This window comes from Seonamhaeicola sp. (assembly GCF_028281565.1).
Lineage (GTDB): Bacteria > Bacteroidota > Bacteroidia > Flavobacteriales > Flavobacteriaceae > Seonamhaeicola.
In genome coordinates, this window is the sequence record NZ_JANQJQ010000013.1 from 115,344 (window position 1) to 230,686 (window position 115,343).

Sequence of the window (115,343 nt, forward strand, 5' to 3'; positions counted from 1 at the left end):
AGAATTGCAGGTGTTTATATAAACAGGTTGGAGATAGGCATGCCTTTACAGGCAGACCCGACACTTAAATTTGCTGCTTATAAGTTGCCAAAATATAAGAATACAGTTATTAAACGCGTGCTGAATGTTCATAAGGAAATAGAGTCTCCGTACAATACCTATAAATATGCCGGTTTGCCTCCGGGACTTGTCACTATGCCAGATTTATCAGCAATAGAAGCTGTTTTAAATTATGAAAAACACAAGTATTTGTATTTTGCCGCTGATCCTAAACGCGTTGGCTTTCATAAGTTCGCTAAAACGTTGTCACAGCATAATGTGAATGCCAGAGCCTATCAAAAGTATTTGTCTTCACAAGGAATTTATAAATAGGAGTGAAGTGGCTTGATGTCATATATCTTTTTCTGGCTGCATTTGTGTCAACAGCATCATTTTCACAATCAAAACTCGATACTTTTTTAACGCCAAGCGATACTTTAAACAAGCCCAGGAGAGACTTAGTGGTTATTTCTGAGACCACTCTGGCTACCGCTTCGTTAGTTGGATTAAATCAGCTTTGGTATTCGGATTTCGATCGTTCAAAATTCCATACGGTTAATGACAATAATGAATGGCTTCAAATGGATAAAATGGGGCATGTGTTCACATCGTATCAATTGGGCAGAGTAGGAGCTGATTTAATGCATTGGAGTGGTGTGCGTAAAAAAGACCAGTTACTGTATGGCGCCACACTTGGATTCGGGTTTTTAACCGCGGTTGAAGTGTTAGATGGCTATTCCAAAGAATGGGGTTTTTCGTGGGGTGATATTGCTGCAAATGCTGCGGGAACGGGACTCTATATTGGGCAAGAATTACTGTGGAATGAACAACGAATTGACGTAAAGTACTCATTTCATCAAACAAAATATGCTCCACAGAACCCTGAAAAGCTGGGAAAAGGCCTTTTGGAAGAAGTTTTGAAAGATTATAACGGGCAAACTTATTGGCTAAGCGCCAATTTGCATTCTTTTTTTAAAGAAAGTAACATTCCAAAATGGCTAAATGTGGCTGTAGGCTACGGTGCAGAAGGGCTGCTAAGCGGGGCGGAAGATATTGACAGTCAGTTGTTAACAAATAATTCCAGAAGACGTCAGTTTTTTTTAAGTTTTGACGTAAATTTGAATAAGATTAAGACCCAATCTTCCCTAATAAGAACAATTTTTAGCATTATTAATATGATAAAAATGCCTTTTCCTACGTTAGAAATTAGTAAAAAAAGGTGTGTTTTTCATCTATTCTACTATTAAATATAGTATTTAAACGAGTAGTTTTGAAGTTATTAAAATTTTTTATAATTTTGCACGCTCAAATTTCAAGGCATAGTTTTTGAAAAAATTATGCTGAAAAAATTTAGAATTATGGTAAAGAATATTGCAAGTTATTTTACCCTCGGGCTTACAATATGCTTTTTATTGTATGTTTCATTTTCCTCAAATGAAACAGTAGACTTGAGTAAGTATTCTACAAAAGGACTGGACTTAGACTATACAGTTGGTTCAGAAGATGCTGGAGACAGGGATCTTATAGCATCTAACGAAGTTTTCTCTCCTTATTTAGGTAAATCTTTTGTTGGTTTTAAAGAAGCGGTTGCTTTTAAAGAATCAAGAGGTGATTATGCCTGTGTAAATACCTTTGGTTACTTAGGTAAATACCAATTTGGAAAGGAAACTTTAAAACTGATTGGAATTAATAATCCAAATGAGTTTTTAAACGACCCAAAACTTCAGGAAAAGGCATTTATTGCTAATGCTGAAAGGAACAAGTGGATTTTAAGACGTGACATTAGAAATTTTGTTGGAAAACGAATTAATGGTGTTATTGTTACCGAATCCGGAATTTTGGCAGCTGCGCATTTGGCAGGGCCCGGAAGTGTTAAAAAGTACTTGAGAAGTTACGGACTTGATAATTTTGCCGATGGCTTCGGAACCACGGTTTATACTTATATGAAGCGTTTTTCAGGTTACGATACTTCTTTTATCAAACCTAACAAAAAGGCAAAAGCTATCTAAAACAACGTTTAGCTTTTATGAATAATAAATATGGTAGGTCTTTTATGAAGGTCTACCATATTTTTTTTCCATGCATTGACCGTTTTTGTTTTAATGAATTCTGTAGAAAGCGTAATATCACAGGCTACACATACATTAGTGCTAGCTCCTAAAACGGATGTAATATCTTCCAACATTTTATTGTTTCGATAAGGCGTTTCAATAAAAATCTGGGATTGATCTTGTTCGAACGACAGACGTTCTAACCGTCTCAATTCGTTTTTTCTTTCACCTTTGTCAATAGGGAGGTAGCCGTTAAAAGCAAAACGTTGCCCGTTCATCCCGGAACTCATTAATGCCAGTAAAATAGAAGAAGGGCCTACTAAAGGAATCACCTTAATATCCTTTTCATGGGCAATTTTAACAATTTCGGCTCCGGGGTCTGCAACGCCCGGACAACCGGCTTCAGATAGCAATCCAACATCATCGCCCTTCAGGCAAGGGTTTAAAAAGCCTGGTATGTCGGTTATTTCCGTGTGTTTGTTTAGGGTAAACAGCGTTAACGAAGGCTGTGGCTTCGAAGGTGTTATTTTTTTTATGAAGCGTCTGGCCGTTTTTTCGTTTTCAACAATAAAAATATTGAGCTTTTCAATGGTATATTGAACAGTGGCCGGTAAAACCTCTAAGGGGTTATTATCACCTAAAGTAGTGGGAATTAAATAAAGGTTTCCTTTACCGGTGTTCATTGATGTTCTAACTTAAATTTTCTGCAATGACAGAACAGGCTTCATCCAGCATTTTATATACATTTTCAAAACCCTGATCACCACCGTAATACGGATCCGGAACATCATAATTTTGATTCGGGTATACTTCGTTCAAAATCATATTGACTTTTTCAGTATCGTCCTCATTTCTCGCTAACCGCGTTACGTTGTGGTAGTTAGATTCATCCATCACGTAAATAAAGTCGAAATCATCAAAATCATTAACGGTAAACTGGCGACCTCTTAAATGCGCTATTTCCAGGCCGTATTTCCTGGCAACTGCAATAGAGCGCCTGTCCGGTTGACTTCCCGTATGATAATTAGCGGTTCCGGCAGAATCAACAAAAAAAGAATCGGCGTTTAGCTTTGATTTTAAAATGCCTTCGGCTAATGGTGAACGACAAATATTGCCCAAACAAACCATTAGTATTCTAGTCATTGGAATGGAATTTTATACAGAAAGTTTTTTAGTGATATCCTCAACGTATTTTCTGAATTGTTTATCTGTTGAAGACAGGTTATCAACTGTTTTGCAAGCATGTAAAACTGTAGCGTGGTCACGTTTACCAATTTGAGACCCAATACTTGCCAAAGAGGCTTTGGTGAATTTTTTGGCAAAGAACATGGCTAACTGACGTGCCTGAACAATATGGCGTTTCCTGGTTTTTGACTGCAAGGTGTCTATATCCATCTGGAAATAATCAGATACCACTTTTTGGATATAATCTATGGAAACCTCACGCTTGGTATTCTTAACGAACTTCTCAACAATGATTCTTGCCAGGTCAATAGTGATCTCCTTTTTATTGAACGAAGATTGTGCAATTAATGAAATGATAGCGCCTTCCAGCTCTCTTACATTGGACTTTATGTTTTTGGCAACATATTCTACAATGTCATCAGGCATTTCAACCCCGTCTCTGTATAATTTGTTTTTAAGAATTGAAACACGTGTTTCAAAATCCGGAGTTTGCAATTCTGCAGAAAGCCCCCATTTGAAACGAGATAACAAGCGTTGCTCAATATCCTGCATGTCAACAGGCGCTTTATCACTGGTTAAAACAACTTGTTTGCCGTTTTGATGCAAATGGTTGAATATGTGGAAGAAAACATCCTGTGTTCCTGTTTTTCCCGAAAAGAATTGCACATCATCAATGATCAATACATCAATGATCTGATAAAAATGAATAAAATCATTTCTGTTATTCTTTTTTATAGCATCAATATATTGTTGCGTGAATTTTTCCGCTGATATATATAAAACAGTTTTTTCAGGGTATTTGTCCTTAATATCAACACCAATGGCATGTGCCAAATGCGTTTTCCCAAGGCCTACACCACCAAAAATCAATAACGGATTGAATGATGTCCCTCCCGGTTTGTTGGCTACTGCTAAACCGGCACTTCTGGCCAAACGGTTTGAGTCGCCCTCTAAAAAGTTATCAAAGCTATAATTAGGATTAAGTTGAGATTCTACTTTTACATTTCTTATGCCTGGAATAACAAACGGATTTCTTAATTCCGGACTTTTATTATTTAAAGGAATGTCAACATCCTGAGATTTTACAGCAGTTCTGTTAGCGCTTGGAATTTTTTCAGTGAAGGGTTGTTTATTGCCATAGGTGTTTTCCATTTTAATGATGTAAACCAATTTGGCATTTTTACCCAGTTCCTTAGTAAGTGCAACTTTTAAAATTTTAACATAGTGCTCCTCAAGCCACTCATAGAAGAATTTACTGGGAACCTGAATGCTTAGAGCATTGTCAGTAAGTTTAACTGCGACTATGGGCTCAAACCAAGTTTTATATGCTTGCGGTTGAATATTATCCTTTATAAATTTCAGACAATTATTCCATACCGATTGCGCAGTTACACTCATTGTTAAATTTTATGGTTTTTGTTAGTTAGTTATTAAGAAAGAGATCCCCTATGCTTTTTTATCCCCGTTCTCGTTGGCAAATATGTGAACAAAATTCTTAAAAAAAAAATGAAATTTTGTTGAATTTTTAGAAATTTTTCCTCATGTTTATTTGCTTTCCGAAACTACAAAAAAATATTCAATAATTACAATGAAATTCGACGAAATACAAATAAGAGTGAGATATGGCGAAACAGACCAAATGGGCGTGGTATATCATGGTAATTATGCACTATACTTAGAAATGGGACGTGTTGAATGGTTGAGAAAGTTAGGAATATCTTACAAGCTTATGGAAGAAAAAGGCATCATGCTACCAGTTGTTTCCTTGAGTATAAACTATAAAAAACCAGCAGGTTATGACGATGTAATTAATGTAAAAACTCAACTAAAAAATAAGCCAACTGCCAAGATTGAATTTGACTATGAAATTACTAATGAAAAAGGTGATATTTTAACTACTGCTAATACGGTTTTGGTTTTTATGGATACGAAAACAAATAGGCCGGTGAAAGCTCCAAACTATATTTTGGAAGCATTTGATATGCTGAATTAGACTTTTTTTATATCAACTTCATAGAGGTTATCAAAAGTTTTGAATATAGTTTCAGCCTCTTTTTTTCTTACTGAAATGGTTATTTCGCAATCCAACTCCAGTTTTTGATTCGTAATTTTTAAATTCTTCTCTTTAATAATACGCATCACCGTATTCATATTTTTATAACCAAAAGATAGGATGTAATCCATATTGATGGTCTTTTCTATAATATGGGATGCTTCTAAAGTTAATTGTGCCGTAGTTTTATAAGCATTGATCAATCCGCTGACTCCTAATTTAACACCACCAAAATAGCGTACAACAACGATTAAAATATTGGTGACTTCAAAAGACAAAATCTGATTATAAATAGGCATACCGGCTGAATTACCGGGCTCGCCATCGTCATTGGCCCTGAATATTGTGGTTTCTGTTCCTATTTTGTAAGCATAGCACCAATGTCTGGCAGCGTGATGTGCTTTCTTTAAATGTGCTATGTGTTTTTTTACATCATCTTCATTTAGAACTTTATAGGCATACCCAAAGAACTTACTGTTTTTGTCTTTAAACAAAATACCTTCTATGTTTGAGGAGATGGTTTTATATGTATCCTTTTCGGTCAAAAATTAGAATAAATTGCTTTTAACATTAAACAGGTTACAGACATCATCTTTTTTGGAGTTGAGGTGCCAGGTATGAATGTTCAGGTAATTAGCGCTTCTGATATTGTCTTTATTGTCATCAATAAAGAGACATTCCTCTGCTTTAAGCTGATCCTTATTTAAGACGAAATTAAATATAGCTTTATCCGGTTTTCTCCGGTGAATTTTATAGGACAAATAAAAAGCATCAAAACAGTTTTTGAAATCTTTATAAAAAGGAATGTGCTTTTTAATCCAATCCATATGGAGCTCATTGGTGTTACTTAAAAGTATGAGTTTGTAATTGGTGTTTTCTTTCAGATCTTTAAGAAAATCCAGTTTATGCTTTGGAAAATCTCCCAAAATGGAATTCCACTTAAAAATAATGTCCTCTTTTGATTGGTCCGGGAAATAAGTTTTATAAGCATCAAGAAAGGCATCTGTTGAGATCAATCCTTTTTCATAAGACAGGTTGGTTTCAATAATATCATTAAAATGCTCAGACGATTCAAAATGTTTTATATAATTAAGTGTGTAAGCCTCATTAAGGCTAATGAAAACATTGCCAAAGTCGAAAATCAGAGCTTTAATCATTCCTGTAAATTTTAAGCGTATCAGACTGGATTTGTTCTTCTGAAATTAATTTTCCGGTAAAAACAGGAGCTTTTGTACCGTTTTTAAAGGAGATATTTCCGGTAAAAACCCTGGCTTCGTCCCACAGGTCTTCATTAATAAAGGTTTGAAGTGTTTTAGCGCCACCTTCAATGATTACGGAATTGATATCGTTCTTAAATAATATATCACAAATTTGTTTAGCTATATTTTGCGAGAAATCAACAGGATCACTTGAAATCACAATTGTTTCGGCATCATTATTAAAAACATGGTAATCTTTTGCAAGTTTAAGGTCCTTATCAATCACAATTCTGGTTGGATTTTGCCCGGTCCAATTGCGAACGGTTAAACCCGGGTTGTCTTGCAAAACGGTATTGGTTCCCACAAGGATAGCTTGCTCTTCAGTACGCCATTTATGCACTAATTGCCTGGAATAGGTGTTTGTGATCCAAACAGGTTTTTGCTCGTTTTTGGTTTCAGGTGCTATAAAGCCATCCGAGGTTTCTGCCCATTTTAAAATGATATACGGACGCTTTTTATTATGAAATGTAAAAAATCGTTTATGATGTGCCTTACAGTCATTTTCTAAAACTCCAACAATTACATTTACACCCGCTTCCATAAGTTTTTTTATGCCTTTTCCTGCTACTTGCTCATTGTCATCAATGCATCCAATGACTACATTAGGTATGTCGTGTTTGATAATAAGGTCACTACACGGTGGTGTTTTTCCAAAATGGGAGCAAGGTTCTAAAGTCACATAAAGTGTAGACGCTTTTAAAAGTGCTTTGTTTTCAACTGAATGTATAGCGTTTACTTCGGCATGATTGCCGCCATAAGCACTGGTGTAGCCTTCGCCGATAATGCTGTTGTTATGAACAATGACTGCACCAACCATGGGGTTTGGCCTGGTGTTGCCCAAACCGTTTTTGCCCATCTCAATACAACGTTTTATATAAAATTCATGATTTGTCAAAGACTACAGTTTGATTTTAACATTTTCTGTCTTGTCAATATTATAGGTGTATGAAAAGCCAAAAACTTTATATATGATATCACCCTTATATTGCACTTTAATTTTTTTACTGAACAAGCTTCCAATCAAGCCACCAATGCTTTTATCACTAAAAATACTGTCAATCGGGATACTTGCTTTTAGCGGAATGGAAAACTCCTTTTTTACGGGTACTTTAAAACTTTTGGTAGAAACGGTTGCCATCTCATTATCATTCACAAAAACCTTTATAGCATCGGTTTTTAATTCCCCGCCAATATCATTAGGATTTAAGAATAAAGCATCGGCAGAAAACGTAACCTCTTTAGATGAAGATTTTAATACTTTTATGTTTTCAACGCTCAAAAACTCCGGTTTTTCCTTTACAGTGCAGCCGGTAACCGATAATAATATAGTTGTTGATAAAATAATGAATGGCTTTAATTTCATTTTTATAGATTTAAGTATCTTCACTCGTATAAAAGTACCATTTTAAAGTGAGTAAAGATACTATTGTTATTCGAGAAATTCAGCCCCAGGATAATGCGCAAATTGAGCAAGTTATTAGGGGGTGTTTTCATGAGTTTAAAATTCCACTAACAGGAACGGCTTATGAGGATGAAGAAACGCCCAGAATGTATGAATCTTATCGGAATGATGACGACATTTATTTTGTTATTGATGATAACGGCACTATTTTAGGAGGTGCGGGAATAAAGCCGTTAAAAGATTTTGATACCAGTATATGCGAACTCCAAAAAATGTATTTTTCGCCTGAAGTAAGAGGGAAAGGTTATGGTAGGCTGATGTTCGAAACGTGTTTGAAAGCAGCCAAGGATCTGGGGTATAAAAAGTGCTATTTGGAGTCGGCTTCACAATTAAAAGCAGCTATTCATATTTATGAAAGCTATGGCTTTAAACATTTGGACGGCGCCCTAGGTAATACGGGACATTATAGCTGTGGTGTTTGGATGATCAGGGATTTATGAGAATGCTGAGGGAAGTTCAAAATACATTTCAAACCGAATTACATGCCATGTACCCTAAAAAAGAAATAGACAATTTCTTTTTTATGTTAGCAGAGGCTTATTACGGTATATCCAGGTTGAAATTAGCCCTGGAGTCGGATGTTAAGATTGAAAATTTAGAGATCATTTTGAATGCTCTGGACTTGTTAAAAAAGGGAAAGCCTATACAATATATATTAGGAGAGACTGAATTCTTTGGATTACTGTTTAAGGTGAATGCCCATGTACTAATACCAAGACCTGAGACTGAAGAATTAGTAGATTGGATTATTGCAGCGTTCAAAGATCAGGGTTCAGAGTTCAGAGTGCTGGATATAGGAACCGGAAGCGGTTGTATTGCGGTGTCACTGGCAAAAAACTTACCAAAAGCAAAAGTGTATGCCTTGGATGTTAGTAATAAAGCCTTAAAGATGGCCAAACAAAATGCTGAACTGAATAACGTTGAAGTTGCATTTATAGAAGATAATATTCTAAACCCTTGTCATACTGAACTTGTTTCAGCATCTCATAAGTTTGATGTGATTGTTTCCAATCCGCCATACGTTCGGCTTCAAGAAAAGGCGCTTATGAAAGGAAATGTTTTAAATAATGAACCCCATGTGGCATTATTTGTTGATGATGATGACCCGTTATTATTTTATAAAACTATTTGCGAGTTTTCTAAGGCTAATTTGAAGGAAAACGGCAAGTTGTTTTTTGAAATAAATGAATATTTAGGACATGATATGATTGATTTATTAAAAGATTATAATTTTAAAGACATAGAATTAAAACAGGACATCTTTAAAAAAGACAGGATGATTAAGGGTGTATTTAGTTAGTAGTTTTCAGTGTCAGTTAACAGTTAAATTATTTGTGAATTAGTGGCAATTATAATGAGTATAGAACAAAAAATAAACCAACTAAGAGATGAGCTCAGGGCGCATAATTACAATTATTATGTGTTGGATGCTCCAACGATTTCAGATTATGAGTTTGATATAAAACTTAAGGAATTGCAGGCATTAGAAGATGAACATCCGGAGTTTTACGATGCCAATTCGCCCACACAACGCGTTGGTGGCGAAGTGACAAAAAATTTTGAAACGGTTGTTCACGAAAATCGTATGTATTCTTTGGATAACTCGTATTCAAAAGAAGATTTACAGGATTGGGAAACGCGTATAAAAAAGTTGGTGGATGGTGCTATTCAATATACTTGTGAATTAAAGTACGATGGTGCTTCCATGAGTTTGACCTATGAAAATGGGATGTTGGTCAGAGCTGTTACCAGAGGCGATGGTTTTCAGGGGGATAATGTTACGGCCAATGTGAAAACTATCAAATCGGTACCATTGCAATTAAAAGGCGATTATCCCCCAAAGTTTGAAATTAGAGGTGAAATTGTGTTGCCTTTTGAGGGGTTCAATAAAATGAACGAAGAACGTATTGCCAACGGCGAAGAAGCTTATAGAAACCCAAGAAATACGGCTTCAGGGAGTTTAAAATTACAGAACAGTGCAGAGGTTGCCAAAAGGCCTTTGGAGTGTTTGTTATATAGTATCAAGGGTGAGAACCTGGGAATTACAACTCAATTTGAAAATTTGGAAAAAGCCAGGGCCTGGGGCTTTAAAGTACCTGATGTGGCTAAACTTGCTAATTCAATTGAGGACGTTTTAGAATTTGTTGCCTATTGGGATGAACATCGACACGATCTGCCTTATGAAACCGATGGTGTAGTGGTTAAGGTGAACGATCTACAACAACAGGAAGAATTAGGGTATACGGCCAAAGCACCGCGTTGGGCCATGGCCTATAAGTTTAAGGCGGAACAGGTTTCAACTAGGTTAAATAGTATCTCATACCAGGTAGGGCGCACTGGAGCCATTACACCGGTAGCTAACCTGGAACCGGTGGATTTGGCAGGGACTACGGTTAAAAGAGCCTCATTGCACAACGCAGATCAAATTGAAAAGCTGGATGTTAGAATAGGGGATACCGTTTATGTTGAGAAAGGCGGCGAGATCATTCCTAAAATTCTGGGAGTGGATTTAAGTAAACGTCCGCAAACATCAGAGCCAACAATATATATTGAACATTGTCCGGAATGTGGAACAACATTAATCAGAAAAGAGGGTGAGGCACAACATTATTGCCCAAATTATAATGGCTGTAATCCGCAGATCATTGGGCGCATTCAACATTATATTTCACGTAAAGCGATGGATATAGAAGGTTTAGGAGGCGAAACAGTGGCTTTATTGGTTAATGAAGGACTTATAAAGAATTATTCGGATCTGTATGAATTAACCAAAGAACAGGTGATCCCGTTGGAGCGTATGGCGGAAAAAAGTGCCGATAATTTAATTGAAGGGATTGCTCAATCGGTAAACATTCCTTTTGAAAGGGTTTTATATGCCCTGGGAATACGATATGTAGGAGAAACTGTTGCTAAAAAATTAGCTAAGCATTATAAAAGTATTGACGCTATTTCCAATGCCACTGAAGAAGATTTAGTAAATGTAGATGAAATAGGAACCAAAATAGCAGAGAGTGTAGCAGACTTTTTTAGCTCTGAAGAAAATAATGGCATAGTTGAACGGTTAAAGCAATTTGGAGTTCAGTTAGAAATATCAGCTGAACAACTTGAAGGACAGACCAATATCCTGGAAGGCCAGTCTATTGTAGTATCCGGAGTCTTTGAATCTGTCTCCAGAAATGAGCTAAAAAAGCTTATTGAAGATAACGGAGGCAAAGTAAGTAGCTCTATTTCTTCAAAAACCAGTTTTATTGTGGCTGGTGATAATATGGGACCAAGTAAGAAACAAAAGGCTGAAAACTTAAATATAGACATTGTTTCCGAGTATCAATTCTTACAAAAAATCAAATTATTTTAAAAAAATATCGATAAAAAGCATTTTTTTATCGTTTAATTGTAAAATTTGTTTATATTTGTCCCGAAACCAAATCTATCAAAATGAACAAGTCTAAAGTCTTGGTAAGTTTAGTCTTTGTAATTTATCTTCTATTCGCCATTTTTGGGTTTATGGGTAAGGAAGCCGTAGCTTTTACTTTGAACTCCTTGATTATACCGAGTATAGCGATTATTTATTTCATCTTTTTTGATAAAAAAACAATATTCTTTTCCCTGTTCCTGATATGTTATGCTGCTTCAGACCTTATAGGTTTGATAGTAAGTCTAATTCCATACAACGAATCATTTTTATTAGTGCGTAATATAGATTACTATGTTGGGAACTCGTTATATATTCTTTCCTATATGTTTTTAGCGATTGAAATATGTAAGTCATTAAATGTTAAACATATTCTGAAAAACTTCAAGATACACATTACAGTGCTTACGGCGCTTAATGTTTATTTAATATATGTATTGCAGTTAATTGTGGATCCTGAACAAAAAATGCCGGTTGGTAAATATTTTTTAGAGTTGACGTACAATATAGTTATGTTATTATTACTCTCAGGAGCCTTGTTGAATTACTTTTACAGAGACAATAAAAAAGCCTTATACTTATTTTTAGGCGCTTTATGTATTGTGTTTTCCGAAGTGATTGAAGTTGCTTACTTGTATATATCTCAGAGAAGTTTATTGAATTTTATATCTACTACCTTAGCGCTTTCAGCATTCTATTTCTTTTGTAAGCAAACGGCTTTATCTGATGTTAGAGAAGAAGAAATGCATGTGTACGTTGAATCTCCCAAATCAACTAAAGCTTAAAAAAGGAATGTCTTTTTTATAAATGTATAAAATTGTTGCAGACAGGATAAACATGACAACTGCAGTAATAAACAAAACACCTCCATCATTATTAACCTCAATTCCTAACTTGGTTAAGTGCATTAATATGGCACCACCAATAATGCCTAAAGTAAGTGTTGCACCTGCCCAAACGGTTTTAGGTATTAGAAGCAGAATACCAGAGATCAGTTCCAAAACACCAATACCAATTCTTCCAAAAGGCTCAAGGCCGACCTGACTAAAAATATATACACTATCGGGATGAGCGGTGAATTTAAATCGAAGTGTTTGAATTAAAATAATAGCAACAATAAGTCTTAAGGCAAAAGGAAGATATTTTTTCATAATTCGTTTTTGTTAAAGTTGAACATTTAGACGAACTATTGGCTTTAACATGTCAAAAATGGAAGCTATTTGTTCGACGAACGGTATGAATTGATAAAATAATCGATAAAATGCTTGTTTTAATCGTTGAAATTAACTTAAATTATTATATTTGAATTAACCTACTTATGTTATTATTGTGAAAAATTTGTCCAAACTTACTTTTGATAAAGTATTTTTCAGTGTTTTTCTCGTACTGATTGCCCTGATTGTTTTTATGGCTATTGGCAACAATCTGTTGATTTCAAAATCAATCTTACCTTTATTTGTTCCGGTATTTTTGATTTTCTTTTTCGTTAGGAACAGTTATTTAAATATTGCATTTATATCATTTTTGATCTTTTCCTTTTTAGGCGATTTGTCTTCCATGTTTTTTGTTGGAGATATACATCTTAAAATATCAAGTATACTATACTTTCTGAGCTACTTGTACCTGATAGGCATGGCACTAACCAAGTTTAAAGTATTACGGTTAGATAAAATAATAGGTGTTTATTTAATCGTTGTATTCGGTATTAGTATGTATTTCCTGTATACCTTGTATAATGTACTTAATATGATAGTTACAGACAGTTCGGAAGTATTAATATTTACAGTTAAAAGTTTGAGCTTAATAATACTGGCCTTTGTAGCTTTTGGAGTGTATTTAAGTACGCAGAGTAAAAAGTCGGTTATATTTTTAGTAGGCGTTATATTTATTATTTTCTCTACGATATTGAACTATATAAATTTGTACTACATCTATCATTGGAGTTTTGAGATGTTAGACCGCATGTTATATGTATCCGGCCTGTATTTTATGTTCAGATATATGATGATGTTTGAAAGGAAAGCGAAGAAGGTTACGGTAGTAAAGGAAAACTATGCTTCGGATAATATGTTGGTTAAACAATAATGGATGTACCGTCTGCCGATTTGTTCTTGTTGGCATCAAAATAAAAATCTATTCTACCAAGATTGATACCGTAAGCACCAACCTGGTTAACAAGCATATTTTTGCCTTCCATATTTTTAACAACGGTTGGTTTTTTTAAGAAGGTATGTGTGTGTCCGCCAATAATAAGATCAATATCTTTAGTAGCTGCAGCCAGGTTTAAATCGCTTGCAATATCAGGAGCGTTTTTATAATGATATCCCAGATGCGAAAGGCAAATGATCAAATCGCATTTTTCCTCAGTTTTTAAAATACGACTCATGTCCTGTGAAATTTCAATAGGGTCCAGGTATTTGGTTTCTTTAGACAGACTTTTTTCTACCAACCCTTTTAACTTGATACCTAAACCGAAAACCCCTATTTTAATACCTGCTCTTTTAAAGACTTTATAGGGTTTTACGTGTGTATCCATTACGGTATTGGAAAAATCATAATTAGCAGAAACCATGCTGAATTTAGCATGAGGTAGTTGAGCATATAATCCGTCAATGCCGTTATCAAAATCATGATTACCAATAGTGGCAGCATCATATTTTAACATACTCATGAGCTTAAACTCCAACTCACCGCCATAGTAATTAAAATAAGGCGTACCCTGGAAAATATCTCCGGCATCTAACAATAAGGTGTTAGGGTTTTCCTTCCTGATAGATTCTATTAAACTGGCACGTCTGGCCACACCGCCTTTATTGGCATTTCTTCCGTCATCCGGTCCAAACGGATCTATATGACTATGAACATCATTGGTATGAAGAATGGTTATTTTGGTATGTTTTGAAGGTGCCGTAAACGAGTGTAATCCTAAACCACCGATAGTTAAAGCACTTCCTGCTGTTAATTGCTGAATAAAATCTCTTCGTCTCATGGAACATTATTTTCTGATAAACCTGTCATCTCTAACCGGGTTAATAGTGTCAACCTTTTTGAAATAATCTATCATAGCACTTCTTACCTTGTAATCTAAGTTGAGGAAACTCTCACTAGGTTTAAAGAATGCCATATTATCACCGTTGTTGTATAAATAATCATTAGTGGCTACGTAATAGGTTTTATTTTCATCAATATTTTCGCCATTAATGGTGGCTTTGATAAGATTGTAATCCTGATCAAGAAGGATCTTCAACCCTAAAAAAGGGTGTGCCCGCTTTCCTGAAACTAAATAGGAAACCATATCATTAATATTTTTACCTTTTAACCCTACCACCACAATTTTATTTTCAAAGGGCATGACTTCGTAGGCGGTTCTTACAGTAATGGGCCCCTTAGGGATCATAGAACGAATCCCACCATGGTTTAGCATCACGGCATCAATGTTGTTACCGGTTCTTTTATTAAAAATGGGGTTTGCTTCAGAAAAAATAATATCCGTCATTAAATTGCCAATGGCCGTATTTAATTCATCATCATTTTTAGTATAAGCTTTAACGGAATAAGCCAAAACACTGTCCAGATCTTTTTCGAGCTTGTCTCTAAAAGGTTTTATAAAAGATTCAATATCGGTATGGGTAGAAAGTGTATCCGTAATGGCAATTTGCTTGCCTTCAATTTTTATTAGGTTCTGATTTTGCTCTTTACAACTTGGAAGAATTAAAAAAATTAACAAAAAAAATAAATGTGTTAACCTCATATATTAAATCAAAATTTTGAATGTAGTTTTGCTACCTTTGCCCAAAGTATAAAGATAAATGATTTTAAAGGGTTTTAAGCAAAAATCTAATAAAAAGTACTTAAACAAATTGTTATCTGAAAGGCACGTAAATGTTACCGGTTCTAAGACAGAAAGTTTAGGTGTTATCTTAAATATTGAAGAATTTAATGATTTTGAAAGCTTTAGAAAATTAGCCGATTTTATTAAGATACGGGCTAACAAACTAAAGATCATAGCGTTTTCTAAAATTAAAAAAGATGATTTGAATTCCTGGGATGATTGTTTCAATCCGAAAGATTTTGGTTGGAGCGGTGCCGTGAATAATGTTGAATTGCAATCTTTTTTAGACAGAGATTTTGATGTTTTGATAAGCTATTATCAACAGGATGTATTGGAATTAAAGTTGATGACAGCGGCATCCCGGTCAAAATTTAAAATTGGGATCTTACAAAGCGATGAACGATTAAATGATTTGATCATAAAAACCGATATAAAGGAATTTAATGTATTTAAAAATGAAGTTTTTAGGTACTTAACTATATTAAATAAAATTAAAAATGAATAGTAAGTTTTTAGGTACTGGAGTGGCATTGGTTACACCGTTTAATTCAGATTTAAGTGTGGACCATGAAGCGTTGGCAAATATTGTGAATTACAATATAGAAAACGGCACAGAGTATTTGGTAATATGCGGAACTACCGGAGAAAGTGTCACTCTGACCAAACAAGAAAAACAAGCAGTTATTAAAACTATTTCAGAAGCTAATAATGGGCGTTTGCCTTTGGTTTTAGGGATTGGAGGTAATAATACCAATCAGGTTGTAGAAGAAATCAAATCCACCGATTTAAGTGGTATTGATGCCATTTTATCGGTGTCTCCATATTACAACAAACCAACTCAGGAAGGCCTGTACCAACATTTTAAGACTATTGCGGAAGCCTCACCGGTTGATGTCATTTTATATAATGTTCCGGGTAGAACGTCAAAAAACATGGAGCCCGAAACCACATTAAGACTTGCTAACGATTTTGATAATGTTATTGCGGTTAAAGAAGCCGGAAATAATATGGTGCAGTATTTGGAATTGATAAAAAACAAGCCGGAAGATTTTCTTATAATTTCCGGGGATGACGATTTGGCCCTGGGTGTTGTTCTGGCCGGTGGCGCAGGTGTTATTTCAGTCATAGGGCAAGCGTTTCCTAAAAACTTTTCAGATATGGTTCGCCTGGGTTTAAAAGGAGATGCAAAAGAAGCTTACAAACTTCATTTTAAACTCATGGACGTTATTGGCTACATTTTTGAAGAAAATAATCCGGCGGGGATCAAAGCCGTTTTTGAAGCTTTGAATTTGTGCCAGGATACTGTGAGATTACCCGTAGTGCCTGCATCTAACGGATTAAAAGAAAAAATAAGAGCTTATTTAGCCTAATTTAAGTTACGTGAAAAAAATTAAAGATCCGGGATTAGGCAATGCTTCTGCTCCTTCTGCAGAACGTATGATGAATACAAACGGGTCTTTTAATATTTTACATTTAAATAAAGCCCGAAGGTTTTCTGAAGCCTATAATTTTCTGGTAAGTATTTCCTGGGGATATTTTTTCTTTTTAACCTTTTTAATGGGCTTTGTCATTAATGCCATTTTTGCTTTAATCTATCTTTTGATTGGCATTGAAGAAATTGTTCCCTCTACGGGAAATGCCATCAAAGATTTTTTTAATGCTTTTTTCTTTTCAACACAAACCTTTACTACTTTGGGTTATGGGGCTATGGCGCCTCATGGGCTGGCAAGTGGTATAGTATCTTCGTTTGAAGCTTTTTTAGGACTGGTACTTTTTGCTTTTGTCACCGGGTTATTATACGGTCGTTTTTCAAAACCAAAAGCCGCTATCAGATTTAGTAAGCACATAGTTTTAAGGGATTTTAATCATACCAAAGCTATTATGTTCAGGATAGTGAATAATAGAAAAAGTACTATGATACACCCTAAAGTGACGGTAACATTATCACTTACCCGGCAGAATAATGTAGGCGATTATGTAAACGATTTTTACAACCTTAAGCTTGAAAGAAACGCTATTAATTATCTGCCTACAACCTGGACCATTGTTCATGAGATCGATAAAGAAAGTCCGTTGTTCCAATTTTCAAAAGAAGACATCAAAGAACAACAGGGTGAGTTTTTAATAATGATAAGTTACTATGACGAATCTTTTAATCAGGAGGTACATCAAATGCATTCTTATACGCTTGACGAGGTTTCATTAGATTACAAATTTGATAAGGCTTACTACTACAATGAAAAAGGGAAAATGGTGCTGGACCATAAACTTTTTGACCGTATTGAAAAGTTAAAAAGTTAAATAATACTTAAACCTTATCGTTACTAAGTGTAAGCCACTATTTTAGCGATGAAATAATATTTTTAAAATCCATTTTAATAACTTAATTTTGCATTCTGTTTAAAAATCTATGAAAAAGTTTTTTTACATACTAATAACGCTGGCCATTTTAAGCTCGTGTAGTGAATACCAAAAAGTATTGAAGCTTTCAGGAGAAGGTGCTACTAAAGAGAAGTTTACAATGGGCGAAGCACTTTACAATGAAGGTAAGTATGCCAAGGCAAACAGACTTTTTGCACAAATAGTTCCGGACTATAGAGGGAAACCGCAAGCGCAAAAACTTATGTACTTATATGCTATGACCTTTTATAAAATGCAGGACTACTACATTTCGGCTTACAGGTTTGAGCAGTTTGCAACGGCTTATCCTAAAAGTGAAAAATTGGAAGAAGCATCATTTTTAAGTGCGCAAAGTTATTATATGTTGTCCCCGGTTTATACAAAAGACCAAAAGGAAACCACAGAAGCCATTGAGAAAATTCAGGGGTTTATTAATAAATTCCCGGATTCAGAATATTTACCGGAGGCCAATAAACTGGTAAAAGAATTAGAATTTAAACTGGAGCAAAAAGCCTTTGCCATTGCTAAACAATATAGCGAGATTGCTCCGGGTTTTACGGGTGATTTTAATGCAGCCATAAAATCATTTGATAATTTTCTATATGATTTTCCCGGGTCCAGCTTAAGAGAAGATGCTCATTTTTACAGGTTGGATGCTATTTATCAACAAGCGGTGAATAGTGTTGAATATAACCGGTCTATTGAAGAAGGTATTGTTCATATAAGAAAACAACGTTTAGAGACTGCTACGGAAAGCATTGATTCATTTAAAAGGGCTTTTGCTGAATCAAAGTATATAGAGCAGGTAAATGAAATGGTTAAAGTTGTTGAAGAAGAATTAAAAAAGTATAGCACAAAAAGTTAAATATAATCATGATGGATTTAAAAAAAATCAATGCGCCTGTTAACACTGTAACTTATGACAGAAATCAAATTGATGAGCCAACAGAGAATATCTATGAGTCAATTTCTATCATAGCCAGAAGAGCAGAGCAAATTAACACAGAGATTAAAAAAGAGCTTATTGATAAGTTAGAAGAGTTTGCTACTTACAATGACAGCCTTGAAGAGATCTTTGAAAACAAAGAACAAATTGAGGTTTCCAAATTCTACGAAAAATTACCAAAACCTCATGCGTTAGCTGTTCAGGAGTGGTTAACAGACAAAATCTACTTTAGAAATACCGAGGAAGATTCCCAGGAATAATTTTTAAAAGTAAACAGCTCAAAGCAAGTAGCTTTTCAGGAGAATTTAGTACATTTATTTTTCTTTTTTAAGGGCGGATTTTCAAGCATAGCAAAAGTTACGATTGTGAATTTTGACTGAGAAAAGAGGAACGAATAAGCAAAACCTTGAAAAGCTATTTTTATGAGTATACTAAGCGGTAAGAATATACTATTAGGCATAAGTGCCGGTATTGCTGCTTATAAAACAGCTTCACTGGTAAGGTTATTTATAAAAGCGGGTGCTGACGTAAAAGTAGTGATGACCCCTGCTTCAAAAGAATTTATCACACCTTTAACCTTATCAACCCTTTCAAAAAACCCGGTGCATTCATCTTTCACCAATGAAGATGATGATAATGCCGTATGGAACAGCCATGTGGATTTAGGCCTTTGGGCAGATTTATTTATTGTGGCACCGGCTACAGCGAATACATTGTCTAAAATGGCAAATGGCGTTTGTGATAATTTATTGCTGGCTACCTATTTATCGGCCAAATGCCCGGTGTATTTTGCGCCTGCTATGGATTTAGATATGTATAAACATCCAACCACTTTACAATCTTTTGAAACGTTGAAGTCGTTCGGAAATATTATGATCCCTGCTACAAGTGGTGAATTGGCAAGTGGGTTGGTTGGCGAAGGCAGGATGGCAGAACCCGAAGATATTGTGGCTTTTATTGAAAACGATATTTTAGAATCCTTACCATTAAAAAATAAAAAGGTTTTAATTACAGCTGGTCCAACCTATGAGGCTATAGATCCGGTGCGATTTATAGGAAACCACTCCAGTGGCAAAATGGGATTTGAAATAGCCAAAGCGGCAGCCAATTTGGGTGCACAGGTTGTTTTGGTTTCGGGCCCCACACATCAAAAGGTATCCCATGGTTTAATAGAAGTAGTGCCCGTTACCAGTGCAGAAGATATGTATACAGAAGTGCATAAACACTTTGGTAGCACCGATGTGGCCATACTGTCGGCTGCAGTGGCAGATTACAGACCAAAAGAAGTTGCTTCTCAGAAAATAAAAAAGAAAGATCCGGCGTTAACTTTAGAGTTAGAAAAAACAAAAGATATTTTAGCCTCTCTGGGTGCTATAAAAAAACATCAATATTTGGTGGGGTTTGCATTAGAAACTAATAACGAATTAGAAAACGCGAAAGACAAATTAAAAAGAAAGAATTTAAATTTAATTGTTTTAAATTCGTTAAATGATACAGGTGCCGGATTTAAAAGTGATACCAATAAGGTTACTTTTATTGAGGCTGATGACAGCGTCACAACATTTCAACTAAAATCTAAGGCTGAGGTAGCTAAAGATCTATTAAATAAAATTACAGAGCAAATACATGCGTAACATTCTTATTCTTTTAACTTTTTTTCTTGCTATTACAGGGTTTTCTCAGGAGTTAAATTGTAATGTAGTAGTTAATGCACAGTTCACAGGAAACGAAAACTTTCCCATTTTTAAGACTTTAGAAAAACAATTAACGGAGTTTGTTAATAATACCAAGTGGACCAACAAAGCGTTTTTGCCTCAGGAACGTATTGACTGTAGTATGGTAATTAACGTTACAAATTACAGTGGAGAAACCTTTCAGGCAAGTTTGCAGGTACAATCGTCACGCCCGGTATATGGGTCTTCTTATGATACACCGGTTTATAATTTCAACGATAAAGATTTTACGTTTAGGTATTTGGAATATCAGAATTTAATATTTAATCCCACACAATTTCAGTCCAACTTAGTGTCGGTTATCGCATTTCATGTATACATGGTTTTAGCTTTAGATGCCGATTCTTTTTCAGCAAACGGTGGTGACCCCTATTTTAAGCAAGCCCAGACCATCACTAATTTCTCCCAACAAGGAAATTTTAGAGGTTGGAAATTAGAAGACGGTTTGCAAAGTAGATTCATGCTTATAGATAATATTATGTCACCTACTTTTAAAGAATACAGGCAGGTTATTAATGCGTATCACAGGCAAGGATTAGATGTGATGAGTGAAAATACTAAAGATGGTAAAGAAAAAATCGCAGCGGCGCTAAAGCAATTTCAGGTTATGAACAGCAGAAGGCCCAATTCCTTTTTACAACGCACTTTTTTTGACGCAAAGGCTGATGAAATTGCACAAATTTTTAGTGATGGCCCCAGTGTAAATATCGCCAGTCTTAAAGAAGTACTTAATAAGGTGGCGCCCATGCATAGTAGTAAGTGGCAAAGAATTAAGTTCTAGAGTTTTCGAAGCGTAGCTTGGTTTCAAATAAACAGTCATTCCTGCGTGTCATGCTGAGTTTGTCAAAGTAAAAGCAGGAATCCAATTTTCAGGAATAATATGTTGACATCCCTTTCCATAAAAAATTACGCCTTAATTGATAATCTCCAGGTAGATTTTAACAATGGATTTTCAATAATTACCGGTGAAACCGGGGCCGGAAAATCAATTTTATTAGGTGGTCTATCATTAGTTCTTGGGAAACGTGCCGATTTAAACAGCTTAAAAGATACCACTCAGAAGTGTATTATTGAAGCGGTTTTTGAGGTGTCCGATTATAAATTGGAAGCGCTTTTTGAATCTGAAGATTTCGATTATGAATCGCAAACTATTATCAGGAGGGAGATTCTTCCATCAGGGAAATCAAGGGCTTTTGTCAATGATTCTCCGGTGAACTTAAATAGTTTACAGCTTTTGGGAGAACGTTTGATCGATATCCATTCGCAACACCAGACGTTGCAGCTTACCAATAATGAATTTCAATTTCAGGTGATTGATGCTTTGGCTAAAAATGACTTATCGTTACAGGCTTATCAATCGGAATTAAAGGTTTATAAAAAACTTCAAAAGGAGTTGAATGAATTGCTGGTGTTTCAGGCCGAAGCTATAAAAGAACACGATTATAATTCGTTTTTGTTAAAGGAATTGACAGAAGCCAATTTGGTTGATGGCGAATTGGAAGCTTTGGAAGAAGAGTATGAAACCCTTAATAATATGGAGGGTATAAAGGAGACATTGTCAGAGGCCTATCAATTGTTGAGTGATGAACAAATAGGAGCCTTATCTACTTTAACCTCATTAAAAAATGCCTTTCAAAAACTATCTGCCATGTCTTCTAAATATGAAGATTTATTTAACCGGGCAAATAGTAGCTTCATTGAAATGGATGATGTTTTTAGTGAAGTTAATACATTGCAGGAAAGTTTGGATGCAGATCCACAAAGACTTGAAGCCGTTGATTCCAAGTTAAAAACACTGCATGATTTAATGCAGAAACATGTTGCCGGTAATATAGCTGAATTAATTGAAGTCAGGGATAAGCTTGAAGAAAAAGTGGCTGTTACTGAGAATTTAGATGAAACCATTGCCAAAAAACAACGGGAGATTGATGTACAAACTGAAAAACTGAACACCTTAGCGGAAACTATTCATAACAATAGGGTAGAAGCTATTCCCGGTTTAAAAGGGCAATTGGAAACTATTTTAGCGGATCTGGGCATGCCCAACGCACAGTTTAATATGGATGTTTCGTTGGGTGATACCTTTCTTTCTAATGGAAAAGATGAGTTGTCATTTTTATTTTCTGCAAACAAAGGCGGTAATTTTAATGAGCTTAAAAAAGCTGCCTCTGGTGGGGAGTTATCCAGAATTATGCTGGCTATAAAGTCCATTCTGTCAAAGTATATTCAACTGCCAACCATTATGTTTGATGAGATTGATACGGGCGTTTCCGGTGAAATTTCGAATAAAATGGGAGATATTATGCTTCAAATGAGTAAGACCATGCAGGTGTTTTCCATAACCCATTTGCCTCAAATTGCAGCCAAAGGGCATTCGCATTTTAAAGTGTTTAAAGAAGACGTTAATGATGTTACGCAAACCAATCTGGTCAAGCTAAATCATGACGAACGCGTGGTTGAAATTGCTCAAATGTTGGGCGGTATAGAAATGTCTTCATCAGCTATTGCACATGCTAAAGAGTTGCTGAATTGAAAAAATTAAAAGATTGGAGTTAAAAGTTTAAAGTTTAGTATTTTTGAACCCGGTTTAAACGAATAAACGAATCAACAAGTAAACAGTAAAAAAACTAACCAAGATATGTCATATAATTTATTAAAAGGAAAAAAGGGAATCATATTCGGAGCATTGGATTCTAATTCAATCGCCTGGAAAACTGCAGAACGTGTTCATGAAGAAGGTGGCGAGTTTGTATTGACCAATGCACCGGTAGCCATGAGAATGGGGCAAATAAATGAACTTGCAGAAAAAACAGGGTCTCAAATCATTCCTGCCGATGCTACTTCGGAAGAAGATCTACAGAATCTGGTTGAAAAATCCATGGAGATCTTAGGCGGTAAAATAGATTTTGTTTTACATTCTATCGGAATGTCAATCAACGTTAGAAAGGGTAAGGCTTATACAGATCAGAATTATTCCTGGACACAAAAAGGAATGGATGTTTCGGCTATGTCTTTCCACAAAGTCATGCAAACACTTTACAAGGCGGATGCTATGAATGAGTGGGGAAGTATTGTGGCTTTAACCTATATGGCGGCGCAACGTGTATTCCCGGATTACAACGATATGGCAGATAACAAAGCCTATTTGGAAAGTATAGCACGTAGTTTTGGCTATTTCTTCGGACGCGATAAAAAAGTGCGTGTCAATACCATTTCACAATCGCCAACGCCTACTACTGCGGGTAGCGGTGTAAAGGGGTTTGACGGTTTTATAGCTTATGCCGAAAAGATGTCACCACTGGGGAACGCAACCGCTTTAGATTGTGCAAATTATACGGTTACTTTGTTTAGTGATCTAACTAAGCGTGTGACGTTACAAAACCTGTATAATGATGGCGGATTTAGCAATATGGGTGTTAGTGACGCCGTTATGAACACCTTTATGGGAGAAGAATAAAGTTTTGAATCGATTTTAATTTAGACCTGACGGGTTTTTAAGACCTGTCAGGTCTTTTGTTAGGATATAGTTACATTTGTTGTAAATTGAAATGTTTTGGGCGTTACCATATGGGTGTCTTCGAGAACCTCAGACACCCTTTGAACCGGGCTTTATGCCATATTTTTTGTTTTGTCATTCCTGCGAAGGCAGGAATCCACATAAAAGGATGAATTTATCCTGAGTGTAGTCGAAGGGCTATCATCCTTAATGCAAAAAGAAACAACTTAAAAGTTATTAATGCAATTACAGTTTTCTTTTATAATACCTGTCTATAATCGCCCTGATGAAACTCAAGAGCTTTTACAGAGTTTTGAGGCGTTAGAGACCAATACGCCTTTTGAAATTGTTATTGTAGAGGATGGCTCGTCAGTGTCTTCAAAAGCGGTGGTTGAACAATTTAAAGAACAGCTCAATATTTCTTATTATTTTAAGGAGAATTCGGGTCCCGGAGATTCGCGAAATTATGGTATGACACATGCCCAGGGAAACTATTTTATCATTTTAGATAGTGATGTTATTCTACCAAAAAACTATTTAACTGAAGTTGAAAAGAGTTTAGCTGAAAACTATGTAGATTGTTTTGGCGGACCGGATGCGGCTCATGAATCGTTTACCAATCTTCAAAAGGCTATTAATTTCTCCATGACGTCATTTATAACTACAGGCGGCATCAGAGGTAGTAAGAGTAGTATAGATAAGTTTCAACCCAGGAGCTTTAATATGGGCATATCAAAAAAAGCATTTGAAGCCTCTAAAGGTTTTGGAAGAATACATCCGGGTGAAGACCCCGACTTGTCAATCAGGCTCTGGAACTTAGGGTTTAAAACCAAATTAATCCCTGAAGCTAAAGTATATCATAAACGCAGAATTTCCTGGTCCAAGTTTTACCAGCAAGTGAATAAATTCGGATTAGTAAGGCCTATTTTAAACAAATGGCATCCTTCGACAAAAAAAATAACCTATTGGTTTCCAAGTTTGTTCATATTAGGTTTTGATATATCAATTTTGTTAGCAATCTTTGGTATTCACTGGTTGCTGTTGTTTTATGTTTTGTACTTTTTAATAGCTTTTTTAGTGGCATTATTTACGACTGGTAATTTAAATGTAGCTTTCATGTCGTTGTTGGCAATCGGTGTTCAATTTATGGGGTATGGTCTCGGGTTTTTAGAGTCTACCTGGGCTGTAGGTGTTTTAAATAAAGACCCCGAAACCCATTTTCCCAAGTTGTTTTTTAAACAAAAATGATAAAAAAAATAAAGTCTAAAATAGCAACATCTATTAAGAATAAGCGGATAAATGTGTTTCTGCTATTCTTGTTTTTTTCGTTTGTAATTTTGATTTTTTCGAAGCTGTCAAAAGATTACACCAACACCATTGCTTTTGAAATTGAGAAGCTCAATGTACCTGAAAACCAGGTTATTTTAAACGATTCCACGGCATTACAAATTACACTCAAAACACATGGTTTCAGATGGCTTAATTATTACTTTGAAAAACCTACGATCACGATCGATTTTGACAAAGATGTCATCAAAAAAGAATCAACTTATGTGTTTAATAAATCAAAAGCATATTTGAATAACACGCAGTTTGACAGTCAGGTTGAGTTATTGAGTATATCACCGGATACCTTAGTTTTCAGGTATGATGTCAACCTGGTAAAAAAAGTTCCGGTTAAATTAAATGCCGATATTAAATTTAGTGCCGGCTACAATACTACCGATCCCATTTTATTGGAACCGGATTCTGTGGTGGTTATCGGACCACATATTTTGGTTTCCGAAATAGAACATTTAGAGACTAAGGAAGTAGCCCTAAGCGATATCAGAACAGATCTGGATGAAGAAGCGCCCTTACAATTACCGGAAAATCGTACCGATTTAAAATTCTCCAATACGGCTGTAAATTTAAAAGCTACGGTAGAGAAGTTCACGGAAGGGACTTTAAAAATCCCGGTTAGAGTTGTCAATATTCCGGATGGTATTAATTTGAAATATTTCCCGAGAGAAGTAAATGTATCTTATTACGTGAGTTTAAATAATTTTAGTTCAGTAAAAAGTAACGATTTTAAAGTGATTTGTGATTATTCAAAAATAAAAGGGAATCAATCGGTTTTGGTACCGGAATTAGTCGAGTCTCCGGGAACGGTTAAGAATGCTAAAATCAATCAGCAACAAATAGAGTTTATAATTACCAAATGATCATAGTAGGGCTTACAGGAGGTATAGGAAGTGGTAAAACTACGGTTGCCAAACAGTTTGAAAGTTTGGGTGTTCCGGTCTATATTGCCGATGAGGAAGCTAAGAAGCTTATGAACCGGTCTAAAGTTATTAAACGAAAACTGATTCAATTGTTTGGAGCACAGGCTTATACTGATGATAAACTCAACAGGCCTTTTATTGCAGATATTATTTTTAATGATAAGTCCTATTTGCAAAAAATGAATGCCATTGTACACCCCCGAGTCGCCAGGCATTTTGAAAAATGGGCCTTAAAACAAGATGCTCCGTATGTTATAAAGGAAGTTGCCATTTTATTCGAGAATGGAGGCTATAAACAATGCGATTTTGTAATTACAGTGACTGCTCCTAAAAAAGTAAGAGTTGAAAGACTTTTAAAACGCGACAATACTACTAAAGAAAAGATTGAAGCTATCATGAAGCATCAATGGCCGGACGATGAAAAAGTAAAGCTATCTGATTTTGTTGTTGAAAATATAGGGCTTCAGGCTACTTTAAATCAGGTTCATAGCATTCACAAAAAACTGCTTAAAAAGTGTGCTTAATTTACAATTTTAACATTTTTGTTAACGTAAGGTTAAAACATAAGTAAGCTAAATGTTAAAATGTTAATTTTGGTTGATGAGCAAAAGAATATTTGTCCTATTGGTACTTTTAATGAGTCTGTCTTTAATAGGGATAATTTTCGTTCAGGCATATTTTATAAACGATTCTGTAAAAAACGAAAAGGAACGTTTTAAATTTAAGGTAAAAAGTGCACTTAGTTATGTGTCTAATACTATTGAAGAAAATGAAGTTGCCGAGTATTATGATAGATATCAAAGTTTGCCAAAAGAAGACAAAACAGATTCTGTAGCGGTTTCTCAATTATTAATTTATCAACAAAATAATAATACAAAGGAGACTTTAATTTATAGAAGTAATGTTCTGGAAGAGAACTATAAATTGTCTTCATCGCTCTTTGACATTGGTTTAGATAGCCTTACTATTCAGAACATTATTGGTAGTTCCTCCAGTGCCGAAGTTTATAGTAATATTGAATTGTCTGAGAAGGACATTAATCAAAGTCCAATTACTAAAATAATTTCGGAAGGTATCGTTGAAGATGCACAGCGGATAAATTTTGAGAAAAGCTTTAAAGCACTTCAAAAGAATACGCCCATCCATAAAAGAATTGCTAAAGGAGAAATTGAAAATTTATTGTCTGAAGCCTTTAGGAGAAGTGAAATAGACATTGACTTTGAATACGCCATTTATAGCAATGATCTGGCCACTAAAGTTCAAAGCGAAAATTTTGAAAATGAGTATAAGTCTACTTTTAAGGTGCCCGTTTTTTATGATGAAAACAGACAAAGCCCTTATAAGCTTTTGGTAAATTTCCCAAACGATAAAAGTTTTATTTTATCGTCTATTATAGGTATGATCCTGCTGTCCATAGTCTTTACATCCATCATAGTTGTGGCGTATTCAAGTGCTTTGTATCAGCTTATAAAACAGCGTCAGATATCTGAAATTAAAACAGATTTCATCAATAATATGACGCATGAATTTAAAACACCTATTGCCACTATTAATCTGGCTTTGGATGCCATTAAAAACCCTGCTATCATTGATGATGAAACCAAAGTAAAGCGGTATCTTTCTATGATAAAGGAAGAAAACAAGCGTATGCATGCGCAGGTAGAGAACGTTTTAAGAATATCTAAACTGGAAAAGAATGAACTTAATATTAGTAAGGATAGAGTTAAGTTACACGACTTAATTGCCGATGCCATTACGCATGTGGAATTGATTGTAGAAGACAGAAAAGGGTATATAAAAACCTTTTTAGAGGCGAACAAATCGTCTGTTTTGGCTAACGAAACGCACTTTACTAATGTCATTGTGAACATGTTGGATAATGCCATCAAGTATTCTCCAAATGCGCCCGAAATTGAAGTTTACACAGAGAATGTTGGGACCAACATTATATTAAAAATAAAAGATCATGGTAGCGGTATGAGTAAAGCGGCTGCCAAACGTGTGTTCGAGAAATTTTACAGGGAACATACGGGTAATATACATAACGTAAAAGGTCACGGATTAGGTTTAGCCTATGTTAAGCGTATTATAGATGACCATCAGGGTTATGTATCTGTAGAAAGTGAAAAAGGAAAAGGAAGTACCTTTATTATAAAGCTTCCCTTAATATCATAAATATGGAAGAACAAAAAAAACGAATCTTATTAGTAGAAGACGACCCTAACTTCGGAACCGTTCTTAAGGACTATTTAATGATGAACGATTATGAGGTAACACACGCAAAAAATGGCATGGAAGGCTTTGAGAAATTTAAAAAGGACGATTTCGATTTATGTATTCTGGATGTCATGATGCCTTATAAGGATGGTTTCACCCTGGCAAAGGAAATACGCGAAAAGAACACCGACGTGCCTATTATATTCTTAACCGCTAAAACCATGAAGGAAGATGTTTTAAAAGGTTATAAAGTAGGTGCTGATGATTACCTGAATAAGCCTTTTGATAGTGAAGTGCTTTTAATGAAGATCAAGGCGATCATTCAACGTAAAGCTACCGAAACTATTTCCGATAGTAAGCAGTTTGAATTTAAAATAGGTAAGTTCGATCTGAATTCAAAACTACGTTTCTTGCGTTTTAATGGCGGAGAGCCCGTAAAACTATCACCCAAGGAAAATGAGTTGTTGCGTTTACTGGCCCTACATGAAAACGACCTCATGCCCCGTGAATTAGCGTTAACAAAGATTTGGCGAGACGACAATTACTTTACTTCCAGAAGTATGGATGTCTATATTGCCAAATTGCGCAAGTATTTAAAACCTGATGAAAAAGTAGAAATATTAAATATTCACGGCGAAGGGTTCAGGTTGGTAATAAACGAGTAAAAGACACAATATTTTTTATTTCCCTGTGGTATTAAAGGCGATAGTGAGATTAATGCTTCGTTTGCCATAGCCGCCACCAGGGTACTCCCGGAGCATCATGGTGTTCATAATGATACCCGAAAAAGTAACAACTCACAAAGGCCCAAAAGTGATTTTTTTTCAGGGATTTGGATTTGTGTTTGTTTGTAAGCTTATGCCCATGTCTATGCGGAATGTAAGTACCAAAATAAAATAATTGGGAAGTAGACAATATGCCGGGTAATATCCAAAATAACAACAAATTTTCCAGGGGAAAAATATAGCGCAATACCTGAAGGGTAATAGTCATTAAAACCAATTGTTTAAGGGTAGTATACTTCCTGATAAAATTCCAGTACCAAATGAATAAATTACCGGATTCATGGTAATCCGGGTCTTTATCAGATGCCACAAATCTGTGATGCTTATGATGCTCAATGATCAGCTTGTCGTAAAAGTTGTAGGCAAATAGAAGCGAAGTAATCCATCCTATTTTTCTATTTAGGCCTTTATGTCTTGATACCGAACCATGCATGGCGTCATGAGCCGTAATAAATAGCCCCGTGTATAAATGTGTCTGTATCGCAATGCCTATATAAACAAGCGGATTCGCATAATTGAAATCCCATTTCAATAAAACGGACAAGCATGCAAACCAAGCCAAAATCAAACACAAACCTATAATGACCCCATAAGGATCCACAGGTTGGTACATGATGTTTTTAGGTTTCATAAACGATAGTAATTTTATTTTGTTTAATTATTATAATAAAAAATTAAACAAAAATACAAAAAACTTCTGTAAGTTGCTGAATTTTTCGTTGAAAGGGTTTGTAGCTTATGCTGCCATCTGATTATTTGCAGTTTTTTCGGGAAAAGGTGCTTAATATTTTACAAAATCATCCATAGCAAATGCGGCTTGGAAGGAGGTTTCGTCTATGGTTTTATTTTCAGAAGAATCATAATCTACCAATATTTTCCATGTGCCATTTTCTTTTACCAGTATCACATGAAATTTGCCGTAATAGTTTTTTTCGTTACCGGTATTGGGGTTTCGGGTAAGTTTATAGATTCCGCGTTCGGAGGCTTTTCCGCCTTTGGCTATACGTTCTAAAAACCTAAAGGCTATGGTTTGCATTATTTGTTTGCCTTTCCATCGTTTTTCATAGCCGGCCATATAGCTAGCTTTATCCCGGACCGTTTTATTATCACCTCCAACGCGTACCAGATCTTCACAATGCAAATCACTGAACAGTTCATAATCTAAAGTTTCAAAAGCTTTGGTGAAATTATTCCAAATCTGCGTGTTGATATCTTGTAGATCGTTTTCGCTTTGCGAAAACAGAGCAAGCGCTAAAAGTGAAATAAATAGGGTTAGAACTGATTTTTTCATCTAATAAATATACGAAAAAGGAGGGTTCAATAATTATGAGATTTCTCGTCTCTCATACTTCGCTCTGTCGAAATGACAGCAGATTCTTTGTTGTTATGAGGATTGGGAAACGAACCAGATAATAAACTCTTTTGAAAGTGTTTTGAGAGTATTTCGAGCCCAGTGCCGGCTAGCTTTTATGACATCACTTGTCATTCCTGCGCAGGCAGGAATCCACAAATCACTGTAAAAATGAAATGGATTAGCTGGAATGACAAGCATGTGTGTCACACTGAGCGCAGTCGAAGTGCAATTAGGAATTAGGAGAATAGATTCCCCTTTTCACGAGAATGACAAAAAAGGGTTGATTTAAATGCGTTCGGTAAGCCAATTCTTAAATTCAAAAAAGTTCTGGGGCGCTACACCATGGCCCACAGGGAATTCCGAATAGCTGTGTTTAATATTCAGGCTTTTTAAAAACGTCGGCGTTTGTCTGGCCCAATCCACCGGGATCACCTGATCTACACTACCATGAGAGCAATAAAAATCTAAATTGGAGTAATCCTTGTTTGCCAAATCTTTGGGCAGAATATCATGATACACATAACCACTCAGGGCCACTATATTTTTAACTTTTTCCGGGTAATTAAAGGCCACACCATAGCTTAAAATGCTACCCTGACTAAACCCAAGGAGCATGACATTATCTTTATCCACCGGGTAATTTTCAACGGCTTCATCAATAAATTGAGCGATTAGGTCCCTAGATGCTTCGGCTTGTTCTTTATCATTCCATTTACCGCGTTCGGCATCAAAATTTATGGCATACCAGGCATTCCCGAACGGTGCCATTGGATAAGGCGCTCTTACCGAAATGATAAAAAGTGCTTCGGGTAATTCGCCGGCAAAAGAGAACAGGTCGTTTTCATCACTGCCATAGCCGTGCATCATGATTAATAACGGTGCATTTTCGGTTAAACTGGAGGGTCTTGTTAAGTGGAATAAAGAGAGCAAGGCATTTGTCATTTAGCGTCCGATATTTGCAAACCATTTTTGAAATAATTCACCCAACAAAGGTACCGTTTGGGCTTTACCGGCAATGGCATTTATTAAACCGTAAATAAACAAGATGCTAAAGAACAGGTAAAAACCGGATGTTATGCTCCAACTATCAAAGCCGCTTACTACAAAGCCTAAAAGGTGGAACATCAACCAAAGCCCTATGGACTGTCTTAAATGAAAACCTGTAAACGGATTCTTTTTATCATTATTTAAAAAATAGGCAATGATAATACCAATAAGCGCTAAATAGCTTACTATAGCCAATCCTTTACCTTCTTTAATATCTTGTTCTGTCATTTTATTGGTTTAATGATACTTTATTGTTTGCAACAATTCCATATACGTTTCCTTTTAAGCCGGCACCTTCAAAAATGGTATTTTTTGACCTGGATTTTATATGGCCTCTTTCAAAGGTGTATTTGCTATCCGGATTAAAAAGTGTGAGGTTCGCTTTATTACCAACTTTTATAGGGCTCTGTTCCAGACCAAAACGTTGCTTTCCTTTAGTAAGCACATCAATGGTTTTCTTTGTTGTGAAGATGGTTTGTAAGGCTCCGAAAGCACTTTCCAAACCTATGGTACCGTAGTTGGCATGGTCAAACTCAACCTTTTTTTCTTCAATATCGATAGGGGAGTGATCACTGGTAACCATATCAATAGTCCCGTCCTTAACCCCTTGAATTAAAGCCTCTATATCGTCCCGGGTTCTTAGCGGCGGCAGTACTTTAAAGTTAGAATCAAAACTTGTCAGGGACGCATCCGTGAAGTATAAATTATGAATGGCCACACTACAGGAGACATCTAATTTTTTCTTTTTGGCTTCCCGGATCAGCGCCACTGATTTAGCCGTTGAGATGGTTGGGATATGTAATTTTCCACCGGTGTATTCCAATAAGAACAGATCACGTGCTACCTGTAATTCCTCGGCTAAAGCCGGAATGCCTTTTAACCCTAACCGGGTGCTTGTTATGTTTTCGTTCATAACACCCAAACCGGAGATCTTATTTTCCTGTGGGAATGAACAAACCAATCCGTCAAAATTAGCCGCATACTGAAGGGCGATCTTCATTAGGTTTGGATTGGCAATGGGCTTCTTATAATCGTAAAACGCTACCGCTCCGGCGGTGCTCATATCGTAAAGTTCGGCAAGGTCTATACCTTTGCTTCCTATAGTTAAAGCACCAATAGGGAGTACCGTTACAGCATTATTAGTTGCTTTGGATGTTATAAAAGTAATGTCTGAATTCGTATCTAAGATCGGATTGGTGTTCGGGTTTAATGCAATGGCCGTAAAACCGGAAGCCGCTGCCGCTTTAAGCCCGTTCTTTATGGTTTCGCGTTCCTCAAAACCGGGTTCTCCAAAACTCACACTACTATCAAACCAACCCTGGGAAATATGGAGGTTTTCCAGCTTTACTTCTTCATACTTATTAGTGTTTTTAATGCTCTTTGCAATTTTTAAAATCTCGCCATTTTCAATTAATACATCTTGAGTTGCATTGTGAAACTCGCTTTTCGGATCTATTATAGTGGCAGATTTTATAAGTATGTTCATTTAAAATATTTTAAGATAAGCATTTCAATGATCAGTAATAGCAGTGCAAAAATAACAAACCATTTCCATAAGGCATTAACTTTTGCATCACTTTTTATAGTATTGAAAACATCAGCTATGGAATTGCTCTTTGATACATTTTCTAAATTTGAAAAGTCCCGGTAAGCTAAATTACTTTCGCTTCTGTTATAATTATAGCTAACATTTTTAATGGTTTCATTTTTGTTTTTAATGTTATAAATGTTAGCAACATCAGGGGTTTCAGAAGTATTAATGATCACTTTATTATTAAAATATTTTTGCCTTGGAATGATGCTAATACCATTATTTACCAGCGATAAAATAGCATCCTGTTGCAATTGGGTCTCTATTTCAAATGCATTGTCGTTACCAATGGTATAATATATTTCCGGTGTTTTAAAACTTTGTTTGGCGACGTTATAAAGGGTTGGAACAATTAATGGTGAATTTTTAAAATTAGAATGATCCTTATTTAAAGCCGAAGTAAAAACGAATACATTTTGATTTTGATACAGGAAAGGTTTACCATCTTCAAAATTTAAGATGGATGAAAAACTATTTGAAACTACCTCATAAAAACTAGTCACTTTCGGGTATTGAAAGTTAGAGACTTGCTTTTCAAAAACCCCTTTTTTGTACAACGGATGTGAATAGTTTATGGTTGTGATACGTTTTTCGGACACAATTTGATCACCAAAATTTGAATTGTAACTTGATAACAACAAGTTGTAAGACGGTATATTAATAGCTGCAGAAGGAATAATTACTACGGATCCACCTTGTGATGTAAAATGTTTTAAAGCCGAAACCAGGGCATTCGGAATGGAAGCTAATTCGTTTAAAACCACCAGGTGTTGTTGATCAATAATATTGTAATTCAAAGCATTATCAGACGTTGAAACCTGGTTAAATTCATCAGTTGTAAAAATACGTTGTAAGAAGGAGTCATCTGCACCATTGACTGTCAGAACATTAATTTTCGAACCATTATTGATGTTGAAAAACAAGCTGTTATCAAACTGTAAACTTACGTCGTCAATAGCGAGTTTCCCATTGACCACTTCATTAGATGGGAATGAGAACGTAGTTTCTGAGACCTTATCAATTTCAATGGATGTTTTTGCAATCAAATTATCACCATTAAACAGTGATACCGGTAAATTATCAATGGGATTGCCACTATTTTTTAAAACGACTTTTAGCTGATGATTTGTAGGTGTGGTTTCAGAAATATAGGCACTGTCAATAGAAACGTTATTAGCATTTATGGGTTCTAATTTTACTAAATGCAGATTGGTAAGCGAATCTAAATCAGGATTGAAATTAGTACCGCTTTGCTGAAAATCTGAAATGAACACCATGTTTTTAAGTGTTCCTTTTTTCTTTCCTAAAAGCGTTTTACTTTTTAAAAAAACTGATTCTAAACCCAATTGATTTGAGGAATATCCAAGTTGAAGCAAATCGTTCTTTATAGCTTTTATAGTGGTGTTTTTATAAGTGCCATTATTGGTTAATACTGATATGTTTTCGTTTTCAGGGACATTGGCTACCAAATCTTGTAAGGCCCGTTTTAGTAACTCGCCTTGACTTCCTTTAGCTTGCATGCTAAAAGAGTTATCAATATATATCACCGTTTCTTTTTCAATGTTAAACGTGTCATTTTTCGAAGTAAACGGTTGTGCAAAGGCTATAATAATAGCGGCTAAAAGTAATAACCTGGTGCAAAGGATCAACCACTTTTTTAGTTGTGAACTTTTACGGGAATTCTGCTTTATTTCTTTTAAAAAAGCAACGTTGGTAAAAGCTTCTTTTTTAAAACGTCTTAATTGAAACAGATGAACAATAATAGGAATAAGCAGTAAGAATAAAGCGTATAGAAGTTCGGGGTGTTTAAACTGCATTCCTTTTTAGGTTTTTCAAATCTACATAATTTTTTCATTTGTAAATATACACAGAGCTATGAAAAAATAATACTGAACTTAGCTTGTTTTAGAAAAATAAAGATATGCGAATGATGTTCTTAGGCAATTAAAGATTATAATTTTGTGCAACATGATTTTACACCTCCCTTAATCCCTCCTTTACTTCGACGAAGCTCAGCACAAGGTTAGGAGGGAAACTGTTGCTATAGATATATTGAGTATGAGTGTCCCCACTAAAAAGAGGGGAGTAAGGGGTGTGTTTTAAAAATAGAATTTTGCAGGAAAATTGAGTAAACTTTTCAACAAAAAAATATATAATCTTTAACAGGTTCTAAATTAAGTTTAGTTAAATACGCTCGTATTTGTTTTTGAGCCTCTTTATTAGCCACTGTAATAAGGCTATGAGCATTTTCAATAGTAGCCAGTGCTTCAAAATTTAGAAGTTCTTTTCCGTAAATATCCCTGCCAATTTTATTGGGGTTATCACAGATCCATTCAAACGGAATATGTCGTTCTAAAAAGTGTTTGGCCATGAGTTTTCCCTTGGTCCCGGCACCCCAAATGATCGGTGTTTTGGTTTTGTCATAATCAATATCTAAATAGTGATATACTTTTAACGCTGTAAAATGATTTTGGGCGTAATGAATATGGGTTCTTGAGGTTCTGGTACTGTAATCCCGCCATTTGTGGATGACGGTATCACAGGGAATACATTTAAATTGATGTTTGTAAAACCTAAAGGTCAGATCATAATCTTCCGGATACATATTGGGGTTAAAAGCATTGCAGACCATTAAATCGTCTCTATGGACCATCCAGCAAGGAGACGGGATCACACATTCCTTGTATATTTCATCGTAATTGTTTCCTGTTTTCGTCAAGTTATTCAACCAGGTTTCATAGCTTTTATAGCCTTCGCCAACACCTTGTTTGCTAAAATATTCAACCAATCCTATAGCAACATGTTGCTTCCCGTGTTTTTTTAAACTGTTTACCAGAATTTCCAATTTATAGGGGAGCATGATGTCATCACTGTCCATTCGGGTAATTAATGTGCCCGAACTGGTTTTAAATGCTAATTGAAGGGCGGAAATAATACCTTTGCCTTCATTTTTAAGCAACTTTATTCTCTTGTCTGTTTCAGCATATTGTTTAACAAGTTGATAACCGGTATCGGTAGAATGATCATCCACAATAAGTAATTCCCAATGCTTGTAAGTCTGATTTAAAATAGAGTCCAAACATTCACTTAAATAAGCTTCAGTATTTTTAAATGGGGTTAAAATACTTACCAATGGTGTTTGCATAGGGCGAATATACTATCTTTTAACAAAACCTTAAGAACGGTAGCCGTAACATAATAGTATTTTGTACGTCGTTTAAAAAACTATAAAAATCAAATGCATGAACAATAGAACTTTTGCCGCAATTTTTACAGGTATTTTAATGGCAGGTTGTGGCTCCACAAAAAAGTCTACCAATGATTTAGCAATAAATTTGCCCATAGAAACGGCCATAGATTTATCAAGTGTTCAGGACGATAAAGTACCGGTAACTATTAATCCCGGTAGGTTTACCGTTGAAACTGTGACATACAGATTGCCAAAAGTAGTACAGGGGACGTATTCGGTTAGTAATTTCGGGAAATATGTGGATGATTTTAAAGCGTTTAATTACAAAGGTGAAGCCATGGCAGTCACTAAATTAGACGATAATTCATGGTCTGTTGCAGAAGCTAAAGATCTGGACAAGATCACCTATTTAGTTAATGATACTTATGATGTTGAAACTGTAGGCGGTATTGGTGAAGATGTACCGTTTTCACCTTCCGGAACTAATATTGAACCGGAAAACTATGTGTTGAATTTGCATGGCTTCATAGGCTATTTTGATTCTTTAAAAAACAATCAGTATAAATTAGATGTCACGGCACAGGCAGATTTTGTCAGAACGTCTGCATTACAAACCGTAGATACAAATACCAGTGAAGATGGTAAAAATATAACGACGAGTTATTTCGCTCCGCGTTATTTTGACATCACTGATAACCCGATGATGTATGGGGATTTAGATGTTGAGGAGTTTCAGGTTGGTAGTATTAAAATTGTATTGAGTGTTTACTCTCCGAACAAAGTACATTCGGCAAAGTCTCTAAAAGAGACCATCTTTAAAATGATGGAAGCTCAAAAAACGTACATGGGGGACATTAATTCTACGCCTCGTTACGATATATATGTTTACTTATCGGAAGGAAAAGAAGATTCGCCAAAAGGTTTCGGTGCTTTAGAGCATCATACGTCAACTGTAGTTGTAATGCCTGAAGGTATTCCGGCTGAAGCCCTTGCCGAAAGTATGATTGACGTGGTATCGCATGAGTTTTTCCATATTGTAACACCATTGAGCGTGCATTCTGAGGATGTACATTACTTTGATTACAACAATCCCACGTTTTCAAAACATTTATGGATGTATGAAGGGGTAACAGAGTATTTTGCCACCTTGTTTCAGGTAAACCAGGATTTGGTTGATGAAACAGAGTTTTACAATAAAATTATGGGTAAAATTCAGCAAGCTTCTCAATTGAATGACGCTATGAGTTTTACTATTATGAGTGAAAATGTATTGAAAGCGCCTTATAAAGACCAATACCTAAACGTTTATCAAAAAGGTGCTTTAATTGGTATGTGCATTGATATTTTAATGCGCGAAGAAAGTAACGGTAACAGGGGCATTTTGTCTTTAATGAAAGAATTGTCTAATAAATACGGGAAGAATAAACCATTTGAAGATGATGCATTAATTGATGAAATTGTAGCTATGACCTATCCTTCATTAGGGGAGTTTTTTAATACGCATGTGGTTGGAGACTTACCAATTAACTACAATGAGTTCTTTGAAAAGGTTGGACTGGAAATAGGTGAGGGACAAGTTGAAACCAATTTCATTTTGTTAAATGGCGCTCCCATTGTTAGCGGAGACGGACAAAAAGGCACCATCTTTTTTATTGAAACCGCATTGGAAAACAGTTTCTGGAAAGGACAAGGTGTACAGGCTAATGACGTGATAAAAACCATAAACGGAACAGCTTTAACCCTTCAAAATGCTAACCAGGTTTTGCAGGGAGTATTTATGTGGAAACCCGGTAAGGACATAGAAGTTGTGTTGGATAGAAATGGGGAAGAAGTAGTTATTAAAACAACCACTACACAACCTTATACAACCGGAAGGGCTCTTAAAGAAAAAGCCGACGCTACCGATGCTCAAAAAGCATTGAGAAAGGCTTGGTTAAAAGGATAAATGAATTTTATTTGGAACTAAAAAGCGGGTTAAACCCGCTTTTTTTTGTTTAGTAACTTAAAGCATCTGTTAATGACTTCATGAAGCTAACAAGATCTGTTTTTTCGTTTTCAGATAAATTGAGTTTATCCGGAGGCAGGGTTTGATATTCCAGATCCATACCAAGGCCAATACCACCACCGCGATCATAGAAGTCAATCACTTCTTCTAAAGTATTAAAAACACCGTTATGCATATAAGGTCCGGTTTTTTCAGCATTCCTCACTGTTGTAGTTTTAAAGAAGTGTTTTTTCTCCTCGGCATTAAACAGGTGGTAACGTCCTAAATCGTCGTCAATAACAGCATGGATAGTATCCTTTGTTTCCGGTACACCAATAAGTTCCATTTCACTTTCTTTATAAGCTACAGGGACCGTACCGTTAAATGTTGGTGGAAAATGGCAGGTAGCACATTTGGCTTTACCCGTAAAAAGGTTGAAACCGTTTTTCTCGGAAGCCGTAAGCGTATTTTCCAGGCCATTAATATTTCTGTCAAATTTAGAATTAAAAGGCGTTAAGCTTCTTATATAAGTAGCAATGGCATTCCTGATATTGTTTTGAGAAATACTGTCTTTATACAATTTAGAAAAAGCACTAATGTATTCGGAACTCTCACTAACAACAGTTTCCAAATGATTTAAATCTGAATGGAACTCATTTTCATTAGTTACTACCGCAACAATTTGACCTTCCAAACTACCAGCTCTGTTATCATAAAAGAATCCTTGTTGAAGCGCTGCATATAATAGGGTAGGGCTGTTTCTGGTAACACCGGTTGCAATAGGTTTGCCATCGGTAAAATATTGTTCCGCTAAATGGCAGGTAGCGCAACTTATGGTGTTTTCCTTTGAAAGGGAGGTGTCATAGAATAACGCTTCACCAAGTTTTACTTTTTCAGCAGGTAGTGTGTCAAACTTTTCATAAGAAAAGTAACTCATGTTAAAAGTATTTTCAGAAAAAAGCGAAGTCATATCATTACTAAACGCCAATTCATAAGGAAAGGCTGCATTCCAGTCGTTTTTGGTTTCTAAAATGAGTTCTAATTGTCTGTGTGTGTGATCTTTTATAAAGCTGAACCTGTCAAAAGTGTTAAAGTCACTATCAAGATTTTGAATGGTTGCTGATATTTCCTTGTTCCAGGCATTAAATAGATCATTCGATGTAAAATTAGGTCTATGGATGATTAAAATATTCTGAATGGTTTTATAAGCTATGGCGGCTTCTGTTAAAGAGCGCTCTAAAACAGGAGAATCAAACCCTGTTATCCCTGTTAAAGCTATACGTGCAATCTCATCGCGTATCAACCATAGCATATGATAGTTCTGAATCTTGCTTAAATGCGGGTTTTTCTGAATGAATTCTAACCGGCTTTTTGTTTTTGTAACTACATTTTGTAGCTCGTCATTACTCAAATCGTCTTCATGTAAAAGTTCTTCAATTACCTGAAAACCAAAAGGCTTCAAGCGTTTAATGTCTGTGGCATCTTCTTCTTCAATTTTTAGAATATTAGGTTGATTTAAGGCTTTGTAATTTTCAGAATCTGCAAAAGCCAGAATAGGCTCCATCTTTTTAAAATGATCTCTGGCCTTAATATAATGCCTCAGTTTGTTATCAGATTGCATTATGGTATCTAAATAAGCAATACAAACTTTCAAATTATTCTGATAAAAAGATTCTAATTGTTCGATGGGGAGGGTTTCTGCAGTATGGGTTTTATTTTTTTTGCAGGAACATACTATAATTGCAAAAAGACACACTAAAACATAGTGTGTCTTTTTGAGTTTTAAAACTTTAAGTACTTTCATTCTTATTTTAATCCTCTAATAACATACATCATACTTCCTTCTTTTCTACTGTTTGCAACGTCCGGGTTGGCAGTAGGATCGGTAAATGCAGATCCGTCAGCCGGTTCCCATCCGTGGTTTTGTGTAATTAATAAGAAAGTTTTGTCTTTATCCAATTCTTCAGAGATATCGATCATACCGGTGATTTCCCAGGTTCTTCCGTTTGAAGGGTAACCGGCAGCTTCGGCAGCATCCTGATCACACTCTAATACAACTTTTAATTTTTTCGATTTTAAGTTGTATTGGTATAAATAAGCGTAGTGATCTTTATCAGCAGTATCAGGGTAGCCGTTTGGATCTTCCTGGATGTAAACATTATCTTTGGTCACTAAAATGTTATCCGGACTATGGAATGCTTTAGCTTTTCCTGATAAGTTGTCACCATCTAAAATACAAGTAATGGTTCCAACACCAGCAGGATTAGTATCATTTAAAACTACTTTGTAAATTCTACCGTATAACGTTCCTTTTCCAACTAAACCATCTTTTTTTCTACCGGTAACACAAAAATAAATTTCTCTGTTGTTTTTAGCGGAACCACGTCTCCAGTCAATATCCTCTAATCTGGAGAAGCCCATAACACCTTTGGCTTTTGCTTCGGCATCTAATAAATCTATATTAGTTTCGTTTAATGGAACAAATTCCATGGGGTATGATTTTCCTTCATCCATATCCATTTCAAAATCAACATCCGGGTCTATAACTCTTAATCCATATAATTGGCCTCCATAAACATCACCTCGGTTACCAACATACATACCTAATTGACCGGAAGGGATTTCATTGTCAGAATGGTCGTCACCAATAAAAGCAACGGTTTTTCCAGGGTATGCTTTTTTACCAATAACAACAGCATTTTCAGTAGACCATTGTCCCCAGGCGTCTAACATTTCAAAAGAACCGGCATCCGCAGCAGCTTTATACGGATCTGTTAAGAAAACACCTTTAGAAGAGCCGCCCCATTCACCACCTGATAAATATAAAGGGCCAAAACCATGCTCTCTTGGGGTAATTAAAGACCCGGAGCATTGCGCCGTAAACGCTGTGGCAACAGCATTTAATATATGCTCTCCACTTACAGGTTTGAAAGTTTTGTCTAAATTAATTCTGGCAACGGCATAATCTGCTTCAATATTGTTAATTATAGAGAATGTTCCATCGCTGTTTTTTAATATTCCGGCACCATCTGCCATACTACCATAAACAAAATCAGGTGATTCCGGTAAAACGTCTTCAGAAGATAATAACGTTGTTACCTTCAGGTTGCTAAATTCTGGTTTTACATCTAAGAAATTAGGTGTAACTGAGTAATCTTTAAATTTAATTTTGTCTTTGTCATCATTACCATTGTTTAAAAAGTCGTCAATAAGATCTTTTTTACAAGAGGTTAAGGTCACTAGTGCTGCTAAAGCCAATAGAACTGTTTTTTTCATTTGGAAATATATTTTTCGGTTAATTAATTAATGGTTCAAAATTATTGGCTTTAAACCCGAAAAACGTTATTTCAATTTTGGCTTTAAATGAAGATTTTGTTATTACAATATTATCAAATTAAACTAATCGTTAATGGATAAGTTGAAATGTTAGGAAAGAATTAATAATTAGCATCAGTCTAAATAAGAATATGATTTTTCCGATCCGTTTAAATTTAGCAAGTATGCCTAAGTTCCTGTTAACTACCGGAACTTTAGCACTATTAGTATTTAGCAGCTTTGCCTTTTGAGAGCGAGCCGTTTATAAATGCACGTAAGTCGTCATTAGCCGATATCAGGTCTTCATGCCTTAAGTACATCATATGGCCGCTGCGATACCCTTTAAATGTAAAGCGGTCTTTCATTTTTCCACTGGGATCAATTTGCCACATGGTATATTTAGCACCAAAATAGGTAGTGGCGCCATCATAATACCCGGATTGTACCAGTACTTTTAAATAAGGGTTTTGAGCCATGGCCTGTCTTAAACCGTCTCGGGTGTTATCATTTTGCCTGTCCCAGGGATGCACATCACCAAAAACACTGTATTTAATATCGGTTTTAAAATTAAGATGCGTTCTTATATAATAATTTATAGCCGGTGTAAAAGAGTGTAGCCAGGAGGTTAATTCGGCACTGTAATCAGGGCTGGTACCGGTCTCTCTTTTGTCAATTCCTAAATACCTGGAGTCTAATCTGCCTATAGTTTGCCCTGATTTATTACGTAGCAGTTCTTTCCAAAAAAAGGATGTTGGTACATCCAAATTATTTTGTAAAATGGCCTTTTCACTAAGTCCGGAGTAATAGGCCATTTTTTTAGCGATACTTCGTTTTTCATTATCCGAGATAAACCCGCCTTTAGCCAATGCAGGCATTAGGTTCTCAATAGCAAAGGTTTCTGCTTCCGGTAAAATGTCTAATAAATCTTTTTGCTGTAAGGCCTCTGGCAATGCCTTTTGATACCAGGCTGCTGCCGTAAAATAGGGTAAGTTAAGGGCGGAATACACCGGTTGAGACGTTCTGTATAATTTATAATCTGCCGGAGACACTAAAATAACACCGTTTAGGTACATCCACTGCTTGTTTTGCAACTCATTGGCTAAGCCCATAACACGCGTGCCTCCATAACTTTCCCCAATAATGTATTTAGGGGATTCCCATCTGTTTTTACGTGTGACAAAGGTATTTATCCATTCCGCTAAGTATTTGATGTCGGCATTGATTCCGAAAAAAGTATCCCGTTTGGGGAATTTACCTTCTTTGTCCGGAATCATTCTGGAGTACCCCGTGTTTACCGGATTTACATACACAATATCTGCGACATCGAGAATAGAGTTCGGATTGTCTTTAACACCGTAAGGTTGCACGGGATACCCTTCATCATCAATTTTCAGGACTTTAGGGCCCGTATAAGCAATATGCATCCAAACCGACGCCGATCCGGGGCCGCCGTTAAATGACACTATTAAAGGCCTTTCAGCTCTGTTTTTAACATTATTACGTTCATAATAGGTATAATATAACGTAGCAATGACATCATCTTTGGTATTCCAAACCGGTTGCGTTCCGGTAGTGGCCGTATATGAAAAGCTGGTACCTTTTACTGTGGTGTTATGTGTGGTTACAACCATGGTGTCGATTGGAATGGTCCTGGTTTGCGAAAAAACGATTAAAGAAAAAATGGAGCATAGAAAGGCTAATAAATACTTCATAGTCTGTGAATATAAATTAATTTTTTGGACGTCCGTTTTTTGTCATAACATTGATTTTCTATCATGCTGAACTAGTTTCAGCATCTTAATAATAACTGTAAGTCGATAGTATATAATGAGACCCTGAAATGCACTTCGACTAAGCTCAGTGTAAAAATTCAGGGTGACACTTGCGTTTATGATTGATTAAGGACATTCAATTTAATTTATTAAAGATACTGAAACAAATATTAAAACCCTTCAAAAACACCTAAACCGAATAAAGCAAAATCATATTTTACCGGATCTTGTTTATCAAGCTTACGAAGCATAGTGTCTAATTCCAAAAGGGCTTTAGCATCGTTTTGTTTCCGTTTTAACAACCCTAGTTTTCTGGCAACATTGCCTGAATGCACATCCAAAGGGCAGGATAATACTGCCGGTGACATACGTTTCCAAATCCCGAAATCCACACCTGCGCTATCTTGTCTCACCATCCAACGTAAAAACATGTTGATACGTTTGGCAGCTGAGTTTTTTAACGGATCACTAATGTGTTTTTGAGTCCGGGATAAATGGTCAATTTCAAAGAAAATAGCCTTAAATTTTGAAATGGATCTTTGTAATGACTCATTTTCAGCATGTTTTGCAAAAAGTGCTTCTAACCCGTGATGCTTTTTGTAAATGTGGTTTAATGATTTAATGAATTGCATACAATCCGCTCCATTAAAGGTGCGGTGCACAAAGGGTTTTAGTTTTTCAAGATCTGTATCCTGATGATTCATTACAAAGTCAAAAGGTGCATTATCCAATAATTGCATCAGGCGTTTAGCATTGTTAATGATGCTTTTACGGTTCCCCCAGGCAATGGTGGCCGTTAAAAAGCCTGCAATTTCAATGTCTTCTTTTTTAGTGAATTGATGAGGTACCTGAATAGGATCGGTTTCAATAAACCTGGGATTGTTGTATTGAATTACTTTTTCGTCTAAAAAATCTTTGAGTTCGGTCTGTGTCAAGAAGATAGCCTTTAGTTCATTATTTTCCCATCAACCATGGTGAGTTTTCTATCGGCCATATCTGCTAATTCTTCGTTGTGCGTCACAATAACAAAGGTTTGCCCAAATTCGTCCCGCAGTTTAAAAAAGAGGCTGTGTAGATTTTCGGCAGATTCGCTGTCTAAATTCCCGGAAGGTTCATCGGCAAAAATTAAATCGGGTTTATTAATTAAAGCCCTGGCAACAGCCACGCGTTGTTGTTCACCACCCGAGAGTTCACTGGGTTTATGATCATAACGATGCGATAATCCTAAAAAATCCAGCAATTCTTTGGCCCTGATTTCGGCGGCTTCTTTTTTGGTTCCTTTTATGAATGCCGGTAAGCATACATTTTCAACAGCGGTGAACTCCGGCAATAATTGATGAAACTGGAATATAAAACCAATATGTTGGTTCCTGAATTTTGCTAATTCTCTATCAGAAAGTGCAGATAGATTGGTGCTGTTAATGTTCAGTTCAAAAGGTTCCTGTTTTGAGGCATTATCTAAAGTACCTAAAATCTGAAGCAACGTGGTTTTTCCGGCTCCGGATGGCCCTACTATGGATACTACTTCCCCTTTTTCAACCTGAATGTCTACCCCTTTTAGCACGTGTAGGTCATCATAGTATTTATGAATGTTCTTCGCTTGGATCATAAGAATAAATCTATGGGTGAAAATACTATTTTAAATAATGCCGTACAATTAAGAATTGTTTTTATTCTTAAACAACTTTTTCACCTCATTATAATCGATAAAATATTGAATACGCAATGAAAAGGTATGCTGAATAGGCTGATCTAATAAGAGGTTTAAACTTTCTGAAAACCCTTTATCGGAATCATCGTTTTCATAAAACAACCGGTTTCTGTATAGAGCTGTTATAAAACTGCCGGGGGCAAATTGCCAGGAATAACTAAAATCCAAATTCCAGGTGTTGAAATTGATATTAGGATCGTTCTCTAAACCGGATGCCGTGTAAACACCCTCCCGGGATAAGGTGCCGTTATCTGCTAAAACGAATAGATTGTTATGATAATCCACACCGGACCAGTAATTTCTAAATTTTAAAGATAATGATTGAAAAGGATTAAAACTGTAATCGGCAGATAAGGTGTTGGTAATTTCTTTCTGATTTCTAATACCGAAAATAATAGCATCATCTACTTTGTCGGTATACCCAATATCCTTGTCGGCTTTAACATATTCTGTGGAATATCTTAGCAATAGATGGTCATTCAACCGAAATCTGGGTGAAAAATTGATGCCGTATTTCCTGGTGTCCCTGGAATCATCAAAATAGGTCTCAGTGCCTAGGTTTATGTTAAATGCAAATCTTTTATTAAAGTTTGTAGAGATCCAGGCAGAAACCTCCGTTTTGTTTTTATACAAGAAATACCGGCCTTCGGTTCTTGGTTCAAAATAATCGTATCTGTTGCCCATATCCATTTCAAAATCAAACCCATAAGTGAATATCTTTCTGGTTTGTGCAAAATAATCCAATTCCAATTCCGTACCGGTATAAACATTCGGGACAGCCAGATAGCGGTGGTTTAACTCTACTGCAATACTATGCCGGTTTAATCGTTTGGTAGGCTTAAATATCCTGTAGGAGGCAAATGCTCCATAATTACTGTAATTGTTCCTGCGTATTAAACCCAGGTCATTGATATCATACTTATTATCGGCATAGACATGATAGGCTCCATAGCGCATATTGCCATGAGATTTTCTGGCAGAGACGAGGTAATTGTATCCCACCTGATCCCCGTCGGTTAAATTTAAACGGCTCATTTTTAATTGGCCGTCAATGTTGTAGGTATTGCGTTTATTTGAAATATCGGCTAATAAACCCGTAACATTGGCATCTCTAAAGTGACCGGCCCTGGTAACATTGGTATTAATTAAGCTAACCGATGAATTTTGGTTAAACTGTTTATCAATTACCAAAATGCTATAGTTGGCTAAGGGCTCTACAGTTTCGATCCTGGTGGACCCATCAGTGTTATTTTTAACCGTAGCCGTAGTTTTTTCGGTAATGGCATTGAACACGCCAATACCTAGCCCCTTTTTAGTACGTCCTGATATTTTTAAGGCGTTTAATACTTTGACCGTTGACGGATTATGAACGTATTCTTCATCATCATTCAGCGATATATCACCGCTTGGGCCATTTCCAATACGCCTTGAAAAGAACAGGTTTCCTTTATTGAATAGATCAACCCCTTCCGTAAAAAATTGACGTTGTTCTGAAAATGTTTGCTCGAATGGGCCTAAGTTGAGTTCCACATCATCAAAACCGGCCTGGCTGAAATCCGGAATTAGAGTGGCATCCAGTGTGAAGTTTTCACTGATACCGTATTTTAGATCCAGGCCAATATTGATATCGGTATCTGTTTGCCCGTCAATGGTATTTAGCAAACCCGATGTAAACGGATATAAGCTTAATCTAACCGGTGGATCAATATTTTCAAGTCCGCGGAGCACACCGTGGTAGAGTCCTATATTTCCTTTAGAGGGATCTATAGGGTTCCAAGTGTATTGTGTTCTGTCCCTTCTAAAATGCCGATGAAATTGTAAGCCCCATTCCTGCACGTTGGTATTGGAAAAGCGCAGACAGCGATACGGTATTTTCATTTCCACGATCCAACCATCAGAGACTATTTTTACAGCACTGTCCCAAACCGCATTCCAACTAAAGTCTTCGCCATTGCTTGGGCTCTGTAGGGCATCAGCCTGGGTGCCGGAACTAAAAACAAAAAACTCGGTATCATTTTGGCCGTCGTTATTCGGATTAAAGATCACTCCGAAAAAGTCCGATTGCCCAAAATTGTCTCTGCTGGTAAGCTGTTTCATGATGTCTTTAGGATCGTCATATAGATAGGCACCGACGTATATGGCATTATCATCATAAGCCATCTTTACAATGGTCTTTATGCTATCGGCTTCCACAACATCCATTTCGGGTCGGAATTGCACAAAATCCTTTGCCTGATCTGCCTTTTGCCAGATAGTTTCATTTAAGATCCCGTCAATTTTGGGAGGGGTGCTTGTTCTGCTAATGGTTAGAGATTTCTTCGATTGTGACCAGCATAGCGTGGACAATAGAGTCATTATAAGGACCAGAAATCTTATTTGTCGCATTTTGATTGATGACGAGCTTAGAGATGCTGTACAAAGCTACTTTCCTGATTTGTGAAATAGTGCTAATTAAAAGTTAAAAAAAAGCAATAATCCACTTTTTTCCCACTTTTTAGAACCCATAATGCTTTCATTCGGTTTTTGCGAATTTTTAAATGAAAAAATTCATGTACTTTTATAACACAAGATTTATCAAAATATATGCCGTATAAAAAGTTTGAAGAATACAACATCCAGGTCACTGACGATGTTAAGGACCGTTATAAAAAAATTATTGAAGATCTGGGTGAAGACGCAGCCCGTGACGGGTTGTTGAAAACCCCGGAACGTGCAGCCAAAGCCATGCAGTTTTTAACACAGGGGTATCATCAGGATCCGGTTGAGATCCTTAAAAGTGCCATGTTCAAAGAGTCTTATGACGAAATGGTGATTGTAAAAGATATTGAGTTGTATTCGCTTTGTGAGCATCATATTTTGCCGTTTTTCGGCAAAGTGCATATAGCCTATATTCCTAATGGACAAATTGTTGGTCTGAGTAAGCTACCGAGAATTGTTGATGTTTTTGCCAGACGTTTGCAGGTGCAGGAACGCTTAACCGAACAGATCCTGGATTGTATCAACGACACGTTGAAACCTCAGGGGGTAGCTGTGGTTATTGAAGCATCTCATATGTGTATGATGATGCGCGGTGTTCAAAAACAAAATTCAATCACCACCACCTCGGGGTTCAGAGGCCAGTTTGAAAAAATAGAAACCCGTAATGAGTTTTTAAAACTGATAGGGAAATAGTTGTAATACAATAAATTGGTATGTTTCTTGTTATTAGGTTATTAAAATTTACAAGTATTTGTTTTATAAATTTAAGAACAAAGAATCAAGACAGAAGACGGAAGTTGGAAGACAGAAGACCGAAGTAGGAAACTAAGGTTGGAACTTGTTTGGTATTTGGAATTTGAGATGCCTTGGCGTCTTTGCGCCTTTGCGAGAAACTAATTGGAATTAAATATTAAGACGGAAGATGGAAGACCGGTGGTGGAGGACGGAAGTTGGAATTTGTTATTTAAGATACTTTGTTGTCTTTGTGTCTTAGCGAGCGAGCAGTTAATTGGATTTGATGAGAATCTGAAACAACACTTAGGCAAGTTCAGTGTGACAGTTCAGGTTGACAAATGTTATGGTCATTTATTATACAAAAACAATAAAAATAATTCATGAATAAATACAAAAAACTACTCTTAAGCCTTTTCCTGGATGCTATGGGATATGTGTCTTTTATTATTCCGGGCATTGGTGAATTTTCGGATATTGTTTGGGCGCCGGCTTCTGCCTATATAATGACTAAGCTGTATAAAGGAAAGGAAGGTAAGATTGCCGGAGCAGTTGCTTTTATAGAAGAAGCGATGCCAGGTCTTGATGTCATACCAACATTTACTTTGATGTGGTTTTACTCCTATGTTTTAAGTCCTAAAAAAGAAACCGTCATTGAGGTTTAGGTTATAACTATTACATAGGAATGGTAATGGTTAGTATGGTCCCTTTCTTGACCTCAGAATTAATATCCAGTGTCCCTTTAAGCTTTTCAACCCTGGAAGCAATATTTTTTAAACCGATGCCTTTGGCCGGTTTTTGCGGGTTGAATCCTGTACCATCATCCCTGATCTCTAATTGCAAATGAGTATTTATTAATAAAAAGCTTACTAACAAGTTAGTGGCTTTTGCATGTTTAATAGTGTTTTGAGTGGCTTCCTGTACAATTCTGTATAAATTGACCTTAATAATATCATTAATATCCTCCCAAAAGATGGTTTGGTCATTGGTTACCTCGCAATTTAATTGGTGAAGCTCACATAAAGGTTTGAGGTAAGTTTTTATAATACTTATAAAATCACCATTTAAATTTAGTTTGGTATTTTTTAAGTTATGGGAAAGATCCCTGATATCTTTTTCAATACTTTGAAATTCATTTAGATAGGGCTTATATTTTACTTTGACAGGGGCATCATCATAAAAAAGGAATTCAAGTCCTAACCGGGAACCGGTAAGCCTGTTTAAAATACCATCATGAAGTTCTTCAGCAATATGATGCCGTTCCTGAAGCCGGCCTTCTTCCACTTTGGCCTGTTGTCTGAGCATAAGCGAGTAGATCTCTTCATTGGCTACCTGTTGGGCACTTACAAAACGCAGTTTTTCGTTTTTAGAGTGTTGTATTTTGATGATGTACAGTAAACCTAAAACCAGGACAATAACCAACCCAATGGCTATGATTACAGTATTCTGGGAGCTTAAACGTTTAGTTTTATCAATATATGTATCAGTTTCAAACCTAATTCTGGCAAACTTGTTTCTGGTTAACCGTTCATTCTTCTGAATACTATCATTAAGCTTAATATACTCTGCATAATGCTTTACGGCAATACTGTCATCTTCAACTTTTGAGAGTACCAATAATGATTTTAATAAATCATCAGCATAGTATTGTTCAGATTTTTCTTTGGCTTTATATGCGTGAAACTTAGCGGAGTCTTTTTGTTTAAAATGGTAATAGTACTCGGCTAGATGTTGATGGGCAATTATGGTTTCGTAAACTACGTTTTCGGCGTCTGCTATTTTTAATGTTTTATGATATAAATATGGTAGTTGTTCATATTGCTTAGATAAAAATAATGTGTGAGCATAATTTTCCAAAGCTAATACATAAAGCCAAACGTGATTTTGTCTTACGTTTTCATCCTTTAATATTTGATCAAAATGATTAAGAGCTAATTTAAATTTTCCTAATTTTTTATAGGTATAGGAAATATTGTTGAGAGATATATAAATACTTAGTTCAGATTTTTCATTTAAATTTTTCTTTAGTAGCAGTGCCTTGTTGTGGTATTTTATTGCTTCTTTATATAATCCTAACTCAACATTTACTATACCCAAGTGGTTAAATATAAGTGATTTTAAGGTGTTTGTTTTGTCGTTTTGAGGTAATGATTTTAGTAAAGTAAGAGCTTCAAATGAATCAACTTCACTACCAGTAAAATCTTTTTCCTCTTTCTTGATTACAGCTTTACCTAATATCGCTTTTGCAAGCTGAAATTTAATACCTAAATCTCTATATATTTTTTCAGCAACATGGTATTGATAAAAGGCACTATCACTGTAAGGTGTTTTTTTTCTATAATAATCACCTAAATTTAAATGGGCTCGCCCTATAGAGGAAGAGTCTTTTACTTTTATGGCTAACTCTAAATTCTTCCTGTTAAGGTTTCTATATTCATCAAACATGTTATTCTCCCAAAATGCTTTAGAAAGAGTCTCATTACTTTTTAAAGTTATAGAATCATTACGAGTTTTATAGGATAGCTCGCTCGCCTTTTTAGCATATAGAAGTCTGGCATCCAAGTCTAAAGATTGATCATCAGATAGTTTATGTAAGTGTTGTATACTATCGAATACCTGCCCAAAATTGTGATCCTGAGCAGGTATAGCCAACCAAAAAAAACTAAACAAAAGGTATAGAGAGTACCTGAAGTACATTAGCAACTATTAAAGGTACTAATGTACAGTTCTTTTTTCTATCGGGAGTGCGTGAATACCACATTTATAGGCTTACCCATAAAAAAAACCCTTTCAAACTGAAAGGGTTTTTTTATCTGTATCACAAAAGATTATGTGCCACTAAGCCACGGTAACATTGAAAGTTACTTCTATATCGGTGCTTCCACCCGCGCCTGTAGCCGTCCCATCGTTTGGTTTTGTTGGCTCATGCTTTAAAATTACGGTTAAAGTACCTGTACCTGCAGCACCGGTATCTACCGTTGTGTCTATACCAACAGGATTACCACCACCATCAACATCGGTTTTAGTAATAGTTAACCCGGCGGTATTGGTGTAGAAGAATTCATGTTCATCATCTTCTGCCTTCACTTCTATGGTAATATCTTCTGCAGGGGTTTCAGTAGCGTTCCATAACTTCATAGCTCCGGTATAGGTGGCATTGGCAGTAAAAGGACCTGAGACATCATACACACCATCCGCACCACCTTCACCGTCGAGATCAGTAAAAGTTAATATAACTACATCTGTGTTATCTGCATTATTGGTCAATGTGTAGACAACGGTGGTAATTAATTCTTCTTCATGGTCATGATCATCATCATGATCATCGTCACTTGAACAGCTTAAAACAGTTAGGCTGGAAATAAAAAATACGGCTAATAATTTAATTGTTTTCATGGTTTTTAATTTAAAATTTGACATGATTTATTAATAATTGAATTTGAGTTTTACATTAAAGTTTCTGCCTACCTCATCAGCAAAATATCGTAACCTGTTTAAGTTTTCTCTGTAAGAAACATTGAACAGATTTTCTATATTAAATTCTACTTTGATGTTTCCGGTTTTAAAGGCGTTAAAGTTCATGGAACTGCTAAAATTAAAAAGGGTATAGGCAGGAGGTGTCGAACTAATATCTACATAAACATCGTCTTGTAGTACAGGATCGAACGTGAAAAAATTATAGTCTGGAAACCTGTTTTGTTGTAATACAGTTTCTTGTTTAAGACCGATAGATAACTGGTTTAGGTCTTTGTTTTTATATGTTAATTCATTTGAAAAATTTGTGGAGGGCATGTGAATAAGTGGAATGTCATCTGAAAGATTATCACCTTTTAAGAGGCTTAAACTGCCATTATAACCTAAGTTATTAGTGATTTTCTTATCTACATCTATATCTACACCAAATATTTGGGCATCAACCTGAATATATTCCCATTCAACAAATGCTCCTCTAATAGTTGTTGTTGCATCTATTGGTATTAATTGAATGAAATCACTTATATATTTGTAATACGGACTGATCGCAAAACCAAAACCCTGGTGGTTTCGTTCTAAAGACACCATAAGTTTATTGGCAACTTCTTTCTTCATGTTCAGTCTTCCTATCTCTATTCTGGCAGCACCGTGATGTAATCCGTCACTGAACAATTCGGAAGGGTTTGGCATTCTGGAGGCTAACCCGTAATTAATTAGTAATTCAAAGTCATTGCTGTAATGCCTTACATAGCCTAAACCGGCTGATATATTATGGAACGAAAATTTGGGGTTAGTTATATATTCCAGATCATCAATTCCTATGTTAAATTCAGGAAATAATTCGTCGTAATTATAAACATCGTCCCAATCTGTAATCCTATACCTTTTGTTAGCATCTATTCGTGAAAAATCATACCTCAAACCGGCACTTAGCTCTGAGAACAGATTTAAACTATAGACCCCTGTGGCATAGACGCCAAAATCATATTTTTCGTAATCGGGAATTAATTGGCGAGCTCCGGTTCCTGAAATGGCATCATTTTGCTGATATCGTAGTAAAAATCCCGTATTCAGCTTTAAATTATCAAAAGCATCTATTCTCAGATTAGGTTGTAATGATGTGGTAAATAGCCTAAGATCGATTGCCGGTCTGTTTCTAAGCTCACCTCGTCTTCTGTCAAATTCTTTTCGTCTGTTTATTTGAAAATCGTACTGAAGTGTCAATTTACCCAAACCCTTAAATCGCTTATAGGCTTCTATTTTAGCCAAATGATGAAAGATGGCCTGTTTTGGATTGTCAATGTGATGCGAGAACTCATCAATATAGTCCGGCTCTTTACTTTCAATAGCTCTTACCAGGTCACCAACATTACCAATATGAGCTGCTCTTAATATTCCAAGTGTATTATCAACAAAACTGTAATAAGCATCAAAACCCTTTTCGAAAGATTTATAACCTACCCTGGCAGAAGCATTTATACTTTTAACCCCTGTGTTTGATAAATTATAATCGGGGGCTTCAAAATCCCCAAATACCTTATAACTGGCTTGAGCTCTGGTATAAAAGCCGTTTTTAAAGGTTCTTACCAATTCAGAATTGATGTTGCCTCCCCATCCGTTTGTATTTAAAGACAGCGCACTTTTACCAAATAGACTATCTTTAACAGCGTAGTTTTCCGGGCGAATTAATATTAATCCCCCAATGGCATCGCTTCCGTACATTAAGGTATTAGCCCCTTTAATAACGTCTATTCTTCCTCCGGAATTGATATCAATATTAGGGGCATGTTCGTCTCCCCATTCCTGGTCAAATAAGCGTACATTGTTGTTAACAATTAAAAGCCTGCTACTATGCAACCCATGTATCATGGGTTTTACAATAGTATTTCCCGTGTTTAATGACGAGACACCACTAATGGTGTTTAAAGCATCTCCTAATGATTTATCAGAAAAATTCTCAATAACTTCTTTGGAGACCGATTGCTGTATGCTGGTCTTTTCAATTTTTGAATTAGCAGTAACAACCACTTCATTTAAGGCTTCTAAATGATGCTCCAGGCTGATGGCTTTGTATATGTTCCCATTAATTTCCAATACAAAAACTTTAGTTTCACAACTTAAATGCGACACTTCTACATTATAGGTGCCGTGGCATAAGTCTTCAAAGGTGAATTTTCCTTTATGGTCTGATATGGTAACCTTATTTGTACCAATAAGTTTAATAGTTGCATTTTCCAGCGGTTTTTTATTATGAAAATCTGTTATTTCCCCAATAAAAATACCATTGCATTTCTGACTGTAACTAAAACTGGATATTAGTATAAATAAGATTAGAAAGATATTTTTCATTTATTAAATATCCTGATTACTAATTTATTTACTAATGGTTATGAAGTACTAAACCAGAGAAGGAGGGGCTTTGTTTCTGTTGTTGTTTAAACAGGGCTGTTCATGAAGTAATTCAACGTGAACCGTTAAATCCTTTAAAGTATATTGTTGAGTAAATACCGTACTTTTAATTGAAAACTCCGGCGCTTTATTGTAGTCTAAACCGTTAAGTGTGAAAGCAATATGACATAAATCACATGGGATATCTGAATCCTCTTCATTATCGTGATTCTCGCTATCATTGTTTTGACAGTTATTAAGTGCCTCGACTTGCTCATGAAAATATATATGCAAATTAACGACATTACTGGCCAATAACACTGTTAAAAAAAAGATAGACGCTATTTTTATGAAACTGTTTTTCATCAAAATTCAAGCAAAGATATGCTATATAAAACTAAGAACATTAACAAATTATTGTTTTTTTACTTTAAAAAGGCCAAATCTTCGTAACATTTTCTTCTCAAAACCCCAGAAGAATTTGTACTGTCCAAAGAGCCAGCCAAAACCAACCAGTAAAAATTGGTAAACTATAAAAAGCAAAAGGATGCGAATGGTCCAATATCCAAAAGCCCCCAGGCCTTCGGACGTAATATTTAAGTAGTTAAGAATGGGCTTTCCAATGTAGGATGCCGTAGAACCGGTAACAGCAAATACGATAAAAATGATCACAATTTGCCAGTTAGATTCTATACCCCAATGTTCTTTTAATTTATTCACAGCTTTTCTTTAACCGCAAAAGTACATGATTTTTTTTCATTTAAAAATTTAGTTTTGCAGAAGAAAAATAAGTAGCATCGTTAAATTCTTGGAATAAACGGCCCTAATCTTTGATTAAAGCGCATCTGAAAATAAATAAAGTAGTTGTAAAGCTTGTAATTCACCTCATAGCCATAGTCAATATGCGGCTCATAATCTATTCTAAGTTCGTATAAATTAGGATTGAAACGAAACGGCTGCTGAACTCTCTGATTCCACTCTATAACATAAATTTTATTCCTGGTTTCCAGATACTGTTGTGAATAAAACCCTTCCGGCCTGGCATTTGTAAGTAGCCAGGTGGCAAAACCAGGATCTATAATTATAATTTCGTATTCTAACTCCTCATTGGCAATCTTAACGGTATCATTTACTTTAATGGTTTCAGTACGCTCGTCTACGGTATGCTCGTCATTTATTGACGCCACTTGTTTTGTAGAGTTACAATTAAAAGCAAAAAATACGCAGACGGCCATTATATATATTAAATTTTTCATCATGTATCAATATTTCAATTTAGACTTCAAAACTACAGTACCATTTGTCTTTGCTAAAGTACCATTGAGGCAACACCTGTTTTTAATGAGTAAACGTTACCGGATCACGTACTTAAAGTTACAAAAATCATTCCGTAAAGCTTTATCAGATAACGATTTTAACAAAAAAATGCCAAACATTAAGTTTGGCATTTTTACGTATTTGTTATAGAAATGACTATCGTTTTCCTCCAAATAAGCCTCCCAGCAAACCACCAAGTCCGCTTTTCTTTTTGTTGCCTCCTAAAACCATCCCTGCAACATCATCAATTACACTACCGTCACCATCGGCATCAAGGATAGACTCTAAAAAACTTTGTTCCTGTTGCGGTGAGTTGCCGCTAAGCAAACCACCTAACAAGCCTTCAATCCCACTTTGATTGCTTACGTTTTGTTGCCTGGTCTGTTTCCCTAAAATACCCATTAGTATGGGGGCTGCTACTTTTAATATTTGGGCTACAGTACCGGCATCAACGCCTGACTTTTGACTTAAAGCCATTTGCACATTTTGTTGTTTGTTCCCTAAAACATGTCCCAGAATTTTGCCACCATCATCCAGTACATCATTGTCAACACCACCGCCAAATAATCCACTTAAATCATCTAAAATACTACCGTCGTGTTTCCCGTTAAGAGCACCTAATAAACCTTCGGCACCCTGAGGTGTTGAAGCATTACGTTTCATAGCTTGCATTAACACAGGTAGAGCCATTGTTAATACATCTTGTGTTTTATTTTGAGGCTGATTAGTCTGACCTGCAACACCACTAACAATGGTTTTTCCCAGGTCACTGTTTAATAAATCTAAAATTCCTGACATGATTTTATTCTAATTTAAAAGGGTTAAAAAATGGATATTGAAGGTACAAAAAAAGTCCCAACTTATACAGTTAGGACTCCATTATAACGTTTAGGTCACATTAAAGCGTATTACCCAAGAATACTAATGATTTGTGACGCTAATTCTGTACCAATTCTGTCTTGTGCCTCATTAGTCGCCGCACCGGTATGAGGTGTTAACGATAAAGCAGGATTCATTAGTAATTGAACTTCTGGCTTTGGTTCTTTTTCAAACACGTCCAGAGCGGCTCTGGCAACTTTACCACTTTCAATGGCTTTTACTAATGCTACTTCATTAACTACACCACCACGAGCGGCATTCGCTAAAATAACCCCTTCTTTCATAATATTAAACTCGGCTTCGTCAATGACATAATCTTTTTGAGCCGGTACGTGAAGCGTTAAAAAGTCTGCTTGTTTTAAAACGTCTTCCTTAGAAATGGTTTCGATATCAAAATTTACTTTTTGACCATCAAAGAACTCTAATTCCAAATTGGCTTTATCAATAAACGGATCAAAAGCAACGACTTTCATGCCGGCACCTAAAGCTACTTTTGCGGTAGCCTGACCAATACGTCCGAAACCTAAAACACCTAAAGTTTTGCCTTTTAATTCAGTTCCTTTGGCGTAAGCCTTCTTTAAACCTTTAAAATTGCTATCGCCCTCTAAAGGCATTTCTCTGTTTGCGTTATGTAAAAAACGTGCTAAACCATATAAGTGGCCAAATACTAATTCTGCTACCGAATGTGATGATGCAGCAGGCGTATTAATAACATGTCTACCTTGCTCTCTGGCATATTCCACATCAATGTTATCCATACCAACACCACCACGACCAATGATCTTTAAGTTTGGACAAGCATCAATTAGATCTTTACGAACTGTTGTGGCACTACGTACCAATAATACACTAATATCATTCTCATTGATATAGTTTATCAACTGTTCCTGCGCTACGGTTGTGGTACTTACCTGGTAACCTGCTTTTTCTAAAGCATCAATCCCGCTTTGTGAAATACCGTCGTTTGCTAATACTTTCATTTTAAGTTCTAAGTTTTAAATTCTAAGTTCAAAGTTATGCTAACTTCATACTTTGCACTTTAAGATTATGTTATTTTTTGTCATTGTGAGGAAGCATGACCAAGCAATCTTATGAACAGATTCCTTCACTTCGTTCGGAATGACGTCTGGTTTTAAGCTTCAGTAAGCAGCTGATTACTGGGACTGCTCACTGAAAACTTTATTTATGCTTTGCTCTCTAGTTCACTCATAACTTCTACAACAGCCTTAACGCTGTCAAGTGATAGAGCATTGTACATGGATGCCCTGTAACCACCAACACTTCTGTGACCATTTAAACCGCTAATGCCGGCTTCTTTTAGCATGGTTTCAAAGGTTTCTTTAAGGTTTTCGTTTTCTAAGGTGAACGTGGCATTCATCATAGAACGGTCTGCTTTTGTAGCAAACCCTTTAAATAAGGGGTTCAAATCAATTTCAGAATACATTAAACGCGCCTTCTTTTCGTTTTCCTGTTCAATAGCTGCAATACCACCAAGGCCTTTTAACCATTCTAAGGTTAGCATAGAGGTGTATACTGCAAAAACAGGAGGTGTATTGAACATACTACCTTTGCTTATATGCGTTTTATAATCCATCATGGATGGAATTTTACGCGATACTTTACCTAAACAATCCTCTTTAATAACAACCAATGTAGTACCTGCCGGTCCCATGTTCTTTTGAGCTCCAGCATATATAATATCGAATTGTGTAAAATCCAAAGTCCTTGAAAAGATATCACTACTCATATCACAAACCATAGGGATTGGCGAGTCAGGAAACGTTTTCATTTGGGTTCCAAAAATGGTATTGTTTGAGGTACAGTGAAAATAATCGTAGTTTTCAGGAATATCGTACCCTTTTGGAATATAATTGTAGTTAGCTTCCTTAGATGAGGCAACTTCGTAAATATCATCAAAAATTTCAGCTTCTTTAATAGCTTTAGCAGCCCAGGACCCTGAATTTAAATAACCCGCTCTTTTTTCCAATAAGTTTAAAGCAACCATTAAAAACTGTGTGCTTGCTCCACCTTGTAAGAATAAAGCTTTGTAACCTTTGCCTTCTAAACCAAGTAATTCTAATGCTAAGGCTCTGGCATTTTCCATAATATCAACAAAAGCTTTACTTCTGTGCGATATTTCAATTACTGATAATCCGCTGTTATCTAAATCCAGAACAGCTTGTGATGCTTTTTGTAATACTTCTTGTGGTAAAACGCAGGGACCTGCATTAAAGATATGTTTTCTCATTTTGTGTGGTAAAATTTAAAGATGCAAAGTTGGTAATTAATTAAATAAATCTTAATAAAAATTCAATAATTTTTTCGTCAAATTGATAACAAAAATTCAACAGAATCGACACTATCCGCATAATCCCAAAGTTGCGGTTTCTGGGTGTCTCCAAATGCGATTTCGTTTTCAATGAATCCGTTGGAGACAACACACTGAATTTGTTGTTCGTCCGCCTTCAGTTTTTTCTTAAGCTCGTCCAAATCATCATAGAATTCATAAAACACCGTGGCTATAGGTGATGCGTAGCTTTGGTCTTCTTTGATCATAAGGAATCCGTTCTCCAGCATATCAAATTCGCTCATTAAATACACGGCCTTATTATAATCATAATTGTTGGCGTATTTGGTGTCTTCTATAATGGGATGCCAGTGATAAACAGATTCAAAGAACGTATCAAAATTATAGCCCTTTGGAACAAATAGCTTTGATACATTTCTGCATCCCAAACCATAATACCTGAAGATGTCTTCCGAAAGGGCTTTAAGGTCGCCTTTAGTTTCATTACCGGTTAAAACCGCCACAGAATTTCTGTTATTCCGAATAATTGAAGGCTTTCCTTTAAAGTAATATTCAAAATAACGTGCCGTATTATTACTTCCGGTAGCTATAACTGCATCAAAGTTTTCAATTTTATCTTCTGTGAATGACATCCGTCCTTTAAAATCGGGCGCTACATGCTCTAAATATTTAGCCAAATAGGGCAGCAGCTGTTTGTCGTTTGAAGATTGTTTTACCAGTACATTGTGGCCGGACATCAGTACCGATAAAAAATCATGAAACCCTACTAAGGGGATGTTTCCTGCCATTATGATAGCTACTTGTTTCGGACTAACAGCATTTAAATCATAAGGAGACATCCACTTGGTTAAATTGTCTAAAGTTAAAGCATCACTCCAGCTTTTTAAGGCAAAGGTGATAGTCTCTTTTGTAAACCATCCGTTGTGCTCTTGGGCTAGTTTTAGCTGGTGCTTAAAACCATCAAAGAAAAGATTATTGTATTCAATATTATCATTTTTAGTAACAACTTCGTTAGAGAATTGCCCTAAAAAATCTCCTAATTTTACAAAAGCATTAATTCTTTCCTGTAATTGCATGCTTGATTTGGTTATGAATGGTTTTGGCTTTATTTTTGCGTCTGCAAATTTAAGGAAACTCAAGAGAAAAAACGGTATGGCAATAATAATAACAGACGAATGTATAAATTGCGGGGCTTGTGAACCAGAGTGCCCAAACACCGCAATTTATGAAGGCGCCGATGATTGGCGTTATAAAGATGGTACCAGCTTGGAGGGTACGGTGGTATTAACGAACGGTACAGAGGTTGATGCTGAAGAAGCACAAGAACCGATCAGTGATGAGTTGTACTACATCGTTCCTGATAAGTGTACGGAATGTAAAGGCTTTCATGATGAGCCCCAGTGTGCGGCGGTTTGTCCGGTAGACTGTTGTGTGCCGGATGAAGACCATGTGGAAACAGAAGAAGAATTGTTGGCTAAACAACGCTTTATGCATCCCGATGAATGAATTAAAAGTTAATAATGAATAATTAAAAATCCCGAGCGTAAGCTTGGGATTTTTTTTTAATTACAAAAAGTTATATTTTTCTTTCTTAAGCAACACTCTGGAAATTTAATTGTAGACTTTTATAATGGAATTGTTAGACGTTTTATGGAACGAAATAATAAGTTTTTTAGGAATTAGTCAGGCCTGGGAAATTTTAGAAGCAGGAAATTATGAGACTTTTAAAACTCGGGATGGTATTGTAGCACTTATATACCCTGTAATTCCATTGCTTTTATTATTAGAACTAATTTTAAGTTTTGTCTATAAGAAACCGCAAACTAAAGTTTACAAAGTAAATTTCCTGATTTACGTATTTAATCGGTTTGTAGGTAGATTTATAGCCATAGCTATGGTTACATTCTGTATTGGTTTTTTTCAAAAGTATGCTTTATTTGAAACGCACCTTAGGTGGTATTGGTTTATATATGGTTATATTGTCTGGGAGTTTGGGCATTTTTTATACCATTATTGGGGGCATAAAGTGCGTCTTTTATGGTGCTTGCATTCCACTCATCATGCTCCGGAAAATATGAATTTGTCTGTAACATATGCGCATTTTTTCCTTGAAGCGCCTTATGCGGATGTTATACGTACTACAGTTTGTATTTTATTAGGGGTAAAACCCGAAATGCTTTTTCTAATCATGTTTATTGATGGGACTTATGGCGCTTTTATTCATGTGGGTGAAAATTTAATTAAAGATGGAAGGCTGGGGCTTTTGAATAGAATTATACTTACACCATCACATCATAGAATACATCATGCCAGAAACCCGTTATATATAGATACAAATTTTTGTAATCTTTTGAACATTTGGGATAAGCTTTTTGGGACATTTCAAGATGAGGATAAGGACATAAAAATAGAATACGGTATTACCCGTAAGATGAATTCAGGCAGTTTTTTAGATGTCTATTTTGGTGAGATCATAGCCCTTGTAAAAGATGTATATAAAGCACCGGGGATTAAAAACAAACTATTGTATTTGCTAATGCCACCCGGATGGAGTCATACGGGAGATCATAAAACAGCCCGTATCATGCGTACTAAGTTTTTGCAGCAAAGAAAGTTTAAACCCTAAAGCTGTTTTTTCCAATGTGTTGTTAGTCAGAATTCTTTTTTAATATATACATTTGCACTCGCAAAAATAGATTTCCGCCTTAGTGGGAATGACAAAAAGAAAATTTTGATGAAAGCAGGAATTGTAGGATTACCAAATGTAGGGAAATCAACCTTATTTAATTGTTTGTCAAATGCCAAAGCGCAAAGTGCTAACTTTCCGTTTTGTACCATTGAACCTAATATTGGGGTGGTAAATGTACCGGACCCAAGATTAGAGAAGTTAGAAAGCCTGGTAAACCCGGAACGTGTTATTCCTGCAACCGTTGAGATTGTAGATATTGCCGGTCTGGTGAAAGGAGCCAGTAAAGGCGAAGGATTAGGAAATCAGTTCTTAGGCAATATTCGTGAAACTGATGCTATTCTTCACGTATTGCGTTGTTTTAATAACGATAATATTGTACATGTTGATGGTAGTGTAGACCCCATTAGGGATAAAGAAACCATTGATATGGAATTGCAGTTAAAAGATTTAGAGACTACCGAAAAAAAGCTGGACAAGGTAAAACGTGCCGCAAAAACCGGAAATAAAGAAGCTCAGGCAGAAGAAGCTGTTTTGTTAAAAATAAAAGAAGGTTTGGAATCAGGGACTTCGGTAAGAGCTTTGGAATTCAGTGATGAAGATTATGCTGATTATGTAAAACCTTTACAGTTTATAACTGATAAACCGGTACTATATGTTTGCAATGTAGATGAAAGTGCTGCAGTCACCGGAAATGACTTTGTTGAGCAGGTAAAAGAAGCTGTTAAAGATGAACATGCCGAAGTCCTGGTATTGGCTGTAGGTACGGAAGCTGATATCAATGAATTGGAAGATTACGAGGAACGCCAAATGTTTTTGGAAGATATTGGATTGGATGAACCGGGTTCTTCAAAATTAATTCGCGCCGCCTATAAGTTGTTAAACCAACAAACGTATTTTACAGCAGGACAAAAAGAGGTACGTGCCTGGACGGTTGATATCGGAGCATCTGCGCCCCAGGCAGCCGGTGTTATTCATACCGATTTTGAAAAAGGCTTTATCCGTGCTGAGGTGATCGGATATGATGATTATGTGTCTTACGGAAGTGAAGCCAAAGTAAAAGAAGCCGGCAAAATGCGTGTTGAAGGAAAGAATTACACTGTTAAAGATGGTGATGTGATGCATTTCCTTTTTAATGTTTAGAGCTGGTTTCCAGTCGATAGTCTTTAGTTGTTAGACTTTAGAAGCTATGGTTGCAAATTCCAACATCTAAATTCCAAACTGAGACTGTCAACTGTGACTGCATACTGAGTACTGCAAACTGCAACTGAAGACTCAAATCTTCTCGCTAAGGCGCAAAGGCTCAAAGTTTTTAAATTACAAAGGAGTAAACTCCCAATGCTAATTATTTTTTGCGTCGTTCTGAGTTTTAATTGAAAAACGTAAGAATCACTTCCCTTATTTAACCAGGAGATTGTTACGTCTTCCGATAACTATCGCAATCCTTACAATGACGGCATAACTGCTAACTGCGACTGTGACTGAAAACTGTTACTGAACATCGTAATCTTCATTAAAAACGGCTTTTACTAAAATAAGGGTCTTTTACCTTCGCTTTATGCAAAAACCAACCAGGACCTTTATTTACGGTATTATCTTAGGAATATTGGGGATCGTTCTGTTTTCTTCCAAAGCGGTTATGGTAAAGCTGGCGTACCGGTATGAAGTTGATCCCGTTAGTGTTTTACTACTGCGTATGATTTTTGCCTTTCCGTTTTATGTGGTTGTGGCTTATGTATATCGAAATAAAAACTATAGTGATGAAATCACTGCTAAGGACTACTATTGGGTCATTATATTTGGGATTGTGGGCTATTACCTGGCCAGTTATTTTGATTTTATTGGATTAACATACATCAAGGCTAGTTTAGAACGCATCATCTTATTTTTGTACCCTACCATTGTCTTGCTCTTAAACAAAATATTTTTGAAGAAACCCATTACCAAAATTCAGGCCGGCGCCATTGCTTTAACGTATTTGGGGATCATCATCGCTTTTGGCGATGAAGTTAGCATTTCCGGAAGCGATACCTATTTAGGAGGCTTTTTCATCATTCTCAGTGCCATTGCTTACGCCTCTTATTTGGTAGGTAGCGGTTGGCTGATCCCAAAGTTTGGTGTCGTAAAGTTTACATCGTATGCCATGTTGGTGTCCTGTTTTTGTGTATTTATTCATTACAGTTTGACAACCGAAGCCAGTATTTTTAATCTCCCCTGGCAGGTCTATTTTTTAGGCTTTTTGATAGCTATTTTTGCGACGGTTATTCCCTCATATTTGGTTTCGGCTTCCATTGAGATGATCAATTCATCAAATTTTGCGGTGATTGCGGGCATAGGCCCCATATCAACTATCATTCTGGCTGCTATATTCTTAAACGAAAAACTAACCCTCTTGCAACTATTTGGGGCTTTGGTAGTTATAGTTGGTATTTTATTGGTATCTTTAAAAACAGGAAAAAATAAGGCGCTATAGTTCTCAACAATATTCACGTTTTATTGTTAATTACTTTGTATAGAAGCTGTTTTATTTTTTAAGACGTTGTCTTATATTAGCGTTCCATCATTAAATTTCACACTATTTTATGGCAGTACAATCCAACTATACTGAGGAAAATATACGTTCGTTAGACTGGAAAGAGCATATCCGTATGCGTCCCGGAATGTATATTGGTAAGTTGGGTGACGGTTCGTCTCCGGACGATGGTATTTACATTCTGTTAAAAGAGGTTCTGGATAACTCTATTGATGAGTTTGTGATGGGGGCCGGAAAAACCATAGATATCTCCATTCAGGGAAATAAGGTGATTGTACGCGATTATGGGCGTGGTATTCCGCTAGGTAAGGTGGTAGATGTAGTTTCCAAAATGAATACCGGAGGTAAATACGATACCAAAGCCTTTAAAAAATCAGTTGGACTAAATGGGGTTGGTACCAAGGCGGTCAATGCGCTTTCAAACTATTTCAGGGTTGAATCTACCAGGGATGGGAAATCCGCTTCAGCAGAGTTTGAAAAAGGTGAGCTTACCAATAAGGAAATGCTGGACGACACTTCCAGGAGAAAAGGAACCAAAGTATCGTTCATTCCTGATGAAACCATTTTCAAAAACTATAAGTTCAGAAGTGAATATATAGTAAAAATGCTGAAAAACTATGTGTATCTCAACCCGGGATTAACCATAGTCTATAACGGTGAAAAGTATTTTAGTGAAAATGGATTAAAAGATTTACTGTCTGAAAACACCAATGAAAATGATTTATTATACCCAATCATTCATTTAAGAGGTGATGATATTGAAGTAGCTATTACACACAGTAAGACACAATACAGTGAGGAATACCATTCGTTTGTTAACGGTCAAAACACCACCCAGGGAGGCACGCATTTAAACGCTTTCAGAGAGGCTATTGTTAAGACCATTCGAGAGTATTATGGTAAGAATTACGATGCTTCCGATATTAGAAAATCTATCATCAGTGCCATTGCTATTAAAGTAATGGAGCCGGTTTTTGAAAGTCAGACCAAAACAAAGCTTGGGTCTACCGATATGGGAGGAGACTATCCAACGGTTCGTACTTATATCAATGATTTTGTAAAGACCAATCTCGATAATTATCTGCATAAAACCCCGGATACCGCTGAAAAGATTCAGAAGAAAATCCTTCAGGCAGAACGGGAACGAAAGGAACTGTCAGGCATTCGTAAGCTGGCGAGAGACAGAGCTAAAAAAGCAAGTCTACATAATAAAAAACTGCGCGATTGTCGTGTTCATTTTGGTGATACTAAAAATGAACGAAACCTGGAAACCACTTTGTTTATTACAGAGGGAGACTCGGCTTCCGGTAGTATTACCAAGTCACGTGATGTAAATACCCAGGCAGTATTCAGTTTAAAAGGAAAGCCATTGAACTGTTATGGTCTAACCAAAAAGATCGTTTACGAAAACGAGGAATTTAACCTGTTGCAGGCTGCTTTAAATATTGAGGAATCTCTTGAAGATCTGCGTTATAACAATGTCGTAATTGCTACAGATGCTGATGTTGACGGGATGCATATCCGTTTGTTATTGATCACGTTCTTTTTACAATTCTTCCCTGAAGTGATTAAAGAAGGGCATTTGTATATCTTACAAACACCATTGTTTAGAGTTCGAAATAAAAAGGAAACCATTTATTGCTATACGGAAGAAGAACGCGTCAATGCTATTGAAAAATTAAAACCAAAACCTGAGATTACGCGATTTAAGGGGCTAGGGGAAATATCACCAGACGAATTCAAGCATTTTATAGGCGAGGATATGCGGTTAGATCCGGTCATGCTTGATGATAATATGTCTATAGACGAACTGTTGTCTTTCTATATGGGTAAAAATACGCCAACACGACAAGAGTTTATTATTGACAATTTAAAGGTGGAGATGGATTTGATAGAGGAGAAATAGAGGTGCAGATGAGTACTAATGGGTAGTATTTAGAATTGAAAAATTGGAGGTCACAATTTGTGACCTCAAGTTAGAAGTGGGTACTTTTAATAAAGTGAAGTATCGTAATAGATAGATTAGTAAATTAAAAGGAACTGTCATTCCGCACTTGATGCGGAATCCATAATAAATTAATAAGATTCCTGCCTTCGCAGGAATGACAAAGTATGGTAGAAGAAGAAAACGACGATTTAACGAATGAACAAAACGAAGAGCCCCAGGAAACCATAACCCGTGTTACGGGCATGTACAAAGACTGGTTTTTAGACTATGCTTCCTATGTTATTTTAGAACGTGCGGTTCCGGCCATTGAAGATGGTTTTAAACCGGTACAGCGTCGGATCATGCATTCTATGAAAGACCTGGATGATGGACGCTATAACAAAGTGGCAAACATTGTGGGGCATACCATGCAATACCATCCACACGGTGATGCCAGTATTGCTGATGCGATGGTACAGATCGGGCAAAAAGACCTGCTCATTGACACCCAGGGAAACTGGGGAAATATTTTAACAGGAGACAGTGCTGCGGCCTCCAGATATATTGAGGCACGTTTATCCAAGTTTGCTTTAGATGTAGTTTATAATCCTAAAATTACGGAATGGCAGGCCAGTTATGACGGGCGTAGAAAAGAGCCGGTAAACCTTCCGGTGATGTTTCCGTTACTTTTGGCTCAAGGAGGTGAAGGGATTGCTGTTGGATTATCAACTAAAATTCTACCACACAATTTCATCGAACTCATTGATGCTTCCGTCAAGCATCTGCAAGGAAAGCGTTTTACTATTTTACCTGATTTTCCAACGGCAGGAATAGCCGACTTTTCAAACTATAATGATGGTAACAGAGGTGGAAAGGTTCGTGTACGGGCCAAAATTTCTCAATTAGATAAAAATACGTTGGTAATTACTGAATTACCATATGGTACAACGACATCTTCTCTAATTGACTCCATATTAAAGGCTAATGATAAAGGGAAGATCAAGATCAAAAAGATAGAGGACAATACAGCAGCCGAAGTTGAAATTTTAGTGCATTTACCATCCGGTCTGTCACCGGATAAAACCATAGATGCGCTGTATGCATTTACAAATTGTGAATCGTCAATTTCGCCTTTAGGATGTGTGATTGAGGAAAATAAACCACTATTCATAGGGGTTTCCGAAATGCTTCGTCGTTCTACCGATAACACCGTTCAGCTATTAAAACAAGAGCTGGAAATAAAGCTTGGTGAACTTGAAGAACAATGGCATTTTGCTTCTTTAGAGCGTATTTTTATTGAAAATAGAATTTACCGGGACATCGAAGAAGAGGAAACCTGGGAAGGTGTTATAAGTGCTATTGATAAAGGGTTACAGCCGCATATTAAACATTTAAAGCGTGCCATTACGGAAGATGATATTGTACGTTTAACAGAGATCCGGATCAAGCGTATTTCAAAATTTGATATTGATAAAGCACAACAAAAAATTGAAGCTTTAGAGGAACAAATTGCTGAGGTAAAGTATAATCTTGAAAACCTTATTGATTATGCCATAGCGTATTTCACCAGGCTTAAAAAGGATTATGGTGAAGGGCGTGAACGTAAAACGGAAATCCGCACCTTTGACGATGTAGATGCCACCAAGGTAGTTATCAGAAATACCAAGCTTTATGTGAACAGGGCAGAAGGCTTCATAGGGACTTCACTTAGACGTGACGAATACGTTGGTGATTGCAGTGATATTGATGATATCATTGTATTTACCAAAACCGGTAAAATGATGGTGACCAAAGTGGACACAAAAATCTTTGTCGGTAAAGATATCATCCATGTGGCGGTATTTAAGAAGAAGGATAAACGGACTATTTATAATATGATCTATCGGGATGGAACGCGTGGTCCGTCTTATATAAAACGATTTGCGGTTACAGCAATCACGCGTGACAGGGAATATGATCTAACCAACGGAAACAAAGGCTCTCTAGTGCTTTATTTTTCAGCAAACCCTAATGGAGAAGCAGAAATAGTTTCTGTTAATTTAAGGCAGGCAGGTAGCATTAAAAAATTAAAATGGGATATTGACTTTGCCGATATTTTAATAAAAGGCCGTGTATCTAAAGGAAATTTGGTAACCAAGTATTCCGTAAAACGTATTGAATTAAAGGAAAAAGGGGTGTCTACTTTAAAGCCACGAAAAATCTGGTTTGATGATACGGTGCAACGTTTAAATGTTGATGGACGTGGTGAATTGATTGGGGAGTTCAGAGGCGAAGATAAGTTGTTGATCATTAATCAAAAGGGGATTGCTAAGACAGTCACTCCTGAAGTCACTATGCATTTTGATGATGACATGATCGTCCTGGAAAAATGGATCCCTAAAAAACCGATCTCAGCTATTTATTTTCATGGTGACAAAGGGATCTATTACGTGAAGCGTTTTTTAATTGAAAATGAGAATAGGGTTGAATCTTTTATTTCTGAGGCTCCTGATTCGCAATTGGAAATTGTATCAACCGATTGGAGGCCTATGGCGGAGGTAGTTTTTGCCAAGGAACGGGGTAAAGATCGAAAAGATAATTTGGAAATAAACCTGGAAGAGTTTATAGCGATTAAAGGGATAAATGCTCTGGGCAATCAATTAACTAAAGATAAGGTGAATCAAATTAATTTATTGGATCCGTTACCATATGAAGCTCCCGAGGAAGTACACGCTGATGATCTGGAAGTTATTGACGAAACCGAAGTATCTGCCGAAAACTCAGCTGATGAGAATACCACAAGTACAGATGATGGACAAACGGCATTGTTTTAATTAGCTTTCATTTCCTTTTTCACCTGGTTTAATGTTTGGGTAAAGGAAGCATTGTTTAAGTAGTTTTTTGCATCCGGATAGATTGTTTTCAAATCGGTCAAAGTAAGATAATCCGGGTGATAAACCTCTGAAATGGTGGCATAATGATAGCTTTTGTCACCTTTTTTTACATTGAATCCATAGATATATATGGCTAATTCGGAAGGCATTATGTGTCCCATAAGGTTATATACTTTTACATAATCAGGTGAGGCAGATATCGCTCCGAAAAGAAAAGGTTGCTTTTCAATTTTCCATTGGCCTTCCTTAAAAACACGTCCTATAGATTCACCGTCTAATATCTTTGTATGTTCTTTTAAGAACATACTATCTATACGCTCCGGATAGCGAACCACAGCAAAAGTTCTTGTTATTTTCTTGTCATCATGTAAGCTATACAGGTTAGAGACCCTTAATTTTGAATTCTTTTTAAGAACGTCTATACCATAACTTCCAAATGCCATTTTAATTCTTTCGCTATTAAGTAATTTGGGAGATAAAACAGCTTCCTTGGAAACAGGTGATACTATTGAGTGACGGTTTTTATCCTTACAACTATTCAGACCATAAAATAATCCGATGACTAGTAAAAGAATGAGTAAATAGTTTTTGTTTCTCATTTACAGGTGTGCCACTATGGTCCGGGTTACGATTTCTTTTGGTTTTACAAAAAATTAAATTTACAAAAAATAGCAGGTAATTTATTAGGATCAACAAATAAAGTCAGACCAATTCTTCACAATAAATACCTCTGGCTTTAACCTGGTCAATAATATCTTCTTTACTTAGCATATGGTTGGTTTCAACCCTTAGAACCTTATCAATGTCTTCAAGGTCTACAGACCATTTATAAATTCCCGGATGAGCATTAAAGAGTAGCTTTATGGTATTAATGGCTAGTTTGGTTTCAATATTGGTTTTAAGTATATGGATTTTAACACCCTTTTTTCGACTTTGGTAAAACGGACTAATCATGGTCTTCATCTTTAGTAGTTACACGCTCTATATAGGCTTCATAGGCTTTATTGCCTTCTTCTTTCCAGAAATCATCGTAATGCTGCCATTTGGAAAAGTCACCTTTACGATCTTTTTTGCATTTTGATTTTGATTTTTTTGAGGAACTATCGCTTCCGAAATTACATCCGCCAAGTAATATTTTAAAGAGAATAAAGACCCCGACAGCTTCCCAGAAAGTGAGTGTTGTAAGTCCGAAAATCATAGGCATTAACCAATTCCATAGCCACATGATAATAAAACCGAATAATATGGCTAGTCCTGTTATGGCAATAATTCCGAAAATGATCATTCCGGCAATCTCTCCCGGAGACTTACCACGCATTTTATGTTTAAAGTAATTTGACATGTTGGTGTTTTTTTAATTAATAATTTCTTTTTTAGATTTTAATGTTTTGTACAAGAGCGAAATGGCTCTATGGCGTCTGGACATCAAAGTTCCCATAGGAATACCGGTTTCTGCTTCTATTTCTTTATAAGTATAGCCTTCAAAATCAATGGCTATAATAATATCCCTGTACGGTGGCTTCAGGTCTATGATGGCTTTTTTAAGGGTGTCTTTCATCTCTTCAGTGTGTTCGCTTTCAGTGGTTTCATACAGTGATTCAGCCAGTATTGCTAACTTTTCTTCATTTTGATTTTTATCATTTATCATTTGTTTGCTTCCGGCTCTCATAACATCAATAACCTTATTTTTTATGGCTCTGTATACAAAACCGGCTACATTATTTATGGGTGAATATCTATCGGCGCCTGCAAACAATTTTAAAGCCACATCCTGCACGATGTCTTCGGGCTCCCAATAGATGCTTGACTTAAGTTTAGAGCCTACGTAAGTTTTAAGAGACGTGTATTCCTCGTTAAAAAACTCATTAAGCTTTTTACTGTTTTCTGATTGATGATTCATTTAAAGGCACTTTTTATAGGCGCTTCAATTATAAAGACGCAACTTTTCAGATCTATTGCATTTTTCTTCTAATTATTTTTTAAGAAGACGGAACACAACGTGAAATGTTTCAGAAAAATGAGTTAAAATTTGAGTTGGGGAGGTTGGGGTTAGGTTTTTGAAAGGGAATAGCAGATATGTATTGAGGGGTGATTAATATTAAAAGAATAGGATTATTGCTGCAAAAAAAGTTATTCTTCAATTAATATTTTTTTACAGTCTTTCCAGCGGAAAGTTTTTTTTACTCCGTCAACTGTTTCACTAGTTACTGTCCCATCATATTCACATAACTCATAGGGTTCTTGTTTTCCGTTTTTCCAGATGACAACTTCCAATTCTTTTTTATCAGGGTTCCATATTCTGTGGATAAAATTATCAGGTGTTGTCTTACCAAATTTAACAGGGTTCTCACTATCAAAAATTTTAAAGCCTTCTTTGGATACAAATAAGTATTTGGGTTCTTTTCCAGGATTTTCTTGCCAAAAAATAAGCTCCTTTATTTTTTTACTGTTATTGGTAAAGGGATTTCCAATAATCCATTCTTTTTTAACGATGTCTCCATCGGCTTTATAGTAGTTTACAATAACGGTGTCACTAGTTGTTGTAAATGAATAGGAGTGATGTAACTTGTTTTTATATCCAAAAACTTTCCATGTTCCATATGGTTTTCTGTTTTTGAAATTACCTGTACGTCTAATATTCCCTTTCTCATCAAAAATTTTAAATTCGGAATCAGTTAAAGAAGCTTTAAACTTGATATAATCATCATCGTATTTATTCCTCATTTTTTTGATTGAATCATGCAACTCCTTATTAACTTGATTTAACATCATTAGTCTAAACATTATGTTGTTATAACCTTCTTTTTTTTGGAGCCTGTTAGTCAACTCAAAATCTTTATCAGTCAGCTCATGTTCATTTTTCGAATTGAATAAACCAATTTTTGCTAAAACATTAGTAGAATCTAGCTCTAATGCCCTTTTAAATTTAAGGTAAGCCTCTTCTTTATCCTCATCAAAATAAGATTTCCATCCATCAATTTCGACCTCATGACTTTGAACTGAATCTTGAATTTGAGCAAAAGCAAATTGAATAGAGAGTAGTGATACTAATACCAGTCTAAATTTCATTGCATAAAATATTACAATAAAGTTTAATCACCTTTCATAACAAACCAATCAAACGTTGCAATCCGTCTGCTTCTTTGTCCTGTGGAAGTAGCATAAATTCCGGTATAAACACCGTTAAACCTTTGGGCAACTTCGTCGGAAATCAAGGTGTAATCCTGAATGTCTCCAATAGGCTTTAAACTGTTTTTATCTTCGCCATAAAAGAATTGCACTTTAATACCTTCTACTTTAGCTTTTAATACTACCTCTTTATTTTTATAAGGTATGTTTGCTATGATTTGTGGTTCAAAGTTGCCTTTATTGCCTTCCTGAAAAGCTTTAATCAAAACAATGCTATTTTTGCCTTTAAGTAGCTGATAATTATTGCCATGTCTTCGGTAAATAACTAACCCGGCTTTTTCATTGTCTTTATTCGTTTTAAAGTTAAGCTTAGTACTTGCCGTATAATTATGATGCCGTGTTCTTCTAGCAATGAATGAAGGATTTACCAATTCGGTAACCGTTTCAGGGCGTAGTTGAATCTCTAATTCCCCATCTTTTAACTCGTACCATTTTGACCGGGGCGAGCGCAGAAAGTTCCATTCCAGGTCTAGTGTTTCTCCGCTAAAATCATCATGTTCTTTAACCTTAGAAACGGGTGTCCAGGATAAATCCGGGCGTTCCTGCTCAAATTGTAACAATCCTATGCCTGGGTTAAATATGGGGGTTATACCCGATTCTTGCTCGGTCATGAGCACTTTTGCTAAAAACGTTTCGCGTGCCAAAGTAATATAACCGTCTACTTTTCTTTTTGCTAACATAACGCTCCACCAATCCCCGTTTTGCGTTTGAACTAAATCGGCATGACCGGTTTGTCCAATAACATGCGTTTGTCCTAAATGCCGGTGCGTCATGACCGGATTGGCATGATTGGGAATATAAGGCCCCCAAAGGTTCTTACTATTAAAAACAGTGACGGCGTGATATTCGCCAGTACCACCTTCTCCAATTAGCAACAGATAGTCTCCGTTAATTTTGTATAAATGCGGCCCCTCCGCCCAACGTGCATTGGAAGCATGCCCATAAGTGAGCTGCTTTTTTTCACCGATTAATATTCCTTTATCCGGATCTATTTCCTGCATCCAAACACCATTTTTTCCCGGCCATTCTTTTTGAGTTCCATCTACAACTCCCGCACCGGTATAATAACAACGTCCATCTTCATCCCAAAACAGTGATGGGTCTATGCCCGGAGCATTTTCAATCCACATAGGATCACTCCAGGGGCCGGCAGGATCTTTGGCAGTAATGATAAAATTCCCTTTTTGCCCCACCATGGTGGTAATGATGTAAAACGTACCGTTATGATATCGAATGGAAGGTGCAAATATGCCGAGCGAATTATCCAATCCGTCTTTATACACAATTTGATCCGGACGGTGCAAACCGTATCCGATCTTTTCCCAATTCACCAGATCCTTACTGCGATGAATGGGTAACCCCGGATACCATTCAAAACTCGAGTTCACCATATAATAAGTGTCTCCAACCCTACAAATGGATGGATCGGGATAAAACCCCGGAAGAATAGGGTTTTTAAAGTTTTTTGGAGCATTCTGTGCCGTTACTTGTCCGACCAAAAAACTCAACAATATTGCTGCTACAAACTTCTTCATTCTTTAAATACTTTATTCAATTATATTTTTGTTTTCAAACCAATCGAAATAAGCCCAATTAGCACTTTTTTGTCCATTAGACGTTGCATATATCCCTGCAACTGTGCCGTTAAATCTACCTGCAACTTCATCACTTACAATGGAAAAATCTTGTATGTCTCCAATTGGTTTCATTTTAGTTTCAGATTCACCATAATAAAATTGTAAATCCAAACCTTTACCTGTCACTTTAAGACAAACTTCTTTTTTAGAATAAGGAATGGTAGCTATAACTTCTTTGGCTGATTCCGTTCCTATTTCCTTAAGAGCTACGGTTTTTATTAAGGCTATTTTATTCTTTTGTTTCATTAATTGATAATGGGTGCTTGATTTTCTGTAAACCACTAATCCTGCACTTTCATTGTCTTTTTTAGTTTGAAAAGACAATTTTGTTCCTATTTCAAAATTGTGAGAACGAATACGTTGTGCCCAAAAAGACGGATTCCCTAAACTATCAATGACCTGTTCTCTTAATTTAAGTTTTAATTTCCCATTTTCTAACTGATGCCATTTTTCAATAGGAGAGCGCAAACAAATCCATTCTAAACCAAGTTTATCATTATCAAAATGATCTCTTTCTGTTAATTTGGGAACCGGTGTCCAAGTTAAATCAGGGCGTTCTTGTTCCAACTGAAGTAGTCCTATTCCAGGATTGTAAATAGGTGTGATGCCAGATTCCTGTTTTGTCATTTGAACCCTTGCCAGGAAAGTTTCGCGACATAATATCGAATAACCATCAATTGGTCTTTTAGCATGCAATACACCCCACCAATCTCCATGTTGCGTTTGAACCAAATCACCATGCCCCGTTTTTACAATAGGGTGGGTATAATTAAGATGTCTGTGAGTTAGAACCGGATTAGCATGATTTGGAATATAAGGCCCCCATATGCTTTTACTATTAAAGACAGTAATAGCATGATTCTCATTAGTTCCGCCTTCGGCAACCATTAACAGGTATTCTCCATCAATTTTAAATAACCTGGGGCCTTCTGTCCATCGGGCGTTTGAGGCATGTCCGTGTGTTAGTTGTTTTGCTTCTCCAATTAGTTCTCCGGTTTGGAGATTAATTTTCTGCATATAAATCCCGTTTATACCGGGCCACTTTCCGTTAGCACCATTCACAATTCCGGCAGCCAGAAAGTAACAAGTGCCGTCATCATCCCAAAACAATGTGGGATCTATACCAATTGCTCCCTTAATCCATATCGGATCAGACCAGGGGCCTTTCGGATTTGTAGCTGTAACAAAGAAATTACCTTTACATCCCACACAGGTACATATAACATAGAAAGTACCATTGTGGTATCTTATGCTAGGGGCAAACATACCCAAAGAATTATCTAATCCATCTGGAAAATTAATTTGATCAACCCTATGAATGGCATGTCCGATTTTTTCCCAATTCACTAAATCTTTACTACGCATAATGGGTAATGCAGGAAACCATTCTAATGTAGGATGTGTCATATAATAGGTGTCACCAACTCTACAAATTGAAGGATCTGAATGAAATCCCGGTACTATGGGGTTTTTAAACTTTACGGGCTTGTTTTGAGCCGGTAAACAGTAGCTCAAAACCAGTATGCATAGAAAAGAAAAATAGCGCATAACTATTCTTTTTTACTCTCTGCAAATTCTGCTTTGGTATTCCTGTTTCTGGAAAAGCTGAACCGTGACAGGTAATTATCTCCGGTCCACCATGTTTCACCGGGATAAACTTTTGTTTTGTGGTGTAAGCCCCAGCTCAGTGCTTCTGTCGGGTGCTTGTCATTGTCTAAATCAGTTACCAGTCCCATAGCCGTTGGTACCCAGTTTACATAAGACATAATTTCGAAATTAATACCATCGGGTGCATATTGCAGTGTTTGCCTTTCCGGACCATCTGCTGAGGATGCCATGGCTATGCCACCTTTGTATGGCCAGACACAAAGCTCATGTCCACTGTGTGTGATCGGGTTGTATTCAGATTTAATGTAAGGCCCTTCAATGTTATCGGCGATAGCAACCCCCCAACGTATTTCACGTCCACCGGCAGTATTTCGTTCTCCCATGCGCTCGCCTTTGTAATACAGGTAGAACTGATCTCTGTAGTAAAGCAATGTGGGGTCATGAACTTTCTGACTATCAAAGCTTCCTTGTGATTTTACGGCGAAACGATTGTCTTCTTCTCCAAGCCATTCACCATCCTGAGCAGCCTCTAAAATGGGGGCTTCCAGGCGCTTCCATGGGCCCCGGGGATTGTCAGCTACGGACATACCTACCGTATTGAAAGAACGATTTACATAAGGTGCTTTAATGCATTGATACACCAGATAATATTTCCCTTGATGAGCTAAAATTTCCGGCGTAAAAACTGAGCGGTCATCATAGGCACCTTTTGGTCCGAATGTTACTGCCAATCCTTCTTCTTTCCAGTCCCATCCATCTTTGGAAGTGGCATACCATATTTCTGTTTTATCCCAGGGGAATACTTTTTTGTCAGGATCACCGGTTCCAAAGCCATAGGTTGCTCCCGTAGATTTTGAATACCAGGTATAGTATAGACCATCCACTTTAATTACCATCGTGGGATCTCGTCTAATAACGCCTTTTTCATAGCCAACGTCACCCTTTAAAGGATGGTCGTTGAACTTCCCGAACCACTCTTCATTTTTATGGTAGTTATTTCTTAGGGCTCTTTTTGATGCGGCACTCATTTTTTCCGGATTGCCAATGGCCAAAAAATCGTAATCGGCTTCTGTGTATTGTGCTTCAATAGGGGCTGTGTCTTCTGTTGTTTTGCTATTGTTACAGGACGTTGCAAGCACAGCGATACTTAAAAATGTGATAAATGTCTTCATTAGTTTAGTTGTGTTGATTTTTGTTTTAAATAGTTTATAAATATACTTAGTATTTTAGATTTCTTTTTGAAAATTCAAGATCATTTTTACCCGCATTTTCATGCCATAAAATAGCTTCTTTATTAGCCTTTTTCACCTGTTCCAAGGCGTCACTTCTTGGATTTCCAAATGGGTCAAACATACCGGTTTGCTGTTTCCCTGTATTATCCAAGTTACCGCCTTTCCATTGTTCCAAATAACCGCAGTATAACCAACCAACCATATATGGCAGGTTCATGATACCTTTTAAATAGGTGGTATATTCTTCCCCAATAGCTGCATGGCTTTCAACAGGTATACCTTTAGCTTTTTCCATTTCAGGAGTTGTATATCCATAGGCGTGATCACCATTTAAAATAGGCTTTCCGGAGAGTTTATAAAAACGGTTCAGTTTTTTAACATGGGATGGTTTAAAAAATTCAAAGTCCTGGATAAGCAATACATCCACATATTTTCCGGCAATTTCATAAACCCAATCCGGATGACCGTTGCCATGACAACTAATTTTATCACCCAAAATGAGATGATTAGGATCATACTTTAAAATAGCGTCTCGATTTATCTGATGCCATTTTTCAATGATTCTTTTACTCATCTCTGTCTGGTCTGCTATCCATTTTTCAATATTATCAGGTCTTTTCCAGTTAGAAATTTGTGCAATTTCCTTCCAGCTGTAAGCGTTTAGATTATAATTTAAAGCAACATGCTGTGGAGAACTATAGTGTTCTTTTAAAATGTCGATCCAAACCTGTTTGCCGGCTGTCATTTGGTCAACATTGATGAGGTCTAAAACCCATGGATGAAATTCCAAACCATTTTTGTCCTTTTTGGAATATTTTAGCCTTTTATTATAAACTTCAAAGGAATAGCTTGGTAAATCATCATAAGTATAGCCAATTAAGTATTTACTGCCTTTATGCTTGGAACAGTAATTTTTAGAAACGCTTTCAGCATGCTTTTTAAACTCGGCACTAAATACATCCGGGAATTTAACACCTAATTTTCTAACTCGATTAGCGTGAATTTGGGCCGTTTTTATTTTTCCTAAATAATATATCCCAAGTTCATTGAAATATACATCGGGTAATTGCATGGGACGATGAAAAGCTATGGTATTAAAATGATAATCTTTATGATCTTTAGCAGTCTGATCCATCCATTTTTTAATGGCATGCTCCGCATGCCAGTTAACTTTATCGTTAGAAAGTATATCACCTCCAAATTTTTCTGACCAAAAATCATGATTATGAGGTGCAAACCTTATGTAATCGGCCATATGGTTCATTCCCGTTGAAATAAACTTTTCACCATCTGCATTTACTAATAACCACCATATGCCATCTATTTGCTCAAGATGTATATAGAATTCAGAGCCTATAATACGATTTTGTGCATCTGTTTGGAGACCATAAAATGAAATCAGGCAAAGAATTAATAAACTTTTAAAGTTCATAGTCTTGGTAAGGTTTTGTTTTAGTCATTAATTACTATATTTTTACGCTGTAGCCATCAGTTTTGTATTGCTGTAATAGGGCTTTTAAAGTGTCAACTTTATCCGGGTGTTTTTCAAAAAGATTGATACGCTGCTCAGGGTCTTCTTTCATATTAAAAAGTAAACCTTCCGTGTCAAAATCTTCATATTTTCTGAGGTTTTTAAAGCTTTCGGGCATTTTAGTATGTTGTCCGGTGGGTTTGTTAATATACAACCAGTCACCATGTCTCATACCCCAGATGCCTTCATACGTATTGTGTACCATATCGGTTCTAACGGTGGTGTTTTCTCCCAACAAAACCGGTAATTGATTAAAACTATCGGGAGCTGCATTCTCAGGGAGTTCAATATTAGTTATATTAGCAATGGTTGCCATCATATCTGTTTGAGATATTAGGGCATCAGAAACGGTGCCGGGGTCTATTTTTTCAGGCCATCTAATAATAAATGGGACATGATGACCACCTTCCCAAACATCCCGCTTTAATCCTCTAAAATCGCCCATGCTGAAGTGGTCATGTGTTTCAGCCCTGGTAAAAGCATACCTTTCAGGACCGTTATCAGCACTGAAAATGACTATGGTGTTTTCTTCAAAACCTTTATCTTTTAGTGCCTTTATGACTTGACCAACAACCCAGTCGGATTGGTACATAAAATCACCATACGCACCTGCTTTTGATTTTCCATCAAATTCATCATTCGGAATTATAGGCGCATGCGGTGATGGTAATGCAAAATATAAAAAGAAAGGGTGTTTATCATCTTGCCGATTGATCCATGCTACGGTTTTCTCTGTAAGAGTAGGCAGCACTTTGTAAGGATTCCACCCCTTTACTTTCGGTCCGGGACGGAATTCCCATGCGCCTTCCTTGACTTCAAAACCAATATTATGAACGTCCATAACCTCTGTTGGCGTTTCAATAATACGATCGTTTTCAACCCAGGCATAGGGTGGAAAATTAATGGTGCCGTCGCCAAAATAATAATCAAAACCTCTATCTAATGGGCCACCGGTAATAGGTTTGTTGAATTCTATGTCTTCCGGTTTATAAAATTTCCGCAATTTTTGCCATTGCAATACTTCGCCCGAAGGGTCGTTTTTAAATTCCCAATTCCATCCTAAATGCCATTTTCCTATACAGGCGGTGGTGTAGTTTTTGGTTTTTAAAATCTGTGGTAAGGTGACATCCGAATCTTTAAAAAACGGTTTGCCAAAACTATTTACAATACCGTGTTGCCTGCGCCAATGGTGCACGCCCGTAAGCAGTGAAAACCTACTTGGTGAACAAATGCCGGAAGAACTGTGCGCATCTGTAAAACGCATCCCTTCATTGGCAAGTCTATCTAAATTTGGTGTGGGGATTTTAGAGTTTGGGTTTTGACAATTAAGGTCGCCATACCCCATATCGTCTGCGTAGATTATAACTATGTTCGGTAACTTTTCAATAGTAGGTTTTGAACAACTTGAAATTAAAAGTAAAGAGCCTATAACAAGTTTGATCAGGCAGTTTTTCATAATGTGGTAGCTGTTTACGTTTTGTTGAAAACTAGCCCTAAAATACTAAAAACTTATTCAGTAATAACTATTTTAATTTTGTAAATTTGCCTGCGTTTATAAGCGCAACATGACAAGTACAAAATACATTTTTGTAACCGGTGGAGTTACATCTTCTTTAGGAAAAGGTATCATAGCAGCCTCTCTTGCTAAACTATTACAGTCTCAGGGTTACCGGGTTACCATTCAGAAACTGGATCCTTACATCAATGTGGATCCGGGAACACTAAACCCTTATGAACATGGGGAATGCTATGTAACCGAAGATGGTGCGGAAACCGATTTGGACTTAGGACATTATGAGCGCTTTTTAAACGTCCCTACAAGTCAGGCAAATAATGTAACTACCGGACGTATTTACCAAAGTGTTATTCAGAAAGAAAGACGCGGTGAGTTTTTAGGAAAAACGGTGCAGGTAGTTCCCCATATTACGGATGAAATAAAACATCGCATTCAGATTTTGGGAAAGTCTGGCGATTATGATATTGTGATTACGGAAATTGGTGGAACTGTAGGTGATATTGAATCGTTACCATATATAGAAGCCGTACGTCAATTACGTTGGGATTTGGGGGAACATAATGGTATTGTAGTGCATCTAACATTAGTACCTTATTTATCCGCTGCCGGAGAGTTAAAAACCAAACCAACGCAACACAGTGTTAAAACGTTGATGGAAAGTGGAATTCAAGCGGATGTACTGGTGTGTAGAACCGAGCACAATTTACCTAATGATTTAAAACGAAAATTAGCCTTATTCTGTAACGTTACACAGGAATCTGTTATTCAGTCTATTGATGCCTCAACGATTTATGATGTTCCAAATTTAATGTTGGAAGAGGGGCTTGATAAAGTTGTTTTAGAAAAACTAAACTTGAAAAGCTCAAAACCTGATATGATGAGGTGGAATGAGTTTGTAACGCGTCATAAAAACCCAAAGACAGAAGTAACTATCGGACTTATTGGTAAGTATGTGGAGCTTCAGGATTCTTATAAATCTATTTTGGAAGCCTTTATTCATGCCGGTGCGGCTAATGAAGTTAAGGTGAAGGTAGAGTCTATTCATTCGGAATATTTGAATAGTGACAATATTGAAGTGAAGTTATCGCATTTAGATGGAGTTTTAGTAGCACCCGGTTTTGGAGAGCGTGGTATTGAAGGTAAAATTGACGCCGTTAGATTTGTACGTGAAAATAATATTCCGTTTTTAGGAATTTGTTTGGGTATGCAAATGGCAGTCATTGAGTTTGCGAGAAATGTTCTGGGTATTCAAGATGCTGATTCTACAGAAATGAATACGGAAACCAATAATGCTGTTATTGATTTGATGGAAGAACAAAAATCTATTACAGACAAAGGTGGTACCATGCGTTTAGGAGCCTGGGCATGCGATTTGAAAATAGGCAGTTTAGTAAGAGATATTTACAAGGTAGAATCCATTGAAGAACGTCACAGGCATCGTTATGAATTTAACGGTGATTATAAATCACAAATGGAAGAAAAAGGTATGATTGCTACCGGACTCAATCCAGATACCGGTTTGGTGGAGATTGTTGAAATACCTGAACATCTCTGGTTTGTTGGTGTACAGTATCATCCTGAATATAAGAGTACGGTTGCTAATCCGCATCCATTATTTGTGGCGTTTGTTAAGGCTGCCTTAAAATATAAAAGCAAGCAAAAGGGTGTCAGTATGGCACAAAATTAAAATTGGATAGTTTTTTGATTATCTATTAAACTTTATAATAAATAATATTTTGTCATATTGAGCAAAGCGAAATATCTCATTGAGGTTCTTCATTTCATTCAGAATGACATTAACTAAAATATGGAAGAAAAAAAGTTAGATATAAATTCGATTATAGGCTTTGTGCTTATTTTCGGAATTTTGGCTTACATGCTGTGGCAGAACCAGCCAACACCTGAAGAGCTTGAAGCACAGGAAAAGGTGAAGCAGGAACAGGTAGAAGCTGAACAGAAGGCCAAAGCACAGGAGCAAACTAAAGTGACAACAACAACAGATTATGCCATTGGCTCCGATGTTGATTCACTTCAACAAGTTGCTCTGACAAATAAACTGGGAGCTTTTGCATACTCTGCTTTAAAAGCCTCCGATGAAGAAACGGTTGTAGAAAGTGATTTGTTGGCGTTAAAGTTTAGTAATAAAGGCGGGCATCTTTCAGAAGTCAGATTAAAGGAATTTGTAGATTTTAGAGACCAACCCATATATTTGGTAAAAGATAACAACACCGCTTTCAATATTAATTTCGGAACAACCGATAGCAGAATTCTGAATACCCAGGATCTATATTTTGAACCTACAATTACCAAAAATGACGGTGGAACAGTAGTTTCTATGAAACTGAAGGTTTCTGAGAGCAAATTTTTAGAATATCGATATGATTTAAAAGATGGTGATTATATGATGGATTTCACCATTCGCTCTCAAGGTTTGGATGACGTATTTAATAGTTCGCAACAGATCAATTTAGATTGGAAACACAAAGGCTATCGCCATGCAAAAAGTATTTCATATGAAAACCGTTATACCGATATCCATTATGAATATGAGGGCGGTAAGGATGATTATACCGGTATGCGCGATGCCGATGAAACCCTAAATGATGTTACCTGGATAGGGTATAAGCAGCACTTTTTCTCGTCTATTTTATTAACAGACACCGCTTTTAAAACCGCTCAAATCACATCTGAAAACTTAGTTGAAGACGAAGCGGTTGATACGGTTTACACGAAAAAGTTCACTTCTAAAATGCCTTTAGAACTAAAAGGAGGGGAACTGAACTATAATATGAATTGGTATTACGGGCCAAGTGAGTTCAGAACACTGAACGCTTACAACCGAAACCTGGATGAAATGGTACCATTGGGTTGGGGTATTTTTGGTTGGATCAACCGCTACCTGTTTATGCCGTTGTTTAGTTTCTTAGGTGGCCTTATGCCTTACGGTATTGCTATTGTTGTAATGACCATTTTGGTAAAAATATGTTTGTCTTTTGTACAGTATAAACAATTCTTGTCACAGGCTAAAATGAAGATTTTAAAGCCTGAGTTAGATGCCATACGAGAGAAGTACAAAGACAATAAAATGAAAGCACAACAGGAAACCATGGCGTTACAGACTAAGGCGGGAGCTAGTCCGTTGTCAGGTTGTTTACCGGCATTAATTCAGTTACCGGTATTTTATGCGTTATTCCAGTTCTTTCCATCGGCTTTTGATCTAAGACAGGAAAGTTTCTTGTGGGCGGACGATTTATCGTCTTATGATACCGTAGCAAATCTTCCATTTAATATTCCATTTTATGGGGATCACGTCAGTTTATTTCCATTATTGGCTTCAATCGCTATTTTCTTCTATATGCGTTTGACCACCGGGCAGAACATGCAAACCCAGCCACAGCAGGAAGGTATGCCGGATATGGCTAAAATGATGAAGTACATGATGTATTTCTCGCCAATTATGATGTTGTTCTTCTTTAATAACTATGCCTCCGGGTTGAGTTTGTATTATTTCATTTCAAACTTGATCAGTATTGGTATTATTTTGGTAATTAAGAATTATATTCTTGATGAAGATAAGATCCATGCTCAGATCCAGGAGAATAAGAAGAAGCCAAAGAAACAAAGTCGTTTTCAGGCCAGAATGCAGGAAATGATGGAGCAGGCTGAAAAACAAAAGCAGGCACAACAAAAAAGAAAGCGATAAAAAATAAATCAAATCCTTCCCTTTAAAAGGGAAGGTGGCTTTCAGTTTAAGAAAACTGAAAGACGGAAGGGTTAAAGCTGCCAACAGAGACTGTTACTGAGTCACTAAAAATGGCAGCTTTTTTGTTAGATACAATTTGAAAAGCTATTTTTCGTTTATATTTTGCTATTCACAATCAAAGTAAAATTTTGACCATTTAAGTTTGTTTTATGAAACAATTGCATCTGATTATAATTTTATTTAGTTTTTTTTCACTTTCGGCGCAAACTATAAATCAGTTTGATGAAAACGGAAAGCGCCATGGTATCTGGAAGAAACATTTTGAGGGAACCAAAGTACTGCGGTACGAAGGACAATTCAACCATGGTAAAGAAACAGGGACCTTTAAATTTTTCAAGAACATTAAAGGGAAGGCGGTTTTAACTGCTTCTAAGGTTTTTAATGAAAAGGATAATATGGCTGTAGTTAAGTTTTTTTCTTCCAGAGGAAAGTTAATCAGTGAAGGGAAGATGCATGGTAAAAAGTACATGGGAGCCTGGAAATATTACCATAAGGATTCTGATAAGATAATGACTTTGGAAACGTATAATCAAAATGGTAATCTTGATGGCGAACGTTTTGTGTATTATCCTAATGGCCAGGTAGCCGAAAAGCAAAATTATATCGATGGGAAGCTGGAAGGCGAATCTATTTGGTACTCTCTAAAAAATGTAGTTCTGAAACATTTTATTTATGTAAATGACGAATTACACGGTGTATCTAAGTATTATAACCCTAAAGGTGAATTAATTGCGGAAGGACGTTACAAACATGGAAAAAAACATGGTATCTGGAAATACTACGAAAACGGGAAGTTAAAAGAAGAAAAAGATTTTACACCCAAATCAAGATACAACAAAAAAGCTCCCTGAGATAGGGAGCCTTCCTTTTTCATAGACAATTTTAATAGTGAGAGAGAGATAGCTATTAATGTATTCTATGTCTACGAACTAACCAACTAACTAATCAAACTAACAAGAGTTTCTTAATATCTTAAGGTAGAGGTGGTAAAACAACCTTATCGATTGCATGTATAACACCATTTGAAGCTTTAACATCAACAGCAATTATGTTGCTTACTCTGCCGTTAGAATCTTCTAAGGTTGTACCACCCATGATATTTGCTGTTTACCCTCCACCTTATAATTTTGTTATTTCATCTTTGGATTTACAACCGCATTCGTTCTATTTGATGCGGTTGTAAATATTGTTAAGCTTTTATAATTCTTATCTTATTACTCTGTCAATCACATGTACAACACCATTTATAGCCTGAATGTCTACTAAGGATGTAACTATATTGCTTGTTCCGTTACTATTTGTCAGCGTAAAATTGGTATTGTCTGCCGTTATATCGCCACCTAAAGTAGTTACGGTTCCGTTTGGTAATCCACTGGATTGTACATTCGCGTTAACAATATGTAACAACAGAACGGAATCCACAGTACCGGTAGGAATATCTGTTAAAGCACCTGCTCCCAAGTCCGTTAATAAATTTCCGAAAGCATCATTAGTAGGAGCGAATACCGTAAATGGTCCGGCAGAAGCATCAGATACTGTAGCTATATAAGGAACAGTAGGTGTACCTGTATCGGCATAAGCCAGGGTTGCAACTAAAGTTGATAATGCGGGATTACTGGTTGCAAAAGTTGCTATGGTAGGCAATCCAATAACTTTATCTACGGCATGGATAACACCGTTAGCTGCTACCACATCCGGTAAAGCTACTGTTGAAACACCATTGAACATAACGCCATTAGATGTATCGAAGTAGATACTCATGGGGTTATCACCTGCACCGGTTGCACTGGTATTAGAATATCCTGAACCGGCATTTACCAAATCTGTTGAAAACGTGGTTCCACCCAGGACATGGTTCAATAATACTTGTGAAAGCGCATCGGTTGGAACATCGCCTAAAGAAGCAAAATTATTATCGGCTAAGAAGCTTGTAAAGCCATCATTTACCGGTGCTAACACAGTAAATGGACCATCACCGCTTAGTACATTAACCAAATCTCCGTCTGCTGCAGTTAAAGCCGCTACCAAATTACTAAAAGAAGGGTTAGCTAAGGCATGATCAACTACACTTGGTAACCCAATCACTTTATCTACTATGTGAATGACACCGTTTGTTGCTTCAATATCTGCAGAACTAACGGTTGAAATACCATTGAACATAACACCATTAGACGTATCGTAATAAATACTCATATTCATATCTCCGGCTCCCATGGCATTGGTATTAGCATACCCTGACCCACCGGCTATTAAATCTCCCGACATAACTTTTCCGGTAATTACATGATTTAATAATACCTGAGCTAAAATATCTGTTGGAACATCGCCTAAAGAAGCGAAATTATTATCAGCTAAGAAGGTTGCAAAAGCCTCATTTGTAGGAGCGAGTACTGTAAATTCGGTAGTACCGTTTAAAATAGAAACCAGATCACCATCGGCTGCCTGAAGCGCTGCCAGAAGGCTACTAAGGCTTTCATTAGCTGCTACTTTACCCGCTATGGTGTTTGGAATATTAGGTAAAACCACCTTATCTATTACGTGAATCACGCCATTTGCTGCTTGAACATCAACCACTTGTATATCACTAACTCTTCCATTGGCGTCCGTCAGTGTTGCACCTCCTGTAACATTAGCCGTAATATCGCCACCCAGCGTAGAAACGGTCATGTTATCCATTAGATCGGATGAAAGTACATTGGCTCCGGCAACTGCATGCAGGTCTAAAGTAGCTTTTAATGTCGGTTCATCGATATCTCCTAATGAATTTGCTCCCAGTTCCGTCAGTAAATCTGCAAAAGCTTGATTTGTAGGAGCAAAAACTGTGAATGGTGCCGGATCCGTACCATTTGGTGTGGATAAAGCCGAAACGTAATCAAACGTAAGATCTGATCGGGTTAATGCTGACACTAAAATTGAAAAATCATCATTAGTTGTTGCAAAGTCAACTAAAGATGGCAAACCAATCACTTTATCAACAACATGGATCACACCATTGGTGGCATCAATATCAGGAGTTGTAACCATAGACATACCATTCAGTGTAACACCACCTGCTGTATTTATGTATATACTCAAGTTAGCTCCGGTTGTAGCTTCGGTAGCTAAAGTTTTTCCGTATCCTGTTGATAATGAGCCGGAAACCAGCTCACCTGATATCACATGGTTTAACAATACCTGTGTTAATACAGGTTGAGGAACATCTTCCAAGCTTGCAAAGTTATTATCTGCCAAGAATTGCGCAAAGGCATCGTTGGTAGGAGCAAACACTGTAAAAGAAGCTGTTGGGTCATCCAGAACGGCTGCAAGGTTTCCTTCTGCTGCCAGCAGTGCTTGAACCAAAATGCTTAAATCTGGTGTTGCAACTGCAAGTTCTGTAATAGTTTCTGGGGTTTTTTGAACAACAGTATTATCGTCATCATCACTACATGATATTACAATGAATGTAGCTAATAACAGTAAAGTTGTTCGTGCTAAGGCTGCTAATGTTTTCATGATTAAAAAATTTAAATTATCATTTTGTTTGACAAATTTATAAAAAAGTTAAACAAAAATCCAAATTTTGTTTCAAAAAAATTTAAAAAAGTTAAACAAAATGATTTTTTGAAGATTTCTCATGATGCTTTTTTGGTATCAATTTGTTTAGAGAATATGTATCTTTGTAGCCTAATTTAATTAACATGAAACGTGTCATTATAGGGCTTTCAGGGGGAGTGGATTCCAGTGTTGCTGCTTATCTATTAAAGCAGCAGGGTTATGAGGTTATTGGTCTGTTCATGAAAAACTGGCACGATGATTCTGTGACCATTTCTAATGAATGTCCCTGGTTAGATGATAGTAACGACGCCATGTTAGTGGCCGAAAGATTAGGCATTCCTTTTCAAACAGTAGACCTAAGTGAGCAATATAAAGAACGCATAGTAGACTATATGTTCAACGAATATGAAAAGGGAAGAACGCCTAACCCGGACGTACTTTGCAACAGGGAGATCAAGTTTGATGTGTTTATGAAGATAGCCCTGGATCTGGACGCAGATTATGTAGCTACCGGTCATTATTGTAGAAAAGGTGTTATTGAGAAAGATGGCGAAGAAGTGTATCAGTTACTTGCCGGGGTAGATAATAATAAGGACCAATCGTATTTTTTATGCCAGTTGTCCCAGGAACAATTATCTAAAGCACTATTCCCTATTGGAGCATTAACAAAACCGGAAGTTAGAGATATTGCTAATGACATAGGGCTGGTTACTGCTGATAAAAAAGACTCTCAGGGACTTTGTTTTATTGGTAAAGTAAAATTGCCTAACTTTTTACAACAACAGTTAAAACCAAAAGAAGGGGTTATAGTGGAAATTCCTAAAGAACAGGAAATTTTCAATCAGGAGCAACCTGAATTCACTTCGGAAGTAGACAAATTGGAATACCTGTCAAGAAAAATTGATTACAAAGTGGAGTTTGGAAAGATTGTTGGCAAGCATCAGGGGGCTCATTATTTTACCAAAGGTCAAAGAAAGGGATTAGCAGTTGGCGGAACCGTTGAACCATTATTCGTTATTGATACTAATGTTGAAGACAATGTTATTTATACAGGTCAGGGAAAAGAGCATCCCGGATTATTAAAGAAAGCATTGTTCGTTAGCAATGATGAATTACATTGGATTCGGGAAGACCTTGCATTAAAGGTAGATGAAACCTTAAAAGTGGAAGCCAGAATTCGATACAGGCAACCACTTCAAAAAGCAACTTTGCATAAAGTGGATTCCGGGTTATATGTTGAATTTGAAGCCTATCAATCAGCTATTACCGAAGGGCAGTTTGTTGCCTGGTATATAAACGATGAACTTTTGGGTTCCGGCGTTATTTCTTAACTTTCAAATATGCCAAATAGAATTACCGAACTTTTTAATATTCAATATCCCATTGTTCAGGCCGGAATGGTTTGGAACAGTGGATGGCGTTTAGCATCTGCAGCGAGCAACTCAGGGATTTTAGGACTTATTGGAGCCGGGTCCATGTATCCGGATGTGCTTAGAGAGCATATTCAAAAGTGTAAAAAAGCTACCGATAAACCTTTTGGGGTCAACGTTCCAATGTTATATCCAAATATCCGGGAAATTATGGATATTATTGTTGAAGAAGGCGTTAAGATCGTTTTTACTTCTGCAGGAAACCCTAAGACCTGGACCTCCTGGTTACAGGAAAAAGGTATTACAGTAGTCCATGTGGTTAGTAGTGTAAAGTTTGCTCTAAAAGCACAAGAAGCCGGAGTTGATGCTATTGTTGCAGAAGGTTTTGAGGCCGGTGGACATAACGGACGTGATGAAACTACAACCTTAACTTTAATTCCTATGGTTAAGGAACATATTAAAATCCCGTTAATTGCGGCAGGAGGTATAGCAACCGGTAGTGCTATGTTAGCTACTATGATTTTAGGAGCCGATGGGGTTCAAATAGGAAGCCGTTTTGTTGCCAGTGAAGAAAGTTCGGCACACCAAGCGTTTAAGCAGGTGGTTGTTGACGCCAAAGAAGGTGATACGCAGTTAACTTTAAAGGAATTAGCACCTGTAAGACTCATAAAAAATAAGTTTTACGATGAAGTTGAAGCACTTTATAAAACAGGCCCTACCGTGGCTCAACTAAAAGAACTGTTGGGAAGAGCGCGTGCCAAAAAGGGTATGTTTGAAGGCGATTTAGATAATGGTGAACTGGAGATAGGACAAATTTCAGGGTTAATTCATGATATAAAACCAACATCTCAAATTGTTAAGGATATTATTGAGGAGTTTAAATTAGCAAAAATAGAGATTGACCAAATTATATTATAATGTCTATTTAAATGAAGTAAATTTGAATAATTCCATTATATCTAAAGTATTTTATAGAATTTCTAAGGTAAAATTGATACCAAAATGGATAAGGTCATTAGGTGTTATTCAGTTGGTAAAACTACATGCAAATTTTAAAACTAATAATGGTGAAAATATTAGGCTTAAGGTTAAAGGGTATGATAACCCAATTTATTTAAGGCCTAATACAACGGATTTGAGAATATTTCGACAACTTTTTATTGAAGAAGAATATAATGTTGATATCCCTTTTAAGGTTAAAACTATTGTTGATGCTGGAGCCAATTGTGGGTATTCCCTAGTGTATTTTGCAAATAAATTTAAGGGAGCCAAAATAATAGCTATAGAACCAGAAAGCTCTAATATTGAAATGATTAAAATGAATATTTCCAATTATAGAAATATTGAAGTTATTCAAGGCGGTCTATGGGATAAGAGTTGTAGCTTAATGATCGTAAATAAAAATGCCGGCAAATGGGCCTTTAAAGTAAGTGAAACCACTGAAGATAAGGCTGAGTTTATGGGGATCTCTTTGGAAGATATTATGAGCACATATAAACTAGAGTCTATAGATTTGTTAAAAATGGATATTGAGGGTTCTGAAAAAGCTGTTTTTTTAAATCATTATGAAAATTGGCTTCCGAAAACTAGATTTGGTCTTTTGGAAATACATGAAAGTTATGAAAAAGGAATAACATCCTTAGTATATGATAGGCTTAATAAATATAATTTTGAGATTTCTCAGTCCGGAGAAAATTTAGTTTTTAAAAATATAAAAGTTTGAGTTGTCTACTTCATTAGTAGATTGGAAAAAGTCTAAATAAAGAAAGTTGTTTTGTTAAGTAAAAAGGAGGAAATAATTTCCTCCTTTTTAATATCGAAACGTTTAAGCTGTAATTTTTAATCCCTATAAAATAAAAGCCGAATGTTTCTATAATATCGTAATCATATAAATGATTCTATATTGACGTAGATTAACGGCGCTCAAATGTATAAAAAATAACCACCTAATTATATGAAAGTTATATGAAGTTATTAACATATGTTAATTGTGAGATTTTGAACTAATTTTATAAAATTGGTTAATGCCAAAGCTAAAGGTTACTTTTGCATCATGCAATTACAAAACTATACCAGGGAATTTAAGTACAATTGGCAGTTAGCGGCTCCTGTTATGTTAGGTATGCTGGGGCATACCTTTGTTAGTTTTGTAGATAATATCATGGTAGGGCAGTTGGGGACTGCAGAACTGGCTGCCGTGTCTTTAGGTAATAGTTTTATGTTTATTGCTATGTCTTTGGGTATTGGTTTTTCAACGGCCATAACACCTTTAATTGCTGAAGCGGATGCCGCAGAGGACTTTTTAAAAGGGAAATCGTCTTTTAAGCACGGCTTGTTTTTATGTACGGTTTTAGGGGTATTGCTCTTTTTACTGGTATTTTTTGCCAAACCACTCATGTATTTTATGAAACAACCGCCCGAAGTAGTTGAATTGGCAATTCCGTATTTGGATTTAGTAGCATTTTCTTTAATTCCCTTGATTGTTTTTCAAGCCTTTAAACAATTTAGTGACGGGCTATCCATGACTAAATACCCTATGTATGCTACGCTTTTGGCAAACATCATAAACGTATTATTAAATTATGTTCTGATCTTTGGAAAACTTGGCTTTCCCGCCTTAGGCATTGTAGGGGCGGCTTACGGAACATTGATTTCCAGGTTTATAATGGTTGGGTATTTATGGTATTTGTTGAGAGGAAAAGAAAAATCAAAAGGCTTTGTAACCAACATTAAATTCTTTGTGCTTGATAGATTAATGATAAAAAAGATCCTTAATTTGGGAACACCCAGCGCCATGCAAATGCTTTTCGAAGTAGCCATCTTTACAGCTGCTATTTGGTTGAGCGGACTATTAGGGAAAAACCCTCAGGCAGCAAACCAGATTGCCCTAAACCTGTCGTCAATGACTTTTATGGTGGCTATGGGATTAAGTGTGGCTTCTATGATTAGAGTAGGAAATCAGAAAGGGTTGCAGAAGTATTTTGAGTTACGCAGAATTGCTTTTTCTTTATTCCTAATGGGAACCATACTGGCTTTTGGATTTGCTATTATTTTCTTTGCATTTCATAATTATTTACCGCGATTATACGTTGATTTTGACGATGCCAAAAACTTAGCAGATAACACTGAAGTACTGGCTATAGCATCAAAGTTGTTAATTACAGCAGCCATTTTTCAAATAAGTGACAGTATTCAAGTCATTGTTTTGGGAGCATTGCGAGGGTTGCAGGATGTAAAGATCCCTACGCTTATTACGTTTATATCCTATTGGTTGGTTGGGTTTCCGGTTAGTTGGTTTTTTGGAAAAGCAGATGCTTATGGTAGTTTTGGCATTTGGTTGGGCTTGTTAGCAGGTTTATCAACCGCTGCCATTTTATTGTATATTCGATTTAATTATTTAACTAAAAAGTTGATATCCCAAAAGGTACAAGTGCACTGAAGTGTCTTAAGTATTTAAAGTTACCAAATCCTATGACAAATAAAGAATTTGCGGTTCAATTGGAAAAACGTACTGTAGCGTTTGCCATTAATGTTATAAATTTATCATCTAGTCTGCCAAATAATCCGGAAGGTTTGGTATTGAGAAATCAATTAACCAAATCGGGAACAAGTGTTGGCGCAAATTATAGAGAGGCAAACCGGTCTAGAAGTCCAAAAGACTTTAAAAACAAGATAAAGATTAGTTTAGGAGAGGCATCAGAAACGGACTATTGGTTGGAAATAATTGAAGCATTAAGTTGGGGCAACGAAAGTTTAAAAGATTTAAGAACAGAAGCCAAAGAACTTCTGGCTATTTTCACTTCAATAGCAAACAAACTATAAAAAAAAATCTAAAGTTGAATTGAAAACTCAAAACTTTAAGTACTTTAGTCTGCACATAACTTTAGTGCATTTAAGGCACTTGTAACTTAGAACTTATAATGTCTCTTCCAAAATTTATTTTAGGCGATAATACCGAGTTTCCCAACGCTATTTATGTCATTCATACGGAATTTCCAAGATTCATCATTAATCTTGAAAACGATGCAGTGGAATGGTTTGAAGATTTTGATGCTGAAGACCAGAAGGAACTGGAAACAGAAACTGAGAATGCCATTAAATTAGCAACGGCCTTCTACGATAGCGAAATTGCAAAGTATGACGATTAAGATTTTGAATTTTCTAAGATGCTAGAAAAGATTTTACAGTACGATACGGAGTTATTTTTATTCTTAAACAATTTAGGAACTGAAACCTGGGATGGACTTTGGTTACTGATAACAGACAAACTTACATTCATTCCATTATATGCGTTGTTATTGTTTTTATTATATAAAAAATATGGGTGGAAAGCACTATTGGTTTTTGTAGTGGTTGTTGCTTTAATGATAACGTTTACTGACCAAATCACTAATGTGTTTAAACGTGGATTTGAAAGACCTAGACCATGCCGTGAAACAGATTTAATAGACCAAATGCGCTTTATAGCGGTACGTTGTGGTAAGTATGGTTTCTTTTCCGGGCATTCATCAAACTCAATGGCAGCTGCTGTTTTTGCCGGTTTATTGCTTAGACCATTCTACAAAAATGCTATTTTTATTTTATTGTTTTGGAGTGCCGTGGTGGCATACAGTAGAATTTATGTAGGCGTACATTACCCAACGGATATTGTTTGTGGTTTAACTTTTGGAGCTATTTCGGGATTTATTTTTTATAAGTTGTCGAAGTTTTTACTTAAAAAGTTTGCCATTACTTAATTGTTTAGTTTTAACAAGTAATCAGCCGCAGCAAACGGTGTCGTTTCATTATTTTCAATGAGTTCCAATTGCTTTTTAAGTTCTTTTTTGATTTTTGGCTGATTGAAAAAATCCGATTTTAATTGCGCTTCAATGGTTTGAACAAGCCAGTATTTGTTTTGCTCATTTCGTTTTGCCCTGAAGTAGTTATTTTTAGTAGTAGTGTCTACATAATCTGAAATGATGTCCCAAATGGTATCAATGCCCTTATTTTCCACAGCACTACAGATGGTAACTTTTGGTTGCCAATCAGAGGCTTTTTCAGGATAGAGGTGGAGTGCCCTTGCAAATTCGGTCTTGGCAAGTTTTGCTGCTTTTAAATTATCTCCATCAGCTTTATTAATGGCAATGGCATCAGCCATTTCAATGATTCCCCGCTTAATGCCCTGTAACTCATCACCGGCGCCGGCAAGTTTTAATAATAAAAAGAAATCTACCATGCTGTGTACAGTGGTTTCGCTTTGTCCAACACCAACGGTTTCTATGATGATCACATCAAAACCGGCAGCTTCGCAAAGTGTAATGGTTTCTCTGGTTTTTCTGGCCACACCACCCAAAGAATCTCCGGATGCCGACGGACGGATATAAGCATTTTTATCTCTGACCAAAGCTTCCATTCTGGTTTTATCCCCCAGAATACTTCCCTTAGTTAAAGAACTACTGGGGTCTATTGCCAGAACAGCTATGCGCTTACCCATACCGGTTAAATGCTTTCCGAAAGTTTCAATAAAAGTACTTTTGCCAACTCCCGGAACACCTGTGATACCTATTCTAACAGATTTATCAGCGTGCGGCAAACAGGCTTTTATAATACGGTTCGCTTTTTCTAAATGTTTGGGATTTTTACTTTCAATTAATGTGATGGCCCTGCTTAAAGCCGTAATATCCTTGCTTAAAATAGCTGCAATTAAAGTATCTACATCTATTTTAGTGCTTCGCTTTTTCTTAAGTTTTTCAATAGCGTTATTACTGGTGATTTCCGAGATAGAAATACCATCTTTTTCCTGGAGCGCTGTCTTTTTTGATTTTGCCACTAATTCATAAATGTTTGTAAGCTAAGATAACTAATTAAGAGGCTAATAAAAACAGTTATTTTACTTTAGAGGCACTGCAATTTTAACATCATCCCAGGCCATGGTTAAGAATAATTTATCTGTAGAATTATCAAAAGCAATCGTGAACTGCTCTACAACCGATTCCAGTTTTTGCACCGGGACTTCAACATTGATAACATCGTAGTTAGGATCCCACATGGGTTTCATTTCAGAATCCACACCCCATTCATATTCTTTAGAATTGAACATGACGGTCCAGGAAGAATCTTTGGGAACCGTCCATAAAGTATATTTTCCAACCGGTAAAATCATACCATCAATATCCAGTGTTTCGTTGGTTTGGAACGTGGTGGCTTCGTTTGCACCCGTACGCCATACTTTATTAAAAGGAACCAGGGCACCAAATATGTCACGTTCCTTTTTATAAGGCCTGTTATAAAACACTTTAAGCCTCAAATCATTTAGTTCAAATTTTACAGTATCTTTAGGACTCAGGCGTTTTTCAAAAATATTTTCAACAAAAACAGAATATAAAAGTAGTCCCAAAGCTATTATTGAAAGTAGGATTAACACACGTTTTAAGAAGGCATTCATATGGAGAGATTTTTTCGATATAAATATACTTTAAAAACTTATAATTACTAAGAAGCAAACGCATAATTGTTAGGTTTTGTTATTAAACCAATAAAAAAATAATTTTTTTTGCAACACTTCATTTTTTTTATCGTCTTTTAAAACGAACTAACTTAGACCAAAAGTAGATTTAGTATGTTTCAAGTTGACATTATTGAACAATGTAAACAGAACAACCGAAAAGCACAATTGCAGTTATACAACCAGTACTGCGATGGTATGTATATTGTGGCCAAACGTTTTCTGAAAGATGCTAATGATGCAGAAGATGTGGTACAAGAGGCCTTTATTAAGGCTTTTTCAAGACTACATCAATACAAAGCAGAAGTTACTTTTGGAGCCTGGTTAAAACGTATTGTGGTAAACAAGAGCATTGACTTTTTAAAATCTAAAAAACAACAACTTGTTGAGTTAGATGACGTGCACTTAAAAGTAGTTGATACTCCTGTAGATGACAAATGGTTAGTAGATGATGCTATAACATTAGATGACGTAAAACTTGCTATTAACAAATTACCGGATAAATATCAGTATGTGGTGATGTTGTATTTAATTGAAGGTTATGATCATCAGGAAATATCTGAGATCTTAAGTATTTCTGAGGTGGCATCAAGAACGCAATTATCAAGAGGTAAAGTAAAATTACAAGAACTGTTAACACTTAGGAGTCATGGCGCAAGATATTAGAGAGTTATTTAAAGATGATAAAATAACGCATGAGAAGATGCCGGAAAATCATCAGGAACGTTTTCTTAAAAGGTTGGATGAAGCGTTCCCTGAATCACAAAAGTCTAATTTTGGTTGGATACGTATAGCCGCCAGTATAGTATTGGTAATTGGTTTAAGTGTTGGTGGCTATAAGATCTTTAAACCGGAAGCAGGTACGGTTGACCCGGTAGAAATGGTAAGCACTCCAGTTGAAACTGCAGAAACCAAAACCTTAGGAGATATGTTTCCGGAGCTTAAAAAGGTTGAAGATTACTATTTGGCAAGTATTAATTTGGAGTTATCTAAAATAAAATACACGCCTGAGACTAAAGACCTTTTTGACGGTTACATCGAACAATTAGGAGAACTTGATAAAGAATACAAAAGACTGTCTTTGGAGTTAACCGAATCCGAACCAAGTGAACTGACCGTTAATGCCTTAATTGACAATTTAAAATTGCGTTTAAATTTATTATATCGATTAAAATCTCAATTAAAAGAATTAACACCTTCTGAGGCCGGAACCGAAGAGGTTGAACAATCCATCTAAAAAAATCAAAAAATGAACAGATCATTAATAAAGCTAAAATTACTGGTAGTTGCCTTTTTTACGGTCGGTAGTTTAACAGCACAGAAACAAACTAAAGTATCACAATCGATTAAGGTTGATAAAGATGTTACTATAGATTTAAGCACGAGTTATTGCAATATTGTATTTGACACCTGGAACAAAAATGTCGTAGAAATTGAAGCTTACGTTGAAGGCGACAATTTAAGTGACGAAGAATTAAAAGAAGCTTTAAAGAACTGGAAAGTCAATGTTGATGCTTCAAGTGATGAAGTAACTATTAGCACCAATAGTGCTGCAAGAGCACCGAGAGTTTTGGCTTTTAGTCATGGACATGATGGTGAAGATGCAGTAAATGCTGTTTTAAGAGAGCTTAAATTTGAATTGGCAGAATTACCTGAAATGGATTTCAACTTCAATATCAGAATACCGGAACTTCCGGAATTACCTGAAATGCCGGAGTTACCGGAGTTGCCTAAAGGTGTAAATAGTTTCCATTTTGATTATGAAGCCTATAAGAAAGACGGCGAAAAGTATCTGGAAGAGTACTCCCAAAAAATTGAATCTGCCTATGGCGAAGACTATGCCAAAAAAATGGAAGCCTGGGGTGAAAAATTTGGTAAGGAATGGGGAGAAAAGTATGCGGAAAAAATGGAAGCCTGGGCTAAAAAGTTCGAAAATAGTTGGGACAGTGAAGCGTTTGAAAAGAAAATGGAAGCCTGGGGAGAACGTTTTGCCAAACAAATGGAGCAACAGGCCAAAAGAACTGAAGAACAACAAAAGCGTTTGGAAAAAGTTCAAAAAGACAGAGAGCGTGCTTTAGAAAAACGTGAATTATTGCGCGAAAAATTAATGAAAGAAAGAGAAATACAAAAAGAGAAGCGTGAAAAACTGGCTAAGGAAAGAAGGGTATTAATTGAAAAAATGGTTCATAAGGAAGTTCGTTCTAAAGTCAAAAAAACCATTAAAATTAAAATGCCTAAAGGTGCTAAACTAAAGGTTAATGTAAGACATGGCGAAATTGAGTTAGCCGCAAATGTTGATAATTTAAAAGCTGACCTGGCTTATACTAAACTAACAGCAAATAGCATTAATGGGGGGTCTACTTCCATTAATGCTTCTTATTCACCGATATATGTGTCTGATTGGAATTTAGGTGAGTTAAATCTAAATTATGCTAAAACGGTAGAGCTAAACAATGTAAAGCACGTGGTTTTGAATTCCAATTCGTCTAATGTTACCATTGATAATTTATTGGGAAACGCTATTATTGACGGTAATATAGGTGATATAAAAATTTTAAAAATAGATGATGCCTTTACAAATTTGAATGTTATCATTCAGAATTGTGATGCCGTTATTGCCCTTCCCAATGTGAATTATAATTTACAGTACAAGGGGAACAGGTCGCGTTTCAGTCACCCTAAAAAAGACCCCGGGAATGTCACTACGTTTTCAACCGGCAACTTAAGCAGCGGTAAAAGTATTGTTGTAAATGCCAAATACAGTAATGTTGCCATGAAATAAATCTACCTTGTTTTTTTACAATTCTTCACTACCTACTTATCAGCCAATACTGCATTTCTCTTCTTATTGTAAACCCTAGTTTTTTATACAAATTGATGGGGCCTAAATTAGTGTTATCAACATGTAAGAACGGTATTTTATTTTCCTTGAATATGTTTTTAGACGTATGGGTTATTAACTGTTTAGCATAGCCCTTCCCGGTATGGTCCGGATGGGTTGCCACGGCACTAATTTCAGTAAAGTTATTGGTTTGCATGCGTTCACCTGTTACTGCAACCAGCTGGTTATTTTTATAAATGCCGTAATAACGTCCAAGTTTGTTGGTGTTCTTTTTAAAGAAATGCGGATATACCAAATCAATTAAATCCATTAAGTCTATATAATGGGTTTCGTTTAGTTCTATGATATCCTCTGTAATCGGTTGATTGATTTCATTATAAATAATCATTTGTAAACCCACATATCTTTTAGGCGGATTAAAGGAAGCAGGAACTTTTGGTTGTTCACCAACTATAAAAAAACGGTCCAGTAGTTTGGCGTGCTTTTCAATAGCATCACTGGTATCCGCTCCATCTGTAAACGCTCCGAATGGGGTGAAATCCGGGTGATAAAATTTCACACTGCCGTAGTCAATACAGGCATCAAAATGAATGTCGGTTAACGAAGACCAAACCGGATTATCTAAGGGATTTTCAGGAAAAGACATAGTTATGAAACGTTTATTTTTTCAATAATTTCTTCTACAGGCACCATATAATCAAACCAAATGGTGTCTTCATGCTTTCTAAACCAGGTTAGTTGGCGTTTAGCAAATCTACGTGTATGCTTCTTTATTTCTGAAACTGCAAAATCCAAGGGCCACTCACCATCAAAATATTTAAATAGTTCTTTATAGCCAACGGTGTTTAAAGCGTTCAAATCTCTATAGGGAAGAAGCGCTTCAGCTTCTTTTAGGAGGCCCGTTTCCATCATGATATCAACGCGTTGATTAATTCTGTTATAAATGGTTGCTCTTTCTGCGGTAAGGCCAATGGTTATTGTTCTGAAGTTTCTGGCTTCTTTGGCTTTATTTAAAAATGATGAATATGGTTTTCCTGTTCCAATACAAACTTCCAGAGCGCGAATCACTCTATGAGGATTTTCAATAGCTATGGTGTTATATGACACAGGGTCTAAAGTATTCAATTGGTTTTGAAGTGATTCCAAACCTTCATTTTTTAATTGACTATTCAGAGTTTCCCTAATAGCACTGTCAACATCCGGAAAATCATCTAATCCCTTGATAACAGCATCAACATACAACCCGGAACCACCTACCATAACAACTACATTATGAGATTTAAAAAGCACTTCTAACTTTTGAATCGCATCCCTTTCAAACGAACCAACACTGTAATTGTTATGGATGGATTTATGATGAATAAAATGATGTTTAACGGTTGCCAATTCTTCCATGGTTGGGGCGGCTGTACCAATTTGCATTTCTTTAAAGAATTGCCTGGAATCTGCCGAAATTATTTCGGTATTAAAATGTTGGGCCAACTTAATACTCAGGGAGGTCTTTCCAATGGCAGTTGGTCCAATAACAGAAATCAGATATTTTGTATTTGTTTTGATCTAAGTTGGTATTAGGGGTGTAGTTTTTCACCACAGTTATAACAAAATTCGGCTTTATCCCTATGATTTTCGGTAAGGCAATTTGAACAAGACCGAGAGTTCAATTGAATATTGTCATAATTAGGTTTGTTCCTTCTTCTTTGGGAAGCATATTCGGCAGAAATAATTCCGGTAGGTACGGCAATAATGCCATAACCTAAGATCATTACTATAGAAGCTATAAACTGACCAAGTGGTGTAACTGGAGAAATATCACCATAGCCAACCGTGGTTAAGGTTACAATACACCAGTAAACACTGGTAGGGATACTGGTAAACCCGGCTTCATCACCCTCAACAAGATACATGATAGTACCCAAAATAATAGAAATTATAATGACCGTAAATAGAAATACCGAAATCTTCACCCTACTGGATCTCAGGGCTCTGATGAGTGTGTGAGACGCACCCACGTACCTTACCAGTTTTAATATCCTGAATACTCTTAAAAGCCTTAAAGCCCTTAATGCGGCAAGCGCATGAATACCACCAAATATTAATGAAATATATTTTGGTATGGTTGATAGCAGGTCTATAATGCCATAAAAGCTAAAAATATATTTAAGGGGTCTTTTAACAGTAATGATTCTGGCAATGTATTCTAAGGTGAAGAGGATAGTAATGACCCATTCCGAAACGTTTAGAAAACCGTGATATCTGGCATCAAAACTATCAACACTTTCCAGCATTACAAGGATGATACTGGCAATGATTACAAAAAGCAAAATAACATCAAATAATTTGCCTGCCCTGGTGTCTGCTTCATAAATAATGTCATGAAGTCTGGTTTTCCAATGTAGCTTTGCCTTATCACTCATATATTCAAAAATAAGAAAGAATCATTACTTTCTCTTTAATAACACAAGCGAATTGTTTTGAATATTAACTATTTTATTCATGAATTTTTTTAAATACGGGTAATATTCAGCAACATAAACGGCCTTCTTAAAGTCTATTCTTAGTGTTAATGATAATTCATTTTCAAAAATAGATGATGAAAAGAATACTTTACCTGCTTTGTCAGGTAAACTGGCAATGACTGGTTTTGGTTTTTCAACTACTTCATATTTACCGCCCAAATTGAGCTTTAAGGTGTAGTAATAAGAATCCTGATATCCGAAGTCAATAGGGTAGGATCTTTCCTGAAGTTTAAATGGGTTTTCTGTGAAGAATTTTACAAAAAACGGATCGAGATAAATATTATCGCCTGTTTCTTCACCGGGGTATTCAATCGTATATTGTTCCTTAAAAACCGGACCGGTCGTTGTACTTTCAATAGCTTCAAAGTCTGAAATAATAATATCTGGAGATTTGTTTTCTAGCCGTTCTATGTATGCCGGTTTGTTTCTAAAGTATGATCTTCTATGATTATAAGCGTGATACCCGGTTCTTCTGGATTTAATAGTTCCTACAATGTTTTTGTCTTCATCAATTTGCATTTTAGCTTCATATACAACATTTGATTTTTTGGGTACAATATCAAACCAATCACTTCCGGCATTAAAATCTAAAAGCCTGCCAAATAGGTTTAAGCATCTGAATGGAATCTCTCCAAAACTTAAATACTTATCTGTGGCATCCAAAAGGTAGGTTTCCCCATTAATGGTAACATGAACTACTAAATAATTGAAATCTGAAATTACCGGATATATTTTTGTTGGATGACCGTTTTGTCTGGTTGAAATTAAAAGCGGTTTAACATTATAGCCTTTTTCTTTTAAGATATTATGTAGCAAAATATTTAAGGCCCCCACGTTACCGGATTTATTCTTTATCAAATCTTTAACAGATACATTTTTGAAAATTCTAAACTTTTCGTTCCAGGTATAATTTTTTTGAATATGCTCATAAATAGATGTCGCATTTTCCAAAGAATTAGAACCGTTTATCAGATCTGTGGGAAGCAAATCTTCCAGTTTAACCGATTTTAAAAGTTGTTTTCCAACATTTTGATCAATTCTCAACTCTTTATCAACATCTTTCCACTCTTTAGTGAAATTTTTTACACTACCGTCAAAACCATTAAACGTTTTTAATTCGTATTCCACTCTGGCTAAATAATTATCTACGGTGGTCATGTAGTCTTCCTCTATAAAAGCAGGAATATCTTTCATGGCATATACACTTTCTAAACAATTTGCACTTGCGCCCCTGGAACCTTCCAAACAGTTTCGTTTTACATCAGCAGTGTTAGTAGCGAGTTTCTTTCCTCCAACCAATTTAATATTGTATATCCAATTTCCTGGAATACTGGTTTGGTATTCACTATAAAGTGTAGGGACGTCATGCTGAAACTCCCAACCTTTATATTTAAACATGAATGGTGATTTTATGGTGTAACTGTAGGTTATAACAGACCCTTCTTTAATGTTTGGCAATGTGAATTTTACAACATCGAAGTTCTCATTATATTTTTCTTTAAAAATATCCTTTTTACTAAGTTGAGATTTTACCACATTACCATCAACCATATTGTAGGTAGTAGCTAGAATGTCATCAACTTTTTCATAATCATTTCCATTTCTTCTATACATGTAAAGCTCAACCGTTGCTTTATCAAACCCTTCTTTGTTTAGAATTTTTATTTTATGCTTTTCTTTGGTCATTAATTTATAAGTGGACGGACTCACCCAGCTTTTACCATGTTGGTATATAATAACCGCATTTGCAGTAGAATCTTTTTCATAGACATTAGTTTCAATATCGGCTAAAGTCACCCGATAAGCTTCTGAATTAAATGATGTTTGAGAGAAAAGCGTTAGTGTAGGAAGTAATAGCAGCATTAAGATGATTCTCTTCATAAATCTTCAAATATAATTTGTTTGACTTTCTTGTTTTTTCTGAGATAGCTTTGGATGATATGTTGCGTATCCCTATTATTATTCATGGGAGTAATAATAGATTTCAGCACCTCTATATTATTTATTTGATAGTTTAGATTGAAGAACCCTAAACCTCTGAATACACCGTTTTCAATTAATATGGCACTGCGTTCATCAATGTCCCGGCCTTTATCAATAATGACCATATTTTTATTGGAATAGCTGTTTTTTGAGATTAGTGTTTCAACACGTTTGTTATAGGATTCTATAGGCTCTTCCCGAATACAAGCCCCATTACAAGTTTTTATATCATAATTGAAACAACTGGTTTTGGTTTTATATAACCCGGTTAGCTTTTGGCATAATTGATACTCTTCAATGGCCTTTAGAATAAAATTTTTTCCACTTTGTCTGTTGCTGAATGTAGTAATGGGTTTTTTTTTCCGATCAACAATGTCAATTTTTAAATTTATGTAGTGGTGTTCATCAATAAAACTATATAAAGCATGTGTGAATCTTGTTCTGCGCAAAGCTCTGTTGAAGACTGGTTTTATACGTTTTATTTCTTCGCTTTCTTTTAAAAGCGCTACCAATTCGCTACCTGTGGCTTCATAAGTCACGGCACTAACTAAGGCCTGAATTTTTTTAGATTTTGGGTTGGTATTGGTAAAATGCTGCGTGATACGTTTTTTTATGTTTTTGCTTTTACCAATATAAATAATTTCACCATCAGCTTTATGGATGTAATATACTCCGGTTATAGCGGGCAACTCATCTATAATATCAATATGCCTGGGCTCTAACTGATGTTTTGGATTAGAGCGAACAGAATTCTGGATGATATGCTTGGAAGTATCCTTATCCATCAACATTTTAAATAGTTTGACTGTTGCTAAAGCATCACCGGAAGCACGGTGTCTGTCAGAAACAGGAATCCCTAGCGACCTAACCAATTTACCCAGGCTATAAGACTGTTGTCCGGGAATTAAGTGTTTGGAAAGTTCAACAGTACAGAGTGACTCCCGCTCATATTCAAACCCTAATCGTTTGAATTCAGTACATAAAATTCTATAGTCAAATTGGGCATTATGGGCTACAATAATACAGGCTTCGGTAATTTCAACAATACGCTTTGCAACTTCATAAAATTTGGGGGCGTTGCGTAACATATTATTGTTTATGCCGGTAAGGTTAACTACAAAAGGCTGAATATCCCGTTCAGGATTTATCAGGCTTATAAATTGATCCACCACTTTATGACCGTCATATTTGTAAATGGCAATTTCAGTAATGCCTTCTTCGTTATAGCGGCCCCCGGTGGTTTCTATGTCTAGTATTGCGTAAATTAGTTAAAAGTTAAAAGTTAAAAGTTAAAAAATAATTTTGCTCACTGCTCACTGTAATGCCGGGCGCCAAAAATGCTACTTCCCACTCTTACCATGGTACTGCCACAATCAATAGCCAGTTGATAATCACCGCTCATTCCCATAGAAATTACCCTGAATATTGGGTGTTCCTTTTTAAGTTGGTCAAAATAGTTTTTTAACGATTGGAATTCTTTTTTTATTTGTTCTTTATTTTCCGTAAAAGTAGCCATTCCCATCACCCCAATGATATTCACGTTACTACATTCTGAATAAGCACGTGAACCTAACAGCTCATTTGCTTCGTTAAAAGACATTCCAAATTTAGAATCCTCTGAAGCTATTTTTATTTGTAGTAAGCAATCAATAACTCTATTGTGTTTCATAGCCTGTTTGTTGATTTCTTCAAGAAGTTTGATGCTGTCAACGCCATGAATTAAATTCACAAAACTTGCCATATGTTTAACCTTATTACGCTGAACATGCCCGATCATATGCCACTCAATATCTTTAGGCATGACTTCATATTTTTCAACCATGTCCTGAACTTTGTTTTCACCAAAAACCTTATGGCCGGCATTATAAGCCTCCATCATATCACTAACAGGTTTGGTTTTTGAAACAGCTACCAGGGTAACATATTCAGGCAAAGTAGATTTTATCTTTTGAAGGTTTTCTTTTATCGACATTATTTTAAAAATTGCCCGGATACTTTTTCAGCTTTTTTACTTTCTGAATAGTCATAAAAACCTTCACCTGATTTAACACCCAATTTGCCGGCTCTAACCATATTTACCAATAAGGGACAAGGGGCATATTTAGGATTTTTAAAGCCATCGTACATGACGTTTAATATAGAAAGGCAAACATCTAACCCAATAAAATCGGCTAATTGTAACGGACCCATGGGGTGTGCCATACCAAGTTTCATAACGGTATCGATCTCTTCAACACCGGCAACACCGTTATACAAGGTTTCAATGGACTCGTTAAGCATGGGCATTAAAATGCGGTTAGCTACAAAACCAGGATAATCATTAACTTCTACCGGGATTTTACCCAAAGTTTTAGATAAATCCATAACGATTTTGGTCACCTCGTTACTTGTGCTGTATCCCCTAATCACTTCAACCAGTTTCATTATGGGCACCGGATTCATAAAATGCATGCCTATGATTTTATCAGGCCTTGATGTGGCTGCCGCAATTTGAGTAATGGAAATGGAAGAGGTATTGGTTGCTAAAATGGTGTTACCAGGACAAGTGGTATCTAACTGCCTAAAGATGTTCAGTTTTAGGTCAATATTTTCGGTAGCAGCTTCAACAACCAAATCAGCAGTTTTTACACCTTCTTCCAAGTTTGTGAAACTTGAAATATTGGCTAGTGTTTGTGTTTTGTCGGCCTCAGAGATTTTTTCTTTGGCAACCATTCGGTCTAAATTCCTGGTAATAGTATCAAGTCCTTTTTTTAAAGACACTTCATTTATATCAATTAACTGAACTTTAAATCCACATTGAGCAAAGGTATGTGCAATACCATTCCCCATGGTTCCTGCACCAATAACAGCTATGTTTTTCATATGATTAAAAGTTATTTATAATTTGATTGGCAACACGCAGTGCTTCGGTACCGTCGTGAAGGGTTACAATCGGTGTAGTATCAGTATTTATGGCATCGGCGAAGGTTTCTAACTCATCCAGAATAGCATTGTTTTGGGCTATGTTAGGATTGTCAAAATAGATTTGCTTTTTGACACCTTCTGCATTTTGAAGGATCATATCAAAATCTCCGGGGGTTTCAGGAGCATCTTTCATTTTGACCACTTCACATTTTTTTTCTAAAAAGTCCACAGAGATATAGGCATCTTTTTGAAAGAACCTGGCCTTACGCATTTTTTTAAGTGAAATCCTGCTGGCAGTCAAGTTGGCAACACAACCATTTTCAAATTCCAGACGGGCATTGGCAATGTCAGGAGTATCGCTAATAACTGCAACACCACTGGCTGAAATATGTTTTACTTTTGATTTAACTAGGCTTAAAACTATGTCTATATCATGAATCATTAAGTCTAAAACTACGGGGACATCCGTTCCTCTGGGGTTAAATTCAGCCAATCTATGTGTTTCAATAAACATTGGTGAATTAATATCATCTCTTACTGCTAAAAAAGCCGGATTAAACCGTTCTACATGTCCCACTTGCCCTCTGAGTTTATGTTCAGCCAAAAGTTCTCTTATATGTTCTGCTTCTTCAACGGTATTGGTAATGGGTTTTTCAATAAAGATATGCTTGCCTTTGGAAATGGCTTTTTTGGCACAATCGTAATGCGATAATGTAGGTGTAACAATATCAACCATATCAACCGCGTCTATAAGCGCATCAATAGAATCGAAAAACTTGTATCCAAATTCAGCTTCTACTTTTTTGGCGTTTGCTACATCGGCATCATAAAAGCCAACAAGATTGTATTTATCAGATTGATTTAGAAGTCTTAAATGGATCTTTCCAAGGTGGCCAGCACCAAGTACACCAGCGTTTAGCATAATATTTAGTTTTTAACAAAAGTACGTGAATTTTTTCTTTTAAAAATTGATAAAATAAAAGAAAAAGATCATGTACTAACGTAGTGATTACTGAGGTAAAACTAAATTTTGTATTCTTTTTTATGAAATTAAGTTTTACCGAAGAAACCTACGATATTTAGCAGATGAAATTAATGATTTTTGACCAAATTTTCGGTCATAAAATGATATTTAAAACCGCTTAAAATAAATTCTAGTCAAATTATTTTAAGCTTTAAAATGTTTGACTAATTTTAGGCTGAAAAACTTCACTAACCATTGAAAGACACATTTAAACATAAAGGATTAAGACAACAGTTGGTTAACATAATTAAAGCCAAGGGTATAGCAGATGAAAATGTTTTAAAAGCCATTGGAAATGTGCCCAGGCATTTATTTATGGATTCTGGTTTTTTAGATCATGCTTACCAGGATAAAGCGTTTCCTATTGCTGCAGACCAAACCATTTCACAACCATATACCGTTGCGTTTCAAACCGAGTTATTACAAGTAAAGCCTGGGGACAAGATTTTGGAAATTGGAACCGGTAGTGGTTATCAATGTGCTGTATTGTGTGATTTAGGTGCTAAAGTTTACAGTATTGAGCGCCAGCAGGAATTGTTTAAAAAAACCAGTAAGTTTTTATCAAAATTAGGATACAGAGCTAAAAAGTTAATTTTTGGCGATGGCTATAAAGGGTTACCGGAGGAATCACCTTTTGACGGTATTATTGTAACTGCCGGTGCGCCTTTCGTACCCAAACCTTTATTAGGCCAGTTAAAAATAGGAGGCAGGCTGGTGATTCCGGTAGGCACTGATGTTCAAACTATGACTTTATTTATTAGAAAGGGGCCAAAAGAATTTGAGCAACACGAATATGGGGCCTTTAGATTTGTGCCTTTGTTAGAGGATAAGAATTAAAAAGCTGGAAGTTTGAAGACTGAAGATAGAAGTAAACAGTCTCAGTCACAGTACTCAGTTGGAATTTGATTTTTGGTGCTTACTATATTTATGTTTTCGCGGGATTTTTAGTTTTGTCTACTGTCTACTGTCTACTGTCTACTGTCTAATAACCCCGTTTCAAACCCATCAATACTTTTAACATTTTTTTCTTTGCGATAGTTTTTTAGGCGCTCTTCGCCTTGTTTTTCAGCCCAGGAATTCAGTTGTTCACGATCTTCTTTAAAATCCATAAACGGTACGGCGTAACCACAGGAAGTCTGTACCAGATCTACATGCATCTCAATAATTTGTCTGGTACCGGATATTTTAGGGAACAGGTCAATATACTTATGAAACTCAATATCTCTTTCATGATAGATCTTGGCGTTTCCGTAAAGCCTTAGGATAAGTGGTTTCCCTTCAAATGCACAAAACATGATGGTCATTCTGTCATTTTTTAATAAATGGGCTGCTGTTTCATTACCACTGCCGGTCAGGTTTAACCAAACCACTTTTTTGGGACCAACAACTCTGAAAGTATCTTGCCCCTTTGGAGATAAGTTGACTCTACCTTCGGTAGCAGCAGTGGCCACAAAAAATATCTTTTGATTTTCTATAAAGGATTTTAATTCGGGGGATATTTCGGGAAGCTGTTTAGCCATACTTTTATTGTTTTGGTAAATATTTATCAGGTATTGGATTATCTTCGGTCTCTTGTGTCCAGTAAATGTTAATGATCCACCAGCGATTGCCATCATTCATTAACTGAATACTGTTAATACCTCTCATAAAAGGTTGTTCATCAGATTCACTATAAAAGGCCTCATATGTGCTGAATACCTGGGCTATATTTCCAAATTTCTGAACTTTTCTATGGATCTCTTTTTCAAAAAAACCATTATCAACCAACCATTTCCCGGAGCTTTTTATATAATCGTCAGGTGTAATAAAGCGCGCCATATGAACCCCTTTTTTATTTTTTCCGGACGGAATTAATTTAGCATCCTTATAAAATAAAAGTTTAAACTGCCCCCAATTGCGTTTTTCCCCTTTTTCTCCTGAAATAACATTGTAAAGGGTTTTTATGGTCTTGTCTAAGGTAGTTACTTTGGTACTGTCAATACCATATACTTTCTGAGCTTCGCTTTTATCCCCGGATTTTTTTTGAGCTTGAACGGTCAGCACAGTAAATGCCAGAAATGTTATTAAAAGGATGTTTTTCATATTAATTATGATTGCTGTTATTAACGGTACAAAGTAAGGATTTCAATAAACTTAAAACGTTAAGTGTTTCTTAATTATTTGAAGTCCTTTTTAATTCTATCAAGATTGCGTTTGTTATCTCTGTCTTTTATGGTTTCGCGTTTATCGTATAGCTTTTTACCTCTGGCCAGGGCAATATCAAGTTTGGCATAGCCCTTTTCGTTTATAAACAACCGTAATGGAATAATGGTAAGCCCCGTATTTTGCACTTCTTTTTCCAGTTTTTTGAGCTCTCTTCGGTTTAAAAGTAGTTTACGTGTTGCTTTCGGTTTGTGATTGTAATAGGTACCATGGCTATATTCTTCAATGGTCATATTAACGACAAAAAGTTCACTACGGTCATTAAACTCACAAAAACTTTCGGCAATAGACGCTTTGCTGTTTCTAATGGATTTTATCTCAGTTCCGGTTAACACAATACCGGCTGTATACTTATCCAATATTTCATATTGAAAGCGTGCTTTTTTGTTTAATATGTTGATGTTTTTTTGCATGGAGGACAAAACTACATAAATTTATTATTAGAGCTTTACTTCATGGTTCTTAAAAGTTAAAGAAACACTAATAGGTATTTAAATAAAAGAAATAGAATTACCTTAGCGGAAGCTTCAGATTTTAATAGTTATATGAAAAAACTGCTTCTGTGTATTTCCGGTTTAATACTTATGGCTTCCTGCGTGAGTGTTAAAACATACAATGAACAAATTACCAGTTTACATTCGGTTGAAGATTTACATAAAGATGTTGATAAACTATACGAGCAACTAAAAAGGCATCATCCTAAACTGTATCAATATACTTCAAAAGAAGATTTAGATTTTAAGTTTGACAGTTTAAAGAGGTCTATCCATACACCTATGGACTCCAGAGCATTCTATAAAGCCTTGGCTCCCGTTGTTACTAATGTCAGGCAAGGTCATGTATCGGTGAGTTCAGCTGCAAAACGTTTTGTTAGAAAGGACCGAAAGAAGTTGCTCAAACAAAAATTTGAGTTTTACGATTTGGATTTTGAATATTTAGAAGGCAAACTTTGGGTTAAAGCTAATAGAGGTAAAGATTCGTTATTGACGGGCAGCGAAGTCATAGCTATTGATGGCGAACCCGCAGTAGAGCTTGTAGAGACTTACAAAAAACGCTTTGCTTCCGATGGGTATAACACCACCCTGCATAACCGGTTTGTAAGCAAAGGGTTTGCTGTTTATTACTATAAAGACAAAGGGTTTGTCGATAGTTTAGAAGTAACTTTTAAGACTAAAGATTCGTTATTTTCAAAGGTTTTAAAACGCATCCCCAAAAAGGAAAAGAAGGACAAGGCTATAGAAGATTCCCTGAAAAAAGTAAAGCCTAAAAAGTTATCAAGGGAAGAAAAGATTACAAAAAAGCGCCTTGCCAGGAAAAGGCGAAAGGATAACAGAAAGTACGGTTATTTAGGCAAGCGAAAACAATACACCCGGAATTTCAACTTTATTGGGAACGATAGTTCTGTGGCATATATGAAGATCAGAACTTTTTCTAACGGGAATTATAAGAAGTTTTACAAAGAAAGCTTCGCTAAAATGGACTCGTTGCAAACACAATACTTTGTTCTGGATTTACGGGAAAATGGGGGTGGACGTATAGCAGAAATAGAAAAGCTGTATTCGTATTTAACAGATAAGGAATACCAATTCATTTTAGAAAGTGAGGTCAATAGCAGAACACCATTTTTCAAGTATCTGATGAGTAATACCACACCAAATAGCCTCAAAGTGGTTAGTGGTGTTTTATCACCTATAATCTTTGCGCACAATTTGCTGCATACTAAAAAGAAAGCCGGAAAGCTGTATTATAAGTTTGGAGAATCAAAAATTAGAAAACCCGATCCATTAAACTATAAAGGCAAAATGTACGTACTTATTAACGGGAATTCGTTTTCGGCTTCTTCATTAATATCTACGCATTTAAAAGCCACAAAAAGGGCTACGTTTGTAGGTGAAGAAACGGGTGGTGCATACAACGGAACTGTGGCCGGTATCTACAAACTATATAGATTACCGACGTCCAGATTAAGAGTACGAATGGGCTTAATGCAAATTGAAGCACCACAAAAACAAACACCCGATGGCTACGGTGTGAAACCCGATGTTGAAGTGTTGCCAACTGTTAAAGACCGACAATTAAATCGAGACCCGGAATTAAACTGGATTTTAAAGGACATGGGTAAGTTATAGTTGTTCAATAGAATCGCTTTAAAGCTAAATAAAAGTAATATTTTGTCATGCTGAACTCGTTTCAGCATCTCTTAATCGATTTATTGTGCTAGTGAATGGGACCCTGAATCCCGATAGCTATCGGGACAGGGTGACTCTTTCGTTTATAATTGATTATAGGGGTAGAAATTACATTATTATAATTTTTTTCAGTCAGAATTATTAGGAATTATAATTCTACTCTATAAACTACTTTTTTCATTGCCTTACCATAAAACATTTGTATTTTTGGTTTTCCAATTTTTTAATACAAGAATTAGTTTATGAGTTCATACGATGTAGCCGTTATTGGTTCGGGTCCCGGAGGGTATGTGGCAGCCATTCGTTGCGCACAATTAGGAATGAAAACGGCCTTAATAGAGAAGTATTCAACGCTTGGTGGTACGTGTTTAAATGTAGGATGTATCCCAAGTAAAGCACTTTTAGATTCTTCGCATCATTACGAAGATGCCGTAAAGCATTTTGAAGAGCACGGCATTGAAATCCCGGGGGATGTTAAGGTAAACCTGGAAAAAATGATCGCCCGCAAACAAGCTGTGGTAGATCAAACTACCGGAGGTATTGATTTTTTAATGAAAAAGAATAATATTGATGTATACCAGGGTCTAGGAAGTTTTAAGGATGCCACTCATATTGCAATTACCGGAGAAGAAACTACCGAAATTGAAGCCAAAAACACCATAATCGCTACGGGAAGTAAACCATCAAGTTTACCGTTCATCAATATTGATAAAGAGCGCATCATAACATCTACCGAAGCTTTAAAACTTAAAGAAATTCCAAAACATTTGATTGTTATAGGTGGTGGTGTTATTGGTTTGGAACTTGGTCAGGTTTACAAACGTTTAGGAGCCGAAGTTTCGGTGGTTGAGTTTATGGACAGGATCATTCCAACCATGGATGCCGGTTTATCTAAGGAACTTAATAAGGTCTTAAAGAAGCAGAAATTTAAAATTAACGCTTCTCACAAAGTAAAATCTGTGGAACGTGTTGGTGATGAAGTGATTGTAAAAGCAGATAATAAAAAAGGGGAAGAAGTAGAATTTAAAGGCGATTATTGTTTGGTATCTGTTGGCCGTCGCCCGTATACCGATGGTTTAAATGCCGAAGCAGCCGGTGTAAAGTTAGATGACAGAGGCAGGGTAGAGGTCAATGATCATTTACAGACCAGTGCGTCTAATATTTATGCTATAGGAGATGTGGTTAAAGGGGCTATGTTAGCCCATAAAGCGGAAGAAGAAGGTGTCTTTGTTGCTGAAACATTAGCCGGTCAAAAACCGCATATAGATTATAATTTAATTCCCGGTGTGGTTTACACATGGCCTGAAGTTGCAGCGGTTGGAAAAACAGAAGAGCAATTAAAAGAAGCGGGTGTTTCGTACAAAGTTGGACAATTCCCAATGCGCGCATTAGGCAGAAGTAGAGCCAGTATGGATATCGATGGCTTTGTTAAAGTACTGGCTGATCAGACTACCGATGAAATTTTGGGCGTCCATATGGTTGGAGCCCGTGCAGCCGATATGATCGCTGAGGCTGTGGTTGCTATGGAATACAGAGCAAGTGCTGAGGATATCTCAAGAATGTCTCACGCACATCCAACGTTTACGGAAGCTATCAAAGAAGCAGCTTTAGCGGCTACGGATGACAGAGCGCTGCATATTTAAATTAATTTAATTTTATCATAAATCAATCAAAAAGAGCAACCAATAAGGTTGCTCTTTTTGATTAAAATGCCTTTTTGTCAACCTGAACTTGTTTCAGGTTCTCATTCTGTTTAAAGTTTGATATGATGAGATTCTGAAATAAATTCAGAATGACATTTTCAACATATTTTTAGTTTAGTACGGCATTTATTTTTTCAAAAGTAATTTCCTTAAAATCGGTTATCACTTTATTGGCGGTAGAATAATCCTGGTTTTTAGAGTGAAAGCTATCAAAGCCTACGCAGTAAATACCGGCCGCATTGGCCGCCTGAATACCATTGGTAGAATCCTCAATAACCATGCATTCCTCTTTTTTAAAACCGGAAGCTTGGGCAGCTTTAATAAAAATTTCAGGATGTGGTTTGGATTGTTTTAAATCGGCACCACTTAATTTAGCCTTAAAATATTGGTTGAGGTCAAAACGTTCAAAGATCTGATCAATACTGGTCATAGCTGCAGATGAGCCTAATACTAATGTCAATCCGTTATGGTGATAATCTTTTATCAATTCTAAGACCCCATCAATAAGGGTTAGGTCTGAATTAGTGTCAAAAAAATGTTTGTAATGCTTTCTTTTTAAAGCCACCAAAGCCTCCGGAGATTGTTCCAGCTTAAAATGATCACATAAACGTTTGCAGATATTGATGGTGGATTGTCCGGTAAACGACTCATATAATTCACTGGAAACTTCAATGCCTATTTCGTCAAACATATCGTGGTAGGCCTTATAGTGCATGGGTTCGCTATCAATAATAACACCATCCATGTCAAAAATAACCGCTTTGAACATTACAAAAATTTTTGGCGAAGATAAATCAATCTAAAAAGGCAGCCTAAAAAAATCATTTTGTATTTTAAAATTATTTCAACAACTTTGTGACTTATGATTGTATAAATTAAAAAAGATTTCATCAATGTGGTACATTGATGATTTCCGTTGAAATTGTCATTCCCATGAAAATGGGAATCTAGAATATAAAAATCTAGATTTTTATTTCGACTTCCGGTTAACGTCGAGGTTCTCTCGAATAGTAAAGCGCTAAAGGATTACACCTTTGGCCATGTCTATCTTTTAATACAACTAAACATGCAATCAAATAAAATATCTTTTAAACAATTCATTCAATACTTCAAAATTGCGGTAACCGGTAAGGAGCAGGAGTTTACATCCGGCAGTATTCGCAGGGCGGTTTTTATGTTGTCTATTCCCATGATCCTGGAAATGCTCATGGAATCCATTTTTGCTATTGTGGACATTATGTATGTGTCTAAAGTCAGCGTGAATGCCGTAGCCACTATTGGTTTAACAGAATCAGTCATTACACTGGTTTATGCCGTTGCCATTGGCTTAAGTATGGCAGCAACTGCCGTAGTGGCAAGACGTGTTGGAGAAACCGATATACAAGGGGCGTCAAATGCAGCGGTTCAGGTAATTTTTCTGGGCATATTGGTGGCGGCCATTATAAGTGTGATCGGCATTTTATATCCAAAGGAAATATTGGGCCTAATGGGTGGAGAACCTGATCTAATTGAAGAAGGTTACGGTTATACACAAGTACTTTTGGGAGGTAACGTAACCATTATGTTGCTTTTTTTAATAAACGCCATATTCAGAGGTGCCGGGGATGCATCCATAGCAATGAAAGTGTTGATTGTTTCTAACGGGTTGAATATTATTCTGGATCCTATTTTTATTTTCGGATTAGGCCCTATTCCAGCTTATGGAGTTAAAGGTGCAGCAATTGCAACAACCATAGGCAGAGGAGTAGCCGTTGTATTTCAGTTAGTTGTTTTGTTCTACGGTTACGGTAAGATTAAAATTGCTTTCAAGGATTTAGTACTTAGAATAGGGGTAATGTTTAATCTTATTAAAGTATCACTTGGTGGTATTGGGCAGTTTTTAATAGGTACATCATCCTGGGTATTTTTAATGCGCATCATGAGTGAGTTTGGTAGTGAAGTATTGGCAGGCTATACTATCGCCATTCGCGTGATGATGTTCACTTTAATGCCGGCGTGGGGTATGAGTAATGCCGCAGCCACTTTGGTGGGGCAAAATTTGGGAGCTCAAAAACCGGACAGGGCAGAACTATCCGTTTGGAAAACGGGTAAGTACAGTTCCATTTTTATGGGTTTTGTATCTATAATCTATTTGGTATTTGCTCCTCAAATCATTGTGCTTTTTAATGATACGCCCGATGTGGTCAAATACGGTAGTTTATGCTTGCGTGTTATAGCTGCCGGTTATGTGTTTTACGGTTACGGTATGGTGGTTATCAATGCGTTTAACGGGGCAGGTGATACCAAAACACCTACCAAAATCAATTTTGTGTGTTTCTGGCTGTTACAGTTGCCGTTTGCTTATTTTATGGCGTTTAATTTAGATTTCGGACCCACAGGCGTATTTTGGGCCATTACTTTAGCCGAAATTCTAATAGCAGTCATTGCTATTATCTGGTTTAGAAAAGGTGATTGGAAGCTGGTTAAGGTTTAACTTTTCTTATTCCTGAAATCAGCTTTATAAAATAAACTTAACTGCAATCTGTGTAAATTCATGCCTTTTATTTTTCTGTTCAGGTAACCTACCTGTAGGTTTGCCGATTTAAACACATTAATACCTAAGGCACCATAAGCTCTGTTTTCATCAAAGCCATCATTCTTTTTAGTTTGAACGGTCCATATATACTCATTGTTCAATCTGATAAAGAATGTTTTGTTCAATGTTATTTTGGTTCCCAGTCTGTAGCGGAATCGGTTATGAAGTATGTCGTCCGTTGGTTCCGGTTTATCTAAAAAACGCTGCTCAAGTCTTATTCTGTGGTCAAAAGGCAGTTTTCCTAACTTGTGCTTGTAGCCAATTTGCTCAAACAGCCTGTTTTCATAAGTGTGGATTCCTTCTTTATTAAAACCACTATCAATGTCCATAAAACCATAAGAAAGAGATGTGGTAAGCTTAGGAGACACATGATAATTTACAGCTATATTAGTAAATAAAAAGTTGAAATTATCGGCAACTTCATAATGCCAGGACTGCACACAATTACTTAAACTAACTTTATCGGAAATTCTGTAAGTACCGCCGTAAGTGAACCAGGAACCCATTTGTTCCTCAACCGGAGCCTGAGCAAAAGAACTGTTCAAACTAAAAACAAGTATTATAAGGAAAATATATCGTTTCATTTTATCTGTTTTAGAGGTTTTAATTAAAATGGCCAAATCATTGGAACCAGTAATAATGAAATAATTAAGAACAGTAATAAAAGTGGCGCCCCGACTTTTAGATAATTCATGAACTTGTATCCACCTGCTGTCATGACCATAGCGTTTGTAGTTGTACCTATTGGTGTTAAAAATGCTGTTGATGCACTAATAGCTACTACTATCATAAATGGCTCCGGAGACAGGTTTAGCGAGCTTGCCGCTAATATGGCAATGGGTGCCATA

Annotated in this window: 110 protein-coding genes (2 of these 110 cut by a window edge); 49 read left to right on the plus strand and 61 right to left on the minus strand. The window is 36.3% G+C overall.

What is annotated here, in order from left to right; translation table 11 throughout:
- The 3 genes from mltG to Q0983_RS05900 all read left to right on the plus strand — a co-directional run.
- Positions 1–372 carry the 3' end of an endolytic transglycosylase MltG gene (gene mltG, locus Q0983_RS05890; protein WP_299550194.1) on the plus strand. It extends 672 nt beyond the left edge of the window, so only the last 372 of its 1,044 coding nucleotides appear in the window; its start codon lies beyond the left edge, outside the window; it ends in the stop codon at positions 370–372.
- Between the two features lie 2 nt (positions 373–374).
- Positions 375–1,286: a DUF2279 domain-containing protein gene (locus Q0983_RS05895; RefSeq protein WP_299550196.1), complete on the plus strand. Its 912-nt coding sequence runs from the start codon at positions 375–377 to the stop codon at positions 1,284–1,286.
- Positions 1,287–1,397: 111 nt separating this feature from the next.
- Entirely contained in the window at positions 1,398–2,048 is a 651-nt protein-coding gene (locus tag Q0983_RS05900) for a peptidoglycan-binding protein LysM (RefSeq protein WP_299550198.1), read from the plus strand.
- Between the two features lie 8 nt (positions 2,049–2,056).
- Here Q0983_RS05900 and Q0983_RS05905 read toward each other — a convergent pair whose 3' ends face one another.
- From Q0983_RS05905 to dnaA, 3 genes are read right to left on the minus strand one after another with little or no spacing between them, the layout of a single operon-like run.
- Complete coding sequence (locus Q0983_RS05905; RefSeq protein ID WP_299550200.1) at positions 2,057–2,773, minus strand: SAM-dependent methyltransferase; 717 nt, start codon at positions 2,771–2,773, stop codon at positions 2,057–2,059.
- Positions 2,774–2,780: 7 nt separating this feature from the next.
- Complete coding sequence (locus tag Q0983_RS05910; RefSeq protein WP_299550203.1) at positions 2,781–3,233, minus strand: low molecular weight protein-tyrosine-phosphatase; 453 nt, start codon at positions 3,231–3,233, stop codon at positions 2,781–2,783.
- A gap of 12 nt (positions 3,234–3,245) precedes the next feature.
- Entirely contained in the window at positions 3,246–4,673 is a 1,428-nt protein-coding gene (dnaA, locus tag Q0983_RS05915) for a chromosomal replication initiator protein DnaA (RefSeq protein ID WP_299550205.1), read from the minus strand.
- A 190-nt stretch (positions 4,674–4,863) separates the two neighbouring features.
- On the opposite strand from dnaA, the gene Q0983_RS05920 reads away from it, so the two are divergent.
- On the plus strand, positions 4,864–5,268 hold the full coding sequence (locus Q0983_RS05920) for a thioesterase family protein (RefSeq protein ID WP_299550207.1): 405 nt from the start codon (positions 4,864–4,866) through the stop codon (positions 5,266–5,268).
- On the opposite strand, the gene Q0983_RS05925 is transcribed toward Q0983_RS05920, so the two are convergent.
- From Q0983_RS05925 to Q0983_RS05940, 4 genes are read right to left on the minus strand one after another with little or no spacing between them, the layout of a single operon-like run.
- Positions 5,265–5,873, minus strand: coding sequence for a YigZ family protein (locus Q0983_RS05925; protein ID WP_299550209.1), 609 nt, complete (start codon positions 5,871–5,873; stop codon positions 5,265–5,267). The genes Q0983_RS05920 and Q0983_RS05925 overlap by 4 nt on opposite strands.
- A 3-nt stretch (positions 5,874–5,876) precedes the next feature.
- The gene (locus Q0983_RS05930; protein ID WP_299550211.1) at positions 5,877–6,485 is read right to left on the minus strand and encodes an HAD family phosphatase; all 609 of its coding nucleotides are present in this window, start codon (positions 6,483–6,485) and stop codon (positions 5,877–5,879) included.
- Positions 6,478–7,482 carry a bifunctional diaminohydroxyphosphoribosylaminopyrimidine deaminase/5-amino-6-(5-phosphoribosylamino)uracil reductase RibD gene (gene ribD / locus Q0983_RS05935; protein WP_299550213.1) on the minus strand — a complete coding sequence of 335 codons (1,005 nt, stop codon included), beginning with the start codon at positions 7,480–7,482 and terminating at the stop codon, positions 6,478–6,480. Before ribD ends, Q0983_RS05930 begins: the two co-directional genes overlap by 8 nt.
- A gap of 3 nt (positions 7,483–7,485) precedes the next feature.
- The gene (locus Q0983_RS05940) at positions 7,486–7,950 is read right to left on the minus strand and encodes a hypothetical protein (protein ID WP_299550216.1); all 465 of its coding nucleotides are present in this window, start codon (positions 7,948–7,950) and stop codon (positions 7,486–7,488) included.
- 47 nt (positions 7,951–7,997) lie between these two features.
- On the opposite strand from Q0983_RS05940, the gene Q0983_RS05945 reads away from it, so the two are divergent.
- The 4 genes from Q0983_RS05945 to Q0983_RS05960 all read left to right on the plus strand — a co-directional run bounded on the left by Q0983_RS05945 (position 7,998) and on the right by Q0983_RS05960 (position 12,246).
- A complete protein-coding gene (locus Q0983_RS05945; protein WP_299550217.1) occupies positions 7,998–8,489 on the plus strand; it encodes a GNAT family N-acetyltransferase in 492 nt (163 codons plus the stop codon).
- Positions 8,486–9,349 (plus strand): peptide chain release factor N(5)-glutamine methyltransferase, encoded by an 864-nt coding sequence (prmC, locus tag Q0983_RS05950; RefSeq protein ID WP_299550219.1) that lies wholly within the window; start codon positions 8,486–8,488, stop codon positions 9,347–9,349. Before Q0983_RS05945 ends, prmC begins: the two co-directional genes overlap by 4 nt.
- 54 nt (positions 9,350–9,403) lie before the next feature.
- Complete coding sequence (ligA, locus tag Q0983_RS05955; protein ID WP_299550221.1) at positions 9,404–11,404, plus strand: NAD-dependent DNA ligase LigA; 2,001 nt, start codon at positions 9,404–9,406, stop codon at positions 11,402–11,404.
- An 80-nt stretch (positions 11,405–11,484) separates the two neighbouring features.
- Entirely contained in the window at positions 11,485–12,246 is a 762-nt protein-coding gene (locus Q0983_RS05960; protein WP_299550223.1) for a hypothetical protein, read from the plus strand.
- Here the strand turns inward: Q0983_RS05960 and Q0983_RS05965 are convergent.
- Positions 12,232–12,612 carry a DoxX family protein gene (locus tag Q0983_RS05965; protein WP_299550226.1) on the minus strand — a complete coding sequence of 127 codons (381 nt, stop codon included), beginning with the start codon at positions 12,610–12,612 and terminating at the stop codon, positions 12,232–12,234. The genes Q0983_RS05960 and Q0983_RS05965 overlap by 15 nt on opposite strands.
- 481 nt (positions 12,613–13,093) lie before the next feature.
- Here Q0983_RS05965 and Q0983_RS05970 point away from each other — a divergent pair, with 481 nt between their 5' ends.
- Positions 13,094–13,546: a hypothetical protein gene (locus tag Q0983_RS05970; protein ID WP_299550228.1), complete on the plus strand. Its 453-nt coding sequence runs from the start codon at positions 13,094–13,096 to the stop codon at positions 13,544–13,546.
- Here Q0983_RS05970 and Q0983_RS05975 read toward each other — a convergent pair.
- Both Q0983_RS05975 and Q0983_RS05980 read right to left on the minus strand, forming a co-directional pair.
- A complete protein-coding gene (locus tag Q0983_RS05975; protein ID WP_299550230.1) occupies positions 13,536–14,450 on the minus strand; it encodes a metallophosphatase in 915 nt (304 codons plus the stop codon). The genes Q0983_RS05970 and Q0983_RS05975 overlap by 11 nt on opposite strands.
- A gap of 6 nt (positions 14,451–14,456) precedes the next feature.
- A complete protein-coding gene (locus Q0983_RS05980; protein WP_299550232.1) occupies positions 14,457–15,212 on the minus strand; it encodes a 5'-nucleotidase C-terminal domain-containing protein in 756 nt (251 codons plus the stop codon).
- A gap of 58 nt (positions 15,213–15,270) precedes the next feature.
- On the opposite strand from Q0983_RS05980, the gene Q0983_RS05985 reads away from it, so the two are divergent.
- From Q0983_RS05985 to Q0983_RS06050, 14 genes are all read left to right on the plus strand, one after another.
- Entirely contained in the window at positions 15,271–15,798 is a 528-nt protein-coding gene (locus Q0983_RS05985) for a hypothetical protein (RefSeq protein WP_299550234.1), read from the plus strand.
- Positions 15,791–16,663, plus strand: a complete 873-nt coding sequence (dapA, locus tag Q0983_RS05990) for a 4-hydroxy-tetrahydrodipicolinate synthase (protein ID WP_299550236.1) — start codon at positions 15,791–15,793, stop codon at positions 16,661–16,663. Before Q0983_RS05985 ends, dapA begins: the two co-directional genes overlap by 8 nt.
- A gap of 10 nt (positions 16,664–16,673) precedes the next feature.
- Positions 16,674–17,594 (plus strand): ion channel, encoded by a 921-nt coding sequence (locus tag Q0983_RS05995; RefSeq protein ID WP_299550238.1) that lies wholly within the window; start codon positions 16,674–16,676, stop codon positions 17,592–17,594.
- Positions 17,595–17,703: 109 nt separating this feature from the next.
- Positions 17,704–18,558 carry an outer membrane protein assembly factor BamD gene (gene bamD, locus Q0983_RS06000; protein WP_299550240.1) on the plus strand — a complete coding sequence of 285 codons (855 nt, stop codon included), beginning with the start codon at positions 17,704–17,706 and terminating at the stop codon, positions 18,556–18,558.
- A gap of 11 nt (positions 18,559–18,569) precedes the next feature.
- Positions 18,570–18,899, plus strand: a complete 330-nt coding sequence (locus Q0983_RS06005; protein WP_299550474.1) for a DNA-directed RNA polymerase subunit omega — start codon at positions 18,570–18,572, stop codon at positions 18,897–18,899.
- Positions 18,900–19,061: 162 nt separating this feature from the next.
- On the plus strand, positions 19,062–20,273 hold the full coding sequence (coaBC, locus tag Q0983_RS06010; RefSeq protein ID WP_299550242.1) for a bifunctional phosphopantothenoylcysteine decarboxylase/phosphopantothenate--cysteine ligase CoaBC: 1,212 nt from the start codon (positions 19,062–19,064) through the stop codon (positions 20,271–20,273).
- The gene (locus tag Q0983_RS06015; RefSeq protein WP_299550244.1) at positions 20,266–21,153 is read left to right on the plus strand and encodes a DUF4835 family protein; all 888 of its coding nucleotides are present in this window, start codon (positions 20,266–20,268) and stop codon (positions 21,151–21,153) included. Before coaBC ends, Q0983_RS06015 begins: the two co-directional genes overlap by 8 nt.
- 99 nt (positions 21,154–21,252) lie before the next feature.
- A complete protein-coding gene (gene recN, locus Q0983_RS06020; RefSeq protein WP_299550245.1) occupies positions 21,253–22,905 on the plus strand; it encodes a DNA repair protein RecN in 1,653 nt (550 codons plus the stop codon).
- 105 nt (positions 22,906–23,010) lie between these two features.
- Positions 23,011–23,829 (plus strand): SDR family oxidoreductase, encoded by an 819-nt coding sequence (locus Q0983_RS06025; protein ID WP_299550247.1) that lies wholly within the window; start codon positions 23,011–23,013, stop codon positions 23,827–23,829.
- A 279-nt stretch (positions 23,830–24,108) separates the two neighbouring features.
- Positions 24,109–25,116 (plus strand): glycosyltransferase, encoded by a 1,008-nt coding sequence (locus Q0983_RS06030; RefSeq protein WP_299550249.1) that lies wholly within the window; start codon positions 24,109–24,111, stop codon positions 25,114–25,116.
- Positions 25,113–26,072 (plus strand): YbbR-like domain-containing protein, encoded by a 960-nt coding sequence (locus Q0983_RS06035; RefSeq protein ID WP_299550251.1) that lies wholly within the window; start codon positions 25,113–25,115, stop codon positions 26,070–26,072. Before Q0983_RS06030 ends, Q0983_RS06035 begins: the two co-directional genes overlap by 4 nt.
- Positions 26,069–26,656, plus strand: coding sequence for a dephospho-CoA kinase (gene coaE, locus Q0983_RS06040; RefSeq protein ID WP_299550253.1), 588 nt, complete (start codon positions 26,069–26,071; stop codon positions 26,654–26,656). The genes Q0983_RS06035 and coaE overlap by 4 nt, the downstream gene beginning before the upstream one ends.
- 76 nt (positions 26,657–26,732) lie before the next feature.
- Positions 26,733–28,307: a HAMP domain-containing sensor histidine kinase gene (locus Q0983_RS06045; protein WP_299550255.1), complete on the plus strand. Its 1,575-nt coding sequence runs from the start codon at positions 26,733–26,735 to the stop codon at positions 28,305–28,307.
- A 2-nt stretch (positions 28,308–28,309) separates the two neighbouring features.
- Entirely contained in the window at positions 28,310–29,014 is a 705-nt protein-coding gene (locus Q0983_RS06050) for a response regulator transcription factor (RefSeq protein WP_299550257.1), read from the plus strand.
- A 49-nt stretch (positions 29,015–29,063) separates the two neighbouring features.
- On the opposite strand, the gene Q0983_RS06055 is transcribed toward Q0983_RS06050, so the two are convergent.
- From Q0983_RS06055 to Q0983_RS06085, 7 genes are all read right to left on the minus strand, one after another.
- Positions 29,064–29,765, minus strand: coding sequence for a fatty acid desaturase (locus Q0983_RS06055; protein ID WP_299550259.1), 702 nt, complete (start codon positions 29,763–29,765; stop codon positions 29,064–29,066).
- Positions 29,766–29,915: 150 nt separating this feature from the next.
- Entirely contained in the window at positions 29,916–30,425 is a 510-nt protein-coding gene (locus Q0983_RS06060) for a nuclear transport factor 2 family protein (protein ID WP_299550261.1), read from the minus strand.
- A gap of 348 nt (positions 30,426–30,773) precedes the next feature.
- On the minus strand, positions 30,774–31,430 hold the full coding sequence (locus Q0983_RS06065; RefSeq protein WP_299550263.1) for a dienelactone hydrolase family protein: 657 nt from the start codon (positions 31,428–31,430) through the stop codon (positions 30,774–30,776).
- Complete coding sequence (locus Q0983_RS06070) at positions 31,431–31,763, minus strand: hypothetical protein (protein WP_299550264.1); 333 nt, start codon at positions 31,761–31,763, stop codon at positions 31,431–31,433.
- 1 nt (position 31,764) lies between these two features.
- Positions 31,765–33,021: a dihydroorotase gene (locus tag Q0983_RS06075; RefSeq protein ID WP_299550266.1), complete on the minus strand. Its 1,257-nt coding sequence runs from the start codon at positions 33,019–33,021 to the stop codon at positions 31,765–31,767.
- Positions 33,018–34,943 carry a BatA domain-containing protein gene (locus tag Q0983_RS06080; protein ID WP_299550268.1) on the minus strand — a complete coding sequence of 642 codons (1,926 nt, stop codon included), beginning with the start codon at positions 34,941–34,943 and terminating at the stop codon, positions 33,018–33,020. The genes Q0983_RS06075 and Q0983_RS06080 overlap by 4 nt, the downstream gene beginning before the upstream one ends.
- Positions 34,944–35,263: 320 nt before the next feature.
- Positions 35,264–36,271 (minus strand): glycosyltransferase family 2 protein, encoded by a 1,008-nt coding sequence (locus Q0983_RS06085; RefSeq protein WP_299550270.1) that lies wholly within the window; start codon positions 36,269–36,271, stop codon positions 35,264–35,266.
- A gap of 97 nt (positions 36,272–36,368) precedes the next feature.
- On the opposite strand from Q0983_RS06085, the gene Q0983_RS06090 reads away from it, so the two are divergent.
- Positions 36,369–38,261 (plus strand): peptidase M61, encoded by a 1,893-nt coding sequence (locus Q0983_RS06090; RefSeq protein WP_299550272.1) that lies wholly within the window; start codon positions 36,369–36,371, stop codon positions 38,259–38,261.
- Between the two features lie 49 nt (positions 38,262–38,310).
- On the opposite strand, the gene Q0983_RS06095 is transcribed toward Q0983_RS06090, so the two are convergent.
- The 6 genes from Q0983_RS06095 to Q0983_RS06120 all read right to left on the minus strand — a co-directional run bounded on the left by Q0983_RS06095 (position 38,311) and on the right by Q0983_RS06120 (position 47,483).
- Positions 38,311–40,104, minus strand: a complete 1,794-nt coding sequence (locus Q0983_RS06095; protein WP_299550274.1) for a cytochrome c peroxidase — start codon at positions 40,102–40,104, stop codon at positions 38,311–38,313.
- Between the two features lie 2 nt (positions 40,105–40,106).
- Positions 40,107–41,576: an alkaline phosphatase PhoX gene (locus Q0983_RS06100; protein WP_299550276.1), complete on the minus strand. Its 1,470-nt coding sequence runs from the start codon at positions 41,574–41,576 to the stop codon at positions 40,107–40,109.
- Positions 41,577–41,839: 263 nt separating this feature from the next.
- A complete protein-coding gene (locus Q0983_RS06105) occupies positions 41,840–43,327 on the minus strand; it encodes a carboxypeptidase (protein WP_299550278.1) in 1,488 nt (495 codons plus the stop codon).
- A 230-nt stretch (positions 43,328–43,557) separates the two neighbouring features.
- Positions 43,558–44,322, minus strand: coding sequence for a TIGR02757 family protein (locus Q0983_RS06110; RefSeq protein WP_299550280.1), 765 nt, complete (start codon positions 44,320–44,322; stop codon positions 43,558–43,560).
- Positions 44,323–44,333: 11 nt separating this feature from the next.
- Positions 44,334–44,996: an ABC transporter ATP-binding protein gene (locus Q0983_RS06115; protein ID WP_299550282.1), complete on the minus strand. Its 663-nt coding sequence runs from the start codon at positions 44,994–44,996 to the stop codon at positions 44,334–44,336.
- Between the two features lie 48 nt (positions 44,997–45,044).
- Positions 45,045–47,483 carry a DUF5916 domain-containing protein gene (locus tag Q0983_RS06120; protein ID WP_299550284.1) on the minus strand — a complete coding sequence of 813 codons (2,439 nt, stop codon included), beginning with the start codon at positions 47,481–47,483 and terminating at the stop codon, positions 45,045–45,047.
- Positions 47,484–47,681: 198 nt separating this feature from the next.
- Between Q0983_RS06120 and folE the strand changes: the two genes are divergently transcribed.
- Positions 47,682–48,269, plus strand: coding sequence for a GTP cyclohydrolase I FolE (gene folE, locus Q0983_RS06125; protein ID WP_299550286.1), 588 nt, complete (start codon positions 47,682–47,684; stop codon positions 48,267–48,269).
- A 422-nt stretch (positions 48,270–48,691) separates the two neighbouring features.
- Positions 48,692–48,973 (plus strand): hypothetical protein, encoded by a 282-nt coding sequence (locus tag Q0983_RS06130; protein ID WP_299550288.1) that lies wholly within the window; start codon positions 48,692–48,694, stop codon positions 48,971–48,973.
- Between the two features lie 10 nt (positions 48,974–48,983).
- Here Q0983_RS06130 and Q0983_RS06135 read toward each other — a convergent pair whose 3' ends face one another.
- The 10 genes from Q0983_RS06135 to Q0983_RS06180 all read right to left on the minus strand — a co-directional run bounded on the left by Q0983_RS06135 (position 48,984) and on the right by Q0983_RS06180 (position 59,750).
- Positions 48,984–50,978: a sensor histidine kinase gene (locus Q0983_RS06135; RefSeq protein ID WP_299550290.1), complete on the minus strand. Its 1,995-nt coding sequence runs from the start codon at positions 50,976–50,978 to the stop codon at positions 48,984–48,986.
- A gap of 168 nt (positions 50,979–51,146) precedes the next feature.
- Positions 51,147–51,704: a type 1 periplasmic binding fold superfamily protein gene (locus Q0983_RS06140; RefSeq protein WP_299550292.1), complete on the minus strand. Its 558-nt coding sequence runs from the start codon at positions 51,702–51,704 to the stop codon at positions 51,147–51,149.
- Between the two features lie 30 nt (positions 51,705–51,734).
- Positions 51,735–54,131, minus strand: a complete 2,397-nt coding sequence (locus Q0983_RS06145; RefSeq protein WP_299550294.1) for a TonB-dependent receptor — start codon at positions 54,129–54,131, stop codon at positions 51,735–51,737.
- Between the two features lie 48 nt (positions 54,132–54,179).
- Complete coding sequence (locus tag Q0983_RS06150) at positions 54,180–54,536, minus strand: hypothetical protein (protein ID WP_299550296.1); 357 nt, start codon at positions 54,534–54,536, stop codon at positions 54,180–54,182.
- A 48-nt stretch (positions 54,537–54,584) separates the two neighbouring features.
- Positions 54,585–54,890: a DUF6787 family protein gene (locus Q0983_RS06155; RefSeq protein WP_299550298.1), complete on the minus strand. Its 306-nt coding sequence runs from the start codon at positions 54,888–54,890 to the stop codon at positions 54,585–54,587.
- A gap of 80 nt (positions 54,891–54,970) precedes the next feature.
- Complete coding sequence (locus tag Q0983_RS06160; RefSeq protein ID WP_299550476.1) at positions 54,971–55,426, minus strand: DUF6146 family protein; 456 nt, start codon at positions 55,424–55,426, stop codon at positions 54,971–54,973.
- 217 nt (positions 55,427–55,643) lie between these two features.
- The gene (locus Q0983_RS06165; RefSeq protein ID WP_299550300.1) at positions 55,644–56,285 is read right to left on the minus strand and encodes a DUF937 domain-containing protein; all 642 of its coding nucleotides are present in this window, start codon (positions 56,283–56,285) and stop codon (positions 55,644–55,646) included.
- Positions 56,286–56,395: 110 nt separating this feature from the next.
- A complete protein-coding gene (locus Q0983_RS06170; RefSeq protein WP_299550302.1) occupies positions 56,396–57,346 on the minus strand; it encodes a D-2-hydroxyacid dehydrogenase in 951 nt (316 codons plus the stop codon).
- A gap of 203 nt (positions 57,347–57,549) precedes the next feature.
- Positions 57,550–58,614 (minus strand): 3-phosphoserine/phosphohydroxythreonine transaminase, encoded by a 1,065-nt coding sequence (gene serC / locus Q0983_RS06175; protein WP_299550304.1) that lies wholly within the window; start codon positions 58,612–58,614, stop codon positions 57,550–57,552.
- Positions 58,615–58,691: 77 nt separating this feature from the next.
- On the minus strand, positions 58,692–59,750 hold the full coding sequence (locus Q0983_RS06180; RefSeq protein ID WP_299550306.1) for an acyl-CoA reductase: 1,059 nt from the start codon (positions 59,748–59,750) through the stop codon (positions 58,692–58,694).
- A 76-nt stretch (positions 59,751–59,826) separates the two neighbouring features.
- Here Q0983_RS06180 and Q0983_RS06185 point away from each other — a divergent pair, with 76 nt between their 5' ends.
- The 6 genes from Q0983_RS06185 (at position 59,827) to Q0983_RS06210 (ending at position 68,633) form a co-directional block, all read left to right on the plus strand.
- On the plus strand, positions 59,827–60,180 hold the full coding sequence (locus Q0983_RS06185) for a 4Fe-4S dicluster domain-containing protein (RefSeq protein ID WP_299550308.1): 354 nt from the start codon (positions 59,827–59,829) through the stop codon (positions 60,178–60,180).
- 124 nt (positions 60,181–60,304) lie between these two features.
- Positions 60,305–61,300, plus strand: a complete 996-nt coding sequence (locus tag Q0983_RS06190; RefSeq protein ID WP_299550310.1) for a sterol desaturase family protein — start codon at positions 60,305–60,307, stop codon at positions 61,298–61,300.
- Between the two features lie 108 nt (positions 61,301–61,408).
- Entirely contained in the window at positions 61,409–62,503 is a 1,095-nt protein-coding gene (ychF, locus tag Q0983_RS06195; protein ID WP_299550312.1) for a redox-regulated ATPase YchF, read from the plus strand.
- A gap of 415 nt (positions 62,504–62,918) precedes the next feature.
- Positions 62,919–63,833 carry a DMT family transporter gene (locus Q0983_RS06200; protein WP_299550314.1) on the plus strand — a complete coding sequence of 305 codons (915 nt, stop codon included), beginning with the start codon at positions 62,919–62,921 and terminating at the stop codon, positions 63,831–63,833.
- A 109-nt stretch (positions 63,834–63,942) separates the two neighbouring features.
- On the plus strand, positions 63,943–65,799 hold the full coding sequence (locus Q0983_RS06205) for a DNA topoisomerase IV subunit B (protein ID WP_299550316.1): 1,857 nt from the start codon (positions 63,943–63,945) through the stop codon (positions 65,797–65,799).
- 206 nt (positions 65,800–66,005) lie between these two features.
- Positions 66,006–68,633: a DNA gyrase/topoisomerase IV subunit A gene (locus Q0983_RS06210; RefSeq protein ID WP_299550318.1), complete on the plus strand. Its 2,628-nt coding sequence runs from the start codon at positions 66,006–66,008 to the stop codon at positions 68,631–68,633.
- Here the strand turns inward: Q0983_RS06210 and Q0983_RS06215 are convergent.
- The 10 genes from Q0983_RS06215 to Q0983_RS06260 all read right to left on the minus strand — a co-directional run bounded on the left by Q0983_RS06215 (position 68,630) and on the right by Q0983_RS06260 (position 79,346).
- A complete protein-coding gene (locus tag Q0983_RS06215; protein ID WP_299550320.1) occupies positions 68,630–69,292 on the minus strand; it encodes a hypothetical protein in 663 nt (220 codons plus the stop codon). The two genes, Q0983_RS06210 and Q0983_RS06215, sit on opposite strands and share 4 nt — an antisense overlap.
- A 103-nt stretch (positions 69,293–69,395) precedes the next feature.
- On the minus strand, positions 69,396–69,647 hold the full coding sequence (locus Q0983_RS06220) for a hypothetical protein (RefSeq protein WP_299550322.1): 252 nt from the start codon (positions 69,645–69,647) through the stop codon (positions 69,396–69,398).
- Entirely contained in the window at positions 69,640–70,035 is a 396-nt protein-coding gene (locus Q0983_RS06225; RefSeq protein WP_299550324.1) for a hypothetical protein, read from the minus strand. The genes Q0983_RS06220 and Q0983_RS06225 overlap by 8 nt, the downstream gene beginning before the upstream one ends.
- A 12-nt stretch (positions 70,036–70,047) precedes the next feature.
- Positions 70,048–70,593: an RNA polymerase sigma factor gene (locus Q0983_RS06230; protein WP_299550326.1), complete on the minus strand. Its 546-nt coding sequence runs from the start codon at positions 70,591–70,593 to the stop codon at positions 70,048–70,050.
- A 230-nt stretch (positions 70,594–70,823) separates the two neighbouring features.
- On the minus strand, positions 70,824–71,762 hold the full coding sequence (locus tag Q0983_RS06235; RefSeq protein WP_299550328.1) for a hypothetical protein: 939 nt from the start codon (positions 71,760–71,762) through the stop codon (positions 70,824–70,826).
- A 23-nt stretch (positions 71,763–71,785) separates the two neighbouring features.
- Entirely contained in the window at positions 71,786–73,417 is a 1,632-nt protein-coding gene (locus Q0983_RS06240; protein WP_299550330.1) for a glycoside hydrolase family 43 protein, read from the minus strand.
- A gap of 12 nt (positions 73,418–73,429) precedes the next feature.
- A complete protein-coding gene (locus tag Q0983_RS06245) occupies positions 73,430–75,067 on the minus strand; it encodes a glycoside hydrolase family 43 protein (protein WP_299550332.1) in 1,638 nt (545 codons plus the stop codon).
- A gap of 2 nt (positions 75,068–75,069) precedes the next feature.
- Positions 75,070–76,299, minus strand: coding sequence for a glycosyl hydrolase (locus Q0983_RS06250; protein ID WP_299550334.1), 1,230 nt, complete (start codon positions 76,297–76,299; stop codon positions 75,070–75,072).
- 46 nt (positions 76,300–76,345) lie between these two features.
- Entirely contained in the window at positions 76,346–77,791 is a 1,446-nt protein-coding gene (locus Q0983_RS06255; protein ID WP_299550336.1) for a hypothetical protein, read from the minus strand.
- Positions 77,792–77,825: 34 nt separating this feature from the next.
- Entirely contained in the window at positions 77,826–79,346 is a 1,521-nt protein-coding gene (locus Q0983_RS06260) for an arylsulfatase (RefSeq protein WP_299550338.1), read from the minus strand.
- Positions 79,347–79,455: 109 nt separating this feature from the next.
- Between Q0983_RS06260 and Q0983_RS06265 the strand changes: the two genes are divergently transcribed.
- From Q0983_RS06265 to Q0983_RS06275, 3 genes are all read left to right on the plus strand, one after another.
- On the plus strand, positions 79,456–81,093 hold the full coding sequence (locus Q0983_RS06265; RefSeq protein WP_299550340.1) for a CTP synthase: 1,638 nt from the start codon (positions 79,456–79,458) through the stop codon (positions 81,091–81,093).
- Between the two features lie 120 nt (positions 81,094–81,213).
- On the plus strand, positions 81,214–83,109 hold the full coding sequence (gene yidC, locus Q0983_RS06270; RefSeq protein ID WP_299550342.1) for a membrane protein insertase YidC: 1,896 nt from the start codon (positions 81,214–81,216) through the stop codon (positions 83,107–83,109).
- Between the two features lie 209 nt (positions 83,110–83,318).
- Complete coding sequence (locus tag Q0983_RS06275) at positions 83,319–84,020, plus strand: toxin-antitoxin system YwqK family antitoxin (RefSeq protein ID WP_299550344.1); 702 nt, start codon at positions 83,319–83,321, stop codon at positions 84,018–84,020.
- A gap of 121 nt (positions 84,021–84,141) precedes the next feature.
- On the opposite strand, the gene Q0983_RS06280 is transcribed toward Q0983_RS06275, so the two are convergent.
- Entirely contained in the window at positions 84,142–84,264 is a 123-nt protein-coding gene (locus Q0983_RS06280) for a fasciclin domain-containing protein (protein WP_299550346.1), read from the minus strand.
- Positions 84,265–84,375: 111 nt separating this feature from the next.
- On the minus strand, positions 84,376–86,661 hold the full coding sequence (locus Q0983_RS06285) for a fasciclin domain-containing protein (RefSeq protein WP_299550348.1): 2,286 nt from the start codon (positions 86,659–86,661) through the stop codon (positions 84,376–84,378).
- Between the two features lie 185 nt (positions 86,662–86,846).
- On the opposite strand from Q0983_RS06285, the gene mnmA reads away from it, so the two are divergent.
- The 7 genes from mnmA (at position 86,847) to Q0983_RS06320 (ending at position 92,809) form a co-directional block, all read left to right on the plus strand.
- Positions 86,847–88,034, plus strand: a complete 1,188-nt coding sequence (gene mnmA, locus Q0983_RS06290; RefSeq protein WP_299550350.1) for a tRNA 2-thiouridine(34) synthase MnmA — start codon at positions 86,847–86,849, stop codon at positions 88,032–88,034.
- A 9-nt stretch (positions 88,035–88,043) separates the two neighbouring features.
- Positions 88,044–88,991, plus strand: a complete 948-nt coding sequence (locus Q0983_RS06295; protein WP_299550352.1) for a nitronate monooxygenase — start codon at positions 88,044–88,046, stop codon at positions 88,989–88,991.
- A 22-nt stretch (positions 88,992–89,013) separates the two neighbouring features.
- Positions 89,014–89,796, plus strand: a complete 783-nt coding sequence (locus Q0983_RS06300; protein WP_299550354.1) for an FkbM family methyltransferase — start codon at positions 89,014–89,016, stop codon at positions 89,794–89,796.
- Between the two features lie 330 nt (positions 89,797–90,126).
- Positions 90,127–91,512, plus strand: a complete 1,386-nt coding sequence (locus Q0983_RS06305) for an MATE family efflux transporter (RefSeq protein WP_299550356.1) — start codon at positions 90,127–90,129, stop codon at positions 91,510–91,512.
- A gap of 32 nt (positions 91,513–91,544) precedes the next feature.
- Positions 91,545–91,895: a four helix bundle protein gene (locus Q0983_RS06310; protein ID WP_299550357.1), complete on the plus strand. Its 351-nt coding sequence runs from the start codon at positions 91,545–91,547 to the stop codon at positions 91,893–91,895.
- A 98-nt stretch (positions 91,896–91,993) separates the two neighbouring features.
- Positions 91,994–92,221, plus strand: a complete 228-nt coding sequence (locus Q0983_RS06315; RefSeq protein ID WP_299550359.1) for a hypothetical protein — start codon at positions 91,994–91,996, stop codon at positions 92,219–92,221.
- An 18-nt stretch (positions 92,222–92,239) separates the two neighbouring features.
- Positions 92,240–92,809 carry a phosphatase PAP2 family protein gene (locus Q0983_RS06320; RefSeq protein WP_299550360.1) on the plus strand — a complete coding sequence of 190 codons (570 nt, stop codon included), beginning with the start codon at positions 92,240–92,242 and terminating at the stop codon, positions 92,807–92,809.
- Here the strand turns inward: Q0983_RS06320 and meaB are convergent.
- Together meaB and Q0983_RS06330 are read right to left on the minus strand one after the other, a co-directional pair.
- Positions 92,806–93,882 (minus strand): methylmalonyl Co-A mutase-associated GTPase MeaB, encoded by a 1,077-nt coding sequence (gene meaB / locus Q0983_RS06325; RefSeq protein ID WP_299550361.1) that lies wholly within the window; start codon positions 93,880–93,882, stop codon positions 92,806–92,808. The genes Q0983_RS06320 and meaB overlap by 4 nt on opposite strands.
- A 60-nt stretch (positions 93,883–93,942) precedes the next feature.
- Complete coding sequence (locus Q0983_RS06330) at positions 93,943–94,497, minus strand: DUF2911 domain-containing protein (protein WP_299550363.1); 555 nt, start codon at positions 94,495–94,497, stop codon at positions 93,943–93,945.
- Positions 94,498–94,671: 174 nt separating this feature from the next.
- Here Q0983_RS06330 and Q0983_RS06335 point away from each other — a divergent pair, with 174 nt between their 5' ends.
- From Q0983_RS06335 to Q0983_RS06345, 3 genes are read left to right on the plus strand one after another with little or no spacing between them, the layout of a single operon-like run.
- Complete coding sequence (locus Q0983_RS06335) at positions 94,672–95,223, plus strand: RNA polymerase sigma factor (protein WP_299550365.1); 552 nt, start codon at positions 94,672–94,674, stop codon at positions 95,221–95,223.
- Positions 95,207–95,794 carry a hypothetical protein gene (locus tag Q0983_RS06340; RefSeq protein WP_299550367.1) on the plus strand — a complete coding sequence of 196 codons (588 nt, stop codon included), beginning with the start codon at positions 95,207–95,209 and terminating at the stop codon, positions 95,792–95,794. Before Q0983_RS06335 ends, Q0983_RS06340 begins: the two co-directional genes overlap by 17 nt.
- A gap of 12 nt (positions 95,795–95,806) precedes the next feature.
- Entirely contained in the window at positions 95,807–97,339 is a 1,533-nt protein-coding gene (locus Q0983_RS06345; RefSeq protein WP_299550369.1) for a hypothetical protein, read from the plus strand.
- Between the two features lie 28 nt (positions 97,340–97,367).
- Here the strand turns inward: Q0983_RS06345 and Q0983_RS06350 are convergent, their stop codons facing one another.
- Genes Q0983_RS06350 through Q0983_RS06385 form a run of 8 tightly spaced genes read right to left on the minus strand, consistent with a single transcriptional unit; the run spans position 97,368 to position 105,724 of the window.
- Positions 97,368–98,045 carry a GNAT family N-acetyltransferase gene (locus Q0983_RS06350; RefSeq protein ID WP_299550371.1) on the minus strand — a complete coding sequence of 226 codons (678 nt, stop codon included), beginning with the start codon at positions 98,043–98,045 and terminating at the stop codon, positions 97,368–97,370.
- Between the two features lie 2 nt (positions 98,046–98,047).
- On the minus strand, positions 98,048–98,956 hold the full coding sequence (gene miaA, locus Q0983_RS06355; protein ID WP_299550478.1) for a tRNA (adenosine(37)-N6)-dimethylallyltransferase MiaA: 909 nt from the start codon (positions 98,954–98,956) through the stop codon (positions 98,048–98,050).
- Between the two features lie 11 nt (positions 98,957–98,967).
- A complete protein-coding gene (locus tag Q0983_RS06360) occupies positions 98,968–99,813 on the minus strand; it encodes an ion transporter (protein ID WP_299550373.1) in 846 nt (281 codons plus the stop codon).
- 24 nt (positions 99,814–99,837) lie between these two features.
- On the minus strand, positions 99,838–101,796 hold the full coding sequence (locus Q0983_RS06365; protein WP_299550375.1) for a DUF3857 domain-containing protein: 1,959 nt from the start codon (positions 101,794–101,796) through the stop codon (positions 99,838–99,840).
- Complete coding sequence (locus tag Q0983_RS06370) at positions 101,793–103,163, minus strand: exonuclease domain-containing protein (protein ID WP_299550480.1); 1,371 nt, start codon at positions 103,161–103,163, stop codon at positions 101,793–101,795. Before Q0983_RS06370 ends, Q0983_RS06365 begins: the two co-directional genes overlap by 4 nt.
- A gap of 41 nt (positions 103,164–103,204) precedes the next feature.
- The gene (locus tag Q0983_RS06375) at positions 103,205–103,870 is read right to left on the minus strand and encodes a YggS family pyridoxal phosphate-dependent enzyme (protein WP_299550377.1); all 666 of its coding nucleotides are present in this window, start codon (positions 103,868–103,870) and stop codon (positions 103,205–103,207) included.
- A complete protein-coding gene (locus tag Q0983_RS06380) occupies positions 103,870–104,760 on the minus strand; it encodes a 3-hydroxybutyryl-CoA dehydrogenase (protein WP_299550379.1) in 891 nt (296 codons plus the stop codon). The genes Q0983_RS06375 and Q0983_RS06380 overlap by 1 nt, the downstream gene beginning before the upstream one ends.
- A gap of 4 nt (positions 104,761–104,764) precedes the next feature.
- On the minus strand, positions 104,765–105,724 hold the full coding sequence (locus tag Q0983_RS06385; protein ID WP_299550381.1) for a Gfo/Idh/MocA family oxidoreductase: 960 nt from the start codon (positions 105,722–105,724) through the stop codon (positions 104,765–104,767).
- 297 nt (positions 105,725–106,021) lie between these two features.
- Here Q0983_RS06385 and Q0983_RS06390 point away from each other — a divergent pair, with 297 nt between their 5' ends.
- Positions 106,022–106,663, plus strand: a complete 642-nt coding sequence (locus tag Q0983_RS06390) for a protein-L-isoaspartate(D-aspartate) O-methyltransferase (protein ID WP_299550383.1) — start codon at positions 106,022–106,024, stop codon at positions 106,661–106,663.
- A gap of 131 nt (positions 106,664–106,794) precedes the next feature.
- Here Q0983_RS06390 and Q0983_RS06395 read toward each other — a convergent pair whose 3' ends face one another.
- The 3 genes from Q0983_RS06395 to smpB form a co-directional block, all read right to left on the minus strand.
- Positions 106,795–107,346 (minus strand): pyridoxamine 5'-phosphate oxidase family protein, encoded by a 552-nt coding sequence (locus tag Q0983_RS06395; RefSeq protein ID WP_299550385.1) that lies wholly within the window; start codon positions 107,344–107,346, stop codon positions 106,795–106,797.
- A gap of 4 nt (positions 107,347–107,350) precedes the next feature.
- On the minus strand, positions 107,351–107,908 hold the full coding sequence (locus Q0983_RS06400) for a hypothetical protein (RefSeq protein ID WP_299550387.1): 558 nt from the start codon (positions 107,906–107,908) through the stop codon (positions 107,351–107,353).
- A gap of 74 nt (positions 107,909–107,982) precedes the next feature.
- Positions 107,983–108,441, minus strand: coding sequence for an SsrA-binding protein SmpB (gene smpB, locus Q0983_RS06405; protein ID WP_299550389.1), 459 nt, complete (start codon positions 108,439–108,441; stop codon positions 107,983–107,985).
- Positions 108,442–108,573: 132 nt separating this feature from the next.
- Between smpB and Q0983_RS06410 the strand changes: the two genes are divergently transcribed.
- Complete coding sequence (locus Q0983_RS06410) at positions 108,574–110,157, plus strand: S41 family peptidase (RefSeq protein WP_299550391.1); 1,584 nt, start codon at positions 108,574–108,576, stop codon at positions 110,155–110,157.
- A 302-nt stretch (positions 110,158–110,459) separates the two neighbouring features.
- The gene (lpdA, locus tag Q0983_RS06415; protein ID WP_299550393.1) at positions 110,460–111,860 is read left to right on the plus strand and encodes a dihydrolipoyl dehydrogenase; all 1,401 of its coding nucleotides are present in this window, start codon (positions 110,460–110,462) and stop codon (positions 111,858–111,860) included.
- 169 nt (positions 111,861–112,029) lie between these two features.
- On the opposite strand, the gene Q0983_RS06420 is transcribed toward lpdA, so the two are convergent.
- Positions 112,030–112,689: an HAD family phosphatase gene (locus tag Q0983_RS06420; protein ID WP_299550395.1), complete on the minus strand. Its 660-nt coding sequence runs from the start codon at positions 112,687–112,689 to the stop codon at positions 112,030–112,032.
- A gap of 297 nt (positions 112,690–112,986) precedes the next feature.
- Between Q0983_RS06420 and Q0983_RS06425 the strand changes: the two genes are divergently transcribed.
- Complete coding sequence (locus Q0983_RS06425) at positions 112,987–114,393, plus strand: MATE family efflux transporter (protein WP_299550397.1); 1,407 nt, start codon at positions 112,987–112,989, stop codon at positions 114,391–114,393.
- On the opposite strand, the gene Q0983_RS06430 is transcribed toward Q0983_RS06425, so the two are convergent.
- Both Q0983_RS06430 and Q0983_RS06435 read right to left on the minus strand, forming a co-directional pair.
- The gene (locus Q0983_RS06430) at positions 114,390–115,079 is read right to left on the minus strand and encodes a DUF2490 domain-containing protein (RefSeq protein WP_299550399.1); all 690 of its coding nucleotides are present in this window, start codon (positions 115,077–115,079) and stop codon (positions 114,390–114,392) included. The genes Q0983_RS06425 and Q0983_RS06430 overlap by 4 nt on opposite strands.
- A gap of 23 nt (positions 115,080–115,102) precedes the next feature.
- Positions 115,103–115,343: the 3' portion of an SLC13 family permease gene (locus tag Q0983_RS06435; RefSeq protein ID WP_299550401.1), read on the minus strand. 1,592 nt of this gene lie beyond the right edge of the window; only the last 241 of its 1,833 coding nucleotides appear in the window; its start codon lies beyond the right edge, outside the window — the gene reads right to left on this strand; it ends in the stop codon at positions 115,103–115,105.

Excerpts from the sequence above, each read along its gene's own strand:
- Q0983_RS06070 (WP_299550264.1), bottom strand. The coding sequence starts at position 31,763 with ATGACAGAACAAGATATTAAAGAAGGTAAAGGATTGGCTATAGTAAGC.
- Q0983_RS06190 (WP_299550310.1), top strand. The coding sequence starts at position 60,305 with ATGGAATTGTTAGACGTTTTATGGAACGAAATAATAAGTTTTTTAGGA.
- Q0983_RS06320 (WP_299550360.1), top strand. The coding sequence starts at position 92,240 with ATGCTAGAAAAGATTTTACAGTACGATACGGAGTTATTTTTATTCTTA.
- Q0983_RS05910 (WP_299550203.1), bottom strand. The coding sequence starts at position 3,233 with ATGACTAGAATACTAATGGTTTGTTTGGGCAATATTTGTCGTTCACCA.
- Q0983_RS06385 (WP_299550381.1), bottom strand. The coding sequence starts at position 105,724 with ATGCTAAACGCTGGTGTACTTGGTGCTGGCCACCTTGGAAAGATCCAT.
- Q0983_RS06055 (WP_299550259.1), bottom strand. The coding sequence starts at position 29,765 with ATGAAACCTAAAAACATCATGTACCAACCTGTGGATCCTTATGGGGTC.
- Q0983_RS06305 (WP_299550356.1), top strand. The coding sequence starts at position 90,127 with ATGCAATTACAAAACTATACCAGGGAATTTAAGTACAATTGGCAGTTA.
- Q0983_RS06375 (WP_299550377.1), bottom strand. The coding sequence starts at position 103,870 with ATGTCGATAAAAGAAAACCTTCAAAAGATAAAATCTACTTTGCCTGAA.
- Q0983_RS06205 (WP_299550316.1), top strand. The coding sequence starts at position 63,943 with ATGGCAGTACAATCCAACTATACTGAGGAAAATATACGTTCGTTAGAC.
- Q0983_RS06105 (WP_299550278.1), bottom strand. The coding sequence starts at position 43,327 with ATGAAGTATTTATTAGCCTTTCTATGCTCCATTTTTTCTTTAATCGTT.
- Q0983_RS06080 (WP_299550268.1), bottom strand. The coding sequence starts at position 34,943 with ATGCAGTTTAAACACCCCGAACTTCTATACGCTTTATTCTTACTGCTT.
- Q0983_RS06045 (WP_299550255.1), top strand. The coding sequence starts at position 26,733 with ATGAGCAAAAGAATATTTGTCCTATTGGTACTTTTAATGAGTCTGTCT.
- Q0983_RS06060 (WP_299550261.1), bottom strand. The coding sequence starts at position 30,425 with ATGAAAAAATCAGTTCTAACCCTATTTATTTCACTTTTAGCGCTTGCT.
- Q0983_RS06030 (WP_299550249.1), top strand. The coding sequence starts at position 24,109 with ATGCAATTACAGTTTTCTTTTATAATACCTGTCTATAATCGCCCTGAT.
- ligA (WP_299550221.1), top strand. The coding sequence starts at position 9,404 with ATGAGTATAGAACAAAAAATAAACCAACTAAGAGATGAGCTCAGGGCG.
- Q0983_RS06340 (WP_299550367.1), top strand. The coding sequence starts at position 95,207 with ATGGCGCAAGATATTAGAGAGTTATTTAAAGATGATAAAATAACGCAT.
- Q0983_RS06085 (WP_299550270.1), bottom strand. The coding sequence starts at position 36,271 with ATGCAAACACCATTGGTAAGTATTTTAACCCCATTTAAAAATACTGAA.
- Q0983_RS05965 (WP_299550226.1), bottom strand. The coding sequence starts at position 12,612 with ATGAAAAAATATCTTCCTTTTGCCTTAAGACTTATTGTTGCTATTATT.
- Q0983_RS05985 (WP_299550234.1), top strand. The coding sequence starts at position 15,271 with ATGATTTTAAAGGGTTTTAAGCAAAAATCTAATAAAAAGTACTTAAAC.
- Q0983_RS06160 (WP_299550476.1), bottom strand. The coding sequence starts at position 55,426 with ATGAAAAATTTAATATATATAATGGCCGTCTGCGTATTTTTTGCTTTT.
- Q0983_RS06335 (WP_299550365.1), top strand. The coding sequence starts at position 94,672 with ATGTTTCAAGTTGACATTATTGAACAATGTAAACAGAACAACCGAAAA.
- Q0983_RS06170 (WP_299550302.1), bottom strand. The coding sequence starts at position 57,346 with ATGAAAGTATTAGCAAACGACGGTATTTCACAAAGCGGGATTGATGCT.
- prmC (WP_299550219.1), top strand. The coding sequence starts at position 8,486 with ATGAGAATGCTGAGGGAAGTTCAAAATACATTTCAAACCGAATTACAT.
- yidC (WP_299550342.1), top strand. The coding sequence starts at position 81,214 with ATGGAAGAAAAAAAGTTAGATATAAATTCGATTATAGGCTTTGTGCTT.
- Q0983_RS06150 (WP_299550296.1), bottom strand. The coding sequence starts at position 54,536 with ATGAAAAACAGTTTCATAAAAATAGCGTCTATCTTTTTTTTAACAGTG.
- Q0983_RS06065 (WP_299550263.1), bottom strand. The coding sequence starts at position 31,430 with ATGACAAATGCCTTGCTCTCTTTATTCCACTTAACAAGACCCTCCAGT.
- Q0983_RS06185 (WP_299550308.1), top strand. The coding sequence starts at position 59,827 with ATGGCAATAATAATAACAGACGAATGTATAAATTGCGGGGCTTGTGAA.
- bamD (WP_299550240.1), top strand. The coding sequence starts at position 17,704 with ATGAAAAAGTTTTTTTACATACTAATAACGCTGGCCATTTTAAGCTCG.
- Q0983_RS06220 (WP_299550322.1), bottom strand. The coding sequence starts at position 69,647 with ATGATTAGTCCGTTTTACCAAAGTCGAAAAAAGGGTGTTAAAATCCAT.
- Q0983_RS05900 (WP_299550198.1), top strand. The coding sequence starts at position 1,398 with ATGGTAAAGAATATTGCAAGTTATTTTACCCTCGGGCTTACAATATGC.
- Q0983_RS06210 (WP_299550318.1), top strand. The coding sequence starts at position 66,006 with ATGGTAGAAGAAGAAAACGACGATTTAACGAATGAACAAAACGAAGAG.
- coaBC (WP_299550242.1), top strand. The coding sequence starts at position 19,062 with ATGAGTATACTAAGCGGTAAGAATATACTATTAGGCATAAGTGCCGGT.
- Q0983_RS06425 (WP_299550397.1), top strand. The coding sequence starts at position 112,987 with ATGCAATCAAATAAAATATCTTTTAAACAATTCATTCAATACTTCAAA.
- Q0983_RS06360 (WP_299550373.1), bottom strand. The coding sequence starts at position 99,813 with ATGAGTGATAAGGCAAAGCTACATTGGAAAACCAGACTTCATGACATT.
- Q0983_RS06380 (WP_299550379.1), bottom strand. The coding sequence starts at position 104,760 with ATGAAAAACATAGCTGTTATTGGTGCAGGAACCATGGGGAATGGTATT.
- Q0983_RS06365 (WP_299550375.1), bottom strand. The coding sequence starts at position 101,796 with ATGAAGAGAATCATCTTAATGCTGCTATTACTTCCTACACTAACGCTT.
- Q0983_RS06145 (WP_299550294.1), bottom strand. The coding sequence starts at position 54,131 with ATGAAAAATATCTTTCTAATCTTATTTATACTAATATCCAGTTTTAGT.
- Q0983_RS06330 (WP_299550363.1), bottom strand. The coding sequence starts at position 94,497 with ATGAATGCCTTCTTAAAACGTGTGTTAATCCTACTTTCAATAATAGCT.
- Q0983_RS06315 (WP_299550359.1), top strand. The coding sequence starts at position 91,994 with ATGTCTCTTCCAAAATTTATTTTAGGCGATAATACCGAGTTTCCCAAC.
- Q0983_RS06235 (WP_299550328.1), bottom strand. The coding sequence starts at position 71,762 with ATGAAATTTAGACTGGTATTAGTATCACTACTCTCTATTCAATTTGCT.
- Q0983_RS06095 (WP_299550274.1), bottom strand. The coding sequence starts at position 40,104 with ATGAAAGTACTTAAAGTTTTAAAACTCAAAAAGACACACTATGTTTTA.
- Q0983_RS06400 (WP_299550387.1), bottom strand. The coding sequence starts at position 107,908 with ATGAAAAACATCCTTTTAATAACATTTCTGGCATTTACTGTGCTGACC.
- Q0983_RS06265 (WP_299550340.1), top strand. The coding sequence starts at position 79,456 with ATGACAAGTACAAAATACATTTTTGTAACCGGTGGAGTTACATCTTCT.
- Q0983_RS05975 (WP_299550230.1), bottom strand. The coding sequence starts at position 14,450 with ATGAGACGAAGAGATTTTATTCAGCAATTAACAGCAGGAAGTGCTTTA.
- Q0983_RS06250 (WP_299550334.1), bottom strand. The coding sequence starts at position 76,299 with ATGAAGACATTTATCACATTTTTAAGTATCGCTGTGCTTGCAACGTCC.
- Q0983_RS06100 (WP_299550276.1), bottom strand. The coding sequence starts at position 41,576 with ATGAAAAAAACAGTTCTATTGGCTTTAGCAGCACTAGTGACCTTAACC.
- lpdA (WP_299550393.1), top strand. The coding sequence starts at position 110,460 with ATGAGTTCATACGATGTAGCCGTTATTGGTTCGGGTCCCGGAGGGTAT.
- Q0983_RS06050 (WP_299550257.1), top strand. The coding sequence starts at position 28,310 with ATGGAAGAACAAAAAAAACGAATCTTATTAGTAGAAGACGACCCTAAC.
- Q0983_RS06345 (WP_299550369.1), top strand. The coding sequence starts at position 95,807 with ATGAACAGATCATTAATAAAGCTAAAATTACTGGTAGTTGCCTTTTTT.
- Q0983_RS06260 (WP_299550338.1), bottom strand. The coding sequence starts at position 79,346 with ATGAAAAACTGCCTGATCAAACTTGTTATAGGCTCTTTACTTTTAATT.
- Q0983_RS06165 (WP_299550300.1), bottom strand. The coding sequence starts at position 56,285 with ATGTCAGGAATTTTAGATTTATTAAACAGTGACCTGGGAAAAACCATT.
- Q0983_RS05960 (WP_299550223.1), top strand. The coding sequence starts at position 11,485 with ATGAACAAGTCTAAAGTCTTGGTAAGTTTAGTCTTTGTAATTTATCTT.
- ychF (WP_299550312.1), top strand. The coding sequence starts at position 61,409 with ATGAAAGCAGGAATTGTAGGATTACCAAATGTAGGGAAATCAACCTTA.
- Q0983_RS06230 (WP_299550326.1), bottom strand. The coding sequence starts at position 70,593 with ATGAATCATCAATCAGAAAACAGTAAAAAGCTTAATGAGTTTTTTAAC.
- Q0983_RS06025 (WP_299550247.1), top strand. The coding sequence starts at position 23,011 with ATGTCATATAATTTATTAAAAGGAAAAAAGGGAATCATATTCGGAGCA.
- dapA (WP_299550236.1), top strand. The coding sequence starts at position 15,791 with ATGAATAGTAAGTTTTTAGGTACTGGAGTGGCATTGGTTACACCGTTT.
- Q0983_RS05920 (WP_299550207.1), top strand. The coding sequence starts at position 4,864 with ATGAAATTCGACGAAATACAAATAAGAGTGAGATATGGCGAAACAGAC.
- Q0983_RS05930 (WP_299550211.1), bottom strand. The coding sequence starts at position 6,485 with ATGATTAAAGCTCTGATTTTCGACTTTGGCAATGTTTTCATTAGCCTT.
- Q0983_RS06075 (WP_299550266.1), bottom strand. The coding sequence starts at position 33,021 with ATGAACATACTTATAAAATCTGCCACTATAATAGATCCGAAAAGCGAG.
- recN (WP_299550245.1), top strand. The coding sequence starts at position 21,253 with ATGTTGACATCCCTTTCCATAAAAAATTACGCCTTAATTGATAATCTC.
- Q0983_RS05970 (WP_299550228.1), top strand. The coding sequence starts at position 13,094 with ATGGCACTAACCAAGTTTAAAGTATTACGGTTAGATAAAATAATAGGT.
- Q0983_RS06215 (WP_299550320.1), bottom strand. The coding sequence starts at position 69,292 with ATGAGAAACAAAAACTATTTACTCATTCTTTTACTAGTCATCGGATTA.
- Q0983_RS06240 (WP_299550330.1), bottom strand. The coding sequence starts at position 73,417 with ATGAAGAAGTTTGTAGCAGCAATATTGTTGAGTTTTTTGGTCGGACAA.
- coaE (WP_299550253.1), top strand. The coding sequence starts at position 26,069 with ATGATCATAGTAGGGCTTACAGGAGGTATAGGAAGTGGTAAAACTACG.
- serC (WP_299550304.1), bottom strand. The coding sequence starts at position 58,614 with ATGAGAAAACATATCTTTAATGCAGGTCCCTGCGTTTTACCACAAGAA.
- Q0983_RS06430 (WP_299550399.1), bottom strand. The coding sequence starts at position 115,079 with ATGAAACGATATATTTTCCTTATAATACTTGTTTTTAGTTTGAACAGT.
- mnmA (WP_299550350.1), top strand. The coding sequence starts at position 86,847 with ATGAAACGTGTCATTATAGGGCTTTCAGGGGGAGTGGATTCCAGTGTT.
- Q0983_RS06120 (WP_299550284.1), bottom strand. The coding sequence starts at position 47,483 with ATGCGACAAATAAGATTTCTGGTCCTTATAATGACTCTATTGTCCACG.
- Q0983_RS06420 (WP_299550395.1), bottom strand. The coding sequence starts at position 112,689 with ATGTTCAAAGCGGTTATTTTTGACATGGATGGTGTTATTATTGATAGC.
- Q0983_RS06310 (WP_299550357.1), top strand. The coding sequence starts at position 91,545 with ATGACAAATAAAGAATTTGCGGTTCAATTGGAAAAACGTACTGTAGCG.
- Q0983_RS06275 (WP_299550344.1), top strand. The coding sequence starts at position 83,319 with ATGAAACAATTGCATCTGATTATAATTTTATTTAGTTTTTTTTCACTT.
- Q0983_RS06005 (WP_299550474.1), top strand. The coding sequence starts at position 18,570 with ATGGATTTAAAAAAAATCAATGCGCCTGTTAACACTGTAACTTATGAC.
- Q0983_RS06200 (WP_299550314.1), top strand. The coding sequence starts at position 62,919 with ATGCAAAAACCAACCAGGACCTTTATTTACGGTATTATCTTAGGAATA.
- Q0983_RS06395 (WP_299550385.1), bottom strand. The coding sequence starts at position 107,346 with ATGGCTAAACAGCTTCCCGAAATATCCCCCGAATTAAAATCCTTTATA.
- Q0983_RS05940 (WP_299550216.1), bottom strand. The coding sequence starts at position 7,950 with ATGAAATTAAAGCCATTCATTATTTTATCAACAACTATATTATTATCG.
- Q0983_RS06255 (WP_299550336.1), bottom strand. The coding sequence starts at position 77,791 with ATGAACTTTAAAAGTTTATTAATTCTTTGCCTGATTTCATTTTATGGT.
- Q0983_RS06035 (WP_299550251.1), top strand. The coding sequence starts at position 25,113 with ATGATAAAAAAAATAAAGTCTAAAATAGCAACATCTATTAAGAATAAG.
- Q0983_RS05980 (WP_299550232.1), bottom strand. The coding sequence starts at position 15,212 with ATGAGGTTAACACATTTATTTTTTTTGTTAATTTTTTTAATTCTTCCA.
- Q0983_RS06410 (WP_299550391.1), top strand. The coding sequence starts at position 108,574 with ATGAAAAAACTGCTTCTGTGTATTTCCGGTTTAATACTTATGGCTTCC.
- Q0983_RS06225 (WP_299550324.1), bottom strand. The coding sequence starts at position 70,035 with ATGTCAAATTACTTTAAACATAAAATGCGTGGTAAGTCTCCGGGAGAG.
- folE (WP_299550286.1), top strand. The coding sequence starts at position 47,682 with ATGCCGTATAAAAAGTTTGAAGAATACAACATCCAGGTCACTGACGAT.
- Q0983_RS06115 (WP_299550282.1), bottom strand. The coding sequence starts at position 44,996 with ATGATCCAAGCGAAGAACATTCATAAATACTATGATGACCTACACGTG.
- Q0983_RS06140 (WP_299550292.1), bottom strand. The coding sequence starts at position 51,704 with ATGAAAACAATTAAATTATTAGCCGTATTTTTTATTTCCAGCCTAACT.
- Q0983_RS06130 (WP_299550288.1), top strand. The coding sequence starts at position 48,692 with ATGAATAAATACAAAAAACTACTCTTAAGCCTTTTCCTGGATGCTATG.
- Q0983_RS06285 (WP_299550348.1), bottom strand. The coding sequence starts at position 86,661 with ATGAAAACATTAGCAGCCTTAGCACGAACAACTTTACTGTTATTAGCT.
- Q0983_RS06090 (WP_299550272.1), top strand. The coding sequence starts at position 36,369 with ATGAACAATAGAACTTTTGCCGCAATTTTTACAGGTATTTTAATGGCA.
- Q0983_RS06295 (WP_299550352.1), top strand. The coding sequence starts at position 88,044 with ATGCCAAATAGAATTACCGAACTTTTTAATATTCAATATCCCATTGTT.
- Q0983_RS06350 (WP_299550371.1), bottom strand. The coding sequence starts at position 98,045 with ATGTCTTTTCCTGAAAATCCCTTAGATAATCCGGTTTGGTCTTCGTTA.
- Q0983_RS06245 (WP_299550332.1), bottom strand. The coding sequence starts at position 75,067 with ATGCGCTATTTTTCTTTTCTATGCATACTGGTTTTGAGCTACTGTTTA.
- Q0983_RS06180 (WP_299550306.1), bottom strand. The coding sequence starts at position 59,750 with ATGCAATTACAGGAAAGAATTAATGCTTTTGTAAAATTAGGAGATTTT.
- Q0983_RS06015 (WP_299550244.1), top strand. The coding sequence starts at position 20,266 with ATGCGTAACATTCTTATTCTTTTAACTTTTTTTCTTGCTATTACAGGG.
- smpB (WP_299550389.1), bottom strand. The coding sequence starts at position 108,441 with ATGCAAAAAAACATCAACATATTAAACAAAAAAGCACGCTTTCAATAT.
- Q0983_RS05905 (WP_299550200.1), bottom strand. The coding sequence starts at position 2,773 with ATGAACACCGGTAAAGGAAACCTTTATTTAATTCCCACTACTTTAGGT.
- Q0983_RS06280 (WP_299550346.1), bottom strand. The coding sequence starts at position 84,264 with ATGGGTGGTACAACCTTAGAAGATTCTAACGGCAGAGTAAGCAACATA.
- dnaA (WP_299550205.1), bottom strand. The coding sequence starts at position 4,673 with ATGAGTGTAACTGCGCAATCGGTATGGAATAATTGTCTGAAATTTATA.